The organism is Arthrobacter agilis (assembly GCF_030816075.1).
Taxonomy (GTDB): Bacteria; Actinomycetota; Actinomycetes; order Actinomycetales; family Micrococcaceae; genus Arthrobacter_D; species Arthrobacter_D agilis_E.
In genome coordinates this window covers 113609-226644 of the sequence record NZ_JAUSXO010000001.1, presented here as the reverse complement: position 1 = coordinate 226644, position 113036 = coordinate 113609, and the positions used below count along the sequence as shown (strand labels likewise).

Annotated in this window: 105 protein-coding genes, 1 pseudogene and 2 riboswitches (2 of these 108 running past the window's edge); of the genes and pseudogenes, 64 read left to right on the top strand and 42 right to left on the bottom strand. The window is 69.3% G+C overall.

The genetic code is table 11. From position 1 onward, the window contains the following. Together QFZ50_RS01075 and QFZ50_RS01070 are read left to right on the top strand one after the other, a co-directional pair. A protein-coding gene (locus tag QFZ50_RS01075; RefSeq protein WP_307081045.1) for a class I SAM-dependent methyltransferase crosses the window boundary here: on the top strand, positions 1-249 show its final stretch. 588 nt of this gene lie to the left of the window's left edge; 249 of the gene's 837 nt are visible here — the last part of the coding sequence; its start codon lies off the left edge, out of view; the stop codon is at positions 247-249. 291 nt (positions 250-540) lie between these two features. Then, a complete protein-coding gene (locus tag QFZ50_RS01070; protein ID WP_307081043.1) occupies positions 541-879 on the top strand; it encodes a TfoX/Sxy family protein in 339 nt (112 codons plus the stop codon). 47 nt (positions 880-926) lie between these two features. Here QFZ50_RS01070 and QFZ50_RS01065 read toward each other — a convergent pair whose 3' ends face one another. Further along, positions 927-1343 carry a DoxX family protein gene (locus tag QFZ50_RS01065; RefSeq protein ID WP_307081041.1) on the bottom strand — a complete coding sequence of 139 codons (417 nt, stop codon included), beginning with the start codon at positions 1341-1343 and terminating at the stop codon, positions 927-929. Between the two features lie 185 nt (positions 1344-1528). Here QFZ50_RS01065 and QFZ50_RS01060 point away from each other — a divergent pair, with 185 nt between their 5' ends. Further along, entirely contained in the window at positions 1529-2395 is an 867-nt protein-coding gene (locus tag QFZ50_RS01060) for a pullulanase X25 domain-containing protein (protein WP_307081039.1), read from the top strand. Between the two features lie 195 nt (positions 2396-2590). Here QFZ50_RS01060 and QFZ50_RS01055 read toward each other — a convergent pair whose 3' ends face one another. Continuing rightward, positions 2591-4117, bottom strand: a complete 1527-nt coding sequence (locus tag QFZ50_RS01055) for a PucR family transcriptional regulator (RefSeq protein WP_307081037.1) — start codon at positions 4115-4117, stop codon at positions 2591-2593. Positions 4118-4210: 93 nt separating this feature from the next. On the opposite strand from QFZ50_RS01055, the gene pxpA reads away from it, so the two are divergent. From pxpA to QFZ50_RS01030, 5 genes are read left to right on the top strand one after another with little or no spacing between them, the layout of a single operon-like run. Next, positions 4211-4954, top strand: a complete 744-nt coding sequence (pxpA, locus tag QFZ50_RS01050) for a 5-oxoprolinase subunit PxpA (RefSeq protein WP_307081035.1) — start codon at positions 4211-4213, stop codon at positions 4952-4954. Positions 4955-4988: 34 nt separating this feature from the next. Next, a complete protein-coding gene (locus tag QFZ50_RS01045) occupies positions 4989-5228 on the top strand; it encodes an acetyl-CoA carboxylase (RefSeq protein WP_104049356.1) in 240 nt (79 codons plus the stop codon). Between the two features lie 3 nt (positions 5229-5231). Continuing rightward, a complete protein-coding gene (locus QFZ50_RS01040) occupies positions 5232-6587 on the top strand; it encodes an acetyl-CoA carboxylase biotin carboxylase subunit (protein WP_307081033.1) in 1356 nt (451 codons plus the stop codon). Then, positions 6584-7486, top strand: coding sequence for a 5-oxoprolinase subunit B family protein (locus tag QFZ50_RS01035; RefSeq protein WP_307081031.1), 903 nt, complete (start codon positions 6584-6586; stop codon positions 7484-7486). Before QFZ50_RS01040 ends, QFZ50_RS01035 begins: the two co-directional genes overlap by 4 nt. After that, a complete protein-coding gene (locus QFZ50_RS01030) occupies positions 7476-8447 on the top strand; it encodes a 5-oxoprolinase subunit C family protein (protein WP_307081029.1) in 972 nt (323 codons plus the stop codon). The genes QFZ50_RS01035 and QFZ50_RS01030 overlap by 11 nt, the downstream gene beginning before the upstream one ends. A gap of 42 nt (positions 8448-8489) precedes the next feature. Here the strand turns inward: QFZ50_RS01030 and QFZ50_RS01025 are convergent, their stop codons facing one another. Further along, positions 8490-9554, bottom strand: a complete 1065-nt coding sequence (locus QFZ50_RS01025) for a LacI family DNA-binding transcriptional regulator (RefSeq protein ID WP_307081027.1) — start codon at positions 9552-9554, stop codon at positions 8490-8492. A 223-nt stretch (positions 9555-9777) separates the two neighbouring features. Between QFZ50_RS01025 and QFZ50_RS01020 the strand changes: the two genes are divergently transcribed. The 8 genes from QFZ50_RS01020 to QFZ50_RS00985 all read left to right on the top strand — a co-directional run bounded on the left by QFZ50_RS01020 (position 9778) and on the right by QFZ50_RS00985 (position 16780). Beyond that, on the top strand, positions 9778-10842 hold the full coding sequence (locus tag QFZ50_RS01020; RefSeq protein WP_307081025.1) for an asparaginase: 1065 nt from the start codon (positions 9778-9780) through the stop codon (positions 10840-10842). Beyond that, a complete protein-coding gene (locus tag QFZ50_RS01015) occupies positions 10839-11726 on the top strand; it encodes a polysaccharide deacetylase family protein (protein WP_307081023.1) in 888 nt (295 codons plus the stop codon). Before QFZ50_RS01020 ends, QFZ50_RS01015 begins: the two co-directional genes overlap by 4 nt. Then, positions 11726-13114, top strand: coding sequence for an MFS transporter (locus QFZ50_RS01010; RefSeq protein WP_307081022.1), 1389 nt, complete (start codon positions 11726-11728; stop codon positions 13112-13114). Before QFZ50_RS01015 ends, QFZ50_RS01010 begins: the two co-directional genes overlap by 1 nt. Beyond that, the gene (locus QFZ50_RS01005) at positions 13101-13865 is read left to right on the top strand and encodes an SDR family NAD(P)-dependent oxidoreductase (protein ID WP_307081020.1); all 765 of its coding nucleotides are present in this window, start codon (positions 13101-13103) and stop codon (positions 13863-13865) included. Before QFZ50_RS01010 ends, QFZ50_RS01005 begins: the two co-directional genes overlap by 14 nt. Beyond that, the gene (locus QFZ50_RS01000) at positions 13862-14578 is read left to right on the top strand and encodes an SDR family NAD(P)-dependent oxidoreductase (RefSeq protein ID WP_307081018.1); all 717 of its coding nucleotides are present in this window, start codon (positions 13862-13864) and stop codon (positions 14576-14578) included. The genes QFZ50_RS01005 and QFZ50_RS01000 overlap by 4 nt, the downstream gene beginning before the upstream one ends. A 22-nt stretch (positions 14579-14600) precedes the next feature. Further along, on the top strand, positions 14601-14972 hold the full coding sequence (locus QFZ50_RS00995) for a hypothetical protein (protein WP_307081016.1): 372 nt from the start codon (positions 14601-14603) through the stop codon (positions 14970-14972). A gap of 344 nt (positions 14973-15316) precedes the next feature. Beyond that, on the top strand, positions 15317-16138 hold the full coding sequence (locus tag QFZ50_RS00990; protein WP_307086574.1) for a peptidase: 822 nt from the start codon (positions 15317-15319) through the stop codon (positions 16136-16138). A 96-nt stretch (positions 16139-16234) separates the two neighbouring features. Next, positions 16235-16780, top strand: coding sequence for a heme-degrading domain-containing protein (locus QFZ50_RS00985; RefSeq protein ID WP_307081014.1), 546 nt, complete (start codon positions 16235-16237; stop codon positions 16778-16780). A 54-nt stretch (positions 16781-16834) separates the two neighbouring features. On the opposite strand, the gene QFZ50_RS00980 is transcribed toward QFZ50_RS00985, so the two are convergent. From QFZ50_RS00980 to QFZ50_RS00970, 3 genes are all read right to left on the bottom strand, one after another. Next, entirely contained in the window at positions 16835-17467 is a 633-nt protein-coding gene (locus QFZ50_RS00980; protein WP_307081012.1) for a hypothetical protein, read from the bottom strand. A 54-nt stretch (positions 17468-17521) separates the two neighbouring features. After that, positions 17522-19516: a primary-amine oxidase gene (locus QFZ50_RS00975; RefSeq protein WP_307081010.1), complete on the bottom strand. Its 1995-nt coding sequence runs from the start codon at positions 19514-19516 to the stop codon at positions 17522-17524. A 95-nt stretch (positions 19517-19611) separates the two neighbouring features. Next, entirely contained in the window at positions 19612-21072 is a 1461-nt protein-coding gene (locus tag QFZ50_RS00970) for an APC family permease (protein WP_307081008.1), read from the bottom strand. A gap of 183 nt (positions 21073-21255) precedes the next feature. Here QFZ50_RS00970 and QFZ50_RS00965 point away from each other — a divergent pair, with 183 nt between their 5' ends. The 8 genes from QFZ50_RS00965 to QFZ50_RS00930 all read left to right on the top strand — a co-directional run bounded on the left by QFZ50_RS00965 (position 21256) and on the right by QFZ50_RS00930 (position 32249). Next, a complete protein-coding gene (locus tag QFZ50_RS00965; protein WP_307081006.1) occupies positions 21256-22782 on the top strand; it encodes an APC family permease in 1527 nt (508 codons plus the stop codon). Then, positions 22779-23084, top strand: coding sequence for a helix-turn-helix domain-containing protein (locus QFZ50_RS00960; protein ID WP_307081004.1), 306 nt, complete (start codon positions 22779-22781; stop codon positions 23082-23084). Before QFZ50_RS00965 ends, QFZ50_RS00960 begins: the two co-directional genes overlap by 4 nt. A gap of 47 nt (positions 23085-23131) precedes the next feature. Then, positions 23132-23230: riboswitch (SAM riboswitch) on the top strand. Between the two features lie 105 nt (positions 23231-23335). Next, complete coding sequence (locus tag QFZ50_RS00955; RefSeq protein WP_307081002.1) at positions 23336-24985, top strand: ABC transporter substrate-binding protein; 1650 nt, start codon at positions 23336-23338, stop codon at positions 24983-24985. Then, a complete protein-coding gene (locus tag QFZ50_RS00950) occupies positions 24982-25983 on the top strand; it encodes an ABC transporter permease (RefSeq protein WP_307081000.1) in 1002 nt (333 codons plus the stop codon). Before QFZ50_RS00955 ends, QFZ50_RS00950 begins: the two co-directional genes overlap by 4 nt. After that, complete coding sequence (locus QFZ50_RS00945) at positions 25980-26879, top strand: ABC transporter permease (RefSeq protein ID WP_307080998.1); 900 nt, start codon at positions 25980-25982, stop codon at positions 26877-26879. Before QFZ50_RS00950 ends, QFZ50_RS00945 begins: the two co-directional genes overlap by 4 nt. A gap of 2 nt (positions 26880-26881) precedes the next feature. Beyond that, positions 26882-28756, top strand: coding sequence for a dipeptide ABC transporter ATP-binding protein (locus QFZ50_RS00940; RefSeq protein ID WP_307080996.1), 1875 nt, complete (start codon positions 26882-26884; stop codon positions 28754-28756). After that, on the top strand, positions 28753-29976 hold the full coding sequence (locus tag QFZ50_RS00935) for an acyl-CoA dehydrogenase family protein (RefSeq protein ID WP_307080994.1): 1224 nt from the start codon (positions 28753-28755) through the stop codon (positions 29974-29976). The genes QFZ50_RS00940 and QFZ50_RS00935 overlap by 4 nt, the downstream gene beginning before the upstream one ends. 386 nt (positions 29977-30362) lie before the next feature. After that, the gene (locus tag QFZ50_RS00930) at positions 30363-32249 is read left to right on the top strand and encodes an HNH endonuclease (protein WP_307080992.1); all 1887 of its coding nucleotides are present in this window, start codon (positions 30363-30365) and stop codon (positions 32247-32249) included. Between the two features lie 70 nt (positions 32250-32319). Here the strand turns inward: QFZ50_RS00930 and QFZ50_RS00925 are convergent, their stop codons facing one another. From QFZ50_RS00925 to QFZ50_RS00915, 3 genes are all read right to left on the bottom strand, one after another. Continuing rightward, entirely contained in the window at positions 32320-32973 is a 654-nt protein-coding gene (locus QFZ50_RS00925) for an SDR family oxidoreductase (RefSeq protein WP_307080989.1), read from the bottom strand. A 189-nt stretch (positions 32974-33162) separates the two neighbouring features. After that, the gene (locus QFZ50_RS00920) at positions 33163-34551 is read right to left on the bottom strand and encodes an LLM class flavin-dependent oxidoreductase (RefSeq protein WP_307080987.1); all 1389 of its coding nucleotides are present in this window, start codon (positions 34549-34551) and stop codon (positions 33163-33165) included. 35 nt (positions 34552-34586) lie between these two features. Beyond that, positions 34587-34700: riboswitch (SAM riboswitch) on the bottom strand. Between the two features lie 114 nt (positions 34701-34814). After that, positions 34815-35573 carry an SDR family NAD(P)-dependent oxidoreductase gene (locus QFZ50_RS00915; RefSeq protein WP_307080984.1) on the bottom strand — a complete coding sequence of 253 codons (759 nt, stop codon included), beginning with the start codon at positions 35571-35573 and terminating at the stop codon, positions 34815-34817. A gap of 127 nt (positions 35574-35700) precedes the next feature. On the opposite strand from QFZ50_RS00915, the gene QFZ50_RS00910 reads away from it, so the two are divergent. Together QFZ50_RS00910 and QFZ50_RS00905 are read left to right on the top strand one after the other, a co-directional pair. Then, a complete protein-coding gene (locus QFZ50_RS00910; RefSeq protein ID WP_307080982.1) occupies positions 35701-36069 on the top strand; it encodes a SpoIIAA family protein in 369 nt (122 codons plus the stop codon). 75 nt (positions 36070-36144) lie between these two features. After that, a complete protein-coding gene (locus QFZ50_RS00905; protein WP_307080980.1) occupies positions 36145-36447 on the top strand; it encodes a GNAT family N-acetyltransferase in 303 nt (100 codons plus the stop codon). Here QFZ50_RS00905 and QFZ50_RS00900 read toward each other — a convergent pair. Further along, positions 36444-37022, bottom strand: coding sequence for a TetR/AcrR family transcriptional regulator (locus tag QFZ50_RS00900; RefSeq protein WP_307080978.1), 579 nt, complete (start codon positions 37020-37022; stop codon positions 36444-36446). The genes QFZ50_RS00905 and QFZ50_RS00900 overlap by 4 nt on opposite strands. Before the next feature lie 95 nt (positions 37023-37117). Between QFZ50_RS00900 and QFZ50_RS00895 the strand changes: the two genes are divergently transcribed. Next, complete coding sequence (locus tag QFZ50_RS00895) at positions 37118-37951, top strand: alpha/beta fold hydrolase (RefSeq protein ID WP_307080976.1); 834 nt, start codon at positions 37118-37120, stop codon at positions 37949-37951. Between the two features lie 173 nt (positions 37952-38124). On the opposite strand, the gene QFZ50_RS00890 is transcribed toward QFZ50_RS00895, so the two are convergent. The 14 genes and pseudogenes from QFZ50_RS00890 to QFZ50_RS00825 form a co-directional block, all read right to left on the bottom strand. After that, the gene (locus tag QFZ50_RS00890; protein WP_307080974.1) at positions 38125-38886 is read right to left on the bottom strand and encodes an SDR family NAD(P)-dependent oxidoreductase; all 762 of its coding nucleotides are present in this window, start codon (positions 38884-38886) and stop codon (positions 38125-38127) included. 38 nt (positions 38887-38924) lie between these two features. After that, positions 38925-39926, bottom strand: a complete 1002-nt coding sequence (locus tag QFZ50_RS00885) for an acetamidase/formamidase family protein (RefSeq protein ID WP_307080972.1) — start codon at positions 39924-39926, stop codon at positions 38925-38927. 92 nt (positions 39927-40018) lie between these two features. After that, the gene (locus tag QFZ50_RS00880) at positions 40019-40507 is read right to left on the bottom strand and encodes an SRPBCC family protein (RefSeq protein WP_307080970.1); all 489 of its coding nucleotides are present in this window, start codon (positions 40505-40507) and stop codon (positions 40019-40021) included. Then, positions 40504-40848 (bottom strand): ArsR/SmtB family transcription factor, encoded by a 345-nt coding sequence (locus tag QFZ50_RS00875; protein WP_307080967.1) that lies wholly within the window; start codon positions 40846-40848, stop codon positions 40504-40506. Before QFZ50_RS00875 ends, QFZ50_RS00880 begins: the two co-directional genes overlap by 4 nt. Before the next feature lie 201 nt (positions 40849-41049). Next, a complete protein-coding gene (locus QFZ50_RS00870; protein ID WP_307080965.1) occupies positions 41050-42300 on the bottom strand; it encodes an NAD(P)/FAD-dependent oxidoreductase in 1251 nt (416 codons plus the stop codon). A gap of 214 nt (positions 42301-42514) precedes the next feature. After that, positions 42515-43000, bottom strand: coding sequence for a hypothetical protein (locus QFZ50_RS00865; RefSeq protein WP_307080963.1), 486 nt, complete (start codon positions 42998-43000; stop codon positions 42515-42517). Between the two features lie 186 nt (positions 43001-43186). Next, positions 43187-43922: pseudogene (locus tag QFZ50_RS00860) on the bottom strand (glutamine amidotransferase). Between the two features lie 23 nt (positions 43923-43945). Then, on the bottom strand, positions 43946-46294 hold the full coding sequence (yicI, locus tag QFZ50_RS00855) for an alpha-xylosidase (protein WP_307080961.1): 2349 nt from the start codon (positions 46292-46294) through the stop codon (positions 43946-43948). Between the two features lie 2 nt (positions 46295-46296). Then, complete coding sequence (locus tag QFZ50_RS00850) at positions 46297-47190, bottom strand: carbohydrate ABC transporter permease (RefSeq protein WP_307080959.1); 894 nt, start codon at positions 47188-47190, stop codon at positions 46297-46299. After that, complete coding sequence (locus QFZ50_RS00845) at positions 47190-48146, bottom strand: carbohydrate ABC transporter permease (RefSeq protein ID WP_307080957.1); 957 nt, start codon at positions 48144-48146, stop codon at positions 47190-47192. Before QFZ50_RS00845 ends, QFZ50_RS00850 begins: the two co-directional genes overlap by 1 nt. A 95-nt stretch (positions 48147-48241) precedes the next feature. Next, a complete protein-coding gene (locus QFZ50_RS00840) occupies positions 48242-49549 on the bottom strand; it encodes an ABC transporter substrate-binding protein (RefSeq protein ID WP_307080955.1) in 1308 nt (435 codons plus the stop codon). A gap of 112 nt (positions 49550-49661) precedes the next feature. After that, positions 49662-50678 carry a LacI family DNA-binding transcriptional regulator gene (locus tag QFZ50_RS00835; RefSeq protein WP_307080953.1) on the bottom strand — a complete coding sequence of 339 codons (1017 nt, stop codon included), beginning with the start codon at positions 50676-50678 and terminating at the stop codon, positions 49662-49664. A gap of 214 nt (positions 50679-50892) precedes the next feature. Then, on the bottom strand, positions 50893-52758 hold the full coding sequence (locus QFZ50_RS00830) for an MDR family MFS transporter (RefSeq protein ID WP_373462233.1): 1866 nt from the start codon (positions 52756-52758) through the stop codon (positions 50893-50895). After that, positions 52758-53327, bottom strand: coding sequence for a MarR family winged helix-turn-helix transcriptional regulator (locus QFZ50_RS00825; RefSeq protein WP_307080951.1), 570 nt, complete (start codon positions 53325-53327; stop codon positions 52758-52760). The genes QFZ50_RS00830 and QFZ50_RS00825 overlap by 1 nt, the downstream gene beginning before the upstream one ends. A 297-nt stretch (positions 53328-53624) precedes the next feature. On the opposite strand from QFZ50_RS00825, the gene QFZ50_RS00820 reads away from it, so the two are divergent. Together QFZ50_RS00820 and QFZ50_RS00815 are read left to right on the top strand one after the other, a co-directional pair. Further along, the gene (locus QFZ50_RS00820) at positions 53625-56045 is read left to right on the top strand and encodes an FdhF/YdeP family oxidoreductase (protein ID WP_307080949.1); all 2421 of its coding nucleotides are present in this window, start codon (positions 53625-53627) and stop codon (positions 56043-56045) included. A gap of 140 nt (positions 56046-56185) precedes the next feature. Next, a complete protein-coding gene (locus QFZ50_RS00815; RefSeq protein ID WP_307080946.1) occupies positions 56186-57466 on the top strand; it encodes an MFS transporter in 1281 nt (426 codons plus the stop codon). A gap of 7 nt (positions 57467-57473) precedes the next feature. Here QFZ50_RS00815 and QFZ50_RS00810 read toward each other — a convergent pair whose 3' ends face one another. Continuing rightward, on the bottom strand, positions 57474-57788 hold the full coding sequence (locus tag QFZ50_RS00810; RefSeq protein ID WP_307080944.1) for a DUF6457 domain-containing protein: 315 nt from the start codon (positions 57786-57788) through the stop codon (positions 57474-57476). Positions 57789-58007: 219 nt separating this feature from the next. Here QFZ50_RS00810 and QFZ50_RS00805 point away from each other — a divergent pair, with 219 nt between their 5' ends. Then, the gene (locus QFZ50_RS00805; protein WP_307080942.1) at positions 58008-59903 is read left to right on the top strand and encodes an adenylyl cyclase; all 1896 of its coding nucleotides are present in this window, start codon (positions 58008-58010) and stop codon (positions 59901-59903) included. Positions 59904-59978: 75 nt separating this feature from the next. Here the strand turns inward: QFZ50_RS00805 and QFZ50_RS00800 are convergent, their stop codons facing one another. Continuing rightward, entirely contained in the window at positions 59979-60617 is a 639-nt protein-coding gene (locus QFZ50_RS00800; protein ID WP_307080940.1) for a substrate-binding domain-containing protein, read from the bottom strand. Beyond that, positions 60520-60960 carry a LacI family DNA-binding transcriptional regulator gene (locus QFZ50_RS00795; RefSeq protein ID WP_307080938.1) on the bottom strand — a complete coding sequence of 147 codons (441 nt, stop codon included), beginning with the start codon at positions 60958-60960 and terminating at the stop codon, positions 60520-60522. The genes QFZ50_RS00800 and QFZ50_RS00795 overlap by 98 nt, the downstream gene beginning before the upstream one ends. Before the next feature lie 166 nt (positions 60961-61126). Here QFZ50_RS00795 and QFZ50_RS00790 point away from each other — a divergent pair, with 166 nt between their 5' ends. Both QFZ50_RS00790 and sigJ read left to right on the top strand, forming a co-directional pair. Continuing rightward, positions 61127-62263, top strand: a complete 1137-nt coding sequence (locus tag QFZ50_RS00790) for an NAD(P)/FAD-dependent oxidoreductase (RefSeq protein ID WP_307080936.1) — start codon at positions 61127-61129, stop codon at positions 62261-62263. A gap of 4 nt (positions 62264-62267) precedes the next feature. Further along, on the top strand, positions 62268-63182 hold the full coding sequence (gene sigJ / locus QFZ50_RS00785; protein ID WP_307080934.1) for an RNA polymerase sigma factor SigJ: 915 nt from the start codon (positions 62268-62270) through the stop codon (positions 63180-63182). Between the two features lie 54 nt (positions 63183-63236). On the opposite strand, the gene QFZ50_RS00780 is transcribed toward sigJ, so the two are convergent. After that, complete coding sequence (locus QFZ50_RS00780) at positions 63237-64280, bottom strand: AraC family transcriptional regulator (RefSeq protein WP_307080932.1); 1044 nt, start codon at positions 64278-64280, stop codon at positions 63237-63239. 69 nt (positions 64281-64349) lie between these two features. On the opposite strand from QFZ50_RS00780, the gene QFZ50_RS00775 reads away from it, so the two are divergent. The 6 genes from QFZ50_RS00775 to QFZ50_RS00750 all read left to right on the top strand — a co-directional run bounded on the left by QFZ50_RS00775 (position 64350) and on the right by QFZ50_RS00750 (position 69243). After that, on the top strand, positions 64350-65861 hold the full coding sequence (locus QFZ50_RS00775) for a flavin-containing monooxygenase (protein ID WP_307080929.1): 1512 nt from the start codon (positions 64350-64352) through the stop codon (positions 65859-65861). Next, entirely contained in the window at positions 65858-66709 is an 852-nt protein-coding gene (locus QFZ50_RS00770) for an SDR family NAD(P)-dependent oxidoreductase (protein ID WP_307080927.1), read from the top strand. The genes QFZ50_RS00775 and QFZ50_RS00770 overlap by 4 nt, the downstream gene beginning before the upstream one ends. Beyond that, positions 66706-67641, top strand: coding sequence for an alpha/beta fold hydrolase (locus tag QFZ50_RS00765; protein ID WP_307080925.1), 936 nt, complete (start codon positions 66706-66708; stop codon positions 67639-67641). The genes QFZ50_RS00770 and QFZ50_RS00765 overlap by 4 nt, the downstream gene beginning before the upstream one ends. Positions 67642-67693: 52 nt before the next feature. Then, on the top strand, positions 67694-68257 hold the full coding sequence (locus tag QFZ50_RS00760) for a dihydrofolate reductase family protein (protein ID WP_307080923.1): 564 nt from the start codon (positions 67694-67696) through the stop codon (positions 68255-68257). A 60-nt stretch (positions 68258-68317) separates the two neighbouring features. Further along, positions 68318-68662: a cupin domain-containing protein gene (locus QFZ50_RS00755; protein WP_307080921.1), complete on the top strand. Its 345-nt coding sequence runs from the start codon at positions 68318-68320 to the stop codon at positions 68660-68662. A gap of 197 nt (positions 68663-68859) precedes the next feature. Then, a complete protein-coding gene (locus QFZ50_RS00750; RefSeq protein ID WP_307080920.1) occupies positions 68860-69243 on the top strand; it encodes a hypothetical protein in 384 nt (127 codons plus the stop codon). 2 nt (positions 69244-69245) lie between these two features. On the opposite strand, the gene QFZ50_RS00745 is transcribed toward QFZ50_RS00750, so the two are convergent. Next, positions 69246-70229 carry an alpha/beta hydrolase gene (locus QFZ50_RS00745; RefSeq protein ID WP_307080918.1) on the bottom strand — a complete coding sequence of 328 codons (984 nt, stop codon included), beginning with the start codon at positions 70227-70229 and terminating at the stop codon, positions 69246-69248. Between the two features lie 157 nt (positions 70230-70386). Here QFZ50_RS00745 and QFZ50_RS00740 point away from each other — a divergent pair, with 157 nt between their 5' ends. Further along, the gene (locus tag QFZ50_RS00740; protein WP_307080916.1) at positions 70387-72195 is read left to right on the top strand and encodes a bifunctional metallophosphatase/5'-nucleotidase; all 1809 of its coding nucleotides are present in this window, start codon (positions 70387-70389) and stop codon (positions 72193-72195) included. Between the two features lie 66 nt (positions 72196-72261). Further along, on the top strand, positions 72262-72825 hold the full coding sequence (locus QFZ50_RS00735; protein ID WP_307080914.1) for a GNAT family N-acetyltransferase: 564 nt from the start codon (positions 72262-72264) through the stop codon (positions 72823-72825). 78 nt (positions 72826-72903) lie between these two features. Here the strand turns inward: QFZ50_RS00735 and QFZ50_RS00730 are convergent, their stop codons facing one another. Beyond that, entirely contained in the window at positions 72904-73656 is a 753-nt protein-coding gene (locus tag QFZ50_RS00730) for a DeoR/GlpR family DNA-binding transcription regulator (RefSeq protein ID WP_307080912.1), read from the bottom strand. Positions 73657-73874: 218 nt separating this feature from the next. Between QFZ50_RS00730 and QFZ50_RS00725 the strand changes: the two genes are divergently transcribed. The 10 genes from QFZ50_RS00725 (at position 73875) to QFZ50_RS00680 (ending at position 84721) form a co-directional block, all read left to right on the top strand. After that, the gene (locus tag QFZ50_RS00725) at positions 73875-74918 is read left to right on the top strand and encodes an autoinducer 2 ABC transporter substrate-binding protein (RefSeq protein ID WP_307080910.1); all 1044 of its coding nucleotides are present in this window, start codon (positions 73875-73877) and stop codon (positions 74916-74918) included. 75 nt (positions 74919-74993) lie between these two features. After that, complete coding sequence (locus tag QFZ50_RS00720) at positions 74994-76511, top strand: sugar ABC transporter ATP-binding protein (protein WP_307080908.1); 1518 nt, start codon at positions 74994-74996, stop codon at positions 76509-76511. Next, positions 76508-77551: an ABC transporter permease gene (locus tag QFZ50_RS00715; RefSeq protein ID WP_307080906.1), complete on the top strand. Its 1044-nt coding sequence runs from the start codon at positions 76508-76510 to the stop codon at positions 77549-77551. The genes QFZ50_RS00720 and QFZ50_RS00715 overlap by 4 nt, the downstream gene beginning before the upstream one ends. A gap of 2 nt (positions 77552-77553) precedes the next feature. Then, positions 77554-78642: an ABC transporter permease gene (locus QFZ50_RS00710; RefSeq protein ID WP_307080904.1), complete on the top strand. Its 1089-nt coding sequence runs from the start codon at positions 77554-77556 to the stop codon at positions 78640-78642. A 14-nt stretch (positions 78643-78656) separates the two neighbouring features. Then, positions 78657-79658 (top strand): dihydroxyacetone kinase subunit DhaK, encoded by a 1002-nt coding sequence (locus tag QFZ50_RS00705; RefSeq protein WP_307080902.1) that lies wholly within the window; start codon positions 78657-78659, stop codon positions 79656-79658. Between the two features lie 5 nt (positions 79659-79663). Continuing rightward, complete coding sequence (locus QFZ50_RS00700; RefSeq protein WP_307080900.1) at positions 79664-80275, top strand: DAK2 domain-containing protein; 612 nt, start codon at positions 79664-79666, stop codon at positions 80273-80275. Positions 80276-80340: 65 nt separating this feature from the next. Next, on the top strand, positions 80341-81234 hold the full coding sequence (locus QFZ50_RS00695) for an NAD(P)-dependent oxidoreductase (protein WP_307080898.1): 894 nt from the start codon (positions 80341-80343) through the stop codon (positions 81232-81234). A 70-nt stretch (positions 81235-81304) separates the two neighbouring features. Next, positions 81305-82117, top strand: coding sequence for a BtpA/SgcQ family protein (locus QFZ50_RS00690; RefSeq protein ID WP_307080895.1), 813 nt, complete (start codon positions 81305-81307; stop codon positions 82115-82117). 17 nt (positions 82118-82134) lie between these two features. Then, positions 82135-83640, top strand: a complete 1506-nt coding sequence (locus QFZ50_RS00685) for an FGGY-family carbohydrate kinase (RefSeq protein ID WP_307080892.1) — start codon at positions 82135-82137, stop codon at positions 83638-83640. Beyond that, positions 83630-84721 (top strand): aminopeptidase, encoded by a 1092-nt coding sequence (locus QFZ50_RS00680; protein ID WP_307080891.1) that lies wholly within the window; start codon positions 83630-83632, stop codon positions 84719-84721. The genes QFZ50_RS00685 and QFZ50_RS00680 overlap by 11 nt, the downstream gene beginning before the upstream one ends. A gap of 65 nt (positions 84722-84786) precedes the next feature. Here the strand turns inward: QFZ50_RS00680 and QFZ50_RS00675 are convergent, their stop codons facing one another. From QFZ50_RS00675 to QFZ50_RS00665, 3 genes are all read right to left on the bottom strand, one after another. Next, positions 84787-85107 (bottom strand): putative quinol monooxygenase, encoded by a 321-nt coding sequence (locus tag QFZ50_RS00675; protein WP_307080889.1) that lies wholly within the window; start codon positions 85105-85107, stop codon positions 84787-84789. A gap of 97 nt (positions 85108-85204) precedes the next feature. Next, positions 85205-87547, bottom strand: a complete 2343-nt coding sequence (locus QFZ50_RS00670) for a YhgE/Pip family protein (protein ID WP_307080887.1) — start codon at positions 87545-87547, stop codon at positions 85205-85207. Positions 87548-87550: 3 nt separating this feature from the next. Next, positions 87551-88390: an ATP-binding cassette domain-containing protein gene (locus QFZ50_RS00665; RefSeq protein ID WP_307080885.1), complete on the bottom strand. Its 840-nt coding sequence runs from the start codon at positions 88388-88390 to the stop codon at positions 87551-87553. Positions 88391-88454: 64 nt separating this feature from the next. On the opposite strand from QFZ50_RS00665, the gene QFZ50_RS00660 reads away from it, so the two are divergent. The 3 genes from QFZ50_RS00660 to QFZ50_RS00650 are packed head-to-tail and all read left to right on the top strand — an operon-like array spanning position 88455 to position 90632. Further along, positions 88455-89099 carry a TetR/AcrR family transcriptional regulator gene (locus tag QFZ50_RS00660; RefSeq protein WP_307080884.1) on the top strand — a complete coding sequence of 215 codons (645 nt, stop codon included), beginning with the start codon at positions 88455-88457 and terminating at the stop codon, positions 89097-89099. Between the two features lie 16 nt (positions 89100-89115). Next, the gene (locus QFZ50_RS18175; RefSeq protein ID WP_373462232.1) at positions 89116-89559 is read left to right on the top strand and encodes a YkvA family protein; all 444 of its coding nucleotides are present in this window, start codon (positions 89116-89118) and stop codon (positions 89557-89559) included. A gap of 44 nt (positions 89560-89603) precedes the next feature. After that, on the top strand, positions 89604-90632 hold the full coding sequence (locus tag QFZ50_RS00650) for an isopenicillin N synthase family dioxygenase (RefSeq protein ID WP_307080882.1): 1029 nt from the start codon (positions 89604-89606) through the stop codon (positions 90630-90632). Between the two features lie 98 nt (positions 90633-90730). Here QFZ50_RS00650 and QFZ50_RS00645 read toward each other — a convergent pair whose 3' ends face one another. Then, entirely contained in the window at positions 90731-92587 is a 1857-nt protein-coding gene (locus QFZ50_RS00645; protein ID WP_307080879.1) for a glycoside hydrolase family 2 protein, read from the bottom strand. A gap of 71 nt (positions 92588-92658) precedes the next feature. Continuing rightward, positions 92659-93720, bottom strand: coding sequence for a LacI family DNA-binding transcriptional regulator (locus QFZ50_RS00640; RefSeq protein WP_307080876.1), 1062 nt, complete (start codon positions 93718-93720; stop codon positions 92659-92661). 209 nt (positions 93721-93929) lie between these two features. On the opposite strand from QFZ50_RS00640, the gene QFZ50_RS00635 reads away from it, so the two are divergent. Genes QFZ50_RS00635 through QFZ50_RS00625 form a run of 3 tightly spaced genes read left to right on the top strand, consistent with a single transcriptional unit; the run spans position 93930 to position 97164 of the window. Beyond that, entirely contained in the window at positions 93930-95258 is a 1329-nt protein-coding gene (locus QFZ50_RS00635) for an extracellular solute-binding protein (protein WP_307080874.1), read from the top strand. A gap of 15 nt (positions 95259-95273) precedes the next feature. Continuing rightward, positions 95274-96236, top strand: coding sequence for a carbohydrate ABC transporter permease (locus tag QFZ50_RS00630; RefSeq protein ID WP_307080872.1), 963 nt, complete (start codon positions 95274-95276; stop codon positions 96234-96236). 1 nt (position 96237) lies between these two features. After that, positions 96238-97164: a carbohydrate ABC transporter permease gene (locus QFZ50_RS00625; protein ID WP_307080870.1), complete on the top strand. Its 927-nt coding sequence runs from the start codon at positions 96238-96240 to the stop codon at positions 97162-97164. A 99-nt stretch (positions 97165-97263) separates the two neighbouring features. Here the strand turns inward: QFZ50_RS00625 and QFZ50_RS00620 are convergent, their stop codons facing one another. From QFZ50_RS00620 to QFZ50_RS00595, 6 genes are all read right to left on the bottom strand, one after another. Then, positions 97264-97527, bottom strand: a complete 264-nt coding sequence (locus QFZ50_RS00620; RefSeq protein WP_307080868.1) for a DUF3253 domain-containing protein — start codon at positions 97525-97527, stop codon at positions 97264-97266. Then, the gene (locus QFZ50_RS00615; RefSeq protein ID WP_307080866.1) at positions 97520-97912 is read right to left on the bottom strand and encodes a 2-polyprenylphenol hydroxylase; all 393 of its coding nucleotides are present in this window, start codon (positions 97910-97912) and stop codon (positions 97520-97522) included. The genes QFZ50_RS00620 and QFZ50_RS00615 overlap by 8 nt, the downstream gene beginning before the upstream one ends. 6 nt (positions 97913-97918) lie before the next feature. Further along, on the bottom strand, positions 97919-98377 hold the full coding sequence (locus QFZ50_RS00610; protein ID WP_307080864.1) for a DUF3817 domain-containing protein: 459 nt from the start codon (positions 98375-98377) through the stop codon (positions 97919-97921). Between the two features lie 194 nt (positions 98378-98571). Then, positions 98572-98775 carry a cold-shock protein gene (locus tag QFZ50_RS00605; RefSeq protein WP_026533290.1) on the bottom strand — a complete coding sequence of 68 codons (204 nt, stop codon included), beginning with the start codon at positions 98773-98775 and terminating at the stop codon, positions 98572-98574. Between the two features lie 210 nt (positions 98776-98985). Then, a complete protein-coding gene (locus QFZ50_RS00600) occupies positions 98986-99975 on the bottom strand; it encodes an LLM class flavin-dependent oxidoreductase (protein WP_307080851.1) in 990 nt (329 codons plus the stop codon). Between the two features lie 100 nt (positions 99976-100075). Then, positions 100076-100807 carry a FadR/GntR family transcriptional regulator gene (locus tag QFZ50_RS00595; protein ID WP_307080849.1) on the bottom strand — a complete coding sequence of 244 codons (732 nt, stop codon included), beginning with the start codon at positions 100805-100807 and terminating at the stop codon, positions 100076-100078. A gap of 225 nt (positions 100808-101032) precedes the next feature. Here QFZ50_RS00595 and eat point away from each other — a divergent pair, with 225 nt between their 5' ends. Genes eat through QFZ50_RS00560 form a run of 7 tightly spaced genes read left to right on the top strand, consistent with a single transcriptional unit; the run spans position 101033 to position 108293 of the window. Then, positions 101033-102466 (top strand): ethanolamine permease, encoded by a 1434-nt coding sequence (gene eat / locus QFZ50_RS00590; protein WP_307080847.1) that lies wholly within the window; start codon positions 101033-101035, stop codon positions 102464-102466. A 48-nt stretch (positions 102467-102514) separates the two neighbouring features. After that, the gene (locus tag QFZ50_RS00585; RefSeq protein ID WP_307080844.1) at positions 102515-103888 is read left to right on the top strand and encodes a glutamine synthetase family protein; all 1374 of its coding nucleotides are present in this window, start codon (positions 102515-102517) and stop codon (positions 103886-103888) included. 7 nt (positions 103889-103895) lie between these two features. Continuing rightward, entirely contained in the window at positions 103896-104663 is a 768-nt protein-coding gene (locus QFZ50_RS00580; RefSeq protein ID WP_307080842.1) for a gamma-glutamyl-gamma-aminobutyrate hydrolase family protein, read from the top strand. After that, on the top strand, positions 104660-106042 hold the full coding sequence (locus tag QFZ50_RS00575) for an aldehyde dehydrogenase family protein (protein ID WP_307080840.1): 1383 nt from the start codon (positions 104660-104662) through the stop codon (positions 106040-106042). The genes QFZ50_RS00580 and QFZ50_RS00575 overlap by 4 nt, the downstream gene beginning before the upstream one ends. Positions 106043-106102: 60 nt before the next feature. Then, positions 106103-106900, top strand: a complete 798-nt coding sequence (locus tag QFZ50_RS00570; protein ID WP_307080838.1) for a 3-oxoacyl-ACP reductase — start codon at positions 106103-106105, stop codon at positions 106898-106900. Positions 106901-106941: 41 nt separating this feature from the next. Further along, positions 106942-107118, top strand: a complete 177-nt coding sequence (locus QFZ50_RS00565) for a hypothetical protein (RefSeq protein WP_307080836.1) — start codon at positions 106942-106944, stop codon at positions 107116-107118. Beyond that, positions 107115-108293, top strand: a complete 1179-nt coding sequence (locus QFZ50_RS00560) for a benzoate/H(+) symporter BenE family transporter (RefSeq protein WP_373462293.1) — start codon at positions 107115-107117, stop codon at positions 108291-108293. Before QFZ50_RS00565 ends, QFZ50_RS00560 begins: the two co-directional genes overlap by 4 nt. A gap of 39 nt (positions 108294-108332) precedes the next feature. On the opposite strand, the gene QFZ50_RS00555 is transcribed toward QFZ50_RS00560, so the two are convergent. Further along, positions 108333-109634, bottom strand: coding sequence for a cation:proton antiporter (locus tag QFZ50_RS00555; RefSeq protein ID WP_307080832.1), 1302 nt, complete (start codon positions 109632-109634; stop codon positions 108333-108335). 185 nt (positions 109635-109819) lie between these two features. Here QFZ50_RS00555 and QFZ50_RS00550 point away from each other — a divergent pair, with 185 nt between their 5' ends. Continuing rightward, positions 109820-113036, top strand: partial view of a DEAD/DEAH box helicase gene (locus QFZ50_RS00550; RefSeq protein WP_307080829.1) — the 5' portion only. 56 nt of this gene lie beyond the right edge of the window; the window shows 3217 of its 3273 coding nt (coding positions 1-3217); its start codon is at positions 109820-109822; its stop codon lies beyond the right edge, outside the window.

The window sequence follows — 113036 nt, the reverse complement described above, 5'->3', positions numbered from 1 at the left end:
GTGACGGATCTGCGTGCCGAGCGGCGGGTGGTGCGGGTGGACCGTTTCCACTCGCCGGAGGAGTTCGTGGACTACTTCAAGTCCCACTACGGGCCCACCATCAGCGTCTACACGTTCATCGGCGAGGACGCGGAGAAGGCGGCAGCGCTCGACGCCGATCTGAGGGCGCTCGTCACCCGGTTCAGTGCCGGCACCGGCAGCACAACGGTGGACTGGGAGTACCTGCTGGTCACGGCGAAGCGGAACTGAGGTCCACCCGGTTCAGCGCTTCGCGGGACTGGCGATGCCCGGCACGTTCTCGTGCCGGGCATCGTCGTGTCCGGGCAGCGCCCTGGCACGGCCAGCTGGCGCTTCGACGCGCAGCAGCCACCGTTCGGGACAGCCCTTGCATCACCGGACTCCTTGACAGGACAGAGCACCGTCTCCCTATCCTGCGGATACGCCGAGCAAGGGAGCTACTGTGGCCACCCCATCTACTATCCGTACGGACGTTATCGACGCAGCGAACTCCGGGCAGGACCCGATCAGCAGGGGCAGCCGATGACCACCGCCGACCCTCGCGAGGCCCTGTCGCAAAGACTCCGGGACTTCTTCGCATCGCGTCCGAACGTACGTGAGGTACGCATGTTCGGCGGTGTCTCCTTCATGGTCGACGAGCGCATGGCGGTCGCTGCCGGCCGCGACGGTGGCCTGCTGGTCCGCACCGATCCAGCCGACTACGACGACCTGCTCCGACGTGGTGCGGTACCGGCACGCATGGGCAGCGACCGGCCGATGGGCCGGGGCTGGCTCACCGTACCGAGTCAGCAGGTCAGCGACGACGCCGAGCTGGCGTTCTGGATCCAGGTAGGCCTCGACTCCGGCACAGTGCAGGGCTGAGCCGGGCTGAGCCGGGCCGAGTCGGGCCGAGTCGCAGGTCGAACTGATCAGCGCGACCGCCGGTCCCGCCAGGCCGCCGTCGACCACAGTGCCCACAGCACCAGGACCGGCTGGAAGACGAGGCGGACGAGCCGGGCGCGGTCGGTGTCGAGCCCGAAGGCACTCACGCCGTCGACGTACTGGGCGATATTGCCGGGGAAGACCGCCACGAAGAACGCCGCGACCACCCAGCCGATCAGCACGCGGTGCCGGCCGGCGAGCACCAGGGCGGAGCCGAGCACCAGTTCGACGACGCCGGAGGCCACCACCACGAAGTCCGTGTCGAGCGGCAGCCAGGCGGGGACCTGCGCGGCGAACTCTGCCCGAGCGAAGGTCAGGTGGCCGGTGCCCGCGAACAGGAGGAATACCCCCAATATCAGGCGGGCGGCAGTCCGTAGCGCCGATGTGCTGGGAGGGGGCGTCATCTAGCGCACAATAGCCGCAATGCGCAGGTCTCGGATAAGGTCAGGGTGCTGTCGTCCGCAGCACCAGCATCGTCGAGCCCGCCCGGGTAGGGATGCATCCCGTGGGATGTTCTCCGCCGGAGTGTGGAACTGCAGGGACCTGATGGACGGCGGTTGCCGCCTCACGCCCCACGAAGGAGACCGCCATGGCCCCCCGGAACCGCACCAATGACCGACTCCGCATGACCCTCGCCCTGCTCGCAGCCCACCAGGCCGCAGGCACCGCCGTCGCACCCAGTGAACTGATGGCGCAGGCTGTCGCCCAGGTCCCGTTCGACGCCAAGGAAGCCGAGCTCCTCTCCGGCGGCGTCCCCCGCGGTTTCAAGGCCCTGACGACGGCGACGTCGAAGCTCGTCAAGGCCGGCTGGCTCGTCAAGGGCCGCAGCGGCTGGACCGCCACCGACGAGGGCGTCCGCGCGGTCCATGCCTTCACCGACTCGGAGCAGTTCGTCAACGCCATGATCAGTGGCGCTCCCGTGCCCGAGACCGCTGCCGAGGCTCCTGCACACGCGCCGGCAGCCCCCGAGCAGTTGGGCGAGGAGGCGCAGGCCGCGCAGGCCGACGTCGCGGTGGATCCGACGGATGTCGCCCAGGCCAAGACCGCTCTCGCCGAGGACCCCACGCCCCCGGACGTCACGCCGACCCTCGAGGTGTCCGATTCCGAGCCGGAGCACGCACCGACCGATACGCCCGCCGAGGAGGCCTGGCACGACCAGCCGCAGTCCGTCGCCCTCTCCGGCGACTTCGACCCGCTGTTCGGCGAGGCCGGCCACTGGAGTTCGGACCTCCGCGAGCTGCAGTTCGTGTGGGAGCCGACGGAGAACACCTGGAAGCAGACCCTCCAGCTGCCGGCCGGCACCTACCAGTTCAAGATCCTCGTCAACGGCTCGTGGGACGAGAACTACGGCCGGTTCGGCGTGCGTGACGGCGCCAACCACGAACTGCACCTGCTCTCCGACACCTCGGTGACCTTCCGGTTCGACTACGCGACGAAGGACATCGAGACCTCCTAGGCTTCCGTCCGGCCCCGTCTGCTGTCCCATCGGGCGGCGGGCGGGGCCGTCGTCGTTCCCGGCTTTCAGGGCTCCATGAGCGCTTAGCCCCGGGAATACGCCGCTCTTTGTGCCGTCGGCCTCAAAAACCAGGAACGACGGCGGGTGCGGCGAGGGCAGCCGACCAGGAGCGCCACACGCCCGGCGCAGGCGGCGCTAGCGGCGGTCGGCCAGGGACACCGCCGGACGTCCAGACGACAGTGCCTCCGACCGCAGGATCTGCAGCGCCAGCAGGCAGGTGGCCTGACCCTCGAGCGACGTCAGTGACACGCGCAGCAGTCCCTCGAGCTTCCCGAGCCGCTGCGCGAGCGTGTTGCGGTGGATGAACAGCTTCGCCGCGGTGCGCCCCGGCTGGGCGTCGTGCTCGAGGAACGCCTCCAGCGTGCCGAGCAGGTCCACCGCGTGGGCGGCGTCGTACGCGAGGACCGGCGCCAGGAGCCTGTGCGCACCGGCCCGGGCACCGGAGGATGCCGTGGACGCGATCAGCGCACGGATGCCGAGATCCGGCGCGCGCATCGGCGTCCGGACCTCAGCGACCGTCGTCCCCGCCTGGTGGATGCCCAGGCGGAGTTCGTCGATGGTGTGGCAGGGTCCCTTGAGCACGAGGGGCTGGCCGGGGAGCTCCCGCGTGCACGCTGTGAGCAGCGCGGTCGCGGCGTCCTCGACGTCGGCGCCGTCAAGCGGTCCCTGGGCGAAGGCGTAGAGGATGCCCGCCCGGACCTGCACGCGCACGTCGTTGAACGCCGACTGCAGCAGGAGCCGGATCCGCCAGGCGTTGGAGAGGTTCCTGCGCCCCGCGGTCGCGGCCAGCACCAGGGTGGGCTCGTGGACGTCGAGGCCGGTGGACCGGAACGTCGAGGTGAACTCCTCGAGGGCCACGCCGGCCCAGTCGGGTACCTGGTCCAGGAGGGTCTCGAGTTCGCGTTCCTTGTGCGTGGTGGTGTGCAGCGCGGTCTGCAGCTGCACGGCGATGATCGACGCCGCCGGTGCCAGCAGCGTCGCCACCGGGTGGTCCGACGTCGCGTCCCGCACGATCAGCTGGAACGAGTCGCCGCTGCCCATCGGCAGGGGGATGCTGCCGTGCCCGGCACCGGGGACATCCGTGAGGTCCGCGGCGGTCCACACCGAGGCCGATGGCGAACGCGCGATCACGGAGCCGGCGGCGTCGACGATCGCGAGGTGGCCCTCGGCGGCCTGCGCGGCGGCGTCGAGCACCACCTGCAGGTGCGAGCCGGACGCGGCGAGTTGCGCGCACTCCTGCGCCAGCTCCCAGGACCGGTTGACGGCCGTGAAGCGCTCCACCTCCAGCACGTTGGTGACATGGCGATGCACCTGTAGGAAGGGGACGGACTGCGGGATCTCGAGCAGCGGCACGTCGAGCGCCGTCGCGGCCCGTACGAGCCCGGGCGGGATGAGGCGGTGCGCGGTCCCCGTCCCGAAGGCGATGGCGGCCACCCGGACGTGGACGAGGCGCTCCACGTAGGCGGTCCACGTCCGCTGGTCCTCGATGTTCAGCCCGATCCCGTTGGTCAGCAGGACCACGTTGGCGCTGAGGAACGGCGTCGGATCGATGGTCTCCGCGGGGGCGCACCAGCTGATGTCCCAGGCGAGCCGTTCCACCGACGACGGCGTGTGGAGGCGCAGCTGAAGGGCGTCGGCCGCCAGCAGATCGGCAACGATCATGGGGTCCTCCTGTGTGCATCTGCCCTCCGATGGGAGAGAAGCGAGGGCGCGCGCCCACTATATCGGCCCGCGGACGCTCTCTAGGGTTGTCGCATGACGGACGAGACGAACCGGCGCGGGACGCCGATGATCAATTCGGACATGGGCGAATCGCTCGGCCTGCACTCCTTCGGCAACGACCCCGCCCTCCTCGACACCGTGGATGCCATCAACGTGGCCTGCGGCTTCCACTCGGGAGACCCGGACACCATGGCGGAGACCGTCGCGGCAGCCCACGGCAGGGGCGTGCTGATCGGCGCGCACCCCGGGCTCCCCGACCTCGTGGGCTTCGGCCGGCGCGAGATGAAGCTGTCGCCGCAGGAGGTGGAGCACCTCGTGCTCTACCAGGTGGGTGCGCTCAGTGCCTTTTTGCGGCACGAGGGCGCACCGCTCAACCACATCAAGCCCCACGGATCCCTCTACGGCATGCTCGCCCGGGACGCCGACCTGATGAGGGGCGCCGCCCGGGTTGCCCGGCTCTTCGACGTCGCGATCTACGGGATCGCGGGCACCGCCCACGAGAGCGTTTGCGAGGAACTCGGCGTGCCTTTCGTGGCCGAACTCTATGTGGACCTCAACTACGGGCCCGCCGGCGAGCTCCTGATCCAGCGCCGTCCGGAGCCCACGGACCCCGCAGCAGCCGCGCGGCGCGTGACGCGGGCCCTCACGGACGGCGTCGTCGAGGCCTCCGACGGCACACTGCTCACCATCCCGTTCGACAGCGTCTGCGTCCACTCGGACGCCCCCAACTCCCCCGAGGTGGCGGCAGCCGTCCGCTCCGCACTCGACACCCTCTGACATCCGCCCGACACCCCTCCCGAAAGGACCTCCCGTGGCCGACATCGTCTCCCCACTGCCCGGCATCTTCTACCGCAAGCCCGGCCCGGACAAGGACCCCTACGCGAACGAGGGCGATGCCATCGAGGCGGGCCAGACCATCGGGGTGGTGGAGATCATGAAGCAGTTCTCCGAGATCCGCAGCGACGTGGCCGGCACCCTCGAGAGCTTCGCCGTGGAGGACTCCGGGACCGTGAACCCCGGCGACGTCATCGCCACGGTGTCCGAGGGCTAGCGGGTGGAACGCCTCCTGATCGCCAACCGCGGGGAGATCGCCGTCCGCGTCATCCGCGCGGCACGGGAACTGGGACTCGAAACGGTCCTCGCCGCCAGCGAACCCGACGCCGACTCCTACGCGGCATCGCTCGCCGACGACGTCCGGGTCATCGGCCCGGCGCCGGCCGCGAAGAGCTACCTCGACGGCGCCGCGGTCCTCGCGGCCGCCGAGGCCGCGGGGTGCGACGCACTCCATCCCGGGTACGGCTTCCTCTCCGAGAACGCACGCTTCGCCCGCTCCGTCCTCGACGCCGGCATCACCTGGGTGGGCCCCTCACCCGAGGCCATCGAACTGATGGGCAACAAGTCCCGTGCACGGCAGGCCGCCGAGGACGCGGGCGTGCCGACGCTGCCCGGCAGCGACGGCGCCCTGGACCCCGACGTCGACACCCTCCCCATCGCACGGGAGATCGGCTACCCGCTGGTGGTCAAGGCCTCGGCCGGCGGCGGAGGCCGGGGCATCCGCCTGGTGACCCAGGAGGAGGACCTCGTCCAGACCCTCGACGTCGCCCGCGCCGAGGCTCAGGCGGCGTTCGGCGATCCCGCGGTCTACCTCGAGCAGTTCGTCTCCCGCGCCCGCCATGTCGAGGTGCAGATCCTCGGCGACGGCGACCGCGTCATCCACCTCGGCGACCGGGACTGCTCGCTGCAGCGCCGCCAGCAGAAGATCATCGAGGAGGCCCCCGCTCCCCTGCTGCCCGACGCCGTCCGCGACACCATCCGCGCCTCGTCCATCGAGCTCGGCCGCCAGTGCAACTACTCCGGCCTGGGCACCGTCGAGTTCCTCTACGACCCGGACCGGGAGCAGGCGGCCTTCATCGAGATGAACACGCGGCTGCAGGTGGAGCACCCGGTCACGGAGATGGTGACCGGCCTCGACCTCGTCCGGGAGCAATTGCTCGTCGCCTCCACCGGCACCCTGCGGCTCCACCAGGAGGACATCGTGTTCCGCGGCCACGCGTTCGAGTTCCGCATCAACGCCGAGGACCCCACGCAGGGGTTCATGCCGAGCCCGGGAACCCTCGCACGCCTGGACTGGCCGGGCGGCCCGGGAGTGCGGATCGACGCCGGCGTGGTCGCGGGGTCCGCCGTCGCCCCGTTCTACGACTCCCTGCTCGCCAAACTCGTGGTGTGGGACGAGAACCGCACCGAAGCGATCACGCGGTCGGCACGGGCACTGGCCGAAGTGCGGATCGAGGGCGTCAAGACCACCCTCCCGCTCCTGTCCACGGTCCTCCACCGGCCCGAGGTACGAGACGTGACCCACCATTCGAAGTTCATCGAGACCACCCCCGACCTCCTCGGAGCCGACGCATGAGCCACGCACCCCAGCACCTCGACGCCGCCCGCTACACCTGGGGCGGGGACGAGTTCCTCTTCGTCGAGATCTCCGAGAGCATGAGCCTCGCCGCCAACTTCAAGGCGAACGCGATGGCCACCCGCCTGACCGCGCGCGCCGTCGACGGCGTCGTGGACATCTGCCCTGCCAACGCCTCGCTGCTGCTGCGCTTCGACCCGGACACGGTGCCGCCGGACCGGCTGGAAGCCCTGGTGCGGGAGGTCGAGGAGGAGGTCGCCCAGCTGAGCGAGCAGACGCTGGAGACCCGCATCATCGAGATCCCCGTCTGGTACGACGATCCCTACACCCGCGAGACCGGTGCACGCTTCCGCAAGGGCCACCAGCGGCCCGACGGCACGGACCTCGACTTCGCGGCCGAGGAGAACGGGCTCTCGTCGCCGCAGGAGTTCATCCGGAAGCATCACGAGTCGCCGTGGCTGGTGTCCATGGTGGGCTTCGTGGCCGGGCTGCCGTTCATGTTCCAGATCGTCCCGCAGGAGGAGCAGCTCGAGGTCCCGAAGTACCTCAGCCCGCGCACCGACACCCCGCCGCTGACCGTGGGCCACGGGGGCTGCTTCGCCTGCATCTACTCGGTGCGGGGCGCCGGCGGCTACCAGATGTTCGGTATCGCCGCCGCGCCCATCTTCGACCCGGCGCAGAAGCTCGAGGACTTCTCGGACTTCATGATCTTCTTCCGACCCGGCGACATCGTGAAGTTCAAGCCGGTCGACGAGGACGAGTACCGGGCGATCCAGGCGGAGGTCGACGCCGGGACGTTCACCTACCGCCAGGTACCCGTGACCTTCGACCTGCAGAAGGCCCTGACCGACCCCACCGCGCACAACCGGGACATTCTGGAGAAGCTCAATGGCATTTGACATCCTCGAACCCGGCCTCGCCACCTCGGTCCAGGACCGGGGCCGGTTCGGCTACTACAACGTGGGCATCCCGCAGGGCGGGGCGATGGACCAGCTCTCCGCATCGATGGCGAACGCACTGGTGGGGAACAGCGCCGGCGACGCCGTCCTCGAGTGCGCCTACCTGGGGCCGCGCTTCACCACCGACACCGACGCCGTCATCGCCGTGGCGGGCGCGCCCGTGCAGGTGAAGGTGAACGGGCAGACCGCGGACCAGTGGACCAGGCTGTCCCTGGCCGCCGGGGACGAGGTGTCCTTCGGGATGCTCTCGGGAGGCACGCGCTACTACGTCGCCGTCCAGGGCGGCATCGACGTGCCCGAGGTCCTCGGCAGCCGCAGCACCTACACGCTCGGCGCCCTCGGCGGTTTCCAGGGACGCACCCTCAAGGCCGGTGACACGGTCCCGGTCGGCACAACCTCCGGTTCGTCCTCGTCCGGCCCGGCCTGGGAGGCGGTCCCCGAGGATCTTCGGCCCGTCTACGCCAGGGAGGTGACGGTGCGCATTCTGCCGGGCCTCTACGACCACCGCCTGACCGCGGAGGGCATGGAGACGCTCGTGAGCACGGCCTGGAAGCTGACGCCCGTGGCGGACCGCACCGGCCTGCGCTACGCCGGCCCGGATCTCGAGTGGAAGCCGCGCACGCAGCCCTTCGGTGCCGGATCCGACCCCTCCAACATCGTGGACGCCGGCTACGCCATCGGGTCGATCCAGGTGCCGGGCGGCAAGGAGCCGATCGTGCTCCACCGCGACGCCGTCTCCGGCGGCGGCTACGCGATGGTCGCGACGGTCATCAGCGCCGACATGGACGTCGTCGCCCGCAGCGCACCCGGCACCCTGACGCACTTCGAGCCCGTGACGATGGAGCAGGCGCTCGCGGCCCGGGCCGACGCGGCGAGAGTTCGGCGCGCCGTCTGGGGGTGAGGCCGGGGTCGGGCTGCGGGACCGGGCGATGGGGGCAGCCGGTCAGCCGGCCCGCAGCCCCCGTCTCGCCCCGACCGCGCCCGCCTCGCTGCTCTCGCGCACGAAGAGCTCCGCGGGGTGGCGGATCGACGCCACCTCCTCGCCTGCCATGACCCGGCGGAGCATCCCGACGGCGGACCGGCCGATCTCGAGCATCGGCGAGCGCACCGAGGTCAGCGGGATGGGCAGCTGCGCGGCCAGCGAGGTGTCGTTGAACCCGACGACGGCGAGGTCCTGGCCCACGACGAGCCCCGCGGCACGGAACGCGCCCATGGCGCCGATGGCGGCGAAGTCGTTGACGGCGAAGACCGCCGTCGGCGTCTCGCCGGCCCGGCGCAGCAGTTCCTCGCCCGCCTGGCGGCCACCCTCGGTGTCGAAACGCGACGGCAGGATCCGGTCCCCGGGCATCTCTCCCCCCAGTTCGTGCCAGCGTTCGACGAACCCGGCCGTCCGGTCCACGCCGGTGCTCGCGTACGTCTCGCCCGCGATGATCGCGACGGATCGATGGCCCGTGCTCCACAGGTGGTCCGCGACGAGCCGGCCTCCCGCCGTGTCGTCGCAGGTGGACGAGGGGAACCCCGGGTAGCGGCGGTTCATCAGGACGAAGGGCACGTGCCGTTTTACGAGGTCGTCCACCAGGCTGCTGCCCGCGTGCACGTCGCCGAGGATCAGTCCGTCCACGCGCCGCGCCAGCATGATCTCGGCCTTGCGGCGCTGCTCGTCGAGATCGTCGTGGGAGTTCATCACGAAGGTCGAGTGGTTGCTCTCGGCAGCGGCCTCCTCGACGCCCTCGTACATGGTGGCGAGCACGATGTCCGAGAGGCGCGGCACGATGACCCCGATCGCCCGCGTACGCCGGGTCCGCAGGCTGGTGGCCTGCGGATCGGGCGAATAGCCCCTGAGCTTCGCGAGGTCCCGCACCTTCCGGGCGGTCTCCTTCGACGCGGCGCCCCGGGCCACATCGGTGTCCGAGTGCAGCACGCGGGAGACCGTCGAGACATGGATGCCGAGTTCCGCGGCGAGATCCTTCAGGGTGACTGCTGCGCGTCCCCTGCCTGCTGAATCCACGTCCTCTCCCCCTCCTACTGGTGTCTTTGTTTCGGCTACGTGAAATCTCGGGCGATCCATTGACGAGACCCAGGTCACATCCTAGGGTTTTCCTCATTCAACCCAAACGTTTGGGTTTCGTCCAGTTCCACGTAGGTTGCACCACGCAGAACGGCCCGGATCTTTCCCGGAGTTCTGCTGTCCGTAACAGTCGCCCAAACGATTGGGTAAGGAGGAGGCACCGATGGGATCACCCGCCACCGAGCACGTCGTCCTGCTGGCGACGGGCGGCACGATCGCCTCCCGCACCGATGCCGGCGACGGCTCGACCGTGGCCGCGGATGCAGGAGGTACCGTTCTCGCTGCGGCGGGGACGAGCACCGTGGCCGTCGAGGTCGTGGACCTGATGCAGAAGGGCTCGTACCTGCTCACCTTCGACGACATGCTCGCCGTCTGCGGAGCCATCCGCACCGCCCTGGCAGTACCGGAGACGCTCGGCATCGTCGTCACGCATGGAACGGACACCATGGAGGAGACCGCCTACCTCGCGGACCTCCTCCACGACGATCCCCGTCCGGTCGTCTTCACGGGTGCACAGCGCGCGGCGGACAGCTCCGACCCGGACGGGCCGGGGAACCTCCGCGCAGCGATCACCCTCGCGGCCTCCGCCGAGGCCCGCGGCAGGGGCGCGCTGATCGTGTTCGACGGCGAGGTCCTCCCCCTCCCCGCGACGAGGAAGACCGAGACGACGGCGCTCCACGCCTTCAGCAATCCCGACCTGGGGCCCGTCGGGTCGGTCTCGCCCACCGGGGAGATCGACCTCGGACCCGCTCCGGAGCGACGGTCCCCCCTCGCAGCTCCCCCCACCGGGACGGGCATCCGCGTGGACATCATCGCCTGCTACCCGGGAGCCGACGCGACCCTCTTCGCCGCAGCATTGGCGGCAGGCGCCCGCGGGATCGTCCTCGAGGCCACAGGGCTGGGGAACGCCAATGCGGAACTCGGTGACGCCGTCCGCAGGGCGGTCCGGGACGGCGTCGTCGTCGTCACCAGCACCCGCGTCCACGCGGGACCGGTGCGCGGCGTGTACGGGGCCGGGGGCGGCAGGACCCTCGAGGACGCCGGGGCCGTCCCGTCCGGACTGCTCCGACCGTCCCAGGTCCGCACCCTCCTGCAGGCACTGCTCGCGCTCGGGCTGTCCGGCGAGCAGGTGGTCCGCGAGATCCGGCAGCGGGGCGATCCCTCCTGGCTCCACTCCCCCACTGACCACTCCCCGATTTCACCCCTCCCAGGAAAGGCCGACCCATGACGAAAGACATCCAGATCGCCTTCGGCGTTGACGTAGATGCAGTGGCAGGAATGCTCGGCTCCTACGGCGGTGAGGACTCACCCTGTGACATCTCCCGCGGGCTCTTCAGCGGGGAGGTCGGCGGGCCCCGCATCCTCCGGCTCTTCGAGAAGTACTCCCTCCCCTCCACCTGGTTCGTCCCGGGCCACTCGCTCGAGACCTTCCCCGACCTCACCCGGATGATCGTCGACGCCGGGCACGAGATCGGCGTCCACGGCTACTCCCACGAGAACCCGATCGCCATGACCCGCGAGCAGGAGACGGCGATCCTCGACCGGTCCATCGAGCTCATCGAGAAGGTCTCGGGCCGCCGCCCCACCGGGTACGTGGCCCCGTGGTGGGAGTTCTCCCCCATCACCAACGAGATCCTGCTCGAGCGCGGCATCAAGTACGACCACTCCCTCATGCACAACGACTTCGAGCCCTACTACGTGAGGGTCGGGGACAGCTGGACGAAGATCGACTACTCCAAGCCCGCCGAGGCGTGGATGAAGCCGCTCGTCCGGGGCTCCGAGACCGACCTCGTGGAGATCCCGGCGAACTGGTACCTCGACGATCTCCCTCCGATGATGTTCATCAAGGCGTCGCCCAACTCGCACGGGTTCGTCAACCCGCGGGACATCGAGCAGATGTGGCGGGACCAGTTCGACTGGGTCTACGCCGAGATGGACTCCGCCGTCTTCACCATGACGATCCACCCCGACGTCTCGGGACGGCCGCAGGTCCTCCTCATGCTCGAGCGCCTCATCCAGCACTTCAACTCCCACGAGGGCGTCACCTGGCACACCTTCGACCAGATCGCCGATTCGTTCCTGGCACGAAACCCCCGAAAGGAAGATCACTGATGTCCATCAAAGAGGCGGGCGTCGATCTCTCGACGCCGAACGGGAACGAGCAACGGCAGTTCCCCGCATTCTCGAAGAAGAAGACCAGCACGGCGACCGTCCTCGCCCTGTGCGCATGGACCGTGGCCGTCTTCGACTACGGTCTGTTCGGCACGCTCCTGCCGGCCATGCAGGAGGAATTCGGCTGGACCGCGCCGGAAGCGTACGCCATCAACACCTGGATCGCCGTCGGAACGGCGATCGTCTGCTTCGGCATCGGCCCCGTGATCGACCGTCTCGGCCGCAAGAAGGGGATGATGCTCACCGTCGGCGGCACCGCCGTCGTCTCGGGCATCACCGCCTTCATCCCTGCCGGCCTCGGCGCCGTCAGCAACTCGCTCCTCGTACTCGTCCGGTCCTTCGGCGGCCTGGGCTTCTCGGAGCAGGCCGTCAACGCGACCTACATGAACGAGGTGTACCAGGTCACCGAGGACGAGCGGAAGCGCAAGCGTCCCGGCTTCCACTACTCCTTCATCCAGGGCGGCTGGCCGCTGGGCTTCCTCCTCGCGAGTGCCCTCGCCCTGGTGTTCCTGCCGCTCCTCGGCTGGCGTGCCCTCTACCTCATGGCGACCATCCCCGCGATCATCATCGTGCTGCTCATCAGCAAGAAGCTGAAGGAGACGCCGCAGTTCGAGCTGCACAAGCGCCTCACGGAACTGGAGAAGGGCGGCAAGAGCGACGAGGCCCACGCACTCGCCGGCGCCTACGGCGTCGAGCACTCCTCCACCTCACCCCTCAAGCGCATCTGGGAAGGCGAGTTCCGCCGCAACACGATCGTCTTCTCGCTCGCCTGGATACTCAACTTCTTCGGCATCGCGATCTTCAGCGTCCTCGGCACCTCGGTGCTCGCGAACGCCAAGGGCGTGGAACTCTCGGACGCCTTCTGGATGCTGATCGTCATCAACCTGCTCGCGTACTTCGGCTACGTGTTCCACGGCTGGATCGGCGACAAGGTGGGCCGGAAGCGGACCATCATCGTGGGCTGGATCATCTCGGGCCTCTCCTTCGCCGTGATGCTCAGCCCGCTGGTGTCCAGCCCGTTCCTGATCATCCTCACCTACGGCACCGGCCTGTTCTTCCTGGTGGGCCCCTACGCCGCCATCCAGTACTTCATGGCCGAGTGCTACCCCGTGAGCTGCCGTGCCACGGGCCTCGCGTTCATCGGCGCCATGAGCCAGCCCGGGACGATCATCGGTGGCGCCCTGTTCACGCTCGTCGCCGCTGCGGCAGGCACCGGCGCCGCCGCCCTCTGGGTGGGCGCGGTCGGCACGCTGCTCTCCGGTGTCCTGATGATCGCCGCGCGTCCCGTCGCGGCCGTAGCCCTCGAGGAACCGCATGCAGCAGTCTGAGGTAGCCATCGTCACGGGTGCCGCGAGCGGTATCGGCCGCGCACTGGCCGTCCACTACGCGGGCAGGAACATCCGTACCGTCATCGGCACCTTCCCCGGCGACCCGCACGACCCGGAGGAGACCCTCTCCGGCGTGCGGGCCGCCGGGGGCGACGCCGTCATCCACGAGGTCGACGTCCGCTCCACGGACTCCGTGGACGCCTTCGCCCAGCGCGCCCTGGACGAGTACGGACGGCTCGACTACGCCGTCGCCAACGCGGGCATCCTGCGCAACGCCCCGCTGAACGACCTGACGGACGATCTCTGGAACGCGATGCTCGACGTCGACCTGACCGGCGTGCTCCGGACACTCCGCTCGGCGTCCCGACGCATGACGGGACCCGGGGCGCTCGTCGCGGTGTCCTCGATCGCCGGGGGGATCTACGGCTGGGAGGAGCACGCCCACTACGCCGCGGCGAAATCGGGGGTGCTCGGGCTCATCCGTAGTGTCGCCTCGGAGCTCGGGCCGCGGGAGATCCGCGCCAATGCGGTGATCCCGGGCCTGATCGAGACGCCCCAGTCCCTCGACCCCGTGAACTCCCTCGGGCCCGAGGGACTCGAGCGGGCGGGCAAGGACATCCCGTGGGGCCGTGTCGGCAGGCCGGAGGAGGTCGCCGACGTGATCGGTTTCCTGACCTCCGACGCGTCCCGCTACGTCACCGGGCAGTCGCTCGTCGTCGACGGCGGCCTCACCATCAAGATGCGCGCATGACAGCCGGCCCGGGTGGTGCTCGCCCCCGCGCCGTCGTCGTGACCGGCGGTGCCAGCGGGATCGGAGCGGCGATCGCCGAGGCGTTCACCGCCCAGGGGGACACGGTGGTGGTGCTGGACCGTGCGCCCGGTCCGGGCATCATCGAGGTCGACGTCGCCCGGGAGGACAGCGTGCGGAGCGCGTTCGCGGCGGCCCGCGAGCGGGTCGGCACCGTCGACGTCCTGGTCAACAGTGCCGGGCTGCTGACAGAGTCCCCCCTCGAGGACATGTCGCTCGCGCAGTGGACGGAGACTATCTCCGTGGACCTCACCGGCGTGTTCCTCTGCTGCCGGGAGGTCATCGGCCCCATGCGGCACCAGCGGTGGGGCCGTATCATCACCATCTCGTCGCAGCTCGGGATCAAGGGCGGCACGGGCCTCGGCCACTACAGCGCGGCGAAGGCCGGCGTGATCGGCATGACCAAGGCGCTCGCCCTCGAGGTCTCGGCCGACAACGTGCTCGCCAACTGCATCGCCCCGGGACCCATCGAGACGCCGCTCGTCGACGGGATCTCCGAGGACTGGAAGGCCGCGAAGCGGAAGGAGCTGCCGCTGCGGAGGTTCGGCCTGCCGGCCGAGGTCGCGCCGACGGCCCTGCTGCTGGCGAGCGATCCCGGCGGCAACCTCTTCGTCGGCCAGACCCTCGGACCCAACTCGGGCGACGTGATGCCGTGACCAGCTGTCCCCCGGGCGCCTGATGTGCGGCGCGTGCGGCCGCGCCGTCGTCGCGGATCCGGTGCTGGGGCCGGTCCGGACGACGCGCGACCAGCTGCTCGTGGCGCAGATGGTCAACGCGATCATGTCCCGCCTGCCGGGTGGACCGGTGGTGCGGGTCGCCGGATCGGGCTGGACGGTGGCGGGCCCGACGGGAAGCACCACGGCCTGCGACACCGTCGAGCAGCTCTGGACCGCGCTGACCTCCTTCCACGTGACGACGCCGGACGGCGCGGCCCGGCTGGCCGAGCACCTGGGCGGCGCCCTGCCGGCGTCGTCCGCGCTCGCCGACCGGGTGCTGCGCACGGGGGTCACTGTTCTCCTCCATCCGGGGGACGATGCCCCGGCAATCTGATCCTCGGCGGCGTCCCGGTTCCGCTGCTCGGTCCTGTGCGGGACCCGCCGTCGGGTGCCGGGACACTGCGCATGGACCTCCCGGCGCATCCTGTTCACCGACAACCCGGCAGTCTTCGCGCAGCATTGACCAAGGACGCCCGGAAGAGTCGAGACGGCCGTGGATCGGGGAGCACGATGGAGGCACACGGTCGTCGAGGGGAAGCGCAGGGCATGGGGGGTCAGGATCGCGACCGGCAGCTCGAGCAGGGCGACCCGGCAGGTGGGCGGCGTGCGGCGTCGTCGGGACCGACACCCCCGCCTGCTGGATCATCTGCGGCTCCGGAACGGTCCCTGGCATTGACAGTGCGACGTCGTCGGGTCGGGTTGCGCGTCGCCACCGCTCTTGTCCTCGTGCTCGTCGCCGTCCTGTATGCGACGCCGTCGCTGCACAGCCGCTTCAGGGAGCGTGTCGCCCTGCAGCGCCTGCCCCTCCCCGGTCCGCTCCTGCCCGGACCCGACGTGCCGCCGTCCGGTGTCGGGGCTAGCGCTGTGCCGCTCGGCACTCCCCCGCCCGCTCCGGCGTCGACGGCGTACCGGCTCTTCGAATCGCCGGTCGACGATCAGGAGTGGGTTGCCTACGATCCCTGCCGTCCCCTCCACTACGTGGTGCGGCCGGACAACGCGCCCTCCGGGTCGGAGGGCCTGGTGCAGGCGGCGGTCGCCGAGGTGTCGGCCGCGACAGGACTGCAGTTCATCGACGACGGCGCGACGACCGAGGCCCCCAGCGAGGACCGGGACCTGTACCAGCCGGAGCTGTACGGCGAGAGCTGGGTGCCGGTGCTCATCACCTGGACGGGACCCGAGGAGATCCCCGGACTCGCAGGAGACATCGCCGGGCTCGGTGGCAGCGACTACGCCCGGGCGCCGCGCCAGCCCCTCGTATTCGAAGGCGGGCAGGTGCAGCTCGATGCGGCCGACGCCGTCGATACCCTGCGTTTCCCGGACGGCCGTGCCTACGTGCAGGCGACCATCATGCACGAACTCGCGCACGTGGTCGGACTCGACCACGTGGACGACCCGGACGAGCTGATGAACACCAGGAACCTCGGCCTGACCGCTTTCGGTGAAGGCGACCGCGCCGGGTTGGCACTCCTCGGGACGGGACCCTGCGCACCCGGGCTCTGACCTCGTGTTCCGGAGGATCAGGAGGTTGTCAAGGGCCGTCCGTCGTGCTTCCCTGCTCAAATTCCACAGTGGCCCCTCACCGCGTAGATTTATGCAATGAGCAATGACGCCCCTTCGACAGTCATCCGTCCGTTCGATCCGGACGGCGGCAGCGACCAACCTGCCGAAGCGCTCGAGGCGCTCATTGCGAGGGTCGAAGGCGAAGTCGCCGAGCTCCAGTTCACGCATTTCACCAATGACGACGCCGTCGCCCTGGGCCAGCTGCTCGTCCAGCTGGGAGTGGGACGCAACCTGCCGATCGCCATCAGCATCTGCAAACCGAACCACATCCTGTTCCGGGCAGCGCTCGAAGGCGCTACCCCCGACAACGACTACTGGCTCGACGCCAAGAGCCGTACCGCCCAGCGCTATTCCGTGCCGTCACTGCTCGTCGGGCTGAGGGCGCGGCGCAACAGCGGCCGGATCGAGGACAACCCGATGTTCGACACGGCGACGCATGCTGCCCACGGCGGCTCGTTCCCGTTCTACATCAGGGGCGTCGGCCCCGTGGCGACCGTGACGGTGTCCGGGTTGCCGCAACTCGACGACCACAAGCTCGTGGTCGAAGCGCTCCGGACGTTCCACGCAGCCGACGGCCTGTAGCCGCGGCACCTCCGACCGCGATAGCGGACTCGCCGACGGCTCCTGGATCGACCGTCACGCGAACAGCGATCCCGCCATCGCGGTCACGCTCACCGCCGCCAGGCAGGATTCCACGCCCGCCCGCGACAGGAACCGGATGCCATTGGGCGCATGATCCCGGTGCGCCCGGTGATGCGCCACGACCAGCACCACGGTGTAGGCGAGCAGGGCTGCCACGCCCGTGACCAGCAGGACGGGCAGCAGGCCGGTACTGCCGTGAGCGTGCCCGGCGGCACCGGCCGTGGCGCCGGGAACTGCGTCGCCGCCGTGCCCTCCGGCGATCGTCAGGGCAGCCATCGCGATCATGGACAGCGAACGATGCATGCCGAAACCGCAGGGCACCGGCCCGGACCCGCGGCGCGGACCGGCCAGCAGCAGGGGCCCGGCCAGCAGCATCAGCACACCCCAGACGACTCCTGGCAGCAGGGACACGGCGTCGAACGCCATGTCCGCCATGGCGACGAGCATGACGGCCATCCCGACGACGGCGCTTCCGGGAGCGGGACTCGCACCAGGTGCCGCCCGGCCGTCCGGCGCTGCCCCGGGCCCCGCGTGCCGACGCCGCCCCCGGGGCACCAGTCCCCCCGCGCAGACGGTGAATCCTGCTGCTGCTGACACCAGCATGATCGCGCTGAGCGAGGTGTTCATCGGACTGCTCCCGGGGACGGCGTGGTGGGGCGGACAGGGCCGGGGATGGCCGGGTCAGTGGCAGGACCCGGCGGCGCCGCCGTCCCCCGTGCCCATGGCGCAGTGGCCGCTGGTGCCGGCCGGTACGTCGAGCACCGGATTGCCGCCGAAGAAGCCGTGCGGCTTGAGGGTGAACTTGGCGTAGTCCACGGGCATGACGGGCCAGTCCTCCGGGCGCGGGAAGTGGGTGAGCCCGAACGTGTGCCACAGCACGACGTCGGTGTTCTCCAGGTTCCGGTCAGCGGCCATGTACCGGGGAAGGCCGTCCCCGCCCGGGTTCTGGTTGACGAGGTCTCCCGCCGGGTAGCGCTCCTCCTGGTCGTAGGCCGAGACCCACAGGTGCTTGGTGGTGTAGGCGGCGCGGGACGTGATGCCTGCGGCCGGGTCGGCGAGGAGCGTGGGCGTCTGCTCCGGGTAGAGCACGTACCCCGTGGGCTTCCCCAGCCGGTTCTTCGTCCCGGGATTGGTGATGTGCCAGGTCCTGCCCACGCTCGCGTCGGCGATCCGGCCGCCGTCGGCCTCGGATGTGATCGGCGTGCTCCTGGTGGTGAAGGCGTTGCCGTAAGGGTTGCCGGGCCCCATCGGGAGGCGCTGCGCGTCCACCTCCACCACGGTGTTGTCGACGCCGTCGACCGTCATGTCCAGGCGCGCGGAGAACAGGTGCTGGTGGTACGGCGCACCGACCCCGGGGGCGACCTCGGAGGCGAACGGGTAGTCGCCGCCGGGGTAGGCGGACGGGAACAGGATGCCGGTCAGCTTGGCCTCGCACTCGATGGTGCCGTCGAGGTAGAGGTACCAGTAGAAGCCGTAGTCGTAGTTGCCCACCGTGGTGAAGAAGCTGATGACCAGCCGGCGCTGGCGGCGGACGTCGGAGGAGCCGGTGAAGAGGTCGTTGTGCTTCCAGAGGGTGCCGTAGTCCTCCTCGTGCATGCAGATCGCGTTCTTGATGGTCCTGGGGGCGCCTGATTCGTCGGCGATCGTCGCGTCGAAGTAGTGGATCTCGCCGAGGCAGTCGCAGCCCAGCTGCAGCTCGTTCGCGAAGCGGCCGAAGAGGTACTCGCCGGTGTCGAAGTAGTTCTGCCAGTAGCGCGTGGGCGAGGGATCGGCGTAGGGCACCACCATCTCCGCGATCGACCCCCGGTACATCACGGGGCGGTCCACGCCCTGGTCCTGGAAGCTCAGCTGGCGGAGGATGAGCCCTTCGCGGGCGTCGAAGCTCACGCCGAGCTTCCAGTTGGCCCACTCGATCCTCGAGCCGTCCACGCTGAAGGACGGGCCCTCGGGCTGCGTGATCTCGATCGGCTTCAGGGTGCTGAGCTCGGGGCCGCGGTAGTCCGCCAGATGGAAGTTGCCGACCTCGGGCGGCAGGTCGAACGTCCTGTAGTCGACGACGTCGAGCACGGTCCGGCCGATCGGGTCCACATAGGCGCAGAGGCCGTCGATGGGACGGGCCCAGATGTTGTCCTCGACGTTCTCCCGGTAGAAGCCGAAGCAGCGGATGATCCGGTGCCCGCTCTCCCCTTCGTTCTCGTAGTAGCCGGGTGAGAGCGGAGCCGAGATGACCTTCAGGGGGTCGAGCCCGCGGGCTTCGATGGCGGCGCACCATGCCCTGTCGGCCTGCAGGACGGGATCGATGATCTCGAACTCGGCTTCGAGGATCGGCAGCTGGCCCGTCGATCCGTCCACGATCGCGTCCTGGAGGACGACGCCGGTCGTCAGGGACACGCGCAGGTCCCGTGCCTCGCCGCTGCCCAGGTTCAGCAGCATCACGCGGGCGACGCGCTCGGGCAGGGGCCCGGTTCCGGCCTCGTAGGCGAGCACCTCTGCCTTCGCGGGCTCGATGAGTCCCACGTACACGAAGCGGGTGTCCGCATCGGTGCCGCCCGCCGTGTGGACGAGGCCCTGGACCCTCGTGATCTCGGCGCCGTCGAGTCCGGCCAGGACGTCGATCCGTCCGAGGGCATCCGTCGCGACGGGGGCCGGTGCGGTGGTGTCGTCTACAACTGTCATGTCTTCGTCAGTTCCTTACGGTGGGATAGCGGGGGGGGTCAGTGGGGGTGCGGGCCGCGCCGCGGGCGCGGCGGGTGGGTCGCCGTCGTCCGGCCCTAGCCGGCGATGGCGTCCGGGATGCGTGCGTAGGCGGCGCCGTCCTGGCGTTCCAGATAGCGGCCTCGCAGCAGGCCGGCCACCATGGTGAGCGGGATGGTGGCCATCAGGGCCAGGCTCAGGCCCCAGCCGCCGCCCACGAGCATCGGGAAGTACGCGACGATCACGGCGCCTGCGGCGACGAGTCCGACCAGTGCCAGGACCGGCACGATCCGCGTCCGCCAGGGGCCGCCCGTGAGTTCGGAGTGGCGGCCGAAGTAGGCCACGACCGCCAGGCACGTCTGGGCCATGAGCACCACGATCGCGAGGGTGGCGATGCCCGAGAGCCAGGTGAAGACCTGCAGCACGGGGTCCATGCGCAGCAGGGCGAAGACCACGATCAGGACGCCGGCGGTGAGCGTCTGCGTGAGCGACGACTTGTGGGGCGAGAGGTGGCGGGGGTGCACGTCGGCCAGGAGCTGGGGCATGGTGCCGGCGGCGGCCATCGAGTGCTGATAGCGGGTGATGACGTTGTGGAAGGACAGCACGCAGGCGAACAGGCTCGTCAGGAGCAGTACGTTGATGGCGATGGCGCCCGCGTTCCCGAGGTAGTTGGCGGCGGTGATCACGATCATCGCTCCCGGATCCTCCGCCGCGGCCTGCACCACCTGGGACGGACCCCAGGCCATGACGAGTGCCCAGCCGGCGAAGGTGTAGAACAGGCCGATGAGGATGACGGCGGCATAGGTTGCCCGCGGGATGGTCTTCTCGGGGTCCTTGGCCTCGTCGCGGAAGATCGCGGTGGCCTCGAAGCCGATGAATCCGGCGATCGCCATCATGAGGCCCACCCCCGGTGCGCCCGAGAAGATGTTGACCGGGGTGAACGGCGCCGCGGACAGGCCTTCGGCGCCGCCGGCGGCCATGACGACCGCCGCGAGGACCAGAACGATCCCGATCTCGGCGATCAGCAGGACACCGAGCACCTTCGAGCTCAGCTCGATGTGCCGGTAGCCGAGGATGCCGACGAAAGCGATCATCGCGAGCGCGTAGAGCCACCACGGCAGCTCCGGCAGTCCGAGGTTGGTCAGTGCCAGGTTCAGGCTGAAGCCGAGATAGCCGTACACCGCGACCTGGATGGTCGTGTAGGTGAGCAGGGCGAGGAACGCCGCTCCCAGGCCCTGCTTCCTGCCCAGCCCGTAGCCCACATACGTGAAGAATGCGCCGGGCCTGGGGACCACCCGGCTCATGGCGCTCAGGCCCACGGAGAACAGGAGGAGGATGAGCCCCGCGACGGCGTACATGCTGGGATACCCCGGCCCGTTGCCCAGCAGGATTCCGAGCGGCGCGGCGCCGCCGATGACGGTCAGCGGCGATGCCGCCGCGACGACCATGAACACGATGGATCCGGCGCCCAGGGTGCCGGTGAGGCGCTGGGTGCCGACGGCGGAAGCGGACGCCGTGCCGGTGGGGGAAATAGCCATGCAGCGATGCTTCCAACGCCCCGTTTCGGCCCGATCATCGCCCGGTAAAAGCTGTCGTCGTTCCAAATGAGACTCCCGCGCCGCGCGTCCGAGGCGTCCGGGTGCCACCTGCGCCGTCATACACGCGTCGTGAAACATCGGGGCAACACGGCCCACCTACTGTTCGCGGGGGAAAGGCACTTCATGAACCCTCTGCAGGACGCCGTCGCCAGCCCGCCTCCGGTCACCGGGCTGGCGGACATCTCTCCGCTGCACGGCCTGGCCCGGCGCAGTCTCGGCCCCGTCGATGCCCTCGCGCAGTCGGTCGCCGCGATGGCCCCGGTCGCCGCGGCCGTGACCATGCCCGCCATGGTCACGGCCGCCGCCGGCCGCTCCGCAGTCCCGTCGATCCTCTGCGCGACGGTCCTGGTCCTGCTGATCGGCTACACGCTCGGCCAGTACGCGCGGCGCATGGGCGCAGCCGGCTCGCTGTACAGCTACGTGGCGCAGGCCCTGGGCAGCACGGGCAGGTGGCGGCCGTTGGTCGCCCTCGCGACGGGCTGCTCGCTGATCATCGGCTACGCCTGCATCGCGATGTTCGCCTTGATCGGCTGCGCACTGCACGTCTCGGACCTGCTCGCCTCGTCCGGTCGGCCGCAGCTCGCCGATCCGGTGATGGCGGGCGTCATCCTCGCGGTCGGCGGGACCTGCACCTGGTTGCTGCTCAGGGGTCTCCGCCTGTCCTCCCTCGCGATGCTCGTCGCCGAGGGAGCGGCCCTCCTGGTCCTCGTGGTGCCCATCGTGCTCGTGTTCCTCGCGATCCCCCGGGATGCCCTGCCCGACGTCGGCAGCCGGGCCACGGCGGCGGATCCGGGCCTGAGCGGCCTGGCGACGGGCGCGGTCCTGGCCCTGATGGCCTTCGTGGGCTTCGAGAGCGCCACCGTCCTAGGTGCCGAGACGCGCAGACCGCTGCGGACCATTCCCCGCGTGCTGCTCTGGAGTGCTGCCGGTGGGGGTGTGCTCTACGTCGTCGCCGCCCTCGCCCAGCTGGTCCTGCTGCAGTCCGCACTTCCGGCGGACGACGACGGGTCGCAGGTCTTCGGCCCCGCCATGCGGGCCGCGGGCCTCCCGTGGCTGGTCCCCCTGCTCGACGCCGGTGCCGCCCTGTCCTTCTTCGCGTGCACGCTCGCGTGCGCCACCGCACTGGCCCGGGTGCTGCTGACCATGGGCCGGGAGGATGTCCTGCCCGCCTGGCTCGGGTGTGCACACCCGCGGTTCCAGACGCCGGTCCACGCCGTGCTGGCCGCCATGCCCGTGGTGACGGTCGTACCGGCGGCGCTGATCCTGCTCGGCTTCGGAACGGGCGAGGCGATGAACAAGCTCCTCGGTACCGCCGCCACCGCCTACGTCACCGCGTACCTGCTGGCGTGCTGCACGGCACCGGTCTTCCTGCGGCGCATCGGCGAACTGACCCTCCGCACGGCGCTCGCCGCCGGGGTCGCCTCGGTGGCACTCGCGGGCGCCCTGGTCGCCTATCGGATCACCCTCGCAGGTGCAGGCCGGAGCGCGAGCGGCTGGATCTACTGCGTCCTGCTGGCCACCGCGCTGCTCTGGTTCCTGGTGCACCGCCGCCGCAGGCCGGCAGAACCCGTCCTCGGGCTCTACGACGTGCCCACCCAGGACGCCGTGCTCGGAGGTGGTCGGAACACTGCCGCGGGCGATGTCCCATGACAGCGGACCGGCCCGACGACGTCGACCTGCGGGCCCGCCAGCCCAAGGCGGTCCGCAGCGCACTCGCAGTGCTGGAGGAGGTGGCGCGCTGCGGTCCCGGGGTCACCGGACTGGAGGTGAGCCGCAATCTCGGGCTGCCGAAGGCGACCACCTACCGGCTCCTGAACCTGCTCGTCGAGGACGAGTACCTGGTGCGGCTGCCGGACCTCAGCGGCTTCGCGCTCGGCCGGAAGGTGGAACTCCTGGTGCGGCTCTCGGGAACCGGGGAGGGCCGTCCCGCAGCGCCGCGTGACCGAATATGACGGGCACCACTGGCGCCGCCGTCCTCCCGTGCGCTTAGCTTGTGCCATAACCATCCCGAGCGGCCGAGAGACCTGGATCGACGACGCCGCAGCAACCCTCCCCGTGTAGCAACGGGGAACGGTGCTACTGCCAGGACCGATGGAGAAGCTACAAGCTTTCGTTGGTCTGCCCCTCCCGTGCTCCGGCACGCCCGGGCGACTGCTGGCTGACCTGTATCACCCTCCATCGGGCGATGATTCAGGAGCCACGCGTGGAAACAGCAAGCCCCAGCACCTCCCGCCCACCCCGCACCCTCGCCCTGCTCGCCGTCGCGGCGGGGCTGGTGCTCACCACGAGCGGTTGCGGAGGATCAGCCGCCGCGAGCGAGGACGACACCTTCGTCTTCGCCACCGGCAAGGACATCTCCTGCCTTGACCCCCACGTCAACGGCGACATGCCGCAGGCGTCCATCGCGGCGAACTACCTCGACTCCCTCGTGTCCCAGGACAGCGAGGGCGCCATCCATCCCTGGCTCGCCACGGACTGGTCGGTGTCCGAGGACGGCCTCACCTACACCTTCACCGTGCGCGACGACGTCTGGTTCACCGACGGGACCAAGCTCACCGCGGAGGCGGTCAAGGCCAACCTCGACCACATGATCGACCCGGACACCCAGTCCGGCACGGCCGGCGGCTACCTCAAGCCCTATGTGGGCACCGAGGTGGTGGACGAGACCACCGCGGTCGTCACGCTCAACCGCCCGTACGCCGCGTTCCTCGAGGTGCTCGCCCAGCCGTTCCTCGGCATCGAATCACCCGAGGCCCTCAAGCGGCCGCAGGCCGAGAACTGCAACTCACCCGTGGGGACCGGGCCCTACAGGATCGTCGACTACGTGCCGCAGTCCAAGGTCAGCCTGGTACGTAACGAGGACTACAACTCCGCCCCGCCGTTCGCCCAGCACGAGGGGCCGGCACACATCGAGAAGATCGAGTGGCGGATCGTCCCCGAGGACTCCACCCGCTACGGCCTCCTGAGGGCGGGCCAGGTGGACGCCCTCGACCTCATGCCGTCGGTGCACTTCGACGAGGCCGAGGCCGACCCGAACGTCGAACTGATCCTGCAGGACCGGCCGGGCAACCCGACCAACCTGATCCTCAACACCACACGGGCACCCTTCGACGACGTGGACGTCCGCAAGGCCTTCCTGCGCAGCGCCTACGTGGACGCGGGTATCAACAGCGTGTACTTCGGTACCGTGACCCGGGCCGGTGGACCTCTGAGTTCCACCACGGGCTTCTACTCCCCCGACTTCGAGCACGTCTACGACCCGGACCCCGACGAGGCGGCGCGCCTGCTCGACGAGGCCGGCTGGACCGGGCGCGACGACGAGGGCTACCGCGTGAAGGACGGCCGGCGCCTGACGGTGCACTTCCCCTACACGCCGGGCGCGTGGCCCACCGCGCACCAGGCGCTCGTCACGCAGATCCAGGCGACGGCGAAGAAGGCCGGTTTCGAGGTGCTGATCGAGAACGGTGACGGCGCGACCGTCAGCGAGCTCGGCAACAACTTCGAGTACGACCTCCGCGCCGACTACTGGAACACGAACACCGCCGACGTGCTGCGGATCGTCTTCTCCTCGGAATACACCGAATCGGCGGGCTTCGTCCCGAACGGTTCGGGCTTCCGCAACCCGGAGCTGGACGGCATCCTCAACGACGCCCTGGCCACGGACGACCCCTCCGAGCGCGAGGACCTCTACTACCAGGCACAGCAGATCGTGAGTGACAGCGCCCTGCAGCTGCCGCTCTACAACCAGGCCAGCCAGGTGGCGCTGCGCAGCGACCGCTACGGGAACCTCACCCTCGAACCGAGCCTGTCCCTCCCCTACCTCTACGACGTCACGGCGGTGGATTCAGAATGAGCACCCAGTCCCTCGATTCCCTCAGCGCAGCACCCCGCACGACGGCGACGGCGGGTACCGCCGGCAAGGTCATCGCAAAACGTGCAGCCGGCAGCCTCTTCGTCCTCTGGGCGGCCGTGACCCTCACGTTCTTCGTCCTCCGCCTCACACCGGGTGATCCGATCACCGCGATCCTCGGCGGGGCGGGATCCTCGCCGTCGGCCGAGACGGTCGCGGCGGTGCGGGCCGAGTACGGGCTCGACCAGCCCGTCCTCGTCCAGTACCTCTCCTACCTCGGGAACCTGCTCACCGGCGACTTCGGGGTGTCCTACATCTTCAAGGTCCCGGTCCTGGAGATCATCGGCCCGCAGATCCTGCCCACGCTGCAGCTGGCCGGGCTCGCCCTCGTGTTCGCCTGGGTGATCGCGCTGGCGTTCACGCTCCTGACGGTGGGCCGCGGGCGCGTGCTCGACGGTGCCGGGCGTGCTGTCGAGGTGTTCTTCGCCTCCCTCCCCCAGTTCTGGGTGGGCATCATGCTCGCCGTGGTCTTCGCGGTCACCCTCGGCTGGTTCCCGGTCGCCGGCAACGACGGCGTCCGGTCGCTCGTCCTGCCTGCACTCTCCCTGGCGGTCCCGCTCGCAGGGTTCATCGCCCAGGTCACTCGGTCCTCCTTCGAGGACGCCCTCGCCCAGCCCTTCGTCCTGAGTGCACGTGCCCGCGGCCTGAGCGACACTGCCGTCCGCATCACCCACGCCCTGCGCCACGCGATCCTCCCCGGGCTCACGCTCTCCGCGTGGGCCGTCGGCTCGCTGGTGAGTTCAGCGGTCGTCGCCGAGATCATCTTCGCCCGACCAGGCCTCGGCCGGTCCCTCGTGGACGCCATCGTGAACCGCGACCTGCCCATCACCCTGGCCGTGGTGTTTCTCATCGCCGCGGTCTACATCCTCGTGAACCTCGTGGTGGACGTCCTCTACCGCGTGGTCGACCCCCGTACGAACCCGAAGGGATCCGCAGCATGAGCCTCACCCTCGACCCCACCGCGACGGCGGAGGGCGGCACCGCGGCTGCATCGCCGTCGGTACCTGCTCCTTCCCGTGCCGGACGCCTGGTCCGCAATACACCCATCGGTGTCTGGATCGCCGCTGCGCTCCTCGCCTTCCTGGTGCTCGCCGCCATCGCGCCGTCGGTCTTCCTGCGGCAGGATCCCTTCGCGATCGACCCCGCCAACGCCTTCCAGTCACCCGACGGCCTCCATCTGTTCGGCACGGACCAGAACGGCCGTGATGTCTTCTCCCGCGTGATCGCCGGCACGGGCCAGTCCCTGCTGCTCGGTCTCGCCGCCACCGCCATCGGACTGATCCTCGGCGGTGCCCTCGGCATCACCGCCGGTGTCTCCGGCAAGTGGCTGGACTCGGCGATCTGCCGCTTCGTGGAGATCCTGTTCGCCTTCCCGGGCCTGCTCCTCGCCCTGATCGTCATCGCGGTGTCCGGCACCGGCGTCGTCACCGCCGCCATCGCCGTCGGGGTCGGTTCGGCCCCTGGTTATGCAAGGATGCTCCGCACCCAGACCCTTCAGGTGGTCGCGGCTCCGTATGTGGAAACAGCCCTCGCGCTCGGCCGGTCGACGTCGCACATCCTCTGGCACACGATCGTCCCCAACGTGGCGCGACCCCTCTTCGTCCTCGTGACGCTCGGGATCGGCCAGGCCATCGTCTGGGCCTCGTCGCTGAGCTTCCTCGGTCTCGGCGCCCAGCCGCCCGCCGCCGAGTGGGGCGCCATGCTCGCCGACGGCCGCAACTACCTCCAGGTCGCCTGGTGGATCGCGGCCTTCCCCGGCATTTTCATCACCCTCGCCGCGCTGACCACCACCGTGGTGGGCCACCACCTGCAGCGCCGACTCGAAGCAGAGGTCTGACCATGACTGACACCACCGGAACCAAGCCCACGCAGCAGCCGCTGCTCGCCATCGACAACCTGAACGTCTCCTTCAGCACCCCGCGCGGCGTCGTCGACGTCGTCCGCGACGTCTCACTGGCCCTCGCTCCCGGCAAGGCGCTCGCCCTCGTGGGTGAATCGGGCTCCGGCAAGACCGTCACGGCCCGCACGCTCGTGGGGCTCAATGCCTCCAATGCACGGGTGTCCGCCGATCGCCTCGAGGTCCTCGGCCGCGACGCCACCCGTCTGTCGGAGCGGCATTGGCGTGGCCTGCGCGGCAAGGACATCGGCTACGTGCTGCAGGACGCGCTCGTGTCCCTCGACCCCCTGCGCACCGTGGGTCAGGAGATCGACGAGGCCCTCCGTGCCCACGGTGTCCGTGGCAAGGCGGAGCGCCAGGAGCGGGTGTACGCCGCCCTGCGCGACGCCGGGATCCCCGATCCCGAGGTCCGTGCGCGGCAGCGCTCCGGGGAACTGTCCGGCGGCCTCCGCCAGCGTGCGCTGATCGCCCAGGCGACGGTGCTCGATCCGCAGCTCGTGATCGCCGACGAGCCCACCACGGCGCTCGACGCGACAGTGCAGGCCCAGATCCTCGAGTTGCTGGCCGGGCTCAAGGAGCAGGGGCGCGGGCTCATCTTCATCTCGCACGACCTCGCCGTCGTCAGCCATCTCGCGGACGAGATCGCCGTTCTGCAGCACGGGCGCATCGTCGAATCCGGGCGGGCCGCCGAGGTGCTGGGCAACCCGCGCCACGAGTACACACGCCAGCTGATCGACGCCGTTCCCTCCGCGGCAGGCAAGGGCACCCGGCTCTCGGCCGTCCCGCGGGTCCGGGTGGCGTCCCGGGCCGCGCGGCTCTCGGCCTTCTCCGCGGACGCACCGGCGCTGGAGGCCCGCAATCTCGTGAAGACGTACGCCTCCCCGGACGGCACGCGCCGCACCGTGGTCGACGACGTCTCCTTCATCCTCGCGGCAGGGAAGACGCTCGGCATCGTCGGGGAATCGGGATCGGGGAAGTCGACGACGGCGCGCATCGCGCTCGGCCTCACCGAGCCCGACGCCGGGACGGTCACCCTCGGTGGGCTGCCGTGGGTAGGGCACGTCGGGGGCACCACCGGCGCCCTCACCGATCGCGGGGAGCGACGGGAGGGACTGGCATCCGGCGTCTCAGGCGTTTCCGGCGCCTCCGGCGTCTCCCCGCTCGCCGGCCGCCGTCGAGTACGAGGCGCCACCGCTGCGGCTGCCGTGACCGAGGATCTCCGCCGCCCGCACCGGCCCGACATCCAGCTCGTCAACCAGGACCCGCTCAGTTCCTTCGACCCCCGCTTCAGCGTCGGCCGGGTCGTCACGGATGCCCTGGACGCCGGATCCGTCGGTGCTCCGGGCGAGCGGCGGGACCGCGCGGCCGAACTCCTCGATCAGGTGGGCCTGCCGCTCGACCTCATCGAGCGGAGGCCGCTCACCCTCTCGGGCGGGCAACGCCAGCGCGTGGCGATCGCCCGAGCCCTCGCGCTCCAGCCACGGGTCCTGCTGCTCGACGAACCCGTCTCCGCCCTCGACGTCTCGATCCAGGCGCAGGTCCTCGACCTCCTCGCGGACCTGCAGGAGCAGCTCGGACTGAGCTACCTGTTCATCAGCCACGACCTCGGCGTCATCCACCACGTGAGTGACGACGTCCTGGTCCTCAAGGACGGCCGTGTGGTCGAGTCGGGCAGCGCCGAGGCGATCTTCGCCGCTCCCACCACGGACTACACGCGGGCACTGCTCGACGCCGTGCCGGACATGCCCGAGCGCCGGCCCGCCGCCGTCGCCACCGCCACCCCGACCACACAGAAGGAAGAAGGAGCCGACCGATGACCGCCGACACGATCACCGCACCCGTCAACTACGGGGCGCTCGCGAAACGCTTCCGCCCCCTGTTCGAGGACATCGCGGCCGGCGCCGCCCAGCGAGAGGACGAGCGGATCCTGCTGCACCGCCAGGTGCGCCAGGTGGCCGATGCAGGCTTCACCGCGCTGCGCGTGCCCGTCGAGCTCGGCGGTGGAGGCGTCAGTGCTCCGCAGTTCTTCCGGCTGCTGATCGAACTCGCCGCCGCGGAGTCCAACCTCGCGCAGGCCCTCCGGTCCCACATCGCCTTCGTCGAGGACCGGCTCTACGCGAACGACACCGTCTGGTTGCGTCGCGTCGCCGAGGGAGCGGTGCTGGGCAACGCCTGGACCGAGACCGGGCCCGTCCCCGTCGGCGGTGTCAGCACCACCATCACGCGCGACGGCGACGACTACCGCGTCGACGGCACCAAGTACTACACGACCGGGAGCCTCTACGCCGACTGGATCCAGACGGGTGCGCGGACGGACGACGGTGAGGACGTGATCGCCCTCGTGCGGCGGGATGCGCCGGGTGTCGAGGTCGTCGACGACTGGGACGGGTTCGGCCAGCGCCTGACCGCAAGCGGCACGTCCGTCTTCCGGAACGTCCTCGTGCCGGCCGGGGACGTCATCATCGAGACGGACCACCCGCCGTACGACACGGGTGTCTACCAGCTCATCCATGTCGCGACGCTTGCGGGAATCGCCCGCGCAGCTGTCCGGGACGTCGCTGCGGAGGTGCGCGGAAGGACCCGCACCTTCAGCCACGGGAACGGGACGAGACCCAGCGAGGACATCCAGGTGCAGCAGGTGGTGGGGGAAGTCTCGGCGCTCGCCTTCGCGTCCGAGGCTGCTGCACTCCGGGTGGCCGACCTGGTGCAGGAGGCCTACGAGGCACACCTCGACCTCCCGCGCGAGGACGCGGATTCCGCAGCGATAGCAGTGGAGTTCGCGTCCTCGCAGGCGCAGATCGTGGTGACGGAGCAGGTCCAGCGTGCTGCCTCGACGATCTTCAACGCGCTCGGCGCATCGTCGACCCGCAAGGGTCTCCAGCTGGACCGGCACTGGCGAAACGCCCGTACCGTCTCGTCGCACAACCCCGTGATCTACAAGTCGCGGATCGTCGGCGACTGGGAGATCAACGGGACCGTGCCGGAGTTCGTGTGGCGGGCGGGAAATGCTCCGGGGACGACGTCGACGGGGAGCTGAGTGGGCACGACGGCGGCGGCGGCTGAGTGGGCACGACGGCGGGCCGGCTGAGTAGGCATGACGGCCGGCCGGTTGGACGGCTGAAGGCGCACGACGGCGGCGTCGGCTGAAGGGACGCGACGGCGTCGGCTGAAGGGACGCGACGGCGTCGGCGGCTGAGTAGGCACGACGGCGGCGGAATGGCTGGGTAGGCACGATTGCGGCGTCGGCTGATCCGCTTGAAGCGGGCGGGCTTCCGGGGTCAGCCGACGTCCGGAGGCTCGGGACACCGCATCACTTCGATGGGGTAGGAGCTCTGCGTCCTATGTGGATAACGAGGGTCGACTGTTCCTCCACAATCGATCCCTCGCCTCGAGAATAGTACGCGTGTTCGATAAAATTGGGACATGGCCATCGCCCCGATCGAGCAGTTCACACGGACCCCGAGTCCTGCGGGTCCGGCCTGCGCCGCCCTCACGGACGTGGTTCGTGACGTGAGCCGACACGACTGCGTCCTGTCCGGGCAGGACGCGTTGCAGTTCATCATCGACGTCGAGCACGCGTCGCGGATCGTGGACCAGTTGCAGATCATTGCCGCCCGCCTGGCAGAGGAACACTACGCAGCAGCCGCGGAGCATGAATCCCACTCGTCATCATCGACGGCCACCAGCTCCACCACCGTCGCTCTATCCGGTACCGCATCGGCTGGTGCGGCGTCGTTCGGTACCGCTCCGTCCGACGCCGCATCGGCTGGCCTGTCCGGTGCAGCACTGTCCAGCGTCGCGTCAGCTGGCTTCGCCGATGCGACGTGCGTCGAGCCGACAAGCGGCGGCTTCCGCAATTGCGCGGACTTCCTGCGCGCAACGCTGGGCATCAGCCGGACCGAAGCCAGACGCCGGCTGGGGCTCGCAGAGATGCTGCTCCCCCGGATGTCCCCGACCGGAGCAGTACTGGCGCCCCGGCGGGAGGCACTGGGCGCCGCAACTGGTGCATGCCTGATCAGCGGCCGGGCCGCGACCATCATCTGTCAGGCGTTGCAGCGGGTGGAATCCTTCGCGACACCACAGCAGTTCGACTCGATGGAACACCACCTCACGCAGCAGGCCGCGGAGTCCGACGAGGACACCCTCCGGGTCGTCGCTCGCCGGTGGGAGGCCACGCTCGATCAGGACGGACAGGAACCCTCGGAGAAAGTACTGCACGCGCGGCAGGGCGTCTTCCTCAAGGGCCGACGCCACGGTCTACACGTCCTGGAGATCGGCGCCACCGACGAGCAGTACGAACACCTCGCCACCGTCATGAATTCGACGGCCAACCCCCGCACTTCTCGAGCCCACAGGACTGGCCCCGATGCCGCCCCCGATGCCGCCGCGGACGAGCACGGTGACCCGGGTGGCCTCGGTGCTGCAGGGATCGGCCGATCGCGGGCTGCAACGGCCGGCGCCGAACTCGGACCCGCATCAGGCATCGGTACCGGATCCGGAGCCGGTTCCTTGGGTGATCCGCCTGCACCGACAAGGGCCCAGTCGCTTCTCGACGGCCTCGTCACCGCCTGCAAGATCGCTCTCACCACGACAGGACTCCCAGCGACCGGCGGCCACCGACCCCAGGTCATGGTGACCATCGACTACAAAGACCTCGTCGCCGACATCCAACGCACCAACCATTGCGGTTGCGCCGGTCATGTCGGCGACACCCCCTGCGCCGGCCAGACCGACCTCACTCAGCATGCGGGTCATCCGGGTCACGCCGGTGTCGCTCAGCAGGCCGGCCGTCCGGATCACGCCGGTGTCGCTCAGCAGGCCGGCCGTCCGGGTCACGCCGGCCATGGAGTCTTCAGCGAGCAGGTCAGTGCCAGGACCATCCGGACACTGGCGTGCGATGCCGATCTCATCCCCCTCGTTCTGGGCAGCACCGGCCAGATCCTCGACATCGGACGGGCACAACGGCTCTTTCCACCCCACCTCCGCCGGGCCCTGGTCGCCCGGGACAAAGGCTGCGCCTTCCCGGACTGCTCCATCCCCGCCAGCTGGTGCGAAGCACACCACATGACCCCTTGGTCCCGCGGCGGCAGAACCAGCATCAGCAACGGCGTCCTGCTGTGCACCCGGCATCACCACGTCATTCACCAGGGCACCTGGACCGTCGAACCACGGCACGGTATCCCCTGGTTCCGTGCACCCGGGAACCCTGGCCGGGCAGGCGCTCTCCGACGGAACAGCTATTGGCAGGCCGGACGAATCGTCCATCAGGAACTACAGGACGAACCCGCCGGCCACACCTACCCGGACTAGGAACACCGGGCCCGGCAACGCTGTGCAGACGGCGCCATCATGCCGCGCCGTCTGCATCGAGACCGGAGGACTAGAGAGCAGCCTCGATAGCCTCGGCGATCGGCGTCTCACCGCTGTTGAACTGGATCGTCTTGTCCACCGTGCCGAGGTTGCCGAGGACGACTGCGGCAACATGCGCAACGTCCTCGCGAGCCACTGAGTCCTGCTGCGGCTTGTCCGAGACCTCGATCTTCCCCGTACCGGGATCAGTGGTGAGGGCACCGGGGCCGAGGATCGTCCAGGCGAGTTCGGAGTTCCGCAGGTGCTCGTCGGCAGCAGCCTTGGCCTCCGCGTAGTGGAAGAATCCGTTGTCCTCGGGCACACCGTGATCCTTGCTCGCGCCGAGGTAGGACACCATGACGTACCGTCCGACCGAGGCTTCCTGCGCGGCGTCCATCGAACGGATGGCTGCATCGCGGTCCACAGCGTACGTGGCCTCGGGGCTGCTGCCTCCAGCACCGGCAGACCACACGACGGCGTCGTGCCCGCGGAAGACGTCAGCCATCTGCGCGACCGACAGCTCGGACACGTCCGCCACCACAGCGGTGGCACCCAGCTGCTCGACGTCGGACGCATGGTCCTGGTTGCGGAAGATGGAACTGACCTGGTGGCCCTGGCTCGTGAGGATCTTCGTGAGGTGCAGCGCTACTTTTCCGTGCCCACCGATGATGGCTACGCGTGACATGGGAACTCCTTCGGGTCGTCGGATGTCTTGGTTCCGACGCTAGTCCCCGGTCGCGGGTGCTGACCACCCACGGGAAGGTGTTCAGCCCGCAGCGCATGCCTATTCCCGACTGCTGCATGACATATCCGGCAGCTGTGGACCCAGCGCCCGTCCGGACGCAAGCGGACGGGATACCGGACGCCCGCCCTGTCAGGGACGGACCGGCTGGAGGCGGAAGCTCGCGCCCCGATGCTCCTCCGGCAACCGGTCACCCTTGCCGAACAGCTTCTGGCGCAACGTCCCCTCGGCGTACTCCGTCGGATAGGCTCCACGCTTCTGGAGCTCCGGGACGACGTAGGTGATGACGTCCTCGAAGGAGCCGGGTGTGATGGCGTAGGCCAGGTTGAACCCGTCGACGTCGGTCTCCTCCACCCATGCCTGGAGCTCGTCGGCAACCTGCTCGCCCGACCCGACGATCCGCGGACCCAGCCCACCGATCCCGGCCCACTCGGCGATGTCCCGCACGGTCCACGGCGCGCCGTCGTCGTTCACCTTCTGGAAGGTGGCGACAGCGGAGTGGATGGCGTTCGACTTCACGTTGCCGAGCGGTTCGTCGGGGCCGTAGGCGGACAGGTCCACGCCGAACCAGCCGGAGACCAGCACGAGCGCTCCCTCGTAGCTGACGTACTTCTGGTATTCGGCGTGCTTCGCCCGGGCCTTCTCCTCCGTCTCGTCCGTGATGACGGTGAGCAGTGTGTAGATCCGCACCGAGTAGCGGTCGCGCCCCGCGGCCTCGACGGCGTCTCGGATCTTCCGCACCACGTCCTTCAGGATCTCCTTGCTCGGCGCACCCACGAAGACCGCCTCGGCGTTGCCTGCGGCGAAGGCGATCCCGCGGGAGGACGCCCCGGCCTGGAAGATGACGGGAGTACGCTGCGGCGAGGGCTCGCTGAGGTGGATGCCCGGGACGGTGAAGTAGGTGCCGTCGTGGTTGATGTCGTGCACCTTGGCCGGGTCCGTGAAGACACCGCTCTCGCGGTCACGCACGACGGCGTCGTCCTCCCAGGATCCCTCGAGCAGCTTGTAGAGGACCTCGAGGTACTCGTCCGCGTGGTTGTAGCGTTCGTCGTGCTCGAGCTGGTCCTCGTTGCCCATGTTGCGCGCGGCGGAGGGCAGATAGCCGGTGACCACGTTCCAGCCGACCCTGCCGTTGGTGAGGTGGTCCAGCGTGGAGAGCCTGCGGGCGAACGGATACGGGTGCTCGTAGGCGGTACCGGCGGTGACACCGAAGCCGAGGTGCTCGGTGACGAGCGCCATGGCTGACACGAGCAGGAACGGGTCGTTGACCGGGGTCTGCGTACCCTGCCGCAGGGTCGCCTCGTTGGAACCGCCGTAGACGTCGTAGGTGCCGAGGACATCCGCGATGAAGATGCCGTCGAACAGGCCCTTCTCGAGCGTCTTCGCCAGATCTGCCCAGTAGCGCAGGTCCTTGTAGCGCCACGACTGGTCCTCCGGATGGCGCCAGAGACCGGGCGACTGGTGGCCGACGCAGTTCATGTCGAAAGCGTTGAAGCGGATACGGCGCGGTGCTGCGGGCATGGGAGATCCTCACGTCGGGGCACTGCCGTGGGGAAGCGCCATACTTGCCCGGCTGGTTCAACCCGGGCCGAATCCTCACCTGGGGCACCCCACTACAGCGAGAGGGTTGCCGTCCAACAAACCAGGGTTTTGCGTTGGAACTCTTGATTCTGGTGACGAGCGTAGGCGCCCTCCCGCATCACCGTCCAGACGCGCCTGTCACAGAGCGTCACGGTCAGCAAGGGGTGAGGGCTACCGGGAGACTGCGCCGGCAGGTGGGACTGCTAGCGGAGGTAGGACGCACCGTTGGCATCCACGACAGTGCCGCTGACCCAGATCGGAGCATCCGTGGCGAGCCAGGCGACGGTCTGCGCAATGTCCTCCGGCGTCGCCACCCGATTGAAGGGGCTCTGCGCCCGCACCGCGTCACCATCCGGGCCGTCGAGGACAGTCCTGCCCATGTCCGTCTCCACGAAACCCGGAGCCACTGCCGCCGCCAGGATGCCGTGCGGCGCCAGCGCAACGGCCAGCGACTGCGTCATGGCATGCAGCGCCGCCTTGCTCGCGCCATAGGCCGGAGTGACGGGCTCCCCACGATAGGCCCCCCGAGACCCTACGGAGACCAGGCGGCCACCGTCCGGGCCCGCAGGACGATCGAGGAGGTGACGCGCCACCAGCCATGCCAGGTTCGCGGGGCCCATCAGGTTCACGTCCAGTGTGCGTCGCCAGGCCTGCTGCCAGTCCTCGTAGGACGTCGTCGCGATGGGGTGCGCCTCGAAGATGCCGGCGTTGTTTACCAGCACGTCGATGCCGCCGAGGTTCTGCACCACACCGTCCACGATGCTCCGGCACGCCTCCGGATCCCCCACGTCGCCGACCACATCCACGTGACCCGAACCGGGAAGATCCCGCCGGACTGCCGCCGCTGCCGATGCGTCGCGTCCCGAGTGGACGGCGATACGGTGTCCCCGTCCAGCCAGTTCATGAGCGATGGCCGCACCGATCCCGCGGCTCGCGCCTGTCACCAGAATGCTCAGAGTCATGGATCAGACGCTACATCGTGCACGTCCGCCATCGCCGGGGATGGGCACCTGTGGACAGCGAACCGATGTCGGGGGAGGTCCTTGCTACGCTGCAACCCATTGCCCATGCTTCTCCCAGAAGGACCGGATGGACTCGTTCAGTGCGCACCTCGACAGGGGAATCCTCAGACTGCGATGGAACAGGGGCGTCGAGATCACGCATTCGGCAGCCGTCGCCGCCGCCCGCGCCCTCGCGGAGTTCCACGGCCCCACAGCCCTCCCCCTCCTGGTCCACATGCACGGCATCACCGGCATCACCCCCGAGGCGCGCGTGGGCATGGCCGCGTATCGAGGCTTCACACGGGTAGCCCTCGTGGGGGCCGACGCCGTCGACGAGGTGATGTCGGGCTTCTCCCACCGCTCCCCCACCACGACGCGCTACTTCACCTCGGAGAGCGAAGCCCTCACCTGGCTACGGGACAGCAGCACAGCCGACCGGCAGACCCCGGCACGGTAGCGGGTTCAGAAAGGTGCCCGGGCATGCAGAACGGCCGCATTGACCACCCTCCGCAACGGGTGCCACAGTGACACCATGAGCACCGAGCACTCCGGAAACGACGACGTCCAGGTCAGTAACAATGAGGCCGAGAACCGCTACGTCGCCACCCTCGACGGCGAATCCGCCGGCATCGCCGCGTACGAACGGTCCGGGACCACGATCGTCTTCACCCATACCGTGGTCGACGAGGAGGTCGAGGGCCGAGGAGTCGGCAGCACACTCATCCGCCACGCACTCGACGATGCCCGGGGGCAGCACCTCACGGTGGTGCCGCAGTGCGAATTCGTGGCGGCGTTCATCGAAGAGCACCCCGAGTACCAGGACCTGGTGGGCTAGGCAGCCCTGCTGTCCCTGGCACCGAGCGCAGCGTCGATCAGCACCTCGGCCGCGCCCCGCGCCTGCCGGGCGGCTTCTGCCGTTCCTGCGATCGCCGCCGTCGTCTGAGCACCCTCAGCGAGGATCGAGAGCTGCGGTGCGAGGTACGCCGGCACACCTGCCTCCGCTGCCAGTCGTGCGACGTACTCCTGGAACGACGCCTTGTGCTCCCGCGCGTACTCGGCCACCTCGGAGCTCACCGCGCCGAGCTCGGCGAAGCTGTTGATGAACCCGCATCCACGGAACGAATCCTCGGCGAACCACTGGGCGAGGTAGTCGAAGATCGCGAGGAGCCGGTCGCGCGGAGCAGCTGCCTGACGGACCTTGGCGTCCAGCCCGTCAGCCCACGACCTGTGTCGCCGCTCGAGGACCGCCATCACGATGCTGCTCTTCGACGGGAACTCCTGGTACAGCTTCTTGAGCGAGACACCGGCCGCGGTCCGCAGTTCGTCCATGCCCACGGCCTGGATCCCCCGCGCGTTGTACAGCTCGTCGGCGGTCGCGACGATGCGGGTGCGCGCCTCGGAAATATTCATATTCCCATTCTACTTGAACAGAGAACGATCGTTCTATACAGTGTGAGCACCGGCGAGAACGAACGTTCTCACCTCTCGAGACAAGGATCAGCACTATGGCTTCCATCAAGGTCGGCACCGAGAACAGCACGGACATCGAGCTCTACTACGAGGACCACGGAACGGGTCAGCCTGTCGTCCTGATCCATGGCTATCCCCTCGACGGCGGTTCCTGGGAGAAGCAGACCGCCGCCCTCCTGAACGCCGGCTACCGCGTCATCACCTATGACCGCCGCGGGTTCGGCAAGTCCAGCAAGCCCACCACCGGCTACGACTACGACACCTTCGCCGCAGACCTGAACACCGTCCTCGAGACCCTGGACCTGAACGACGTCGTCCTCGTGGGATTCTCGATGGGCACCGGCGAGGTGGGCCGCTACATCGGCACCTACGGTGAGGCACGCGTAGCGAAGGCCGCCTTCCTCGGTTCCCTCGAGCCGTTCCTCCTCCAGACCGACGACAACCCGTCGGGCGTGCCGTCCACCGTGTTCGACGGCATCCGCAGCGCAGCGATCGAGGACCGCTACGCCTGGTTCAGCAATTTCTACAACGACTTCTTCAACACCGACGCCTTCCTCGGGAACCGGCTCAGCGAGGAGGTACTCCGTAACGCCTGGAACGTCGCAGCCGGTTCGTCCTGGTACGCGTCCTTCGCCGTCGTCGACTCCTGGCTGACCGACTTCCGCTCCGACGTCGAGAAGGTGACCGTACCGTCCCTGATCGTCCACGGCACCGAGGACCGCATCCTGCCGATCGACTCGACCGGCCGCGAGTTCACCAAGCGCCTGCCCTCCGCCGAGTACGTGGAGATCGAGGGCGCACCGCACGGCCTCCTGTGGACCCATGGGGCCGAGGTCAACGAGATTCTGCTCCGCTTCCTGGCCAAGTAGCCGCGCGGGTCACCAGGAACAGGTGACCGGCTTCGGGCAACCTGCCACGGGTCACCCCACCCTGGTGGCCGGGCCGAGGTGACGGACATCGAAGAGGGAACCACCGAAGGGCGCCGGGACATCCGGCGCCCTTCGTCGTTCCGGTGATCGGATCCCGTGCGGGACCAGGCCCGTCAGAGCTGGATGCCGCGGGTGAGGGCCCCGTCGATCAGGATGTTGGCGCCGGTGGTCCGGCTGGAGCGGGGACTGGCGAGGAACACGACGGCGTCCGCCACCTCCTGCGGTGTACCCATACGGCCCGTCGGGTTGAGGCCCATCGCCGTGGCGAAGAGTTCCGGGTTGCCCTGCTCGATGCCCTCCCATGCCCCGCCCGCGTGGTAGGTATTGCCGGGCGAGACCGTGTTGGCACGGATACCCTGCCCTGCGAGGTGGAATGCCAGCCCCGCCATGTAGCCGATGAGCGCTGTCTTCACCGTGCCGTACGGGCCGGACGCGAAATCGACCTCCCGACCGGACACGCTCGAGATCGCGGTGATCGACGGGATCGCGCTGCGTTCCAGGTACGGCAGCGACGCCTTGACGAGACCCACCGTCCCCAGGAGGTCCACCCGCAGGCTCGCCTCCCAGTTCTCAGCGGTGTCCGCGAACGCGAGGGCGCTGACATTGCTCACGACGGCGTCGATCCCACCGAAGTCGGCAGCCACGGCCTCGACCCAGGCGCTCACCGCCGGCCCGTCCCCGACGTCGAGCACATACCCCTTGACCCGGCCCGGCGACGATGCGTGCGCCTCTTCCGTCGCTGCGACGTCGCCCGCATGACGGGCACAGAAGGCCACGTTCGCGCCCTCCTGCACGAAGGACTCGACGATCGCCCGCCCGATGCCTTTCGTGCCGCCGGTGACGAGAGCTGTCGTGCCGGTCAGGTGCAGGTCCATGGAACTCCTTCGGTGGTGCGGGAGATTGGTACGGGCGGTCAGCGCAGTTCCGCAGCCTGTCGTCGAAGGTGGGCATGAAGCCCCCCATAGGCGTCGGTCGCCGGGAAGAGCGCCTTGGGTGCCTTCACGACCACGCTGTAGTTGGCGTCGACGGCATTCGCGATCGGCGCGAGCGCGGTCTGTGTGAGGAGCTGGTACGCGTCGAGCTGGTGCAGCCCGAACAGGTCACTGAACCAGCGGATCATCTCCAGTTGCCCGATGCGCCACGAATCCTCCATGGGACGCGACGAGCCCACGGCCATCCAGTGGTAGTCCGTCTCGAGCCGTGGCCAGGCCGGAGCGCCGCCCTTGATGAGCTCCACGATGATCGTCGAGTACATGGCACCCTCGACGGCGGTTCCGCACGCTTCACCTTCGCCCTGACGGTAGTGTCCATCGCCGACGGAGAACAGCGCACCCTCCACGTTCACCCCGAGGTACACCGTGGTACCCGATTTCACGTCCGGCGCGTCCATGTTCCCGCCGAACCGTTCGGGGACGAGTGCAGAGCGGACCTCCCCGCCGGGCGGCGCGACGCCGACCGTGCCGAGCATCGGCTCGAGCGGCAGGGCGACCTCGAAGTCACCGAGCCTGGACTGGAACCCGACCGTCCGCCGCTCCGTGTCGACGTGGTAGATCCAGGTGATGTCGGGCAGGGGCTCGTGCAGGGTGGCGGTCCGGTCGGTCGTGGTGAGCCCGCCGAAGAAGGGGATGGTGGCCGATGCCCCGTACGAGCGGGCCGGTGTGAGGTCGACGACGTGGAGGGCCAGGGTGTCTCCGGGCTCGGCGCCCTCCACGTAGAACGGGCCGGTCTGCGGATTGACGAAGTTGAGGTCCACCTTCTCGCCCGACACGTCGTCGACGGAGGTGAGCGCGTTGTTGAAGGCGTCCTCCGTCCAGAGCCTCAGCGCTGTGCCGGGCTGGACGGTCAGCACGGGTGCGCTTCCACCGAAGGTGTACACGAGTTGGTCCCGCCGCGGGTGGTACTCGATGATCTCCATGACCGGATGCTACGGGGCGGTCCCTGGCCGGACAAGGCCCGGGACCGCCCCGTCGGGGCTCCGCACTTCGGGCCCTTGCCGGGTCCCCGATGTCAGCTCGCCACGGACAGCGAGGACAGGACGGAGTCGAGCCGCTCGTAGCCCTCGTTGACGCCGATCTCCATGCCGCTGCTGATCATCGCGTCGCGGGTCTCGCCGCTGAGGAACACCGACCGTCCGGAGCACCGTGTGCGGCCGTCGCCCAGATCCTCGAAGGTCATGCTCTCGAGGCTCACCTGGTGCGGTGCGCCGTCGAACTCGAACGTCTGGATGATCCGCTCGGGTGCGACGACGGTGTGGAAGATGCCGCGGAAGCCGTAGGCGCCGCCGTCGTCGTCGCGGTGGAGGTACGAGTAGGCTCCGCCGGTGACGGCCGAGAACTCACCGATCTCGGTGGTGATGCGGTGCGGACCGAGCCACTGGCGGACGAGGTCCGGCTCCGTGAAGGCACGGAACACGAGGTCGCGGGGAGCGTCGAACTCCCGGACGATGTCCACGTACGGCTGGCCGGGTTCCGCGGTGATGGTGGTGGGATTGCTCATGACTGATCCTTGCTGTGCTGGTCCTTCAGGGTTGCGAGGACGCCGTCGAGCCGGCGGTACTGCCGCTCGGCCTCGAGGCGGTAGGTGTCGATCCAGCCTGTCAGTGCCTCGAGGGCGGCCGGGTCGAGATGACAGGGACGGCGCTGCCCGTCCCGCGTGCGGGTGATCAGGCCTGCCTGCTCGAGCACCTGGATGTGCTTCGACACGGCCTGCTTGGTCATGGTGAAGGGTTCCGCCAGTTCGTTCACTGTGGCCGAACTGCGCGACAGCCGCGCGACGATGGCCCTGCGTGCCGGATCGGCGAGCGCCGAGAAGGCGGCATCGAGAGCGTCATCCCTCATGATCCACCTCCTCGTTGATCAACCAATTGGTTGATTACACGAGTGTAGACCTGCTCCTGTACAGCGGCAAGGGGTGCAGAACGACGACGGAGGGACGACGCCGCCTGGACGTGGGGGTCGCGTCGAGCCCGCAATACCTCCCGTCCCGCTCGTCGCCGGCGAACGACCGAGCGGTGACGGTGCGGGGTGGATCCGGGTGCGTCAGGCGCGACCCTTGAGGATGAGGTTCCAGTAGACCTTCGGCAGGACGACCCGTTCGATGAGGTACGTCAGTCTGCGCTCGCGTGCGAGGTCGTTCCAGCCCGGGACGGTGGGCATCGGCGAGTACTTGTCGTCGAACTCCGAGAACACGACCGTGTTCCGGCTGACCACGAAAGGGCATGCCGAGTAGTGGTTGTACTCGGCGGTGGGCTTCTTGCCCTTCAGTACGGCCTTCAGGTTCTTGGCGAGGACCTTCGTCTGCATGCGCAGCGCCGCGCCGGACTTCGAGTTGAGGGTGGACGCCGCGTCGCCGAGCGACCAGATGGTGGGGAAACGGGTGTGCCGCAGGATCACGGGGTCCACCTCGACGAAACCGCCCCGGTTGCCGGCCGCCGGCAGGTCCGTGGTCTTCAGCCACTCGGGCGCGGACTGCGGCGGAACGGCGTGGAGGACGTCGTACGCGATGGTCTCCGACGCACCGGTGACGGTGTTCTTCAGGTCGACCGTCCGGCCCTCGGGATCCACGGACGCGAGTTCGGTGCTGTAGCGGACCTCGATCCCGTACTCGTCGATCTTCCGGCCCAGTTCCTCGTCGATGATGTCCATGCCGAAGATCGTCGGCGTGGACACCGCGAGGACCACCCGGATGTCCTCGAGCACGCCCTGGCGCCGCCAGTGGTCGCACGCGAGGTACATGGGCTTCTGCGCGGCGCCGTCGCACGACGCCGGTCCGGGCGGCTGCGTGAAGACGACGGTTCCGTGGGTCAGGTCCCTGAAGAGCTTCCAGGCCTTCGGCGCCAGCTCGTACTCGTAGTTCGAGGCGCCGTGCGGCCCTTCCATCGCCTCCTTCAGGCCGGGGATGGCGGTCCAGTCGTTCTGGATGCCGGGGCAGACCACGAGGTGGTCGTACGTCACAGCCGATCCCGACTCCAGCAGCACAGTCCTGGAGTCCGTGCTGACGTCGGTGGCCTTGTCCTGGATCCAGGTGACTCCCTTCGGCATGACGGCGGACTGCAGCCGTACGGCGTCGAAGGCGTCGGCGGTTCCACCGGCGACGTGGGAGAACAGGGGCTGGTACAGATGACGGGTGCGCGGCTCGATCACCGCGATGTCCTTCACCCGGTAGCGGCGAAGACGCCCGGCGAGGGAGACTCCTGCGTTGCCGCCACCGATGACGAGCACCTGGTGATGACGCTTCTCGCCCGGAGCGGGGATGACGGGAACCGTGCGGGACGCCGGTCTGGTGCTCATGCTGGAACCGATGACAGCTACCTCTTCCGTGTCGCCCTGCGCCTGTTTCCTCGACAGTACAGCGCGGCACCGACGCGGGACAGGCACGGATTAGGCAGTGACAGTCCGACGGCGTCCGTCCCGACCATCGGCGACGGACGGTGGGCGGCGAGCGGTACGGGGTGACGTACGGTGGGCGGCGAGCGGTACGGGGTGACGGGAGGCGCTGACGGCGTCAGCGGACGGGGGCGGCTGGGGGCCGGGCGGTCCTTGGGACGGTCGGGAGTGCGAGGACGATCGAGGGGCCGGCAACGGCGAACGCGGACGCCCCCGGCGCACCGGCGAGCGGCGGGACGCTGGAACCGGTCGGGAGCGCTGCGACGGCCGAAGAAGTCGATTGTGAGGAGTCCGCTGAAGCTGCACCATCAGGGGTCCCGTTGGCGAGGGCGACGAGCAGCAGGTAGAACACGATGAACCAGAGCCCGACGACGACACCCCGCGTCGACGTGCGACCACGCCGGACGTTCCTGCGATCGGAGTCCTGGGCGGCAGGTGATGCGCTGCGCTTCGTCCCCTGTGCCGGCCGACGCTCGAAGAACTCGAGTTCGATCCGTGCCTGGGTCAGCTCGGCCCGCAGCTGCTCGGCCCGTTCCGCCGCCCGTACCGCCTGCAAGGCCTGTTCCTGCCGTGCCTCCCGCGCACGGTCTGCCGCCGTCACCATCGCTGATCCCCCACCCTCCGATCGTAGGGTGCCGCTCTCGCACCTGACCCGCAGGTTTGGGACAGGATCAGCGCAGGCATGGGAGATCGGGCGCCTACCGGCAGCGGCCGCCGGGCACGGACACCAGACCCCGACCCCAGGACCGCGCCCCGGCTGGGACAGCACCCGTCCCCGTAACGCCCCGCTCTACTCCCGCGCGTACCGCTTGACGAACGCCCGCAGGATCAGCTCGGGCTGGTCCACCACCGTGGCTCGCGCCCGGGCCATGTACTCGTCGGCCTCCTCGGGCGGGAAGTACCCTGCATGGCGGTAGGTGCTGATGCGTCCCACGAGCGCCTCGACGTCGAGTTCCGGATGGAACTGCGTGGCGTACACGTTCTGCCCCACACGGAACATCTGCACCGGACACGTGGCCGACGACGCCAGCAGCACCGCCGACGCCGGCAACGAGGCACAGGCCTCCTTGTGCCCCACATAGGCGGCGAACGACGACGGCAGGCCGGCGAGCAACGGGTCCGCGACGCCGTGCCCGGTCAGTGTGACCTCGACGGAGCCGACCGGTTCCGCGTAGGTGCCGTCGATGACAGCACCCTGGTGGCGGCCCAGGGTCCCGACGCCGTAGCAGGCACCGAAGAACGGGTTAGTCGGTCGCGACCACGCGGTCCAGCAGCAGGCCGAGCTCACGCTCCACACGCACCTGGACCTCGCTCTTCGACTCCTGGGGATCCGAGGAGTTGAAAGGGCTCCCGCCGAGGAAGATGCCGGAGTAGTCCGCGAGGTCGAGCTCTGGCAGCGGCTCCGCTTCCACGCGGATACGGCGCAGCTCACCCTCGGCGAGGCCGCCGTAGCGCAGGAAGCTCCGGTATTCGGCCTCGGCCGCATAGTTCTCGGCACGGGTACCCAGCAGGAGGAACGGTTTCACCCCTCGATGCTACTGGCCGCCGGTCAGCCCTCCAGGACCACGACACCGCCGTCGGACCGTTCCTGCCCACCCCCGGCGAGGCATGCACGGAAGACGACCCCCTCCGGGCCCGTGACACGGTAGCCGGCCGCGGATCGGGACACCCGGAACTCGCCCTCGGACCCCGACGGGGTGACCACACGGGCCGAGGCACCGTCGGCCGTGCCGGGGTAGACGGTGACCAGCGGGTCGTCGAGGTAGTCGTAGTCGGGGACCTGCCGGGCGGCGTCGCTGCTTCCGGTGACGAGGACCGTGCCCTCCCGCACCCACAGGGGCAGGCTGTCGAAGCCGTGCGTCTCCCGCCGCCATCCGCCGCCGTCGACCAGCTCGCCCGTGAGCAGATGCGTCCACGTCCCGCCAGGAAGGTAGTACTCCACGGCACCGTCCGCGGAGAACACGGGGGCCACGAGCAGGTCGGGCCCGAGCATGTACTGCCGGTCGAGGTGCGCGACCGCGGGATCGTCCGGGAAGGCGAGCTGCATGGGCCGCATGAAGGGTGTCCCCGTGCTGTGTGCCTGCAGGCCGACGCCGTAGAGGTACGGCATGAGGGAGAGCTTGAGCCGGGCGAAGGTCCGCGTGACGTCGACGGCACTCTGCCCTTCGGGCTCGTCCCCCGTGTCGAAGGCCCACGGCACGCGGTAGCTGGTGGAGCCGTGCAGGCGCGAGTGGCTCGAGAGCAGGCCGAACGCGAGCCACCGCTTGAACACGGCCGGGTCGGGTGAGCCCTCGAACCCGCCGATGTCATGGCTCCAGTACCCGAAGCCGCTCAGGGCGAGCGAGAGCCCGCCACGGAGCGTCTCTGCCATGGACTCGAAGGACGACGAGTTGTCGCCGCCCCAGTGCACCGGCATCTGCTGGCCGCCGGCGGTCGCCGAGCGTGCGAAGAGGACGGCCTCCCCCGTTCCCCGGACCTCCTCCAGGACATCGAACACGGCCCGGTTGTAGAGCTGCGGGTAGAGGTTGTGCATGGTCTCCGCCGGCGTGCCGTCGTGCCACTGCACACCCAGCGGGATGCGCTCGCCGAAGTCCGTCTTGATGGCGTCCACGCCCTGGCCGAGCAGTGTGCGGATCTTGCCCTGGAACCAGGCGGTCGCGTCGGGGTTGGTGAAGTCCACGAGGCCCATGCCCGCCTGCCACAGGTCCCACTGCCAGACCGTGCCGTCGTCGCGCCGCACGAGGTAGCCGGCCTGCGCGGCCTCGTCGAAGAGCTTCGACCGCTGCCCGATGTACGGGTTGACCCAGGCACTGACCCGCAGTCCCTTGCCGTGCAGCCGCTCGAGCATGCCCTCCGGATCGGGGAAGACCCGCGGATCCCACTCGAAGTCCGTCCAGTTGAACTCGCGCATCCAGAAGCAGTCGAAGTGGAAGACGCTGAGCGGGAGGTCCCGCTCCACCATACCGTCGACGAAGTGCGTCACCGTCGCCTCGTCGTAGTCGGTGGTGAAGCTCGTGGACAGCCACAGACCGTAGGACCAGGCCGGCACCTGCGCAGGCCGACCCGTCAGGCGCGTGTAGCGCTCGAGGATGTCCGCCGGCGTGGGCCCCTGGATGACGAAGTACTCGAGCGTCTCGCCCGGCACCGCGAACTGCACGCGTTCCACGGACTCGGACCCCACCTCGAAGGACACGTGCTCGGGGTGGTTCACGAACACCCCGTACCCGCGGTTGGTGAGGTAGAACGGCACGTTCTTGTACGACTGCTCGCTGGACGTGCCGCCGTCGGCGTTCCAGATGTCCACGGTCTGCCCGTTCTTCACGAGCGGCCCGAAGCGCTCCCCCAGGCCGTACACCAGCTCGCCGACGCCGAGGGAGAGCTGGGCGTGAAGGTACGACGACGACGGCGCGCGTCCCGTCGTCGACACCCCCGCGACGCCGGCGGGCTCGGTGGTCACGGGGGCATCCGGCGCGAGGCCCATCCGGCCCACGGACTTGGGGCCACTGGACGTGAGGGTCCGGCCGTCCGCCTCGAAGGTGAGGTTCCAGGGCGCCCCCCTGCTGATGCGCGCGGTGAGTCCGCCCGCGGTGAGGACACCGCCGTCGTCGTCCGCCTTCGCCGCACCGAGTCCCTCCACCGCTCCGACGAGCTCGAAGCCCCGGTGCGGGGTGTCACCGCGGTGGTTCTCGATGCGCACGCCGATCACGCCGTCGAGCGGTGTGCTGAGGGTGACCGTCAGCAGGGCCCGGTTGAGCGTGTCACCGCGCCGCTCGATGACCTTCGTCGGAGCGGAGACGACGAGGCGCCGGTAGTCCACCGCCTCGATGTCGTAGGCCTCCTGCGCGTACTGCGCGTCGACGCCGGGGCGGGCATGCCAGAATCCGTCGGTGAATTTCATGGTTACTTGACTGCTCCTGCCGTGATGCCCCGGGTGAGGGTGCGCTGGAAGATGAGGAAGAAGATGAGCGTGGGAAGGAGCCCGAGGAGGGCGGAGGCGCTGGTGGTGGTGACGTCCATGAGGCGGTCGCCCTGCAGCACCGTGATGGCCACGGGCACGGTCTGGTTGTCGTTGCCCACGAGGAACGTCAGCGGGATCAGGAACTCGTTCCACGTCCAGATGAAGAAGAAGATCAGCAGCACACTCAGTGTGGGCCGCGAGATCGGGAAGATCACGCGCCACAGGATCTGCCAGCGGCTCGCGCCGTCGAGCGACGCCGCCTCCAGCAGCTCCTTCGGGAACGTCCCGTAGACCGAGGCCAGGAGATAGGTCCCGAAGGCGCTCTGGATGACCGTGAAGATGATGATCACGGCCCACACGCTGTCGTAGAGGCCCACCTGCCGGAACATGAAGTACAGCGGGTAGAGCAGCACCTCCTGCGGCAGCATGTTGGCGAGCAGGATCAGCAGCACCAGCCAGGTCCGGCCACGGACCCGCCCGATGCCGAGCGCGAAGGCGTTGAACATCGAGATCCCGACGGCGAGCACCGCCACCACACCGCTGATGAAGAAGCTGTTCCACAGCTTCCGGGGGAAGTCGACGCGCTCCCAGAAGGCGGTGATGCCATCGAAGGAGAGCGCCGACGGAAGGGACAGCGGCCCGCCCGTGGCGTAGTCGGCGGGCGACTTGAACGAGTTGGCGAGGATGAGCAGGAACGGGACGGCGATGAGCAGCCCGATCAGCACGGCCACCGCGAGGATCACCCAGTCGCCGGCGGTCCTGCGCGCCCGCCCGCTGCGCCGTCGTTGACGGGGTGGTTCCTGGACCGCTTCGCGGGTCAGGGTGGGAACGGCCATCAGCGTGCCTCCTCGTTGCGCTCGAGCCTCGTCTGCACGAGGACGAAGATGATGCTGACGACGGCGATGACCACCGTCAGCGCGGTGGCGATGGTCGCGCCGTAGCCCACCTGCTGGGACTGGAAGAACTCGCTGTACGCGTAGTACGCCGGGACGATCGTCGAGGTGCCGGGTCCGCCGCCGGTCAGGGCGTAGATGGGGCCGAAGACCTTGAGCGCGGCGATCGCGCAGGTGAGGGTGACCACGAAGATCTCGGGCCGGATGATGCTGACGGTGATGGCGCGGAAGCGCTGGAACCAGTTGGCGCCGTCGAGCTCCGCCGCCTCGTACAGCTCCGGGTCCACGCGCTGCAGCGCCGCCATGAAGATGACCACGGGGTAGCCGAGCTGCACCCAGACCATGATGACCATGATGCTGGGCAGGGCCGTATCGGGGTCGCCGAGCCAGTTGCCCTGCAGGCCCCCGAGGCCCACGGCCGCGAGCACCTGGTTCAGGGCACCGTTCTCCGGCCGGAGGATCCAGCCGATGACGATGGCCGCGATGACGCCGGGCAGGATCTGCGGCAGGTAGTAGGTGGCGCGGAGGAAGCTGGCGAGATGCCCACCGAACTTCCGCCCGATGAGGTCGAACAGCATCGCCGCGAGGACGAGGCCCAGCACCGTGGGCACCACCACCATCGCGATGATCATGGCCACGGAGTTCCGGAACGAGGTCCAGAACGTCGTGTCGCCGAACAGCTCCACCCAGTTCTCGAGGCCGATGAACTCCGGCGGACGGATCCCGCGGTAGGAGGTGAAGGTCAGGTAGATGTTCCACAGCAGCGGCACCACGATGATGAGCGTGAGCAGGGCGAGGCCGGGCAGGAGGTAGAACCAGAAGGAGTTGCGGCTGGAGCCGGGGATGAGACTGGTGGTCGGGCGCGCGGGGCGCTCCTTCGACCGGGTTGCGATCGCCATGGGCGTGCACCTTCCAGGGCAGGGTTCGTCGGGTGGTCCCGGCCGCGCCGCCGACGTCGGGATGAGCCGGTCGGCGCGATCGGGATGATGCGGGGTCAGCCGACGATGTCGTCGACACCGCTCTGGTACTGGTCCCCGACCTGCTGCTGGAACTCCTCCGGCGTCTTGGTGCCGTTCAGCAGTTCCTGGAGACCGGCGTTCAGCTCGTCGTAGAACGTGGGCGTGGGCCAGTCCGGGTAGAACGCGATGCCGTCCTTCTCGGTGAGCTCGTTGAAGTTCGCGATGAGCTCCGAGCTCTTCTCATCGGTGATGTCCGCCGGATCGGCGGCGACCGGGACGCCTCCGTTGTTGCCGATCAGGTTCTGGATCTCGGGGCGCATCGTGATGTCGATGAACTTGTAGGCGAGCTCCTTGTTGGCGGCGGTCTCCGGCACGGCCCACATGTTGCCCGCCGAGCCCGGTGCGAGGTCCGCCCCCGGGAACAGGAAGGTGCCCCAGTCGAAGCCGGTGGCCTCGGTGGTGAACCGGTTGTGCCACCAGCTGCCCGAGACGAAGATCGGGTTGGTGCCGTTGATGAAGGCGGTGCCGGCGTCCTCCGCCGTCGAACCCGTGGAGTTGGTGGAGATGTAGCCCTTGTCGGTCCAGTCCTTGACGGTGTCCGTGGCGAAGGAGACCTCCTCGCCCTGCCAGTCCACCGGGTTCTTGTACAGCTGGTAGTCCTCGACCCAGCCGCGGTCCGCCTGGGTGAGTGCGAGCTGGTACCAGAGCTGGCCGAGCGGGTACTCCGCCGCCGACTCGGCCAGCGGGGTGACGCCCTGGTCGGAGAACTTCTGCAGCACGTCCTCGAACTCGTCGAGCGTCGTGGGCACCTCGAGGCCCGCCTCGGCGAACATGTCCTTGTTGTAGTAGACCTCCACGAACTCGCCGTAGTTGGGGACACCGAACCAGCTGCCGGACCCCATGATGCCCTGCTCGTCGTACTTCGCCGTGGTCTGCAGCGAGGGCGCGAGCTTGTCGTCCCAGCCGTACTGCTCCACGGCGTCGTCGAGGTTGGACAGCAGGCCCTGGCTGGACAGCAGACCGGCTGTGGCGTTGCCCTTGTTGTACTCCAGGAGGTCAGGGGCCTCGTCCGAGTTCAGCACCTGGCTGGCGGTGGAGCGGATCTGCTCGAAGCTGCGCTCCTCGAACTCGACGGTGGCACCCGTCTCCTCCTCGAACACCTTGATGGCCTCGGCCCAGGCGATGCCCATGGCGCTCGTCTCGCTCTCGAAGTGCCACAGCTTCAGGGTGTCCCCCTCGCCGCCGGACCCCGACTGGGCATCCGGACCGGACCCGGCACATCCCGACAGGGCGAGGGCCGCCGCCGTGAACGCGGCCCCCAGAATCATTCTGCTCTTCTTCATGGCTACTCCCTTGTAGTGGTGACCGGCCGAAGAGACGGCCGGGCTGGATCGAAACGTTTCGACAACTGGACGAATGACCTGCCGGGGTGGGCCGACAGACGGACGACCGGTGCTACGAGCCCCGGCGGGGTGCCGCGACGGAACCGTGTTCGCGGTATGTGGGCGCGACGAGCTCGACGCGCGGTGCGACGGTGCCGTCGAGCTGCCGGACTGCCAGCTCGACCGCACGGGTACAGGTGTCCGCCGGGATCAGCGGGATGGAATCGAGCGGCGGCGTGAAGCCGGAGGTGTCGAAGGTCGGCACGCCCGCGATCACGGACAGGTCCCGTGGTACGGACAGCCCGCGTCCCGCGATCGCCTCGAGGACCACCTTGTGGACACCCTCCTCCGCGTGGACCACGAGGCCGGTGGGCGCAGGATCGGCATCGAGGACACCGAAGAGCGCCGACCGGACGTCCGGTGCATCCTTCTCCATCATCGAGAAGCGGGCATCGACACCCCGCTCGGAAGCCCTCCGCAGGAAGCCGTCGCGGAAGCGTGTGGGGAAATTGGAGCCACGCTCGTACACGGCCTGCGGATGACCCAGCAGGGCGAGCGAGGCATGCCCGGCGTCGACGAGCCGGTCCACCGCGAGCGCTGCTGCCGCCTCGAAATCGAGGTCCACGCAGACGAGTCCCTCCGCGTTCCCCGGGACGCCGATGAGGGCCGCCGGTACGCCGAGCGCCCGCACGAGATCCGCCCGCTCGTCGTTGATGGAGACGTCGAGGACGATGATGCCGTCCACGAGCCGGCTCGAGGAGACGCGGCGGAGACCGTCCGTCGCCTCGTCCTCCGTCAGGAGCAGGACGTCGTAGTCGTACTGCCGGGCCGCCGTCGCCACGGCCAGGACGAAGGCCATGTGTGCGGGAGTGTAGGTATCACTCCGGAGGGGCGCCGTCAGGGCGAAGATGCGCGTCCTGGTCCCGGCCAGCATCCGTCCGGCGGCGTTCGGCATGTAGTCGAGCTCGCGGACGGCCTGGTCGATGCGCAGCCGGGTCTTCTCGCCGATCGGACGCTTGCCACTGAGGGCATAGGAGACGGTGCTGATGGACACACCGGCGACACGGGCTACGTCGTGGATGTTGGCCATGCGGACTCCTGTGTCAGCGGACGATGGACCGGCATTCCTCCCCCGGTCGCCGGTCGTCTAAACGTTTCGATGACCGGTGACCAGAACGCTACGTCACATCACCGCCGGGGACAAGAGGTTTGTGGAACAAGGGAACAAACTGCCCGGCCCCGGAACGCGAACAGGCCACCGGGATGTCCCGGTGGCCTGTTCGGTGAGCCTCAGCGGCTGGTGCTCAGCGGTTGGCGTCCGCCCGATCCGACAGCTCGGCGTCCAGTTCGGACAGCTCCTGGACCACGCGGTCGACGTCGGCCTTGGAGATGGCGACGGGACCCGCGCTGTGCCGGCCGTGGGACGGCTGCACCGCGACGACGTCGGACGGCTCAGGCGACCGGCGCCCGGTGTCGGCCCCGGCGTCCTCCGCTGCTCCAGCAGCAGGCTGGGCACCGGCGACTGCCGGCGACGTACCCGTGGCTGCGGGCGACATCGACGCTGCCGGACCCGCGGGGGCCGCCTGGGCGAAGTCGACCGTGCGCCGCAGCGGGCTCTCCTTGATGAACAGCACGCAGATGAGGGCGACGAGCGCGATGACCGCCGTGATCTGGAAAATCATGGCCGTGCTGTCGCCATAGGCTGCGCGGACGATCTCGGCGATCGGCGCAGGGAGGTCGACGAGGTCGAGCGAACCGCCCGCCGCACCGCCCGTGGTGGGGATACCGGCGGCAGCGAGGCCCTCGGTGGTCTTGGACTCGACCTGCGTACCGAGGATGGCACCCAGGACCGCGACGCCCGCGGCACCGCCCATCGACCGGAAGAACGCGACGGACGCGCTGGCGGAGCCGATGTCCTTGACGGCCACGGTGTTCTGGACCGCGAGGACGAGGTTCTGCAGCATGAGGCCGAGGCCCAGGCCGAAGACGAACGTGTAGATGCCGACGAGCCAGAGTGCGGTCTCGTGGTCGATGGTGCCCGCGAACCCGAGGCCCGCGATGAGGAACAGGGAACCTGCGATGAGGTACCGCTTCCACTTGCCGTACTTCGTGACGAGCTGCCCGGCGCCGATGGAGCCCAGCAGGTTGCCGGCGATCATGGGCAGGGTGAGCAGGCCGGCCTCGGTGGGCGTGGCGCCACGGGCCACCTGGTAGTACTGGCCGAGGTAGCTCGAGCTGGCGAACAGCGCGATACCGACGGCGACAGAGGCGATGATGGCGAGGGCCGTGGTCCGCTGGGAGATGATCTTGAGCGGGATGACCGGCTCGGCCACCTTCGACTCCACGAGGAGGAGGAGCGCCAGCAGGATGACGCTGCCGCCGACCATCAGGGCGGTCTCGCGGGAGAACCACTCGTAGTAGCCCTCCTTGCCCGCGAAGGAAACCCAGATGAGGAGCAGGCTGACACCCGCGGTGAGCAGGATGGAGCCCAGCCAGTCGATCCGTGCCTTACGGCGCGTGTCGGGGAGCTTCAGCGTGACCTGCAGGAGCACGAGGGCGATGATCGCGAGCGGCACGCAGACGAAGAACGTCCAGCGCCAGCCGAGCGGGGAATCCACGATGAAGCCGCCGAGGAGAGGCCCGCCGGCGGTCGCCACGGCCATGACGCCGCCCATGTAGCCGGAGTACCGGCCACGCTCGCGCGGCGCGATGATGGTGCCGATGATGGCCTGCGCCAGGGCGGTGAGGCCACCCATGGCGACACCCTGGATGACGCGTGCCGTGAGGAGCAGCGGGATGCTCTCGGCGAAGCCCGCGAGTACCGAGCCCGCCACGAAGATGACGATGCTGGCCTGGACCAGGACCTTCTTGTCGAACAGGTCGGCGAACTTCCCCCAGATGGGGGTGGTCGCCGCGTTGGCGAGCAGTGCGGCCGTGATGACCCAGGCGAAGTCCGTCTGGGAGCCGTTGAGGTCGCTCATGATCGTGGGCAGGGCGTTGGCGACGATGGTGCTGCTCAGGATCGCCGTGAACAGGCCTGCGAGCAGACCCGTGAGCGCCTGCAGGATCTGCTTGTGGGTCATCGGCTCGCCGGCCCCGTGATGGGAGGCGGCAGCCGGTTGCGGCTCGGGGACCACAGTGGTCCTCGCCTTGGTGGAATGGGTGGCCATCAGCGTTCTTCCTTCATGATCTCGGACATGGGGTCCAGGTGGTGACGGCCGTCGTTGCCCGTGCGGTGTGCGGTGGTGCGTGGTGCCCTGGTGGGGTCCGTGGACCCGGACGACGCCGCCCCGTGGGGGTGGGCGGCGGAGCGGAGGGCGGCGGTGAGGTGCTGGACCGACGACGACGCCGCCTCGGCCTCGCCCTCCGTCCAGTCGGAGAGGATCTCCCGCAGCGTCTCCGCCCTGCGCTCGTACGTCTCGGCGAGGTACTTCTGCCCCTCCTCCGACAGCGACAGCAGGCAGGCCCGGCCGTCCTGCGGATCGGGTGACCGGACCACGAAGCCGTACTGCTCGAGGTCGGCGAGTTGCCGACTCAAGGCGGACGGTCCGATGCCGAGCCTCCCGGCGAGGGCCGATGCGCGCATCGGGCCGCCCTCCCCGATGAAGAAGAGCACGCCGGTATGGGCGGGGCCCAGCTCCGAGTACTTCATCCCTGCTGCGGTGACTCCCCGCAGGGCACGCTGCAGGTCGAAGATGTGGTGCACCAGCTCTGCAGCGGTGTGCTGAGCTACTGACATGGGTACTCCTGGCCTCGTATACTTTGTTGCTCTAAGTAACTGTACGCTTCTCGTTTCGTTAGGTCAACTAAATAAACGCTGGCTCCTCCCCCCTCCAAAGATGCCGTTCCCGCGTGCATAATGAGCCCGCTCGAAGCGTCGCGGGGCCCCTTCGACGCCCGGGTCCCCGTCAAGCAATGCCGGAATCTTCGCAGGATGCTTGCGGTTCGGTGCGACACCCTGTTAGGCCTGATACACAAGGGCAGTCGGATCGCCTGCCGAGGAGCCCTACCCGGGCCGCGGAGAAGGATGTTCGCCATGACACGCAAGGAACCCCGAGTGATCGAGCCCGACGAGGAGAACCTCCGGGTCGAGGACCGGCCCAAGGGGTGGGCTGCGGGCGTGCCGGGCGTCTACTACTCCATGAAGCCGGCGCTCGAGCACATGGGGGTGGAGCGCACCCTGAAGACCGTCCTCAAGATGAACCACAAGGACGGCTTCGACTGCCCCAGCTGCGCCTGGCCGGATCCCGCCAAGCGCAAGACCTTCGAGTTCTGCGAGAACGGTGCCAAGGCCGTCACCTGGGAAGCAGCGCCCGTGGTCATCTCCTCCGACTTCTGGGCCGAGAACTCCCTCAGCGACCTGCGGGAGCGGTCCGAGTTCTGGCTCGGCATGCAGGGCCGGCTCGTCGAGCCCGTCTACAAGCCGGCCGGCGAGGACCACTACCGGCCCGTCAGCTGGGACGAGGCCTTCGAGATCATCGGGACCAAGCTGAAGAGCCTCGACTCCCCCGACGAGGCCGCCTTCTACACCAGCGGCCGCACCTCGAACGAGGCCGCCTTCCTCTACCAGCTCTTCGCCCGTGCCTTCGGCACCAACAACCTGCCCGACTGCTCCAACATGTGCCACGAGTCCTCCGGCTGGGCCATGGGCCAGACCATCGGGATCGGCAAGGCGACGGTCACGTTCCAGGACTACGAGAACGCCGACCTGATCATCGTCATGGGCCAGAACCCGGGCACGAACCACCCGCGCATGCTCACCGAGCTCGAGAACTGCAAGCGCAACGGCGGCCAGATCGTCGCCGTCAACCCACTCCCGGAAGCGGCCCTCAAGCGCTACAAGAACCCGCAGACCGTCCGCGGCGTGGCGGGCAAGGGCACGGAGATCGCCGACCAGTTCATCCAGGTCCGGCTCGGCGGTGACATGGCCCTGCTGCAGGCCGTGTCGAAGCGCGTCTTCGAGGCCGAGGCGAAGAACCCCGGGACCGTGCTGGACCACGCGTTCCTCGAGGAGCACTGCGAGGGCCTCGACGAACTGCGCGAGTACCTGCTGAAGCTCGACGAGGCCACCGTCCTCGAGGCGACGGGCCTCCGCTCCGAGGAGATCGACGAGCTGGCCGACCGCTACCTCGCGGCGGACAAGGTCATCATCACCTGGGCCATGGGCATCACGCAGCAGAAGAAGGGCGTGGCCACGATCAAGGAGATGATCAACCTCCTGCTGCTGCGCGGCAACATCGGCAAGCCCGGAGCAGGCGCCTCCCCCATCCGCGGCCACAGCAACGTCCAGGGCGACCGCACCATGGGCATCTGGGAGCAGATGCCCCCGACCTTCATGGACGCGCTCGGGAAGGAGTTCTCCTTCGAACCTCCCCGTGAGCACGGCGCCGACGCCGTCGAATCCATCAAGCGCATGCGGGACGGGCGGATCAAGGCGTTCGTCGCCCTCGGCGGCAACCTCGTCTCGGCCATCTCGGACACGCAGGTCGCCGAGGAGGCGTTCGAGAAGACCGACATGACGGTGCAGATCTCCATCAAGCTGAACCGCTCGCACCTGATCACCGGCAAGGAGGCGCTGATCCTGCCCTGCAGGGGCCGCACGGAGATCGACCGCCAGGCCACGGGCGTGCAGTTCGTCTCCGTGGAGGACACCGTGTGCGCCGTGCACCCCTCGTGGGGCAGCGTGGAGCCGGTCTCCGACAACCTGTTGTCCGAACCCGCCATCATCAGCCGCCTCGCCCGCGCCACCCTCGACGGGAAGGTCGACGCCGACTGGGAGGGGTTCGAGAAGGACTACGACCTCATCCGCGACCACATCTCACGCGTCGTCGAGGGATGTGAGGACTACAACCGGAAGATCCGCCTCGACGGCGGTTTCATCCTGGCCAACGGCCCGAGGGACTCCCGGACGTTCAACACCCCCACCGGCAAGGCCGTCCTCACCGTCAACGACCTCGAGTACCTCGAACGTCCCGAGGGCACCCTGATCCTGCAGTCGCTGCGCGCCCACGACCAGTGGAACACGACCATCTACAGCCACAACGACAGGTACCGCGGCATCAAGAAGGGCCGCCACGTGGTGTTCATCAATCCGGAGGACATCGCCGAGCTGGGCCTGAAGGACGGGCAGAACGTGGACATCCACGGCGTGTACGACGACGGCGTGGAGCGCGTGCTGCGCGCCTACCGCGTGGTCTCGTACCCGACGGCGCGCGGCTGCGCCGCCTCGTACTACCCGGAGGCGAACGTCCTCGTACCGCTGGACGAGGTCGCCGAGGGCAGCAACACGCCGACCTCGAAGCAGATCATCGTGCGGTTCGAGCCGAGCAGCCACACCGCGCCGACCGAACACTATGCGGCCGCGACGGCGCCGGTCCCCGAGGCAGAGGCGGACGGCTTCCCGGACGCGCGCACGCAGGAGACACCGGCGAAGGAGGCCGCGGTCTCGGGCGTCTGACGCCCCGGACGGTCCCGTCCTGCGCGAACCGTCGGGCATGGCCGGGAACTGCGGCACGGAAGGCGCGCATGCCCCCTCCCCGGCAGGACGCCGGCCGCGATCCGCCGTAGACTGCTGCGGTCACGGCGACCGGGAGCGGCATGGATCAGCGGCAGGACGACGACCAGCGAGACCAGCAGGACCGGCACGACCAGCAGCGTCGCGTCATCCGGATCCTGGTGATCGCGCAGATCCTCGGCGGGCTGGGCGCCGGCGCCACGCTCTCCCTCGGTGCGCTCCTGGCGGCGGAGACCTCCGGCTCCAGTGCGTGGTCCGGGATGGCCGCGACCATGGCGACCCTCGGTGCCGCCGCAGCAGCCGTCCCCCTCGCGACGCTCGCCCAGCGCAGGGGGCGCCGTATCTCCCTGGCAGCCGGCGCCGTCGTCGCCTGCCTGGGTGGGCTCCTCGCCATCACGGCCGCCTCGCTCGCCGTCTTCCCGCTGCTGCTCGTGGCCCTGGTCCTGCTCGGGGCCGGCGCGGCGACGGGCCTCCAGGCGCGCTTCGCCGCGACGGACCTCGCCACCGAGGCGACGCGTGGACGCAGCCTCTCCGTCGTGGTCTGGTCCACCACCATCGGCGCCGTCCTCGGCCCCAATCTCTTCGAGCCGGGCCAGGCCGTGGCCGGGGTGCTCGGCATCCCGCCGCTCAGCGGGGGCTTCGTCTTCACCGCCGTCGCGCAGGCCGCGGCCGCCCTCGTCTACTCGCTGGGGCTGCGCCCCGATCCGCTCCTGACCGCCCTCCGCCGCGACGCCGCGGCCCATCCGGCAGGCGCGCCCGCTCCGGCGAGGCAACGCGGACTGGCGATCCTCGCCCGCAATCCGCCGGCCCGTTTCGCCGTCGTGGCGATCGCGGCCAGCCACGCCGCCATGGTCTCCGTCATGTCCATGACGCCCGTCCACCTGCACGACCACGGCGCCGGGCTGTCCGTCGTCGGACTGACCATCAGCCTGCACGTGGCCGGGATGTACGCGCTGTCGCCCCTGTTCGGCTGGATCGCGGACCGCGCCGGGAAGATCCAGGGCATCCTCCTCGGCCAGGTGCTCCTGCTGGCGGCACTGCTGACCGCGTGGCGGGCGTCCGGATCCGAGGTGTGGGTGACGGTGAGCCTGATCCTGCTCGGACTCGGCTGGTCGGCCTGCGTCGTCTCGGCGTCGGCCCTCCTGGCGGGGGCGGTGGACGTCACCGAGCGCGCACCGGTCCAGGGCTCGTCGGATCTCATCATGAACCTCGCCGGCGCACTCGGCGGCGCACTCGCCGGCCCGGGCCTCGTGCTGCTGGGATACTCGGGGCTCGGCCTGGCCGCAGCCGTCCTGGTCGGCGTGGTGCTGGCCTGGACCCTCCGGCGCCTGGCCGGGCACACGGCCACGGCCGTCCCGGCCTGAGGCCCGGCTACTGGGCCGAGCCGGTCCAGCCCTTCTGCTCCTGCGTCTCCTCGTCCTTCCGGATGACGGTCTCCACGGTCGTCATGGCCTTCCCGACGGCGGCGCTCGTCTCGTCCCGGCTCGTCGTGGTGACGGTGCCCGCGGCGTAGCCGACCAGGAAGGCGCTGATGACGCCGGCGTGCGGCCCCATCAGATGCGAGGAGCGTTCGGCCAGCTCCACGATCCTCGGGTGGTCCACTTCCAGGTCGAGGATCTGGAGGGCCTGGGTCAGGGTGCGGCTCCAGTCGCTGAGGGTGCGCTCTTCGTCGTCGGGCGTTGCCATGGGGTCTCCTCGCGTCGCGTGCGGTCCGTGGCTGCCGATTCTCCTCGGCAACGCTTCCCAAGCTCTACCATCGCGGCCCCGGTGCTTCAAGGACGGGCGGAAGGATTCCCGCATTCCTTGACTTCACGGGGGTGCGGGGATGTACTTTCCTCCGGCGGGTGACACGATTCACCTCGCCGCTTCCGGCAGGACCACCTCGACGGAGAGGAACCGTTCAGCATGACCACCCCCTACCCCGCCAGGACCGGGCGCCTCCGCCTGGCAGCAGCCCTCGGAGCGGCGACGCTCCTGGCCATGGCCACCGGCACCACCGCTCTGGCGGCTCCGCCCCTCGACCCTGCGGCCACCACCCCGGTCGCCACGAAGAAGGCACCGCCGTCGTCCGCCACCGACCTCGGCCCCGACGTGACGGTCTTCGACCCCAGCATGCCGGTGAGCGAGATCCAGGCGACGGTCGACGCCGTCAACGCCCGGCAGGTCGACAACGAGATGGGCACCGGGCGCGCCGCCCTCCTGTTCCTGCCGGGTACCTACGGCACCGATGCCGAACCCCTGCAGTTCAGGGTCGGCTACTACACGGAGGTCGCGGGACTCGGCGCCTCCCCGTCCGACGTCGTCATCAACGGCAAGATCGAGGTGTACAACCGCTGCCTCGACGACAACGGCACGACCAACTGCATCGCGCTCAACAACTTCTGGCGGACGCTCTCCAACCTCACCCTCGAGGTCAACGGCGCCGGGCAGGACGGCTGCCGGGCGACGGCGAACTTCTGGGCCGTCTCGCAGGCGGTCTCGCTCCGCCGCGTGAACGTCACCGGCGGCACGCTCTCCCTTATGGACTACTGCACCGCCGGGCCGCAGTACGCGAGCGGCGGCTACCTGGCCGATTCGAAGGCCGGGGACATGGTCAACGGGTCGCAGCAGCAGTGGGTGACCCGCAACAGCGAGATCGGCAGCTGGTCCAACGGCGTCTGGAACGCCGTCTTCTCCGGGACCGAGGGCGCGCCGTCGGACGAGGGCTTCCCCACTCCCCCGTACACGACGCTCGACGAGACCCCGGTCAGCCGGGAGAAGCCGTACCTGTTCGCGGACTCCTCCGGCGCCTACAGCGTCCGTGTCCCCGCGGCACAGCAGGACTCCCGCGGCACCTCCTGGGGTGACGGACCGACCGCGGGCCGCACCATCGGGCTGTCGGAGTTCTTCGTGGCGAAGCCGGGCGATCCGGTGCAGGCCATCAACAACGCCCTCGCCCGCGGCAAGCACCTCCTCCTCACCCCCGGCGTCTACGACATCGCCCAGACCATCGCGGTCAAGCGGGCGGACACCGTGGTGCTCGGCCTCGGTCACGCCACCCTGACCGCCGTGAACGGCGCCACACCGATCCGCGTCGCGGACGTGCCCGGCGTCGTCATCGCGGGTGTCACGATCGACGGCGGCACCGTGAACTCCCCCGTCCTGCTGCAGGTGGGCACGAAGAACGGCAACAACGGCGCCGGGCACAACGACCCGGCGAACCCGACGACGCTCAGCGACGTCTACTTCCGGATCGGCGGACCGCACGTGGGCAAGGCCGACATCAGCCTCGAGGTGAACAGCGACAACGTGCTGATCGACCACACCTGGGTGTGGCGCGCCGACCACGGCAACGCGGGTTCCTTCGGCTGGGATGTCAGCACGGGCCGCAACGGGGTGGTGGTGAACGGCGACGACGTCACCGCCACCGGGCTCTTCGTGGAGCACTACCAGCAGTACAACGTGGTGTGGAACGGCGAGAACGGGCACACGGTCTTCTTCCAGAACGAGCTCCCCTACGACCCGCCGAACCAGGCGGCCTGGCAGCACGACGGCATCCTCGGCTGGGCCGGCTACAAGGTGGCCGACGGCGTGAAGAAGCACACGCTGGAGGGCGGAGGCTCGTACATCTTCACCAACGTGGACCCGAGCATCCACGCCAGCCACGGCTTCGAGGTGCCGGACACCCCCGGTGTGGTGCTGAACCACCTCCTGACCGTGAACCTCGGGGCAGGCACGATCGACCACGTGGTCAACGACACCGGTGCGCCCGTGAGCAACGCGAACACCGGCACGCCGAGCTATGTGGAGCGCTACCCGTAGGGCATCGGGTAGCCGGCGACAGGAGGGGCCGGAGCGATGCTCCGGCCCCTCCTGTCGTCGCACGCCAGGGAGTACTCAGGCCGAGTCCCGCTGCACGAGGTGCAGCCCGTGGCCGGGGTGTGCCGGCTTGTCCGCGCCGTCGAGGTCGGCGAGGACCAAGGCGGCGAGGTAGCGCGCCTGCAGCTCGATCGACTGGGAGACCGTCGTCAGTGGGGGCGCCGCCAGACGCGCGGCCGGGATGTCATCGACGCCCATCACGGCGCAGTCGGCCGGACAGGCGAGCCCTTCGGCCCGCAGCCCCGCGAGGACCGCGAGCGCGACGTCGTCGTTGTACGCGGCGACGGCGGTGACGCCCTCCTCCCGCCAGCGCCGGACGGCTGCCGCGGCACCGGTGACGTCGGGGTCGACCGGCAGCAGGACGGGTTCCGGGAGGTCCAGGTCGGCGCAGGCCCGCCGGACGCCGAGGAGGCGGTCACGGGCGAAGACCCCGAGCCGCGCATCGGGAGGCCAGGCGTAGCCGAGGCGCCGGTGGCCATGGGCGGCGAGGTGGCGGACCTGCAGGGCGCCGATCCGGAGCTGGCTCTTGGCGGGGAGGCCGGCGTCGGGGCGGTGCTCCTCACCGAGGGTGCCGAGCACCTGGATGCCGGCCTGCCGCATGGCGAGGAGGTCCGCGTCGGCGAACGGGGCGAAGCCGATCACCGCTCGGGGTGTCACGGCACGCCACAGGTCGGAGAGCGGCGCGCGTCCCCCGGCCGTGATGCACGAGGACGGACAGTCCCCGGCCGGACAGGCCGTCGGCGAGCTCGTCCAGCAGGGTCTCGATCACCGGCCCCACGGGCCAGTCCGGCAGGATGCACAGCACGAGGTCGCTGCGTCCGGTCCGGAGCGCGCGGGCCGCGGCCGAGGGGGCGTACCCGAGCCGGGCGGCGGTCTCGTGCACGCGGCGCCGGGTCTCCGCCGAGATGCTCACGCCGTTCCGGCCGGTCAGGACATAGCTGACCGTGGTGCGTGAGACACCGCTCTCGCGGGCCACGTCGGCGCTCGTGATGCCCGGCATCGCTCCCCCTTCCGGCACTTCTCCGTTGCCAGCCAGTGTAGGTCGGGGTGTCGCAGCTTTCCTCGGCGCCGATCTCGCCGGCCGACGCCGATTGGGCGGACGTGTCACAAACCGTGCCCGGGCGGTGTCTTAAGAGCACAGGGATCTTTCGAGGAAGCGGAACATCATGACTGAGAAGACACGCGTAGTGGTGCTGGGCGGCGGCTATGCCGGGGTGATGGCGGCCAACCGTCTCGCCGGGAGCAGGCGGGCTCCCGCCGTGGAGGTGACCCTCGTCGACCCGGGGCCGCGCTTCATGGAGCGGATCCGGTTGCACGCGTTCGCCGCCGGAACCCGCACCGAGCCAGGGGTGGACTGGGCCGAGGTGCTGCACCCGCAGGTGCGGCACCTGCAGACCCGGGCGGTGGGCATCGACTCGGATCATCGGACGGTCGCGCTGGCGCATCGCGAGCCCGTGCACTTCGACTGGCTGATCTACGCGGCGGGAAGTGGCGAACAGTCGACGCCCCTGCTCTCGGTGACCAGTCCCACGGTTGCCCGGAGGACCCGGGACGCGATCGCCGGGCTGCCGCCGGGAGCGACCGTCACGATCGCCGGTGCAGGCCCGACCGGGGTGGAGGTGGCTTGCGCGGTGGCGGTGTCGCGTCCCGACCTGGTGATCACCGTCGTCGCTCCCGCGGGCCTGGCGAATCCCCTGACCGCGCACCCGGCGGTGGCCCGGCGCCTGCACCACCTGAACGTCACGGTGGAGGACGGCAGGGTGGACCGGGCCTCCGGAGCCGTCACCACCGCGGTAGGGCGCCGCCCCGCGGGGCAGGCGACGATCTGGACCGTCGGACTGGCCGTGGCGCGCCTGGCGGCGGACAGCGGCCTGCCCGTGACCGACGACGGCCGGCTGATGGTGGATGCGACCCTCACCGTGCCGGGGCACCCGCGCATCCTCGGCGCCGGGGATGCCGTCGCCGTCCAGGGAGGCGCGGGACGGCACCTCCGGGCCTCCTGCGCGTCCGCGCTCCCGATGGGCGCTCATGCGGCCGACACCGTGCTGGCCCGCCTGGCCGGGACGACACCGGACGCGATCGACATCGGGTACCTCCTGCAGTGCCTGGATCTGGGCGCGGGGCACGGGCACGTGCAGGCCGTGCATCCGGACGACGCCGCCCGGCCCTGGGCCGTGGCCGGCCGGGCCGGGGGCTGGACCAAGGAGCAGGTGTGCCGCAAGACCATCGCGTGGCTGGCACGCGAGGCACGCCGCCCGGGGTCCTTCACCTGGCCGTCGGGGCCCGCCGTATCCGTAGACTGACGCCGTGACCACCATCCCGGACCAGGACGAGTTGTTCCTCGTCCACCGCTCGATGGTGTTCGCCATCGCCTACGAGATCCTGGGCTCCCGGGCGGACGCCGAGGACATCGTCCAGGAGACCTACCTGCGCTGGGCTGCCGTGGACGGGACGGCGGTGCGGAATGCGCGGGCATACCTCGCGACCACCGCCACCCGCGCCGCACTGAACCAGGTGCGCACGGTGGAACGACGCCGGGAGGACTACCCGGGGCCGTGGCTGCCCGAACCGCTGCTGTCCGACGAGGAGAGCCCGGAGCACCGGCTCCTGGTCGAGGAACAGCTGACGTACGCGCTGTCCGTGGTGCTGCAGCAGGGCACGCCGGAGCAACGGGCCGTGTTCATGCTCCACGACGTGTTCGACCTGCCCTACCCGGTGATCGCCGAGGCGATGGGCAGGAGCCAGGCCTCGGTGCGCCAGATCGCCCACCGGGCCCGCATCCGGCTCGACGCCACCTTCGGGACGGCCGTCGGGGCCGCGACGGCCGGCAGGGACGGCGCCGAGGTCCTCGACGCCTTCCTCGCCGCGGTCTCGACCGGCGACCTCCAGGCACTGATCGACGTGCTCGCCCCGGACGCCGTCCTGCTCTCCGACGGCGGCGGCAAGGTGGTCGCCGCCCGCAGGCCGGTCATGGGTGCCGAGGCCATCGCGGGGTTCCTCCTGAAGATCGCCCGGACGCCCCTGCCGCAGATGCGTGCGGGCGTCGCCCTGGTCAACGGTGGTCCGGGCGTGCTGGTCCACGCCGGTACCCGCCTGGACCTCGCCCTGGCCCTGGCCGTCGACGACCGACGGAGGATCACCGGCGTGTACCTGGTGCGCAACCCCGACAAGCTCCCGCAGCCCGCCAGCCCGGTGACCCAGCCCGGCGAGCCGACCCGGTGACCTAGCCCGGCAGCGGCGGACCGTCGACCTGGCCCGGCGAGCCGACCCGGTGACCTAGCCCGGCAGCGGCGGACCGTCGGCCGGCGGGAGGTCCGCCGCGTCCTGTACGCGCACGGCACTCGGCGTCGTGCCGTACCACCGGCGCACACAGCGGGTCAGGGCCGACTGCTCGGACAGGCCCACCAGCCCCGCGACCTGCTGCAGCGGCAGGTCGGTCCGTGTGAGCAACCGGAGCGCGGCATCGCGGCGGGCGGCATCGAGCAGGACCTCAAAGGTGACGCCCTCGGCGGTCAGCCGACGCTGGAGCGTGCGCGGATGCATCCCGAGGAGCCGGGCCGCCGAATCGATGCGCGGCGGCGAGGTGCCGAGCATGCGGTCGATGGCGTTCCGGACCTGCGGGGCGACGACGCGGCCCGGCTCGGGGAAGTGGCTGTGGAGGTACTCGAGGGCGATCTCGCGGAGCGTGCCGTCCACGCCGGCCAGTGGCCGGTCCAGCAGGCTCCGCGGCACCCGCAGGAGCGACACCGGCTGCCCGAACCGCACCTCCGCGCCGAAGAACCCGGCGTAGCGTGCGGCGGCCGCCTTCGGCTGGTGGGAGAGGTGGACCGAGTGGAGACCGTAGGGCCCGTCCACCAGGAAGCGGATCATCCGGTGCGCGAAGGCGAGGATCGCGTCGGTGGCCTGGCGTGGCGGCGTCCCCTGCGAGGATCCGTAGCAGAGGCCCACCTCCCCCGCGCGCCCCTCCGGGTCCGGCACGATCGAGAAGCGGAGCACCGGGCTGTGGAGGAAGAGGAACTGGGACGCGCACTCGAGCGCCGCACCGACGGTGGGCGAGTTCTGCACGGCGACGGCGAGCGGACCGAGGATGCCGATGTCCTGGTACTCCGATATGCGCAGGCCGAGGTCCGGGCAGGGCAGCTCGCGTGCCGCACCCTCGAGGAGCCTGGCCATGGCGACGTCCGAGACGAGCACATCGTCGCTGTCGATCGCCTCCAGCGGCACGCGATACTGTGCCGCGAGCGCCGCGGGGTCGCCGCCGAACTGCTCGACGACCTCGCGGAAGCCGCGCATGCCGGCGGAGCGGATGACGGAGCCCATGTCGTCCAAGGGTAAATAGGTGTCGCGTGAAGTCAAGCCCACCCCGACGGCCCCCGGAATAATGGAGGGATGGACACTCCCCTCGAACACCTCGACGTCGTCATCGTGGGCGCCGGCCTCTCCGGCATCGGCGCCGCGTACCGGGTCTCCACGGAACTCCCCGGCAAGAGCTTCGCCGTCTTGGAGGCGCGCACCGCGATCGGCGGCACCTGGGACCTCTTCCGCTACCCCGGGGTCCGCTCCGACAGCGACATGTTCACCCTCGGCTACCCCTTCCGTCCCTGGACCGAGGCGAAGTCGATCGCCGACGGCTCCTCGATCCTGCAGTACATCCGCGAGACCGCTGACGATCCCCGCATCCGCGAGCGCATCCGCTTCTCCACCCGGCTGGTCAGCGCGTCCTGGTCCTCGACGGATGCCCGCTGGACGCTGGAGCTGGACGTGACCGACGACGGCGGCACGGTCGGGCGGCGCCGCCTCACCTGCGGTTTCCTCTACCTCTGCAGCGGCTACTACAACTACGACCACGGGTACGAGCCGTCCTTCCCCGGCTCCGAGTCCTTCCAGGGCGAGACGGTCCGCCCCCAGTTCTGGCCCGAGGACCTCGACTACGCGGGCAAGCGCGTCGTCGTGATCGGCAGCGGCGCCACCGCCGTGACGCTCGTGCCGTCCATGGCGAAGGACGCCGCGCACGTGACCATGCTGCAGCGCTCCCCCACCTACATCACGGCCGTGCCGAGCCGCGACAAGTTCTCGGACGCCGCCCGCCGCCACCTGCCGGCCGGGATCGCCCACCACGTGGCGCGCGCCAAGAACGTGCTGTTCACGCAGGCGTTCTACCAGCTGTGCCGCCGCCGTCCGGAGATCGCCAAGAAGCTGATCCGCACCCAGACCGCCCGGATCCTCGGCGACGAGAAGACGGTGCAGGAGAATTTCACCCCCGCCTACAACCCGTGGGACCAGCGCCTGTGCGTCGCGCCGAGCGCCGATTTCTTCAAGGCCCTGAAGTCCGGCAAGGCCTCCGTGGTCACGGACACCATCGACACCTTCACCCCGACCGGCATCCGCCTCGCCTCGGGGCAGGAACTGGAGGCCGACGTCGTCGTCCCGGCCACGGGCCTCGCGATGCTGCCGCTCGGCGGCGCCACGTTCACCGTGGACGGGCAGGCGGTCGACCTCGGCGATGCCTGGGTGTACCGGGGGCTGATGGTCAGCGGCATCCCGAATCTCGCCCTGTGCGTGGGCTACACCAACGCCTCCTGGACGCTCCGCGCCGATCTCAGCTCGCGCTACGTCTGCCGCCTCATCAAGTACCTGGACCGGCACGGGTACCGCTACGGGGCCCCCGCCACCGACGGTGCCATGACGACCCGCCCCATCCTCGACCTCACCTCCGGCTATGTGCAGCGCGCCGTCTCGGCCTTCCCCAAGCAGGGCGACCGGCACCCGTGGACCATGCGGCAGAACTACCTGCTCGATGCACCCACCGCACTGCGGGGCAACCTGGCCAGGAACATGGTCTTCGACGCCCCGGCCCCGTCCGCCGCCCCCGCGCCCGACCTGCAAGAGATCCACGCATGAGCATCCGCCCCTTCCAGTTCGCCGGCGCCACCGCCGTCGTGACCGGCGCCGCAGGAGGCATGGGTGAACACCTCGCCCGGGGCCTCGCCGAGCGCGGCAGCACCCTGCTGATCGTCGACCGCGACGCGGAGAAGCTCGACGCCGTCGCCTCCTCCATCCGGGCGACCTACCCCGGTGCGGGAGTGACCACGTTCGTCGCCGATCTCGCCGACCGCGACGCCGTCGACCGCCTCGCCGCCGACCTGCTGGCCGCGACCGACCGGGTGGACCTCCTGGTCAACAACGCCGGCGTGGCGCTCGCCGGGCGGTTCGACCAGATCAGCCTGGACGATTTCGACTGGGTCATGGCCATCAACTTCTCCGCACCCGTGCGCCTCACGCACCACCTGCTGCCCAGGGTGGCGCCGGGCGGGCACATCGTGAACGTCTCGAGCCTGTTCGGCCTCGTGGGGCCGAAGGGCCAGACCGCCTACTCCGCCAGCAAGTTCGCGCTGCGCGGATTCACCGAGGCCCTCCGGAACGAGCTGCTGCCCCGCGGGATCGGCACCACGACAGTGCATCCCGGCGGCATCCGGACGAACATCGCACGGAACGCGCGCATCGGCGGCGCCCTGACCGACGTCGACGTGGAACGGGCGAAGGACGACTTCGACAAGCTCCTCACCTTCCCCGCCGCGAAGGCGGCCGAGCTCATGCTCGAGGCCGTCAAGGCGCGCAGGCCGCGCCTGCTGATCGGCCTCAGCGCCAAGGTGCCCGACGTCGTCGCCCGCGTGGCGCCGATGTCCTTCGGCACCCTCGAGCGCAGCGGGACGAGACTCCTCCGACTCGCGGGGAAGGCACGGCGATGAGCGCGGGCGGCACCGGCCGCGGGCCGTCCCGGGTCCCGCCTCCCAACGCGACGTCGAGCCCGGGGACGGCCGGGACGACGGCGGGCGGGGGCTACCTCACCGTCGACGGGATCCGGGTCCGCTACCGCGACGAAGGTGCCCGGGATCAGCCTCCCGTGCTCCTCCTGCACGGGATCGGCCGCAGCCTCGAGGACTGGGAGGGCCTGTACGGCAGGCTCGCGCCGGACCACCGCGTCATCAGCGTGGACCTGCCGGGCTTCGGCCTGTCCGAACGTACCCCGGGCCGGTACTCGCTGGAATCGATCGCCCGGTTCGTGATCGCAGCCCTCGACACGCTCGGCGAACACCGGCCGCTCCACGTGGTGGGCAACTCGCTGGGCGGCGCGGTGGCGATGAAGATCAGCGCCCTGGAACCGCAGCGCGTGCGGAGCCTCGTCCTCGCGAACAGCGCGGGGTTCGGCAAGGAGGTCACCCTCGCGTTGCGCATCCTCGCGATCCGTCCCCTCGGACGGCGGCTGATGAAGGACAAGTCCCGCAGGACCGCGTACCGCACGGAGCGTGCGCTGTTCTACGACAGGACGTTCGTCACCGAGGAACGGCTCGACCACGCCCAGGCGGTGGGCGGGAACCCGGTGCACGACGAGGTGCTGCTCGCCGTCGCACGGCACCTCGGCACCTTCCGCGGCGTGCGCCGTCGCTGGCGGACCGAACTGCTCCGCACGCTCGCCGACCAGCACAAGCCCACCCTCGTGGTGTGGGGTGACGAGGACCGCATCCTGCCGGCGTCGCACCTCGAGCACGCGCGGGAGGTCTTCCCGCACGCGGAGTTCCACCTGTTCGAGAAGTGCGGGCACATGCCGCAGATCGAACGGGAGGAGGAGTTCGACGCCCTCGTGCGGCGATTCATCGGCAGCGTCGAGGTGCAGGGGTAGGGGACGTCCGCCGAACCCTTTCCCCACGGTGCGCCGGATGGTGGAATGAGCCATGACGCGCGTCATCTTCTACACGGCCTCCACCCTCAACGGCTTCATCGCGGACGAGCACAACTCCCTCGACTGGCTCTTCGCCGTCGAGCCGCCTCCTCCCGGGCACTACGAGCGGTTCCTCGACTCCGTGGGCGTGCTCGTGGAGGGTTCGACGACGTACGAGTGGGTGCTGGCGTTCGAGCACCTCCTCGACGATCCCTCGAAGTGGCGGACGCTGTACGGGGAGCGGCCCACCTTCGTCTTCACCTCGCGGGACCTCCCCGTCCCCGAGGGCGCCGACGTCCGGCTCGTCTCGGGCGACGTGCGTCCGGTGTTCCCGCGGATCCTCGAGGCGGCGGGCGGGCGCGACATCTGGATCGTCGGAGGGGGCGACCTCGCCGGCCAGTTCCTCGCCGCGGGGCTGCTCGACGAGCTCCAGGTGGCCGTCGCCCCCGTCGCCCTGACCGCTGGGGCGCCGCTGCTGCCCCTGCGCGTCGAATCCGATCGGCTGACCCTCCGCTCCGCCGAGCAGCAGGGACAGTTCGCGGTGCTGGTCTACGATTTCGCCCGGAAGGACACCTGAGCGTCGTCCGGGTATCCCGGGAGTCTGGCCCGCGTGGAAGGAGCGGCGTACAGTCCAGCCATGATCAACGACGATCCGACCATCACGAACCCCGACCACTACTCGGTGCTCTGGGAGAACGAATTCGTCCGAGTCCTCGAATACGTCGATGTCCCCGGGGACGGGACGACACCCCACGATCACCCGAACAGCGTCCTCGTCCCGCTGACCTCCTTCGCGCGGCGGCTCTCCTCCGGTGACAGGGTCTTCGACACGCACCTGTCGGCGGGTCAGGCCGTATGGCTCCCGGCGCAGCGCCACTCCGGGCAGAACACCGGTGACACCCCTACGCGGGCCATCCTCGTGGAACTGAAGGGCGCCTCGGCGGGAGAGGCATCGGAGGCGGTGCTCGGCCCGGACGCCTGATTCCTCCGCGGGCACCCTCGGGTTCCGGGATGGTGGCTGGGAACCTGCTGTGCACCGACTTCGGGAGATCTTGAGGAAAGCTCAAGGTCTGCTGCGCTCCAGCTTCATGTTGCGGGGCAAGACTGGGCTTGCGGTGGGGACCCGAGAAGGGCCCTCCCTGGTGCCCTTCGGCCACCTGCGCGTGTGGAAGGAGCGAAGTGCAGCCCATCATCGACAAGGCGGCCGTCTCGAGGCTTGTCGCCGACCTGGGCTCACCCCGGGCCGCGGCGTCCTTCGTCTCCCGGTTCACGGACCTGCTGGACGAACGCATCCTCACCATCGAACACTCCTTCCGCAGCCCGGAACCCGAGCAGTGGCGCACCGCCGTCCAGGGGCTCCGGCTCGCGGCGGCGAAGGCGGGGGCGGGCAGGCTCCAGGCGACCGCTGCCCTGCTCCTCGAGCCCGAGGCACAGGACGCCCGCTCCGCCCTCGCACTCATCGGGCACCTGCGATCCGACGCCAGGGTCTTCACGCTGACGCACTCCGCGATGTGCGAGGAGCAGGCCCTCGCCGAACGCCTGGCGGCGCGCCGGCCGGCCTGAGGTCACCGGTCGAGGGACGCCGGGACGTACGCCTCCTGCCAACGCGCCAGTTCCGTGAAGAACGTGGAGCGGGCCGGCTCCGGCGAGAGGGTGAGGTCATGGATCCCACCCGCGATCCGCACCACTGTGACGAGGCGCCCGAGCCCCGGCGCACGGCGGGCGATGTGCGCGACGTCGAGCACCACATCCGTCGACGAGACGCGTGCTGGCTCCTTGGCCGGGTTCGAGGTGGCGTCGGAACACGCGACCAGGACCGGGCAGTCGATGGCGAGCCCGCGGCTGAGCTCCGCGTGTCCCCGGCGGACGCCGGCCAGCCAGGCGGCGACGACCGGGAACCCGCCGTGCGGTTTCCAGGTGAGGCTGTAGTCCCACTCCCCGCCGGTCTCCCGGTGCAGGTAGTGGCCGTAGGAGGTGCCGAGCCTCCCGACGACGGTGCGGGGCCTGAGCGTCCCGATCCGGTGCACCGCCGCTGTTCCGACGGTGCGCTGGAACAGGCTCGCGTTGAGATCGAACCAGGGGCTGTTCAGGACGAGTGCGTCGACGATCCCCCGCCCACGGCGCCGATGTGCCCAGAGTGAGGTGGCAAGCCCGCCGGTCGAGTGCCCCATGACCACGAGGACGTCGTGGCCCTCGTCCTCGCGGATGATGCGGGCCGCCTCGTCCAGTTCCTCGTCGTAGTCCTCGAGGGACGTGATGTAGTTCGGGGTCTGGTGCTCGCGCAGGGACCGCCCGTACTTGCGGAGGTCCACGGCGTAGAAGTCGAAGCCGGCGTCGTGCCAGGCGTCGGCGAGGTGCGTCTGGAAGAAGTAGTCGACGAAACCGTGGACGTAGAGCACGGCCCTGCGGGACCCGCCGGGAACGGTGCTGCGGATCAGGGTGGCCACCACCTCGCCCTCGTCGTCCGGGCGCAGCGGGAGTGTCCGCACCTCGTACCCGGGACCGAGGACGTCCTCCCGGTAGTCGTCCTGCTGCTGTGCGTGCGTCAAATCCTGGTCCTCCCGGTCCGGCTCCCAGCGGGCGGCCCGGAGCGGGGCGCCCTGCGCCGGACGCCCTCCGTTCATTCGGAGCAAGGCCGGCGTCACCAGTGTGTCACCCGTCACCGGTAGGCTGCTGCCACCGCATTCCTACAGGAGCTGATTTCACGTGTCACAAAGTTTCACCAGGGGGCACCGCCGCGTCGTCGCGGCGGTCGCCCTCGGCTGCGTCGCAGCCATCGGACTCGCCCCCGCCGCCACCGCCGCACCCGGCGGGAGCAAGGGCCCCAAGGACCCGACGGTCTCGATCACCGTCCTGGGCACCAGCGACCTCCACGGCTACATCGAGAACTGGGACTACTTCACCAACGCGGAGTACGACGACGCCGCGCACAACGACGTCGGACTCGCGAAGGTCTCGGGCCTCATCAACCAGGTCCGCGCCGACCGCGGTGAGGAGTCAACGCTCCTCATCGATGCAGGCGACACGATCCAGGGCACGTCGCTCACGGACTACTTCGCCAACGTGGAGCCCGTCACGGAGTCCGGCGAGACCCACCCCATGGCTGCGGCCATGAACGCGATGGACTACGACGCCGCGGCCCTCGGCAACCACGAGTTCAACTACGGGCTGCCGCTGCTGAGGAAGTACGAGGACCAGCTCGACTTCCCGCTGCTCGGCGCGAACGTCAAGGACGCGGCCACGGGCGCGGACGCATTCACCCCGTACGTCATCAAGACGGTCAAGCTCAAGGGCCAGAAGCCCATCAGGGTCGGCATCCTCGGCCTCACCAACCCGGGCATCGCCATCTGGGACAAGAACAACGTGGAGGGCAAGCTCCGCTTCCCCGGCATCGTGGAGCAGGCCGAGAAGTACGTGCCGGAGATGAAGGCGGCCGGCGCGGACGTCGTCGTCGTCAGCTCGCACTCCGGCACCTCCGGCACCTCCTCCTACGGCGGGGACCTGCCCCTGGAGAACGCCTCGACCCAGCTCGCCGAGCAGGTTCCGGGCATCGACGCCGTCCTCGTGGGCCACGCCCACGAGGAGATCCCCGAGCGTTTCGTCACGAACAGGCAGACCGGTGAGCAGGTGCTCCTGACCGAGCCGAAGAACTGGGGCATGCGCCTGTCCGTCATGGACTTCGAACTGACGAAGGTCCGCGGTCAGTGGGACGTCACGTCCGCGAACTCGGAACTACTGAACGCCAATACAGTGCCGGCCGACCCGAAGGTCTCAGCGATCGTCGCCGACCAGCACCAGCGCGTCATCGACTACGTGAACACGCCGATCGGCACCGCGACTGACACCATGTCCGCGGCAGACGCCCGCATCCGCGACACGGCCGTCATGGACTTCGTGAACACGGTCCAGGCCGGTGCTGTGGACAAGGCACTCGAGGGTACGCCGAACGCCGACCTGCCGGTCCTCTCCATCGTGGCGCCCTTCAACCGGGCCGCCGTGATCCCCGAGGGCCCGGTGACCATCCGTGACATGGCGGGGCTGTACGTCTTCCCGAACACGCTCTTCGGCGTCGAACTGACGGGTGCGCAGGTCAAGGACTACCTCGAGTACTCGGCGAAGTACTTCGCCCAGACCGCTCCGGGTGCCACGGTGGATCCTGCGACTCTCACCAACGCCGGGGGAACGCCCGACTACAACTACGACATGATGTCCGGTGTCTCCTACGACATCGACATCAGCAAGCCCGTCGGGCAGCGGATCGTGAACCTCAGCTACGCCGGGGCACCGATCGATCCGGCCCAGCGCTTCGCCGTGGCTACGAACAACTACCGGCAGTCCGGCGGCGGCAACTTCCCGCACATCGCCACGGCGCCCGTGCTCGTGAACCAGACGACGGAGATCCGCCAGCTCCTGATCGACTACCTCATCTCCGAGGGCACGATCGACCCGGCCACGTTCTTCGAGGAGAACTGGAAGCTCACCCGCGACGGTGCGCCGGTCTTCGGCCAGCCCTGACGCATCCCGGCAGCAGGACGCGGACTCCGGTCCGCGTCCTGCTGTCGTTCGTCCTAGATTGGAGGCATGACCATCGACATCTCGACGGCGACGGCCGACGACGCCGCCGCGCTGGCAGCCTGCGCCGCCATCACCTTCCCCCTCGCCTGCCCGCCGGATTCCCGCCCCGAGGACATCCGCCGGCACATCGAGACGAACCTCTCGGCCGAACGGTTCGCGGCCCTCGCCGGGCTGCCGGGGCACACCATCCTCTGTCTCCGCGACGAGGGCGGGATCGTGGGCTGGAGCATGATCGTCCTGGACCAGCCCACGGACGCCGACGTGCTGTCCGCGCTGTCGATCTCGCCCGTCGTGGAGCTCAGCAAGTTCTACGTGCACCCCGACCACCACGGCCGGGGATTGGCCGCCGCCCTGATGGGCGCGACCCTGGAGCTCGCCGCCGCCTCGGGACTGCCGGGCGTCTGGCTCGGCGTGAACCAGGAGAACGCCCGCGCCATCCGCTTCTACACGAAGCACGGATTCCGAGAAGTCGGCACCAAGCGGTTCCGTCTCGGCGACCGGTTCGAGGACGACTTCATCCTGCAGCAGGCGCTTCCTGCAGCTGCGGCGGGTGCGGTGAGCGCAGCCTGAGCACCGGCTGCGCTAGCCGCCGGGGTCCTGCGCACAGGGCAGCACGTGCGCGTCCGTCAGCGACAGCCGGGATTCGGGTCAGCGGGGCACCCGCTCCGGGTCGACGCTGATGATCGGGATGGGGAAGTGGGAAGCGCGGATCGGGTCGAGCAGATCATCGGTGAGCCCGGCAGTGAACTCATCCAGCCCGAACACCTTGAAGAGTGCTTCCCGCCCGAATTTGGAGCTGTCAGCCACGAAGAAGGCCTCTTTCGCGATGGACCGCATCGTGCGCTTGAGTTCCAGCTCGTAGCTGCTCGTGTTGAAGATGCCCTGCTCGTCCACGGTATCCGCTCCGAAGATCGCCACGTCCACGCGCAGATGCTCGATCTGCTGGATAGATGACGGACCCCACAGCGTATACACATTGGGCAGTAGCTCACCGCCGATCATGACGAGGTGCGCACTCTGCCGGTTGGCGATCTCCAGACCGATCCGCAGATCGTTCGTGACGACCGTGAGCCGTGAATGATCGAGATGCTTCGCCACCTCAAGCGTCGTCGACCCGCTGTCCAGCAGGATGGTCTGGCCGTCCAGCACTTTGTCCGCCATCGCCCTGCCGATGGCTTGCTTCTCCCGGTGATGCAGCGACTCCTTGATCAGCGACGGGGTGTCGGTCTGCCTGACCGGGTGCGCGCCGCCATGCGTCCGCTGAATCAGGTCCATCCGCTCGAGCTTCTCGAACTCCCGCCGGATCGTCGAAGGGTTCACCTTGAGGCGATCAGCCAATGTGACCACCGACTGGAAGCCCTCCTCCTCGAGGATCTCGATGATTTTCGCTTGGCGGGACATGCATGATCCTGACGTCGGGAGCGGCCGTTTCGATCATGCTAACGCGCGTTTTGCGCGATATCACGCATTTCCGCGCGAGAACGGAATCTGATCGTGCAAATTCAGTGCAGATTCGTTGACATTTTCGCGCAGAAAACCCTACAGTTCATCTCGATCCACCCTTGATTGCCTGCTCTGCTGCAGCAGATCGCTGCATCGCCTTTCACAAAGGAGTGAAGATGAAGCACATCAAGTCCGTCCAGATCCTGTCCCTTGGTGCTGTCGCGATGCTCCTTGCATCCTGCGGGACGACCGGCGGTGGGGGCGCAGCAGCAGAAGGCGAAGGCGATGCATCAGCGGCCCCCGAGGATATGACGATGGTGACCGTCGTCAAGATCAGCGGTGTGGGCTGGTTCGACCGCATGGAGGAAGGCGTCGACAACTTCGCCGAGACCACGGGTATCGACGCCCGCCAGGAGGGCGCCGACGACGCGAGCCCGGAGAAGCAGATCCAGCTCATCCAGGACCTCATCCCGCAGGCACCGACGGCTATCACCGTGGTCCCGAACTCGCCGGAGGGGCTGGAGAACGTCCTCACCCAGGCCCGCGAGCAGGGAATCGTCGTCGTCACCCACGAGGCGAGCGGCATCAAGAATGCCGACATGGATATCGAGGCCTTCGACAACAAGGCCTATGGCGCCCAGATCATGGACAACCTCGCCGAGTGCATGGGCGAGCAGGGGGAATACGTCTCCTTCGTCGGCGGCCTTACCGCCAAGACCCACATGGACTGGGTCGGCGGAGCGCTCGAGCAGCAGGAATCGACCTACCCCGACCTCACTCGCGTCGAGGGACCGATCGAGAGCAAGGAGGACGAGAACGTCGCCTACGACAGGGCCAAGGAAGTGCTGGCGAAGCACCCGGACATCAAGGGATTCCAGGGCTCGGCGGGCACCGATGTCGCAGGCATCGCACGGGCCGTCCAGGAAGCGGGCAAGCAGGACGAGGTCTGCGTGATGGGCACCAGCATCCCGTCCGTGGCCAGCAAGTACCTCGAGGACGGATCGATCGACAAGATCTTCTTCTGGGATCCTGCACTTGCCGGTGAGGCACAGCTGAAGATCGCGCAGCTTCTCGCGGACGGCGAGGAGGTCGGGGACGGCACGGACCTCGGCATCGAAGGGTACAACTCGCTGAAGAAGCAGGAAGGTTTCGACAATGTCGTCGTCGGAGACGCGGCCGTCGTCGTCGATGCCTCCAATGTCGGGGACTACAACTTCTAGGAGCGACCACCGGCCGGGTGAACGGCTGGCGAGGGGTGACCCGCGCCCGCCCTCACCACTTCTGAGGACAAACCCATGACGAGTTCATCACCCGCGTCCACCGACGCTCCTCCCGTCCTTGAGGTCAGGAACATCTCCAAGAGCTATGGCGGGGCGAGGGCTCTCGAGGACGTCAGCCTCGCGTTGCGGAGCGGCAACGTCCACTGCATCGCCGGCGAGAACGGCTGCGGGAAATCCACGCTCATCAAGATCATCAGCGGCGCTGAGAAGCCCGACAGCGGTGAGATCTTCATCGACGGGCAGCACCACGGCTTCATGACGCCGGCGCAGGCCATCAAGGCCGGCATCCAGGTGATCTATCAGGATTTCTCCCTCTTCCCCAATCTCCCGGTCGCCGAGAACATCGTCCTCACCTCCGCTGTGGCCGCCCGCAGCAAGGTCTTCTCCGCCCGGAAATCCCGACCGGCCGCTGAGCGCATCGTCGAGGAGCTCGGGATCCACCTCGACCTCGACCAGGACGTGGAACGCCTTTCCGTGGCCGACAAGCAGCTCACCGCGATCTGCCGTGCCCTCGTCAGCGACGCGCGGATCATCATCATGGATGAACCGACCACCGCGCTGACCCACAGCGAAGTCGCGCGGCTCTTCGCCGTCGTCCAGACCCTGCGGGAACGCGGCGTTGCCCTCGTTTTCGTCAGCCACAAGCTCGAGGAGGCCCTGGAGGTATCCCAGGACCTCACCATCCTGCGCAGCGGCAGGAATGTCGTCTCCGGGCCCACCACCGACTTCGACCGCCGGTCGTTGATCCGGCACATGACGGGCCGCGACGTGAACGAGACGCGGCTGGTCACCCGGCCACGACTCGACGAGGATCCCGTCCTCATTGTCGACTCGCTCAGCCTCCAGGGAGCCTTCCACGACGTCTCCTTCACCCTCCACCGCGGGGAGATCCTCGGAATCACCGGGCTGCTCGGCTCGGGGCGCGGCGAGATCGCGGAGAGCCTCTTCGGCGTGCTGCCCGCCGACTCCGGGTCGGTGCTGGTGGACGGCAACGAAGTCCGGCTCCGCTCCATCGACGATGCCATCAGGGCAGGAATCGGTTACGTACCCGAAGACCGACTGAGCCAGGGACTCTTCCTCGAGAAATCGATCGCCGACAACATCATCGCCGGATCAGTGGACAAACACCTCAAGAGAGGGTTGCTGGTCGATACGCGGAAGGTAGCGCAGACCATCAAGCGGCTCTTCGACCAGCTGCGCATCAAGGCCCCCAACGTGACCGCCCCGGTCCGGAGCCTCTCGGGAGGAAACGCACAGCGGGTCGTCCTGGCGAAATGGCTCGCAAGCCACCCCGCCATCCTCATGCTCAACGGGCCCACGGTCGGGGTGGACGTCGGGTCCAAGGAGGAGATCCTGACAGTCCTCCGGGAACAGGCCGACGGCGGGATGGGCGTGATCATCATCTCCGACGACGTCCCCGAACTGGTCGCCGTGTGCAATCGGGTCCTGATCGTCCGGCAGGGTGCGGTGGTCGGTGAACTCGTGGGCGAGGACATCCAGCCCGGAATCATCGAGGAGAGGACCGCAGCATGAGCGACCTGCTGGCGCCGATCAGGGACATCCGCCTGTCCACCCTCCGGGGGGCCAACAACGAGGGTGTCCTCGCCCTCGTGCTCCTGGTCCTCATCATCGCGATGGCCCTGATCAGCCCTTCCTTCTTCACCGTCGGCACGCTGTTCTCGATCCTCCGGGGCGCCATCGTCCCCACGGTCTTCGCCCTCGGTGTACTGATCGTCATCATCTCCGGCGGGATCGACGTCTCCTTCGCCGCGATCGCGATCTTCGCGGGGTATTCGACGGTCCGCCTCGCGGAAGCCGGAGGCTTCGATCCGGGTCTCATCGGGATCTTCGTCATCGCTTGTGGAATGGGCGCGCTCCTGGGACTGGTGAACGGGGCGGTCATCGCACGGTTCAGGCTCTCCACCCTGATCGTCACCCTGGGAACCCAGGGCATCTTCCGCGGGATACTCGTCGCATACATCGGATCGCGCTACATCGCCGACCTGCCGGCCAGCATGTCGGCGGCGTCGACGGCGAACATCATCTCCATCCGGACAGAGAACACCGATGCCTTCCTGCACGTGCTCGTGGTTCCCGTCGTCGCCCTGTGCGTCCTGGTCGCGTGGCTCCTCAGGGGAACGATCTTCGGCCGGGGCATCTACGCCGTCGGGGGCGATGCGGAGGCAGCACGCCGCGCAGGCTTCGCCGTCACGAGGATCCAGATCACGCTCTACGTGCTGGCAGGGGTCCTCGCGGCTTTCGCCGGGGTCCTCCACGTCATCCTGGGCCGCAATGCCAACCCGCAGGCGCTGGTGGGCACCGAACTGGACATCATCGCCGCGGTCGTCCTGGGAGGGGCGTCCATCTTCGGGGGCAGGGGCTCCGTGCTCGGGACGGTGCTGGGCGTGCTGCTGGTGCAACTGATCAACAACAGCCTGATCCTCGTCGGAGTGCCCACCGCCTGGCAGCGGACCGCCGTCGGGGTGCTCCTGATCGTCGGGGTCGGTATCCAGGCGCTCTCGGCCAAGCGGCAGTCCAAGAGGGTATTCGTCAATGAAGAGGCGGGTGCATAGGGATGTCACTGGACCAGAAGAACGCTGAAGCGGCGACACTGGGACGCCTGAACGCCCAACTCGACCAGAGTCTCGGCTCATTCCTTGCCACCATCCGCAGGGAGCGGGGTATCACGAGGATGCTGGTCCTCCTCCTCCTGTCCTTCGGGCTCTTCGCGCTCCTGAAGCCGGCTGTGTTCCTGAATCCACTGAACCTCGAGAACATCGCCATCGCCTCGCCCGAGATCGGGATCCTCGCCGTGGCGATGATGCTTGCCATGGTCACGGGTGGGATCGATCTCTCGATCGTCGCGATCGCCAACTTCGCCGCAGTCACCATCACCACGGTCTATTCGGGTATCGCCGCACAGGATCCGGGGCAGGCTGCTGCACTCATGCCACTCATCGTGTTGTTGGGGCTGGTGACCGCTGCTGTCGCCGGACTGTTCAACGGGTTCCTCATCGGCGTCGTCGGAATCACCCCCATCCTCGCCACGCTGGGGACCATGCAGATCCTCAACGGGATCGCTGTGGTGTGGACCAATGGGCAGACACTCTACGGTGCGCCCGAAGCGCTGACCGCGTTCGCCAAGACGACGGTGGTCGGGATCCCCGCGCTGTTCCTGTTCTTCCTGTTGATCGCGGTGGCCATCGCGATCCTGATGAACAGGACCTCGCTGGGACTGAAGCTACAGTTGCAGGGCGCCAACGCCCTCGCCGCGAAGTACTCCGGCATCAGCAGCCGCCGGGTGCTGATGAGCACCTATCTGGTGTCGGGTCTTCTGGGAGGGCTCGCCGGCGTCGTCTTCATAGCGCGCAACCCGACCGCAAGCGCAGATTACGGCTCCTCCTACGTCCTGCTCGTCATCGTGATCGCGGTGCTCGGAGGCACCAATCCCAGCGGAGGCTTCGCCACCGTCGCCGGCGTCGTCATGGCGACCCTGACACTGCAGATCGTGTCGAGCGGATTCAACGCCCTGCGCCTGTCCCCCTACGAATACTCCATCGCCCAGGGTGTCATCCTCATCGCCGTGATGGTCTTCGACCAGCTCAGGTTCCGGAGGAGCAAACCCCCCAAGAGCCGCGCGGACACCGCTCCGGTAACGCCGTAACGACGAAGGAAGCCATGAAAAAGATAATCAACGACCCGGAGAACTTCGTGGACGAGATGATCGAAGGCATCATCCTCGCCCACCCGGACCTCGTGCGCACCCCCGGTACGGACCCGCGGATCCTGGTGCGAGCGGACGCCCCCCTGCCCGGCAAGGTCGGCATCGTCACCGGCGGCGGCTCCGGTCACCTGCCTCTCTTCAAGGGATATGTGGGCAGGGGGCTGTGCTCCGCCGTCGCGATCGGGAACGTGTTCTCCTCACCCTCGTCTCAGCAGATCTTCGAGGCGACGATGGCCTCGGACGGTGGCGCCGGCGTGCTCTACCTGTACGGCAACTACGGCGGAGACGTCCTCAACTTCGACCTCGCCGCCGAACTGGCCGAGCTCGAGGACGTGGAAACCCGTACGGTCCTCGGCAGGGACGATGTCGCGAGCCAACCGAAGGAACGCGCCGCTGATCGACGCGGTGTCGCAGGCATCGTCTTCGCGTACAAGGCCGCCGGAGCCGCCGCCGAACGCGGTGATGGGCTGGGCGCGGTCGCCGCGGTGGCCCAAGACATCATCGAGAACACCGCGACCATGGGTATCGGGCTCTCGCCGACGATCCTGCCGACGACGGCGAAGGCGAGTTTCGACCTGCCGGACGACGAGATGGAGATCGGCATCGGCATCCACGGGGAGCCGGGCATCCACAGGGGGCGATTGGAGTCCGCCGACGCGATCGCGACCCGCTTGGTCCACCCGCTCGTGGAGGACCTCGGCCTGACCTCCGGCGACCGGGTGGCCGTCCTCGTCAACGGCATGGGAGCCACCCCGCTCGAAGAGCTCTACGTCCTGTACCGCCGGGTCCACCACATCGTCACCGAGCTCGGCCTGACAGTGGAGAAGCGCTACATCGGTGAATACGCGACCAGTCTGGAGATGGCGGGGGCCTCAATCTCGCTCCTTCGACTGAACGACGACCGGCTCGCACTCCTGAACGCGCCGGCGGAGTCGCCGTTCTTCAGGGAGGGCTGAGGATCATGGACGGATCGGCGCTCAATGCCGCCATACGCAACGCCCTCGCCGAGGTGACCCAGTACGCCGATGAGCTGCGGGACCTCGACGCCGCACTCGGCGACGGCGATCTCGGTGTCACCGTGTCCCTGGGCGCCAGAGCAGTGATCAGTGCCCTCGAGGAACTCCCGGACGACGCGCTGCCCGCTGACATCGCGAAGAGCTGCGCCAAGGCGTTCGCCAATGCGAACCCCTCCACCATGGCGGCCCTGGTGGCCGGCGCCCTCCTGGCCGGATCGCGGATCTGGGCCGGGTCCACGTCCATCAGCGTTGCCGATGCCGGAGCCTTTGCCACCGCCGCGGGTGAGAACATCGGCCGGCGCGGCAAGTCCCAGGTGGGCGACAAGACCATCCTCGACGCGTTGGTCCCCGCAGCGGAGGCGCTGTCCGTGGGCGATGCCGCCGACACCGCGCTGGAGAAAGCCATCGATGCAGCCGAACGAGGTGTCAATGACACCGTCGGGATGCAATCCCGGCGGGGACGGGCCTCCTGGCTCCAGGAGCGCAGCATCGGGTTGCAGGATCCGGGGGCAACCGCGTTCCTGCGATTCCTGCAGTCCTGGAAGGCCGCCAACTGACCGGACTCCACCTGCACCCCACCGGACCGGAGCGCCGGTGTCCCAACAATCGAAAGTAGGAAGTCGTGTCGAAAGTCGCTTATCTAGGCCTGGGAACCATGGGCCGCGGCATGTCCGCGAACCTGGCCACCGCGGGCCACGAGGTCACTGTCTGGAACCGCACGCCACGCGATATAGCGGAGCTGACGGACATGGGCGTCCGATGGGAACCCGATCTCGGTAGAGCGCTGGCGGGGGCCGACTACGTGATGTACTGCCTGTCCGATGACAGGGCGGTCCGCGACGTCGTCCTCGCAGCGGGCGGCGTAGCGGAACGGGCAGACAGCGGCTCCGTGGTCATCGACCTCTCCACCATCGACCCCGAGACCAGCGCCGAAGAGGCAGCGGCCTTCGCGGCCCGCGGCATCCGGTTCCTGGACGCACCCGTGTTCGGGTCCAAAGGTGAAGCGGCCGCGGGCGGTCTCTGGATCGTTGCCGGCGGTGACCGCACGGTCTTCGACCAGGCTCTGGACGTGCTCAAGCCGATCAGCGAGACCGTCCACTACATGGGAGCCGGCGGAAACGGTGCCCGGATGAAACTGGTGGGCAACCTCGCCGTGGCGGCGCAGCTCGAAGCGCTCGGTGAATCGCTGACCCTGGCCAGCAAGGCAGGTCTCGACCTGCGGGATGTGCTGGGGGTCTTCGCCGTGACCGACTTCCGCTCTCCCATCTTCGACGGCGTAGGGAGTGCGGTCCTCGAGGGCGACTACTCGCCGAGCTTCGCGCTCAAGCTGATGCTCAAGGATGCATTGCTCGTGCGCACCTTCGCAGAGCGTCTCGGCGCCCCCGTTCCGGGCACCGAAGCCACGCTCGGCACCATCCGGAAAGCGGTCGACGCCGGCTGGGGCGAGGAGAACGCATCGGCCCTGATCAAGGTCCTCGCCGCGGAAGCGGGCACCGATCTGGCGCCCCCACGCTGACCACCCCAAGGTCGACTCGTCCCAGACCCTGCCTGTTCCGCGGACGGGCACCCAACAGAAAGCGACTCCCATGACGTGGCTGGATGACATCTTCGACGTACCCAAACCAGTGATCGCGATGTGCCACCTGCAGGCGCTTCCCGGCGATCCGTCCTACGACAGGCAGGGGGGCGTCACCGCAGTCCTCGGTCACGCGCGCCGTGAGCTGGAGGCACTGCAGGCCGGTGGCGTCGACGGCATCCTCATCTCCAACGAGTTCAGTCTGCCCTACCTGACGAATACCGAGCCCATCACGGCCATCACGATGGCCAGGATCATCGGTGAGCTCAGGGACGAGATCCGGGTGCCCTTCGGGGTGAACGTCCTGTGGGATGCGGCTGCATCGATCGACCTGGCTGTCGCCACCGGCGCGTCCTTCGTCCGGGAGATCTTCACCGGTGTCTATGCATCCGATTTCGGGACCTGGGACACCAATGTGGGCGCTACCACCCGCCGCCGGATGGCGGTCGGCGGGGAGGGGGTCCGGCTGCTCTTCAACATCGTGCCTGAAGCCGCCTCCTACCTCGGCGCACGGACGATCGCCGACATCACCCGGTCCACCGTCTTCAACTGCCGACCCGATGGGCTGTGCGTCTCGGGCCTCACAGCAGGGGCTGCGACGGACACCAGCATCCTCAGGACCGTGAAGGACAATGCCGGGTCCACGCCGGTGATCGTCAACACCGGGGTGAAGGCGTCCAACGTCGACGAACAACTGAGGATCGCCGATGCGGCCATCGTGGGTACCTACTTCAAGACCGACGGAATCTTCGAGGAGCCGGCAGACACCACGCGCGTACAGGAACTGATGTCAGAGGTCCTCCGCCTGCGCCGGTCGCTGTAGCCGAGGTGGAGCTCTTCATGGGCATCGACGTCGGCACCTTCGAGACGAAGGGGGTGCTCGTCGGCGTCGATGGTGTCGTGCATGCCCGCGCGCGGCGCCGACACGGCATCTCGACCCCACGCCAGGGTTACGTCGAGCAGGACGCCGAGCTGGTGTGGTGGTCCGACTTCGCCGCCGTGAGTTCGGAACTGGCGTCGGCGGCCGCAGCCCTGGACGGAGTCGTCGCCGCGGTCGGGTGCAGCGCGATCGGGCCCTGCGTGCTGCCGGTCGACACCGATCTGAAGCCGCTGCGTCCCGGGATCCTGTACGGGATCGATACCAGGGCATCGCGCGAGATCGGGGATCTGGAGAGCAGGCTCGGCCTGAAGGAGATCGTCCGGCGCAGCGGCAATACCCTGACCAGCCAGTCCGCCGGGCCGAAGATCGCATGGATCGCGCAGAACGAACCCCGCATCGCGGCCACCACCCGTTGCTACCTCAGCGCCCACGGCTATCTCGTGGCCCGACTGACAGGCCGGGCCACGATGGACCACGGCACCGCGGGCTATTTCCATCCCCTCTACGACCTGGACCGCCAGTGCTGGGACACCACCGGCTGCGAGGACATCGTCCGCGACGAGCAGCTACCGGAGTTGGGCTGGGCCACGGACGTGGCCGGGACCGTGACCGGGGAGGCATCCGTGCTGACCGGTCTGCCGACCGGAACCCCGGTCATCTTCGGCGCCGTCGACGCGCCCGCGGAAGCGGTGGGCGCGTCCGTGGTGAATCCGGGTGACCTCATGCTGATGTACGGCTCCTCGACCTACATGATCAAGGTGACCGAAGCGCCCCTACGGGGAGAGGTGCTGTGGTCGGCACCGTACGTCTTCCCCGGCACCTTCGTCCTGGCGGCCGGCACCTCCACCGCGGGAACCCTCACGCGGTGGGCGGGGGACGTCTTGGAGCCGGACCGGGCTGTCAACGACGAGGAACTCTTCGCCGGACTCCTGACGCTGGCCGAGGGCTCACCGCCCGGTGCCCGGGGCCTGCTGCTACTCCCCCACTTCAGCGGGGAGCGGACACCCGTGCATGACCCCGCTAGCCGCGGAGCGTTGATCGGCCTGTCGTTGGAGCACGGTCGCTCCGATATCGCACGGGCGATCATGGAGGGCGTGGCGCATTCGATCGCCCACGCATTCTCCGCCTACGCCTCTGCCGGAGAGACGCCGGAGCGGGTCATCGCCGTCGGCGGTGGCACCAAGAACCGGATCTTCACGCAGAGCGTCAGTGACATCACCGGTGCCTCCCAGACCGTTGCAGTGACGGACGGCGCGGCACTGGGAGACGCGGCACTCGCTGCCTTCGCCATCGGCAGGCTCGAGGACCGGGACAGGATCAAGGAATGGGTCGAGCTCGGTCAAAGTATCGAGGCCGACACGGCCCGTTCGGTGGTCCTGTGTGCGGACCACGAGGACTACCGGGAGCTGTATCGCTCGCTGAAGGACCTGAATGCCCGACGGACGGAGAGACTGCATGGGGAATGACCATCGATGGGCTCTGCTCGCAGCGCAGATCGCGACCGGCACGGGCGTGGGGCACGGCAGCAAGGTGTCGATCTTCATGACGGATCGGAGTGCGATGCCTGCCGTCGAAGCCTTCGTCGCACAGTGCTACCGCATGGGCGCCTGCCCCCAGGTCCTGGCGACCGACGAACGCTTCGACCGCCTGGCCGTAGCCCATGCACCACTGGACATGCTGGCCGAGCCCGCACCGCTGGAACTGGCGTCCCTGCGGTGGGCGGACATCCACGTGTCGTTCAGAGGCATGGCCGCTCCCGCGGACGACGCCATCGATGAGGTGCGGCTGGCCGCCCAACGCCGGGGCAAGGGCATCGTCTCCACGGCCCGCTGGGAGGAGACGACGTGGTCCCTGGTGCGGATCCCGACACCTGAGTGGGCCGAGATGATCGGCGCCGACCACGACGTGCTGCTCGATGAATTCTTCGCCGGGTGCCTTGCACCCTGGCCCGGACTTCGCGAGCGGTGGGACGCGCTGTGCGCCATTCTCGCGCAGGAGGACTCGGTCCGCGTCGTGGGCAGCGACACCGACATCACCTTCAGGACCGGCGGACGCACCTGGATCAGCTTCGCCGGCGAGGCCAATCTGCCCGATGGCGAGATCGCGACAGCTCCGCTCGATGACGGCGTCGACGGGCACATCCGTTTCCCCGGGACCTTCTGGTTCGCGGGAACGGCGATCTCCGACCTCGAACTGCGCTTCGACGGCGGCTCCGTCACCAGGGCCTCGGCCACGCGCGGCGAGGGGTTCGTACGCGAACTGCTCGACACCGATTCCGGTTCACGGCGCGTGGGGGAACTGGGTATCGGGACGAACGCGGGCATGACGACCACGACGGGGGACCTCCTGATAGACGAGAAGATCCTCGGCACCATGCACCTGGCGCTGGGGCGTGCCTACCCGGCGTGCGGCGGCGTGAACCGGTCATCGCTGCACTGGGACATCGTGAAGGACCTCAGGACAGAGGGTTCCTACCTCTACGCCGGTGATCTTGCCCTCATCGCGGACGGGGTGATTTCGGGAGGGCTCGCGGCACACACCCTCTGACCGGCGGCCGGCGGCCGGCGCACGAACATCACACGGGTGGATGCGAGCGCCGGCCGCCGGTCGCGCTAGCCGACCGTCAGCTCGCCCATCCGGCCCCAGCCCTCCGCATCGATGCGTTCGCTGATGATCTCGGGCGTCTCCACGAGTGCCTGCGGCATGTCCTGCATGGCCTGCGAGAAGTGGTCGCTGTTCACGTGGGCTTCCGCCGCGTCGTCCTGGAACGCCTCCACGAGGACGAACTGGTTGGGGTCCTCGACACTGCGCGACCAGTCGAACCACAGGTTGCCCGGCTCCTGGCGCGTGGCCTCGGTGAAACCCCGGGTGAGGTCGATCCAGCGGTCGCTCCACTCGGGCTTCACGGTGAACTTGACGACGATGAAGATCATGGGGTGGTGCCTTCCTGATAGGGACGGGTACCCCTCCAACCTAGGCGGTTCCACCCCCGGAGCGCATGCGCTCCGGGGGTGGAGAGAGCGACGGTTGTCAGATGGCGAGGCTCGGGTGCAGCTTCTCCATGGTCCAGGAGCGCCGGCGGTGCGACGCGAACACCGAGAGCCCCGCGGCGAGCACGAAGAACACCAGCAGCTGCAGGGCCGCCAGCCAGACGACGCCGAGGTCGCCGCCCGCGATCAGGTGGCGCAGCCCCTCGACGGCGTGCGTCATGGGCAGCAGCGGGCTCATGAACTGGAAGAAGCCCGGAGAGGTCGCCACCGGATAGGTGCCGCCCGCCGAGGTGAGCTGCAGCATCAGCAGCACCAGGGCCACGAGCCGGCCGACGCCGCCGAGCAGCGCGACGAGCGCCTGGTGGATGGCCGTGAAGACCAGGGCCGTGAGGACCGTGAAGGCCAGCAGCCCCAGCGGGTGCGGCGTGGTCAGCCCCACGCCCGCGAGCAGGATGCCCAGGAGCACGAGGGCCTGCAGCACCGCGAACAGCGCCCCCTGCAGGTAGCCCGCGGCCGAGACCCGCCAGGAGGCGGCCGTGGACGCCAGGGCCCGCGGCGAGACGGCCCGGAGCACGGTGTACGTGATGATGCCGCCAACCCAGAGCGCCAGCGGGATGAAGTACGGCGCCATGCCCTCGCCGTAGGCGTCGACGGCGTTGGCGTGCGTCCGGTCGATCGTCACGGGCGAGGCCGCGACGCCGCTCAGTTCGGCACGCTGCGCCGCGTCGTAGTCGGGGACCTGCCCTGCGCCCTGGTCGAGCTGCTGCGCGAGGTCCGAGGATCCGGTGGACAGCGTCCCGAGCCCGTCCTCGAGCTGGGTCGCGCCGTCGTACGCCTGGCTGGAACCGTCGGCGAGGCCCGCCGCTCCCCCGGCGACCTGCCCGGCACCGCTGCTGAGCGTCGAGGCCCCCGCGGCGAGCTGCGACGCGCCGTCGGACGCGGACACGATCCCGTTCCGCAGGGCGGGTGTGCCGTCGGCGAGCGTCGCCGTGCCGGACTGGAGCTGGGTGAGCCCGTCGGCGAGGCCGGCTGCGCCCTGCGAGACCTGCGCGGCTCCGGCGGCAGCACCACCGGCGCCCTGCGACAGGTCGGAGGCGCCCCCTGCCAGGCGGTCGGCGCCGTCCGCGGCGTCGGACGCGCCACCGGCGGCGGTTCCGGCTCCCGCGGCGAGATCGGAGGCCGAGGCGGCGAGGGTTCCGGCGCCGGCGGCGATCTGCTCGCTGCCTGTGGCGGCACTGTCGGCGCCGGCGGCCAGCTGCTGGAGGGTGGCGAGCCGCTCGGCGTCGGTGAGGGAGGCGTAATTGGCGGCGAGTCCGGCGAGGCCGCCGGCCACGGTCCGGGTACCGGCCGCGGCCTGTCCGGCGACGTCCTGGAGCTGGGTCGCCCCGGCCGAGAGGGAGCGTGCCCCGTTCCCGACCTGCGTGACGCCGTCGGCCACACCCCGGGTGCCGTGCGCCAACGTGGCGGACGAGTCAGCGAGCTGCGCTGCGCCGTCGGCGACCGTCTGCGTTCCCGTGGCGAGCTCACCGGCACCGTCGCGGAGCGTCGCTCCGCCCGTTGCGGCGGATGCGGCGCCGTCCGCCAGCTGCTGCGACTGCGGCACCAGGTCCGCCGTCGCGGTGTCGAGGCTGTCGAGGCCGGTGGCGAGATCAGCCGCGCCGGTGGCGAGATCGGCCGCACCGCCGGCCACCTGGGCGCTGCCGGTGGTGAGCTGGGCGCTGCCGTCGACGAGGCTGCCGAGCCCGACGACGAGCGATGCGGACCCCTCGTCCGCACCCTGGGCGCCGTCGGCGATCTTGCCGGCTCCCTCGCCGGCCTCCGCCAGCTTGCCGTGGAGCGAGGAGAAGCCGAGGTAGATGCTGTCGAGGTAGTCCTCCGTGGCGCCGGACTGCACCTGCCGCTGCAGGGTGGCGGCAACGGTATTGCCCACCTGGCCCACGATGTAGCTCTCGGCATCGTCGGTGGTGATGTCGAGCATGGCCCGTGCCGGGGCGTCGCCGCCCACGGACGCGAGGGTCGACGAGAACTCGGCCGGGATGTCGAGGATCGCCGCGAAGGTGCCGTCGTCGAGGCCCTCCTGCGCCTCCTCCGGGCCGACCTCGACCCAAGTGAAGCCGGCGTCGTCGGAGGAGGTGAGCGAGTCGGCGAGGTCGGAGCCGGCCGAGATGGTGCTCTCGCCGCCGTCCGGTCCGGTGGCGGTGGCTGGCTGGTCCTCGTCGACGACGGCGGCCGTCAGGTGCTCGAGGTTGCCGGTGGGGTTCCAGTTCGCGGCGAGGTAGAGACCGCCGTAGAGCGCCGGGATGATCGCGATGACGAGCAGGGCGGCCTTCGCGGTGAGGGTGATGCGGAAGCGGGAGAGTTCCGTGCGGAGCAGGGAGAACACGCGTTACCTGATTTCGGGTGCTGGGGTCGGTGCGGAGGACGCCCCGAGGGCGTGGATGATGACGGGTCGAAGGGGCAGGGCGCCGAGGCGGTGCCCGGCGTCGAGCACGTCCGTGAGCTCCTGCCGGTCCTGGCAGGTCGCGACGACGGTCAGCGGGCGTGCGTCGTCGCGCATCCGTCCGAGCGTGAGCAGCGCGGCCCAGGCGGCCCGGCGCTCACGGACGGTGCGGAGCTGGTCGACGTCGTCCACCACGAGGATGTCCGGGTCGGAGACGAGTGCGAGGACGAGGCCCAGCGCGAAGCGCGCGGCAGGGGCGGCGTCCCGGACGAGCTCGCGCCGGTGGAGCCGGGCACGCACCAGGGGGTCGGAGGCATCGTCGTCACCGAACACGTCCTCGAGGGCACCGAGGAGGTCGTTGGCCGCGGTGATGGTGCGGTCCACGCGTTCAGGGGTGGCGGAGCGCCTCCACCACGGGCCCGCCAGCTGGAGGGCCTCTGCCACGTGATGCTTCACGGTGAGTGTCTCGTCGAGCGGCGTCACGGTGGCGTTGCCTGTGACAGCGACCCGGCGGCGCACCTCACGGGCGTGCCGGGGCAGTGCGAGCCCTCCGACGGACGCGCGCCCGGCGGTCGGGGTGAGCCGTCCGGCCAGTGCGAGCGCCAGGGGACTCTTGCCCGTGCCGGACGGGCCGGCGAGGACGGCGAGGGACCCGGCCGGGACGTCGAAGGTGACGTCCTCGAAGATCGTCCGCTTCCCCGCGCGCAGGGTCAGACCCTCGACGGAGATGGCGGGCGCGCCGTCGGCGGGGCGCTCGGCGGGCGGGACGGGTTGGGAGACGGTCATGTGATCCTTCATTTCAATACCAGAAGTATTCAATACCAATGGTATCCTAATCCCAGGAGGACGGATGACGACCACGAACACGGACAACGGCAGTACGACGGCGGGCAGGCCACGACGGCGACCGCGCCGTGAGGACGTCCGGGCGGGACTGCTCGCCGCGGCACTCGAGGTCTTCGAGGAGATCGGGTACGTCGCCGCACGGCTCGATACCATCGCCGAACGCGCCGGCTACACCAAGGGCGCCGTCTACTCCAATTTCGGCTCCAAGCAGGAGCTCTTCGCCACCCTCCTGAGCGAGCGGCTCGCCGACACCGCGGCCGACGTCCTCAGCCAGGTGGACCGGATCACCTCCCTCGACGAGACCGTCCTGCACACCGCGCGCTATCTCGCCCGCGGCGTGCTGCGGGAGCAGCGCTGGCACGCGCTCGTCGTCGAGTTCGCCCTGCAGGCCGGCCGCGACCCCGAGGTGGGTGCCGTGTTCCGCGAGCACCGACGCATGCGGCGCACCCTGCTGGCCACCACGCTGGCGGAACGCGCGGCCGGCTTCGGCGCGCCGTCGGACCCGGAGCACTACACCGTCTTCGCGACCATCCTCCTGGCCACCGTGAACGGCATGGCCGTGGAGTGCGCGGCCGATCCGGAGGCGGTCACGGAGGACCAGGTCACCGAGAGCATCGCGGCGGTCCTCCACGCGGCCCTCGCACACTAGACCCGGAGGCACGCGCATGGACATGGAGCTCCTGCTGCGGTCGGCACTCGCCCTCCTCGGCGCCTACGCCCTGTTCCTCCTCGCCCTGGCCGTCTACGCACGGCGGCACCCCGAGGTCCTCTCGCTCACCGACGTGCTGCGCCTCGGAGCCGACGTCCTGCGACTCGTCCGCCGCCTCGCCACGGACCGCGCCGTGCCGTGGTGGGCGCGCCTGCTGCTCTGGGCACTGGCCGTGTACCTGATCCTGCCGATCGACCTCGTCCCGGATTTCCTGCCCGTCATCGGCTACGCGGACGACGTCGTGCTGGTGGCCGCCGTCCTGCGCGCCGTCGTGCGGAGCGCAGGTCCCACGGCGCTGGAGCGGCACTGGCCGGGGTCCGACGGCGGGCTCCGCCTGCTGCGCCGGCTGGCGGGCATCGAGCACCCCGACACGGGCGGGGTGCGCCGCAATACGACGTAACCTAAAGGCGAACGGGCCTTTTCAACGGGCGTAACGTCCTGCGCATGCAGCACTCTCCGGGATCGATCCCCACCCTTGACCTCAGTACCGCACGTTCCGCCGATGGATCCTTCAACCCCGCATTCATCGACGAGCTGCGCGACGCCGCCCACACCGTCGGCTTCTTCCATGTGATCAACTACGGCGCCGCACCCACCCAGGTGGACGACCTGTTCTCCATCACGCGCCGCTTCTTCGACCTCCCGCTCGAGGAGCGGCTCACCCTGGACAACCGCACCAGCCCGCATTTCCGCGGCTACGCCGGTCTCGGCACCGAGATCACCCGCGGCCGCCCCGACGCCCGCGAGCAGATCGACTTCTCCCCGGAGCGCGAGCCGCTCACCGACTACCCCGCCGACGAGCCCTACTGGCTGCTCCAGGGACCGAACCTCTGGCCACGGGAGGCCCTGCCGGCCCTCGAGGAACAGGCCATGGCCTGGGCCGGCCTGATGTCCACCGTGGGCGCCGAACTGCTCTCGGCCATCGCCGTCGCCCTCCACCTGCCCGAGGACTACTTCGCGGAGCCCTTCGAGGGCAGCCCGGCCTGGATGGCCAAGCTCGTCCACTACGTGGGCGGCGTCGTCGAGGGTGCCGGCTCCCAGGGCGTGGGCGCGCACGCCGACTACGGTTTCGTGACCCTCCTCCTGCAGGACGAGGTGGGCGGCCTAGAGGTGCTCCCCCACAGTGCGAGCGAATGGGTGCCGGTCACGCCGATCCCCGGGGCGCTCGTGGTCAACCTGGGCGAGATGCTCGAGGTCGCCACCGAGGGCTACCTCGCGGCGACCATCCACCGCGTCACGGCGCCGGCGCCGGGCGTGGACCGCTATGCCATCCCGTTCTTCTGGTCACCGCGCCTGGACGCCGTGATCGAGCCCGTGCCGCTCGCCGAGGACCTGAAGGCCGCAGCCCGCGGGCTCTCGGACGACCCCGAGAACCCGATGCTGTCCTCCTACGGCTCCAACATGCTCAAGGGCCGCCTGCGGGCCCACCCGGACGTCACCGAGATCCACTACCCCGAACTCGCCCGCAAGTAATCGGGCCCCCCGCCTCCGGGCGGGCACCGGACACACGACGGCGGCGGCACCCATCCGGGTGCCGCCGCCGTCGTCCGTCCAGGCCGTCCCGGGTGCTGCTAGGCGTCCGCCTTCAGCGACGCGAGCTCGATGGCTGCGACGCGGTCCTGGATCGCGCGGATCCGGGGGACGTCGAGCTTCGCCGAGCGGTCGAAGTTGTAGATGCCGTTCTTCTCCTGGAACGTGTCGGTCAGCTGCGTGTAGCAGTAGCCGAACATGTCGGGGTTGTCGAGCAGCACCGTGCAGAGCCCCTCGAACCGGTGGTAGAGGTCCTCCTCGTTGGCCACGCGCTGGCCGTAGCCCCAGGACTCGGACTCGTCGTCCCCCGAGACGGCCGCCGCGGCCTCCTCGGCGTTCCACCAGATGCCGCCGAACTCCGAGATGAAGAAGGGCTGGCCGTTGTACGGCACGGAGTAGTCCTCGTCGGCGTGGTTCCGGTTCACGAACGGCCTGCCCTCGGCGAGGCCGCCCTGCTCGAGCGCGAAGGCCGCGGCGTCCTGCTCGTAGGAGTGCGAGTCGTAGATGTCCGTCGTGGTGACGCGGTGGGAGTAGCCGCTGGCGTCGATCACGGGCCGGGTCGGGTCCGCGAGCTTGGTCGCGAGGAACATGCCCTGGGTGACGTCGTCGAGCACCGTGATGCGGTCGTGCAGCTTCTGGTGCGTCTCGTTCAGGGGGCACCAGCCGATGATCGCCGGATGGTTGAAGTCCCGCTGCAGGGCCTCGAGCCACTGGGTGATGAAGCTCGCCGTCGGCGCCTGGTTGTGGCCCACGGTGCCGGCACCGGAGACGCCCCAGTCGCCGAACTCGCCCCACACGAGGTAGCCGAGGCGGTCCGCGTGGTAGAGGAACCGCTCCTCGAACACCTTCTCGTGCAGGCGCGCACCGTTGAAGCCCGCCTCCATGGACAGCCGGATGTCCTGGAGCAGCGCGGCCTCGTCGGGGGCCGTCATGAGGGAATCCTCCCAGTAGCCCTGGTCCAGGATGAGCTTCTGGAAGACCACCTCGCCGTTGATGAGCACCTTCTTGCCGTCGAGGGCCACCGAGCGCACCGCGGCGTAGCTGAGCACGGTGTCCACGACCGCGCCGTCGGCGTCGAGCAGTTCCACCGTGAGGTCGTAGAGGTGCGGCGTGCCGATGGACCAGGCCACGAAGCGGTCCTCGGGGATCTCGAGCCGGAGTTCGGGCGCCAGGTCGAGGTCCGCGCCGATGCTCGCGACCACGACCGCCCCCTGGGCGTCCGCGAGGGTGGCCCGGACGGACTGGCCGGGCCGGTTGTTCGTCACGGGGACGGTGAGCCGGATGCTGCGCGAGGCCAGGTTGGGCACCATCTGGAGCCGGCGGATGCTGACCTCGGGGACCGCCTCGAGCCAGACGGTCTGCCAGATGCCCGTGGTGCGGGTGTACTGGCAGTGCGTGTTGTCGTACCAGGTGGCCTGCTTGCCGCGGGCCTGCATCTCGTGGCGGGAGTCCCGTGCGCGGACGACGATGACCGCCTCCTCCCCGGGACCGGCGACACCCGAGAGGTCGGCGGTGAACGGGGTGAAGCCGCCGCGGTGGCGGGCCACCTCGACGCCGTTCACCCAGACGGTCGCGTCATGGTCCACGGCGCCGAAGTGCAGCAGTGCCTTCTTGCCGGCCCACGCGGAGGGGATGGTCACGGTGCGCCGGTACCAGACCGCCTCCATGAAGTCGGTGTGCCCGATGCCGGACAGGCGGCTCTCGGGTGCGAAGGGCACGAGGATCTCGCGCTCGAGATCGCGGCCGGCGACGCCGCGCTCGAGACCGGAGTCACCGGCGTCGGTCTCGAACTGCCAGACACCGTTGAGGTTCAGCCAGTCGGTGCGGACGAACTGCGGCCGGGGATGTTCCGGCTTGGGCACGGTGGACGAGGTGACGACGGGGTCGCTGTGCGGCATCGGAACTCCTGGATCGAAAGCGTGTCCCTTCCAGTGAAGCCCAGAACGAGCAGAAATGCAACGTTGTAAAACTAGGGGGCGGACTCCCGTACCCGCAGCACGAAGTCGGCGGTCGACTCGGCCTCGCCGTCGCGCCTGCCCTCGATCTCCGCGAGCAGCAATCCGCTGGCCAGGCCTGCGATCTGCGCCATGTCCGGGGCGATCGTGGTCAGGGACGGGAAGCCGAAGGAGGCCTCCGGGATGTCGTCCCATCCCCCGACAGCGATGTCGCCCGGGACGGAGACCCCCCGGGACCGGAACGCACGCAGGGCGCCGACGGCCAGCAGGTCGTTGCCGCACACCACGCCGTCACAGGGCAGGCCGAGATCGAGCAGGCGGTGGCCGAGCCGCTCCCCCTCCTCACGCGTGTACTCGTCCGCCTCGAGCCGCAGCGCCTCGGGCGCCTCGAGCGACGCCGCGGCGAGCGCGTCGAGGAAACCGTCGAGGCGCATCTGGGCCGTCCCCGCCCCGAGCACCGGCTGGGAGCCGAGGAAGGCGAGGTGCCGCCGCCCGCCGTCGATGAGGTGCTGCGTGAGCACGCGCCCGGAGGCACGGTTGTCGATGGCGACGTGCGGCAGGCCCGAGTCCACGAGCCGCTCACCCAGGAGGACCATCGGCGTCGCGTCACGGCGCGCCAGCACCTCCTCGGACGGCACCACCAGGGGGCTGTAGATGATCCCGTCGATGAGCCGGTCCCGGTAGCCCTCGAGGACGCGGCGCTCGTCGGCGATGTCCATCCCGATCTCCTCCACCGTGGTGGTGTAGCCGAGTGCACGGCAGCTCCGGATGACCTCGTGGGCGAGGGTGCTGAAGTACGGGGAGCGGATGTCCGGCAGGGCGAGGACCAGGGTCTTGCTCGAGCCCTGGCGCAGCTGCCGTCCCGCCAGGTTCGGGCGGTAGTCGAGCTCCTCGATGGCCTGCTCCACCCGCTGGCGCAGGGCCGGCTTCACGTGCGCCTTCCGGTGCACCACGTTCGAGACCGTCTTCCAGGAGACACCGGCGCGGGCGGCGACGTCCTTCACGCTCACGGGGCGGTGGCGCGACGGCGTCGGGACCGCAGCCGGCACCTCGTCGCCGGCTGCGCCCTGCTCCATCTCCGGTCCTTTGTCCATCCCGGATTTCCCCCCTCGTCGTCGTCGTCCTCCGATCATGCCACCGGAGGTGCGTGGCACGATAAGGGGGTTGACAAGGTCGTCGGTAGCGCCCATATTTTTTACAACGTTAGATTTTCAACGTGGTACCTCCGCAGGAACAACGAAGTTCGGCCCATCGCACCGTGCCGGGCTGACGGGAAGGACGCTCGATGGGACACGATCCCACTTTCAGGACGCCGGTATCACGGCGCTCCATCCTCCAGGGAATGCTCGGCGCGGGAGGACTCCTGGCCGCCGGCGGATCCCTCGCAGGCTGCTCGACCTCCGCGTCCGCCTCCGGCGGCGTCCAGCTGTGGGACCTGTTCCAGGGCGCCGACGGCGTCAAGATGCGTTCGATGATCGCCTCGGTGACCGCATCGGTCTCGGGTCTGTCCGTCAAGCCCGTCACGCTCGCCTGGGGCTCCCCGTACTACACGAAGCTCGCCATGTCCTCGGCGAGCGGCAAGGCCCCGCAGACCGCGATCATGCACCTCTCGCGGCTCGCCGGGTATGCGCCCGGCGGCCTGCTGGAGCCCTACGACCTCGACCTGCTCGCAGAACAGGGCATCAGGGAGGAGGACTTCGCCCCCGCGGTGTGGAAGAGCTGCCAGTACGAGGGGGAGCTGTACGCGGTGCCGCTCGACACGCACCCGTTCATCCTGTTCTACAACAAGGACCTCGCGAAGACCGCGGGCCTCCTGGGTGCGGACGGCAACCTCACGCCCATCGAGTCCCCCGATGCGATGATCGACGCGGCCACCCGCATGGCGGCGGTCACCGGCGCCCAGGGCATCTCCTTCGGCCACGTCACCGACACCGGGCAGTCCTGGCGCCTCTTCTGGGGACTCTACGGACAGACCGGCGGCGACTACACGATCAGCGTGGGCAGCCCGGCCTCGATCGACCGCGACAAGGCCCGCGACGTCATCGAGTTCGTCGTCCGCCTCATGGACGGCACGGCGATGCCTGCCACGCAGAACTACCCCGGTGCCATCTCGGCCTTCACCTCCGGACAGACCGGCATGATCTTCTCCGGCGAGTGGGAGCTCCCCGCCTTCGCCGAAGCCATCCCGAACCTGGGTGCGGTGCCGATGCCGACCATGTTCGGCACCCCGGCCTCCTACGCCGACTCCCACGCGTGGGTCCTCCCCCGGCAGCTCGACCACGACCCCGAGACCACCCGCCGGACGTACGAACTGGTGGCGGGGATCCTGAAGCAGAGCGGCACCTGGGCCGGTGCCGGGCACATCCCGGCGTACGCGCCCATCCGGGAGACGCCCGAGTACGCCGCCCTCACGCCGCAGACCGAGTACGCCAGTGCGGGTGACAACCCGGTGTTCGACCCGCCCGTGTGGTTCGCGGGAGCGGGCACCGAGTTCCAGAACCAGGTCAGCCAGGTGCTCACCGGCGCCTTCACCGGGGCCATGACCCCCGACGCAGCCATCGACTCCCTGCTCAGCCGCATCGACGCGATGCTGCTCGCTCCGAACCCGACGTAGGACTGAGGCACCGCCATGAGTTCCCTGACCAGCAGCAATGAGGCGCAGGCACCCGTCGCCGCACGTGGTTCCTCCTCCGCCCCCTCCGGTTCCCGCAGTACCAACGCCCGGGCGCGCAGCATCCAGGGCCGCAGCGGCTTCTGGTTCGTGCTGCCGTTCGCGGCCGCGTTCGCGATGTTCCTGATCTGGCCGATCCTCTCCGGCCTGTGGATGTCCTTCACCAACCAGAGCCTCACCGGCAGCGGGTCCGCGTTCGCGGGCTTCGACAACTACTCCGAGGCCCTGGGCGACGCCGCCCTGTGGCAGGCGCTCGGCAACACCGTGATCTTCACGCTCCTGACCGTCGTGCCGCTCGTGGTGCTGTCGTTCGTCCTTGCCTACCTCGTGTACATCGGGCTGCCGGGCCAGTGGCTGTGGCGCCTGTCCTTCTTCGCCCCCTACCTGCTGCCGGTCTCGGTGGCTGTCGCGATCTGGCAGTGGATGTTCCAGCCGGACTTCGGCCTCTTCAACGGGCTGCTGCTGCGCGCCGGATTCGCCCAGATCCCGTTCCTCAGCGAGGCGAGCCTGGCGATGTTCTCGGTGGTCGTCGTCACCGTCTGGTGGACCCTCGGCTTCAATTTCCTGCTGTACCTGAGCGCGCTCAACAACATCCCGGACCACCTGTACGAGGCCGCGTCCATCGACGGCGCCGGGCCGTGGCGCCGACTGTTCTCCATCACCATCCCGATGATCAACCGCACCACGGTGATGATCATCATGCTGCAGATCCTGGCGTCGCTGAAGGTCTTCGAACAGATCTTCCTGCTCACGAACGGCGGGCCGAACGGCGCCACGCGGTCGGTGCTCGAGTACATCTACGACGTCGGCTTCACCGGCTACCGCCTCGGCTACGCGTCGGCGATCTCGTACCTCTTCTTCGCCCTGATCATCGTCATCTCCATCGTCCAGCTCCGCGTGATGAACAGAAAGTCGGCCTGACATGTCCTCGACCGGAACCTCGACCGTGACATCGGTCCGCCCCCTCTCGAAGGCCGACGAGACGCGCAACGAGCGCAACAAGACGCTCGCCGCGACCGTCGGCAAGAACAAGGGCGTCCTGGCCGTCGGCATCATCGCCCTCGTGATCGCTGCCGCCCTCTGGCTCGTCCCCCTCTTCTGGGCCATCCTGACCTCGCTCAAGAAGGAATCGGACGCGTCCAACGCGGACTTCGCCGTCCTCCCGCGGGAGGGACTGACGCTCGAGTCCTACCGGGCCGTCATCGCCGCGGGCGACGTCCCCATCTGGATGATGAACTCGTTCATCGTCTCCGTGGTGGTGACGGTGCTGACCGTGGCCATCTCCGCCCTCGCGGCGTACGGCTTCTCGCGCACCACCTTCCGCGGCCGCAAGTGGCTCTACGCCGTCACGATCGCCTCGATCATGGTGCCCGGCCAGATCCTGATCGTGCCGCTGTTCCAGCAGATGAACGCCCTGCGGCTCATCGACACGTACCCGGGCATCATCCTCCCGCAGATCGTGGCGCCCATGATGGTGTTCATCCTGAAGAACTTCTTCGACACCGTGCCCATCGAGCTCGAGGAGGCCGCGCGGCTCGACGGCGCCTCAAGGCTCCGCACGTTCATGACCATCGTGCTGCCGCTCTCGCGCCCCATCCTGATCGCGGTCTCGATCTTCGTGTTCATCGGCGCGTGGAACAACTTCCTGTGGCCGTTCATCGTGATCAACAACCCGGACCTCCTGACGCTGCCCGTGGGCCTTGCGACGATCAGGAACGCCTTCGGTGTGCAGTACGCGCAGACCATGGCCAGCGCCATCCTCGCGGCCCTGCCGCTGCTGATCGTGTTCATGCTCTTCCAGCGCCAGATCGTGAAGGGCTTCGCCACCTCGGGCCTCGGCGGCCAGTAGCACCAGGGCCTCCCTGCAGCACACGGAACGACGGCGTCTCCCCTTCCGGGAGGCGCCGTCGTCCGCTGTCCGGCAGGCAGCGCCGTGCGGGACGACGCCCTAGCCCGGCTCCCCGACCCAGCGGATGCGGATGGGACCGCGGACACCGGGTTCCACGCGGTCGCCGTGCTGGGTCACGTCCACCAGCCCCTCCCCCGCCAGGTCGAACGCGATGCGGCGTGCCTCGGGCATCAGGTCCCGCCACGTGTCGCCGCCGAGACCGCGCGCGGCCTCGGACGGGCACAGCGTCTTGTCGCTCCCCCGCTGCTCGGCGATGCGCAGGATCTCGGCGCGCAGTTCGTCCGCGGACGGGTGGTCAGGCATCGCCTGCGCGCTGCCCGGTCGGGTTCCCGCGCTTCGGGACCGCCCGGTCGTCGTCCGACGGCACGGGCCGCGGTGGGTGCAGCGCGTCGAGGGCCTTCAGCGCCGCGGTCCAGCGGGCCTTGCGCTCGGCGGCGGACTGCTCCCACCAGGGTGTCCCCCGTTCGCCGAGTCCCTCCTTGGCGAGCTGGACGGTGCGTCGTGCGCGCGGCAGTGCCGAACCGTCGTCGCCCTTGGCGCTGTTGCGCACACCCGAGCGGCCACGCCCGAGATGGGACATGAGGCGTACCTTCACGTCGTCGGGCAGCGAGGGGTCGGTCTTCCGCCAGCGGCGCCCGCCGTGGAGGAAGAAGCGATCGTCATCGGTGGTGTTCGAGAGGTCGGCCATGGTCCCTCAGCTCGAGGACCCGGGCGGGCCGACGAGCAGCAGGACGGAGAAGACCACGGAGATCCCGGCCACCGCGACAAGCAGGGCGACGAGCGGGCTCCGGAGCACCCACGCCTGCACGCGCTCGACGGGGTTCCGTGGCGTCTCGGCACCCGGAGCGAGCCGCCACGCTCCGGCGAGCTGTCCGCGGCGCTCAATCCACCGCTCGTACGGGATCGTGGCGAACGGGACGATCGCGGAGCAGAGTCCGAGCAGGCCGGTGAGTGCGGACCAGCGCTGGTTGATCCAGACGAAGACGAGGGTGACGACGAAGCAGAGGAACACGAACCCGTGCACGGCACCGGCCGGCGGCACGAGGGCCTCGGTGGAGCGCGTCCCGTACTTGAGGAACATGCCCAGCAGCAGGAAGGCCCAGGTCACCGCCTCCGCGACGGCGACGGTGCGGAACAAGGTGCGGGGGTTCATGGGCGCTCCTGGTCGGGGATCGGTTGGACCCATTCTTTCATCCGTCCCGGGGCGCAGCTGACGGACGGGCCGGCTCTCGGCGGCTCTCGGCGGCCTCGGCCGGCGGCGGGCGGCTCGGGCACCAAAAGAAGAAGCAGGCCGGACCAAAGTCCGACCTGCTTCTTCTATGGAAGATCTAGTAGAAGATCCGAGCCTTAGAGGGGCTGGATGTTCGACGCCTGGGGACCCTTGGGGCCCTGCTCGGTGTCGAAGCTGACCTTCTGGTTCTCATCGAGCGAGCGGTAGCCGCTTGCATTGATGGCGGAGAAGTGTGCGAACACGTCTGCGCTTCCGTCGTCGGGAGCAATGAATCCAAAGCCCTTTTCAGCGTTGAACCACTTCACGGTACCTGTTGCCATTTTTTTCATCCTTCTGAAAATCAGACGCCCTCCGACTTTCGGAGAGCCCCAGTCGCGGCGTGCTTGTCCGCTCTTTCAGAGACGCGGCCTACCCCGCAAGGGCCAGGCCGTGCGAAATACAAATGCGCAACACTACAACTGCGTCCCACTAAACCAAACCCGGGAGGGTAAAGGCAAGCAGGAGACCCAAGGTTCTTTTTTCCGTGACCTTCAGGCGGCCACCGGCAGCATGGCTCCGGCGAGCAGTTCGAAGGATCGCAGCCATGCCTCGGTGGTGCCGGCCTGGGTCGCGACGATGAGTTCGTCCGCCTCGATCTGGGCGGTGAAGCGCTCCAGGTAGTCCCGCACGACGTCGGGCGTCCCCACCGCGCTGTAGCGCGCCATGTCCGCCATCTGCTGGCCTCCGGGGGATGCGAGGATCGCCTCGGACTCCTCCCGCGTGAAGGTCTGTCCGCGTCCGAGGAGCAGCGTCACACGGCGCAGCATGGCCTCGTGGAACTCGTGGTGGGCATCGCTCGCGGTGTCGGACGCGATGACGTTGACGCCGGCGATGAAGTGGGGCTTCTCCGCCTGGGCGGAAGGCCTGAACTCGCGGCGGTAGATCGACGCGGCGTCCTGCAGGGCCTGCGGAGCGAAGTGGGACGCGAAGGCGAAGGGCAGGCCCAGCGCTGCGGCCAGGCGGGCGCCGAAGAGCGACGACCCGAGGATGTACAGGGGCACATTGGTGCCCCTGCCGGGCGTGGCCTGGACCCCGGGGACGCGCGTCTCACCGGTCAGGTAGCCCTGCAGCTCCAGGACGTCCTGCGGGAAGCTGTCGGCGGACATGGGATCGCGACGCAGGGCGCGGGCCGTGGTCTGGTCGCTGCCCGGCGCGCGCCCGAGTCCGAGGTCGATCCGGCCCGGGTGCAGGCTCTCGAGGGTGCCGAACTGCTCCGCGATGGTCAGCGGCGAGTGGTTGGGCAGCATGACGCCGCCGGAGCCGAGCCGGATGGTCGAGGTGTGCGCGGCGATGTGGGCGATGAGCACGCTCGTGGCCGAGGAGGCGATGCTGCCCATGTTGTGGTGCTCCGCATACCAGATGCGCCGGTAGCCCCACCTCTCCGCGTGCTGGGCCAGCGCCACGCTCGACGCGAACGTCTCGGCGGGCGTCGAGCCGTCGGCGACCTGCGCGAGATCCAGGATGGACAGGGGGACAGACATGGGTGCACCTTCCGGTTCTTCAGCACCGCGGCGGGGTGTGCCACGGGTCTCCTGAGAAGAACGGTTGCCCGGACACATCTATTTCCCGGGCCGCTGGCCCTCACCCGGTCTCGTCGAGGAGGAATCCCCGCAGCAGAGCGGCCGTGCCGTCCAGATGCGCCGTCATCGCCTCCTGCGCCCGCTCCGGGTGGCCCCCGAGCACGGCCTTGACGATCGCGGCGTGCTGACGGTTCGAGTGGTGGAGGTTGACGGCGAGGAAGGGGATCCGGTCCAGCAGGTCGTTGGTGCGGGACCGCGCCTGGGCGACGGCGAGCGTCAGGGACGGTGAACCCGCGAGTTCGGCGATGGCGAGGTGCAGCCGGCCGTCCAGGGGCCGGTACCGTGCGGCGTCGGCGTCCGTCACGGCGGTCAGCGATTCCAGGAGGTGGGTCCGTGCCGCCTCGGAGGGCCCTGCCTGTGCGGCCAGGCGCGCAGCGGCGGGTTCGATGACCGCCCGGAAGGTGAGGGCGTCCTCGACCTCGGCCCGCTTCGGGAGCACCCCGCCCGGCCCGTCGGTGCCGCTCGGCAGGTCTCCACGGACGGTCGCGCCCCCGTAGCGGCCGCGCTGGATGGTGAGGTAGCCGGCGGTCTGCAGATCCGCCAGGCCGTCCCGCAGCGTGGAGCGGGACACGCCGAGGTGCTCCGCCAGGTCCCGCTCCGGGGGAAGCCGCGTCCCGGCGGGGAAGACCCCCAGCTTGATCGCGTGCAGGAGGCGTTCGACGGTCTCCTCGAACGCGTTCCCTTTCCGTACCGGCTGGATGAGCCCGAACGCCGGATCAGCGGGTCGGTGCATCGTTCCAGCTTACGCAGGGCTGCCGGCGCGCGTGCCGACTGCTGCGGGCAGCCGCATCCCGGGCCCTTGACGAACCCTGCGCCGGGGTCAATCATGGGGGCACTCAATGGACTGATAACACTCCATTGGAATTCCCGCCGTCCCATCGTCGTCCCGGTGCCGGTCCGTCGCACCGAGGGAGGCCGCGCTACAGCCCGCTCCATCCGCCCGTCCCTAGGGGTACCCGTGGCACGCAGGAACATCGACTACACCGCCGTCGACGACAAGTACCTCAGGCAGCGAAGCCTGAAGAGCGGGGCAGCCGGGTGGGTCCTGCTGGCCGGCCTCGGCGTCGCCTACGTCATCTCCGGCGACTTCTCCGGCTGGAACCTCGGGCTCGCCGAGGGCGGGTGGGGCGGTCTGCTCATCGCCTTCATCCTCATGGGCATCATGTACACGTGCATGGTGTTCGGCCTCGCCGAGATGTCCTCCACGCTCCCGACGGCGGGCGCCGGGTACGGGTTCGCCCGGCGAGCCCTCGGCCCGCTCGGCGGCTTCGCGACGGGCATGGCCGTCCTCATCGAGTACGCCGTCGCCCCCGCGGCCATCGCGACCTTCATCGGGGGCTACATCGAGGCTCTCGGCCTGTTCGGCATCACGAACTCCTGGCCCGTCTACCTCGTCACCTACGTCATCTTCATCGGGATCCACCTGTACGGGGTGGGCGAGGCCCTGAAACTGATCTTCGGCATCACGATCGTGGCCGTCATCGCCCTGGTCGCGACCGTCGTCGGGCTCGTACCGCACTTCGAGCCGGCGAACCTCTTCGACATCGTGCCCGACGGCTCCGTGGGCTCCTCGGCCTTCCTGCCCTACGGCTTCTCCGGCGTGCTGGCCGCCCTGGTGTTCGGCATCTGGTTCTTCCTCGCCATCGAGGGCGTGCCGCTGGCCGCCGAGGAGTCCAACGACCCGAAGCGCGACATGCCGCGCGGCATCATCGTGGCCATGCTCCTGCTGCTCGTCTTCGGGTCGCTCATGCTCGTCCTGGTGCCCGGAGCTGCCGGCTCCGAGGCGATGGGCAGCTCCGACTCGCCCCTGCCCGAGGCCCTGCGCGCGGCCGCGGGAGGAAGCTCCGTCCTCGCGGACTTCGTGAACTACGCGGGGCTCGCAGGTCTCGTGGCGAGCTTCTTCTCCATCGTCTACGCGTACTCCCGGCAACTCTTCGCGCTCTCCCGGGCCGGCTACCTACCGCGGTTCCTCTCGCTGACCTCGAAGCGCCACACCCCCTGGGTGGCCCTGCTGGTCCCCGGGACCATCGGCTTCCTGCTCGCCGCCCTCACCGGCAACGGCGGGCTGCTCATCAACATCGCCGTCTTCGGAGCCACCGTGTCCTATGTGCTGCTGAACCTCTCGCACATCCTGCTGCGCGTGCGGGAACCCGGCCTGGAGCGCGGGTACCGCACCCCGGGAGGCGTGGTGACCACCGGTATCGCCCTGGTGCTGGCCGTGATCGCCCTCGTGGCCACGTTCTTCGTCGACATCCTCGCGGCCTCCATCACCGCCGCCGTCTTCCTGGCCGCACTCGCGTACTTCTGGTTCTACAGCCGGCACCACCTCGTCGCGAGCGCCCCCGAGGAGGAATTCGCCCTGCTCGAGAAGGAGGGATCGACCCTCACCTGACCGTTCACCGCACGCCCACCGCCCTGCCCGATCACCGGAAAGAGAACCATGCAGCCGCACCCGCGCAACGAACGAATGCTCACCGTCGAGCAGCTCACGTCCGCCATCGAGTCGGGCGAGGTCGACTCCGTGGTGCTGGCCTTCACCGACATGCAGGGCAGGCTGCAGGGCAAGGTCATCCATGCCCGGTTCTTCCTGGACACGGTGCTCGGACACGGCACCGAGGGCTGCAACTACCTGCTCGCCGTGGACACCGACATGAACACCGTGGGCGGATACGCGATGTCGAGCTGGGAGACCGGCTACGGCGACATGGTGTTCGACCTCGACCTCGACACCATCCGGCGCCTGCCCTACCGCGAGGGCACCGTGATGATCCAGACCGACCTCTCCTTCACCACGGGCGACCCCGTACCGGTGGCACCGCGCAGCCTGCTGAAGGCCCAGTCTGCCAAGGCCGCAGCAATGGGCGTGCGGGCGTTCTCGGGGACCGAACTCGAATTCATCGTGTACAACGACTCCTTCGAGGAGGCGGGACTGAAGCACTACCGCGACCTCGTGCCCGCCAACCAGTACAACGTGGACTACTCGATCCTCGGCTCGCTCCGGGTGGAGCCGCTCCTGCGCGACATCCGCAACGCCATGTACCAGGCGGGCATGGTGGTCGAATCGGCCAAGGGCGAGTGCAACTTCGGTCAGCACGAGATCGCGTTCAAGTACGACGACGTGCTCGTCACGGCGGACAACCACAGCGTCTACAAGCTCTCCGCCAAGGAGATGGCCTCGCAGCGCGGGCAGTCCGTGACGTTCATGGCGAAGCCGAACGAGCGCGAGGGTTCCTCCTGCCACATCCACATGTCGCTGCGGGACGACGACGGCGGCCTCGTCTTCTGGGACGAGGAGAAGAACGGGCGCACGCCGCTCTACGACCATTTCATCGCAGGCGTCCTCGCGACTATGCGCGAGTTCACCCTCTTCTACGCGCCGAACATCAACTCCTACAAGCGATTCGCCGAGGGTTCCTTCGCACCGACGGCCGTCGCCTGGGGCATCGACAACCGCACCTGCTCCGTCCGCCTCGTCGGCCACGGTTCCTCCGCCCGCCTGGAGAACAGGCTGCCCGGCGCGGACGCCAATCCCTACCTCGCACTCTCGGCGATGCTCGCGGGCGGGCTCTACGGCGTCGAGCACGAACTCGAGCTGCCCCCGAGGATGGACGGCAACGCCTATCTCTCCGACGCCGAGCACGTGCCGGCCACCATGAAGGAGGCACGGGACCTGTTCGCCGGATCCGCGATCGCCCTCGAGGTCTTCGGCGAGGAGGTGGTGCAGCACTACACGCACTACGCGGACGTCGAACTGGCACAGTTCAACGCCGCCGTCACCGACTGGGAGGTGCGGCGTGGGTTCGAGCGGCACTAGGACACCTGTGGCGGGCCTTCCGGCGCTCGTCACCTCCCGGCCGAGAATCGGCGTCACCACGTACTGGCAGCCGGCCAGCTGGGGAGTCTGGGACGGGCCCGCGGCCATCGTCCCTGCCGCCTACATCCGGGCCGTGGACGACGCGGGCGGAACGCCCCTCCTGCTGCCCCCCGTCGGCGGCGACGCGGGGGTGCTGTCCCTGCTCGACGGGCTGCTCGTCATCGGCGGCTCCGACGTCGACCCGTCCTACTACGGCGCCGCACCGCACCCGCGCACGGTCAGCCAGCCGGACCGCGACGACCACGACCTCGCGCTGACCCGTGCCGCCGTGGCCGCGGGTATGCCACTGTTCGCGATCTGTCGCGGTGCGCAGATCCTCAATGTCGCCCTCGGCGGCACCCTCCACCAGCACCTGCCCGACATCGACCAGGACGCTGAGCGGTACCGGCCCGCGCCCGGCGTCTTCGGCAGCGTCGACTTCACCACCACGCCCGGGTCGATCGCGCGCCAGCTACTCGGCAAGCACGCCTCCAGCCCCTGCTACCACCACCAGGGGCTCGACGTCGTCGCGGACGGGCTGCGGGTCACGGCCCGGGCCGCGGACGGCACGGTCGAAGCCGTCGAGTTCGAGCCGCCCTCCGGCGCGGGGTGGGCCCTCGGCGTCCAGTTCCACCCGGAGGAGAACGGCCAGGACAGGCGCCTGTTCGGCGGGTTCGTCGACGCCGCCGGGACCCATGCACAGCACCGCGCCTCGCGGGGAAGGCGAGCCTCGTGAGCACCACCTACGACGTGGTCGACCCGTCCACCGAGGAGACGATCGCCACCGTGTCGATGGCCGGCGTCGCCGAGGCGGACGCCGCGATCGACCGGGCAGCACGGGCGTTCCCCGCATGGCGCAGCGTGGCCCCGGCCGATCGCGCGCTGCTGCTCCGCCGGTTCGCTGCCGCCGTCGACGCCGAGATCGAGGCGCTCGCAGCGCTCGAGGTCGCCAACGCGGGTCACACCATCGGCAATGCGCGTTGGGAGGCCGGCAATGTGCGCGACGTCCTCACGTACTACTCGGCCGCCCCGGAACGCCACGTCGGACAGCAGATCCCCGTCGCGGGCGGCATCGACGTCACCTTCCACGAGCCCCTCGGCGTCGTCGGGATCATCGTCCCGTGGAACTTCCCCATGCCGATCGCCGGCTGGGGGTTCGCGCCCGCCCTCGCCGCGGGCAACACCGTGGTCCTGAAGCCCGCCGAGCTCACTCCCCTCACAGCCCTGCGGCTCGGGGAACTGGCTCTCGAGGCAGGCATCCCCGAGGGGGTCTTCACGGTACTGCCCGGCAAGGGATCGATCGTCGGGGCGCGCTTCGTCACACATCCGGCGGTGCGGAAGATCGTCTTCACGGGCTCCACCAGGGTGGGCAAGCAGATCATGGCCGGCTGCGCGGACCAGGTCAAGCGCGTCACCCTGGAGCTCGGCGGCAAGAGCGCCAACGTCATCTTCGCCGACGCGGACCTCGAGAGGGCCGCTGCGGCCGTACCGGACGGCGCCTTCGACAACGCCGGCCAGGACTGTTGCGCCCGGTCCCGTGTCCTCGTGCAGCGATCCGTGTACGAGGACGTCCTGGCCCGCATCGCGACCGCCGTCACTGCCGTGCGCGTGGGCGATCCCCGGCAGGAGGGCACGAGTATGGGCCCGCTGATCTCGGCAGGGCAGCGCGCCTCGGTCTCGCGCTTCGTGTACGACGACGACGGCTCCACGAGGGCCGACGTCGTCGCCCAGGGCACGGCGCCCTCCGGCCCGGGCTTCTGGTTCCCACCCAGCGTCATCACACCCACCGACGTCGGATCGGCCGCGTTCACCGACGAGATCTTCGGTCCCGTGGTCTGCGTCGTCCCGTTCGACGACGAGGCCGACGCCGTCCGGATCGCGAACGATTCCGACTACGGCCTCTCCGGCTCCATCTGGACGCGCGACGTGGGGCGGGCCCTCCGGGTGTCACGGGCCATCGACGCGGGGAACCTGTCCGTCAACTCCCACTCCTCCGTGCGGTACTCGACCCCGTTCGGAGGTTTCAAGCAGTCGGGGCTCGGCCGCGAGCTCGGGCCCTCCGCGCTCGATGCGTTCAGCGAGACCAAGAACGTCTTCCTCGCCACCGACGCGTGACCCGCCCAGCCTGCACCCACGTCCCGCCCGCCACGTCCCGCCCACCCCGAGGAGTGCTTCATGACGGACCTGCCCTACAACGGACTCGTCACCAATCGCCTGAAGGACCGCACCGCCGTCATCACCGGTGGCGCATCGGGCATCGGCCTCGCCACCGCGCGGCGGTTCGCCCATGAGGGCGCGAGGGTGGTGATCGCGGACATCTGCGACGAGGGCACCGGTAACGGGATCGCGGAGCAGGTCGGGGGCAGGTTCGTGCGCGCGGACGTCACGAGCGAGGACGACGTCATGGCCCTGTACGCGTTCACACAGGACACCTTCGGGTCGATCGACGTCGCCTTCAACAATGCGGGGATCTCACCCGACGACGATTCCTCCATCCTCACCACCGGGATCGACGCCTGGCGACGCGTCCAGGAGGTGAACCTGACGAGTGTCTACTTCTGCTGCAAGCACGTCCTCCCCTACATGAAGGACCAGGGCAAGGGCTCGATCATCAACACGGCCTCCTTCGTGGCGGTGGTCGGCGCCGCGACGTCCCAGATCTCCTATTCCGCGTCCAAAGGCGGCGTGCTGTCGATGACCCGGGAACTGGGTGTGGAGTTCGCCCGGCAGGGCATCCGGGTCAATGCCCTCTGCCCCGGGCCGGTGAACACGCCGCTGCTGAAGGAGCTGTTCGCCCACGACCCCGAGAAGGCAGGGCGGCGGCTCATCCATGTGCCGCTGGGCCGCTTCGCCGAGCCGGACGAGATCGCGGCCGCGGTCGCCTTCCTCGCCTCGGACGACGCCTCGTTCATCACAGCGAGCCAGTTCATGGTGGACGGCGGCGTCACAGGGGCCTACGTCACCCCCCTGTGAGCCCGGTCGCGCCTGCTCCGGCGTCCTGCCAGACTGGGTCCATGCCGACCAGCGACCAGCCCACCAGCGCCCAGCCGACCTCCGAAGCCGACCTCCGCGAGCGCCAGGACGTCCTCGTCCGGGAACTCGCCGTGGAGCAGAACACGGCGCGTCTGCAGTCCCTCAGTGACGAGCTCGAAGCCGTGCAGCGGCTGCTCGAGCAGGGACGCGGCGCCTGAACCGGCAGTCCGGCCTGCACGAACCCGTCCTCGCGGGGATCGTCACCGCGCTCGTCGGCTTCACGTCGTCCTTCGCCGTGGTCCTCGCGGGGCTGCGGGCCACGGGGGCGACGCCGGAGCAGGCGGCCTCGGGCCTGCTGGCGCTGACGGCCGTCGTCGGGCTGGGGATCGTGCTCCTGGCCCTCCGCTACCGCATCCCTGTCACGCTGTCCTGGTCCACGCCGGGAGCGGCCCTGCTCGCGGGCGCGTCCGTCCCTGCCGGAGGGTGGCCCGCCGCGGTGGGGGCGTTCCTCGTGACCGGCCTGCTGGTGGTCCTGACCGGGGCCGTGCCGTGGCTGGGCAGCCTCGTCGCGCGGATCCCCCAGCACCTCGCGCAGGCCATGCTCGCCGGCGTCCTGCTGCCGCTCTGCCTGGCGCCCTTCCAGTCTCTCGGCACCATCCCGCTCCTGGTCCTGCCGGTCATCCTCGTGTGGCTGGCGGCGTCAGCCCTCGTGCCGAAGTGGGCGGTGCCGCTCGCCCTCGTCGCAGCGCTGGCGGTGATCGGGCTGCAGCTCGCCCGCCACGGGACGGTGATCGATCCCTCGTCCCTGACACCGGCTCCCGTGTTCACGCTGCCGGTGCTCGAGCCGGCCGCCGTGGTGGGCATCGCCCTGCCGCTCTACGTGGTGACCATGGCATCGCAGAACCTCCCCGGGGTCGCGGTCCTCTCCTCCTTCGGCTACCGCACGCCGTGGCGCCCCGCACTGGCCGTCACGGGGGTCGGGACGGCCGTCGTCGCCCCGTTCGGCGGCCACGCCGTCAATCTCGCCGCCCTGTCCGCCGCACTGTCGGCGGGTGAGGGAGCCGGCGAGGACCGGGACCGGCGCTGGATCGCCGCCCTGACGGCAGGATTCTCCTACCTGCTGCTCGCGGGGGCGTCGGGCGCGCTCGTGGTCGTGGTCGGCGCCGCGCCGGCCGGGCTCGTGGAGGCGGTCGCCGGGCTCGCCCTCATCGGCACCATGGCGACGGCTGTGACGGCGTCCTTCAGCGACGCCCAGGGCCGGATGAGCGGCGCTGTGACGTTCCTGCTGGCGGCGTCGGGCCTGTCCGTGCTGGGGATCGGCGGGGCCTTCTGGGCGCTCGTCGGAGGGCTGGCGGTCAGGGCGACCCTCGAGCGGCCGACGGCCCGTCCGTGATCCGCCCGTCACTCCACCGGCGGCGCCGGGGCCGGCAGGTCAGACGGGCGTCGTGGGCGCCTGGGCCTCGTCGCCCTGCGCGCGCGCCTTCCGCCGGCGGGCGCGGTCGAGCGCGTTGATCACCGGTGCGGCGGTGATGCCGTGCACCACGATCGACAGGACGATCACGAGACCCCCGATGCGCCAGAGTGCCGCCTCGTCGGCGCCGAACTCGCCCTTGGACAGGGCGTAGCTCAAGTAGTAGACCGAGCCGATGCCCCGCACGCCGAAGAACGCGAGGGTGCGGCGTTCCCAGGGCCCCGTCTTGCCGCGGGCCAGGCTGAACCAGGCCGTGAGCGGACGGACGAGGAGGATGAAGGCGACCGCCACCACCACCTCGAGGGGGCGCAGGCCCTCGAACAGACCCCGTGCCAGGGCACCCCCCAGCAGGACGAGCACGACGACGGTCAGCAGGCGCTCGAGCTGCTCGATGTAGCTGTGGAGGACGCCGTGGTAGCCGTGCGTCTGCTCCCCCGCACGGATGGTGACGGCGCAGACGAAGACCGCGACGAAGCCGTAGCCCGCCACGGCCTCCGTGACGCCGTAGGTCAGGAACGTCGCGGCGAGCGCGACGAAGCCCTCGGAGTAGTTGGCGAGGCGGACGCTCTTGATGGGCGTGCGGAAGAAGATGCGGCCGAGCAGCTTGCCGACCCCGAACCCGAAGGCGCAGCCGATGATCATGCGCCAGAGCACGTCCAGCAGGATCCATTCCGGGAACCATGCGGCGGGATCGAGCCCCACGGTGCTGAGGAGGATCGCGAGGTAGACGAAGGGGAAGGCCAGTCCGTCGTTGAGGCCGGCCTCCGAGGTGAGCCCGAACCGCACCTCGTCCTCGGCCTCGAGGTCCTCCTCGGACTCCGAGGGCTCCCCCACCTGCACCTCCGAGGCCAGGACGGGATCGGTCGGCGCGAGGGCCGCGGCGACCAGCAGGGCGGAGGCGAGCCCGAGCCCGAGCAGCCACATCCCCATCAGGGTGAGCACGAGGATGCACAGCGGCATCGCGATGCCGAGCAGCCGCCAGGTGGTGGACCACCGGCGCCACCCGACCCGGCGATCGAGGGCGAGCCCGGCTCCCATGAGCGAGACGATGACGCAGACCTCGCTGAGGTGGATCGTCACGTCGCTGTACCGCATCGGATCAGGATCCGGCAGGTCCCTGGCGAAGCTGAACACCAGGATGCCGGCGGCGAGGAACACCATGGGCATCGAGACCGGGGCGCGCATCAGCAGCCGGGGCAGGAGCGCCGCGGCGAACACCGCGAGTCCTGCTGCCGCATAGATGATGCTTGGTGCTTCGAACACGCGCGTCCTCTTCCCGTTCCTGCGTCCTGGCGATGATCAGCCCCCTTGCCAACAGTAGGGCAGGCGCGCGAGGAGCACGGTCCGACGTCGGGACCCCCGTCGACCGCCGCGGAAGGGACCGGTCCGTGCAGGTGAGCGTCCCCGCCGCGTGAGAGCATGGAATTATGCCCAATTCCAGTCGCCCCATGGTTGATGTCACCGACATCATCAGGATCGTGGGCGGGGCCGCGTTCCAACGCGGGCAGACCTACGCCAAGGACGGCGCCGTCAGCTCCCTCGCCTGGGACGCCGACGCGAAGCTCCTGACCGGCAAGGTCCGCGGCAGCTCACCCTCGGACTACAGGACCAAGCTCCGCCTGGGGCTGAAGGGTGACGGCCGTTTCCGCCCCCTCGAGAACTTCTGCAGCTGCCCGGTGGGTGCGGACTGCAAGCATGTCGCGGCGACCGCCCTGCAGAGCAACACCGAGAGCCTCCTGGCCCAGCACGAGCGTGAGCTCGGGGCGCGCCCCGCTCCGCGGCCGTCGGCTCCGGAGGGCTGGCAGGCGTCGCTCCTGGATCTCCTCGGGACGGACGACGCCCCGCACCCCGCCTCCCCGCTGACGCCCCTCGGCCTGCAGTTCGAGCTGCGCACGCCCGAGGTGGCCGTCCAGCGGTGGGGCTCCGCCGCCGAGCGCCAGGGCCAGCGCACGCTGAACACGCGCCTCGGCGTGCGCCCGGTCAGCCAGAACGGCAAGGGCAAGTGGATCAAGAACAACCTGTCCTGGGGCAGCATCAGCTATCAGACGTACGGGCTGAAGCTCGATCCCGACCAGCACCGCTGGTTCTCCCAGTTCCCGGCCCTGCACCGCGGCACCGGGGTCAACTACTTCGGCAACAACGATTCCTGGCTGTATCTCGACGATTTCAGCAACCCGCTCCTGTGGCAGCTGCTGGACGAGGCACAGCGCCTCGGGATCGCCTTCGTGGGCTCCAAGAAGTCCGTGAGCATCGAACTCGCCGAGCAGGCCACCCTGAAGCTCGACGCGACCGAGACCGACGACGGCTCGCTGCAGCTGCGGCCGGCCCTAGACATCGACGGGCAGCCGCATCCCTCGGACACCGCCCACGTCATCAGCACCCACGGCCTCTACACGGTCGCGCCCGATGACACCATCACGCTGGCCCCGACCTCCCGGAAGCTCACCCCCAAGGACATCGAACTCCTGCAGCGCGGCCGCGCCGTCGTCGTGCCCGAGGAGGAGAGGTCCCTCTTCCTGCAGGAGTACTACCCGAAGCTGCGGCAGTCCATCGAGGTGGACAGCAGCGACGGCAGCGTGGACCTGCCCGAGATCCAGCCGCCGGTCCTCGTGCTGACCACCGCTTACGGCGCCGACGGCTCCGTGACCCTCGACTGGCACTTCGACTACCCGCTCGGCGACGCCGTGCAGCGCCGGCCCTTCCGGCGGGGCGGTCCGGGCAGCGACGACGGCTACCGCGACGCGGACGCGGAGGACGCACTGGCGTCCGCGGCACGCCGGGTCCTCGGGTCCGTCCCGATGAAGCCCCTGAAGCTCGAGGACATGCAGGCCGTGGAGTTCGCGGAGGACGTCCTGCCGAAGCTCGTGGAGCTCGACGGCGTGAGCGTCGTGGTCATCGGTGAGAAACCCGACTACCGGGAACTGACGGAGACGCCGACGCTGCGCATCAGCACCGTGGAGACGGACAACCGGGACTGGTTCGACCTGGGCGTCATGGTGACCGTCAGCGGCCGCACCATCCCCTTCGACTCGATCTTCCGGGCGCTGGCCCAGGGCCGGAAGAAGCTGAAGCTCGTCGACAACACCTACCTGTCCCTCGAACAGCCGGTCTTCGACCAGCTGCGTGACCTCATCGAGGAAGCACGGTCGCTGAGCGAATGGGACCCCGAGACCGGCCTGCAGATCAGCCGCTACCAGGCGGGGCTCTGGGCGGACTTCGAGGACCTCGCGGAGGAGACCGAGCAGGCGCAGTCGTGGCGGGACGCCGTGAGCGGGCTGCTCGAACTGAAGGACGTCGAGGCCACCCCGCCGCCTGCCGGCCTCGTCGCCGAGATGCGCCCCTACCAGGCGGAAGGGTTCAGCTGGCTGGCGTTCCTGTGGCGGCACCAGCTCGGCGGGGTCCTCGCCGACGACATGGGTCTCGGCAAGACCCTGCAGGCACTGGCCCTGATGACCTACGCGAAGGAGAGCACCGGCCTCGAGGCCCCGTTCCTCGTCGTCGCACCCACCTCGGTGGTGCCCAACTGGTCCAACGAGGCGCACCGCTTCGCCCCGGGCCTGAAGGTCGTCCAGATCAACGACACCCAGGGTGCCTCCGGGGTCCCCGTCCGCGAGCAGGTGCTCGGGGCGGACATCGTCATCACCTCGTACACCCTCTTCCGCCTCGATTTCGCCGCCTATCAGGACCTCCCGTGGTCAGGCCTCGTGCTCGACGAGGCGCAGTTCGTGAAGAACCGCGCGTCGAAGGTGCACCAGGCCGCCAAGGACTTCGACGCGCCGTTCAAGCTCGCCATCACCGGCACGCCCATGGAGAACAACCTCATGGAGCTGTGGTCCATGTTCAACATCGTGGCACCGGGCCTCTTCCCCTCGGCGCGGAAGTTCACCGAGGACTACCGCACACCGATCGAGAAGATCGGCGACAACCGGCCGCTCGTCCGGCTGCGCAAGCGCATCCGCCCGCTGATGATGCGCCGCACCAAGGAGGCCGTCGCCTCGGACCTCCCGCCGAAGCAGGAGCAGGTCCTGGAGGTCGAGCTCCACCCGGAACACCGGCACATCTACGAGACGTACCTGCAGCGCGAGCGGCAGAAGCTCCTCGGCCTGATCGAGGACATGAACCGCAACCGGATGATCGTCTTCCGGTCCCTCACGCTGCTGCGCATGCTCAGCCTCGACGCCTCGCTCGTGGACCCGGAACACGAAGGGGTACCCTCCGCCAAGCTCGACGTGCTCTTCGAGAACCTCGAGGGCATCCTCGCGGAAGGCCACCGGGCGCTCGTGTTCAGCCAGTTCACGTCCTACCTCAAGAAGGCCGCCGAGCAGCTGGACGCCCGCGGCATCGAGTACGCCTACCTCGACGGTTCCACGCGTAGCCGCGGTGACGTGATCGATTCGTTCAAGGACGGGAAGGCCCCGGTCTTCCTCATCAGCCTCAAGGCCGGTGGCTTCGGACTCAACCTGACGGAGGCCGACTACTGCTTCCTGCTGGACCCGTGGTGGAACCCGGCATCCGAGGCGCAGGCCGTGGATCGCACCCACCGGATCGGGCAGACGAAGAACGTCATGGTCTACCGCATGGTGTCCAAGGGCACCATCGAGGAGAAGGTCATGAAGCTCAAGGAGCAGAAGGCGAAGCTGTTCACCTCGGTCATGGACGACGACG

What these genes read in the sequence shown, in the direction of transcription:
- QFZ50_RS01070 (WP_307081043.1), top strand. Translation starts at nt 541, where the DNA reads ATGACCACCGCCGACCCTCGCGAGGCCCTGTCGCAAAGACTCCGGGAC.
- QFZ50_RS01065 (WP_307081041.1), bottom strand. Translation starts at nt 1,343, where the DNA reads ATGACGCCCCCTCCCAGCACATCGGCGCTACGGACTGCCGCCCGCCTG.
- QFZ50_RS01060 (WP_307081039.1), top strand. Translation starts at nt 1,529, where the DNA reads ATGGCCCCCCGGAACCGCACCAATGACCGACTCCGCATGACCCTCGCC.
- QFZ50_RS01055 (WP_307081037.1), bottom strand. Translation starts at nt 4,117, where the DNA reads ATGATCGTTGCCGATCTGCTGGCGGCCGACGCCCTTCAGCTGCGCCTC.
- pxpA (WP_307081035.1), top strand. Translation starts at nt 4,211, where the DNA reads ATGACGGACGAGACGAACCGGCGCGGGACGCCGATGATCAATTCGGAC.
- QFZ50_RS01035 (WP_307081031.1), top strand. Translation starts at nt 6,584, where the DNA reads ATGAGCCACGCACCCCAGCACCTCGACGCCGCCCGCTACACCTGGGGC.
- QFZ50_RS01030 (WP_307081029.1), top strand. Translation starts at nt 7,476, where the DNA reads ATGGCATTTGACATCCTCGAACCCGGCCTCGCCACCTCGGTCCAGGAC.
- QFZ50_RS01020 (WP_307081025.1), top strand. Translation starts at nt 9,778, where the DNA reads ATGGGATCACCCGCCACCGAGCACGTCGTCCTGCTGGCGACGGGCGGC.
- QFZ50_RS01015 (WP_307081023.1), top strand. Translation starts at nt 10,839, where the DNA reads ATGACGAAAGACATCCAGATCGCCTTCGGCGTTGACGTAGATGCAGTG.
- QFZ50_RS01010 (WP_307081022.1), top strand. Translation starts at nt 11,726, where the DNA reads ATGTCCATCAAAGAGGCGGGCGTCGATCTCTCGACGCCGAACGGGAAC.
- QFZ50_RS01005 (WP_307081020.1), top strand. Translation starts at nt 13,101, where the DNA reads ATGCAGCAGTCTGAGGTAGCCATCGTCACGGGTGCCGCGAGCGGTATC.
- QFZ50_RS01000 (WP_307081018.1), top strand. Translation starts at nt 13,862, where the DNA reads ATGACAGCCGGCCCGGGTGGTGCTCGCCCCCGCGCCGTCGTCGTGACC.
- QFZ50_RS00995 (WP_307081016.1), top strand. Translation starts at nt 14,601, where the DNA reads ATGTGCGGCGCGTGCGGCCGCGCCGTCGTCGCGGATCCGGTGCTGGGG.
- QFZ50_RS00985 (WP_307081014.1), top strand. Translation starts at nt 16,235, where the DNA reads ATGAGCAATGACGCCCCTTCGACAGTCATCCGTCCGTTCGATCCGGAC.
- QFZ50_RS00980 (WP_307081012.1), bottom strand. Translation starts at nt 17,467, where the DNA reads ATGAACACCTCGCTCAGCGCGATCATGCTGGTGTCAGCAGCAGCAGGA.
- QFZ50_RS00975 (WP_307081010.1), bottom strand. Translation starts at nt 19,516, where the DNA reads ATGACAGTTGTAGACGACACCACCGCACCGGCCCCCGTCGCGACGGAT.
- QFZ50_RS00970 (WP_307081008.1), bottom strand. Translation starts at nt 21,072, where the DNA reads ATGGCTATTTCCCCCACCGGCACGGCGTCCGCTTCCGCCGTCGGCACC.
- QFZ50_RS00965 (WP_307081006.1), top strand. Translation starts at nt 21,256, where the DNA reads ATGAACCCTCTGCAGGACGCCGTCGCCAGCCCGCCTCCGGTCACCGGG.
- QFZ50_RS00960 (WP_307081004.1), top strand. Translation starts at nt 22,779, where the DNA reads ATGACAGCGGACCGGCCCGACGACGTCGACCTGCGGGCCCGCCAGCCC.
- QFZ50_RS00950 (WP_307081000.1), top strand. Translation starts at nt 24,982, where the DNA reads ATGAGCACCCAGTCCCTCGATTCCCTCAGCGCAGCACCCCGCACGACG.
- QFZ50_RS00945 (WP_307080998.1), top strand. Translation starts at nt 25,980, where the DNA reads ATGAGCCTCACCCTCGACCCCACCGCGACGGCGGAGGGCGGCACCGCG.
- QFZ50_RS00940 (WP_307080996.1), top strand. Translation starts at nt 26,882, where the DNA reads ATGACTGACACCACCGGAACCAAGCCCACGCAGCAGCCGCTGCTCGCC.
- QFZ50_RS00935 (WP_307080994.1), top strand. Translation starts at nt 28,753, where the DNA reads ATGACCGCCGACACGATCACCGCACCCGTCAACTACGGGGCGCTCGCG.
- QFZ50_RS00930 (WP_307080992.1), top strand. Translation starts at nt 30,363, where the DNA reads ATGGCCATCGCCCCGATCGAGCAGTTCACACGGACCCCGAGTCCTGCG.
- QFZ50_RS00925 (WP_307080989.1), bottom strand. Translation starts at nt 32,973, where the DNA reads ATGTCACGCGTAGCCATCATCGGTGGGCACGGAAAAGTAGCGCTGCAC.
- QFZ50_RS00920 (WP_307080987.1), bottom strand. Translation starts at nt 34,551, where the DNA reads ATGCCCGCAGCACCGCGCCGTATCCGCTTCAACGCTTTCGACATGAAC.
- QFZ50_RS00915 (WP_307080984.1), bottom strand. Translation starts at nt 35,573, where the DNA reads ATGACTCTGAGCATTCTGGTGACAGGCGCGAGCCGCGGGATCGGTGCG.
- QFZ50_RS00910 (WP_307080982.1), top strand. Translation starts at nt 35,701, where the DNA reads ATGGACTCGTTCAGTGCGCACCTCGACAGGGGAATCCTCAGACTGCGA.
- QFZ50_RS00905 (WP_307080980.1), top strand. Translation starts at nt 36,145, where the DNA reads ATGAGCACCGAGCACTCCGGAAACGACGACGTCCAGGTCAGTAACAAT.
- QFZ50_RS00900 (WP_307080978.1), bottom strand. Translation starts at nt 37,022, where the DNA reads ATGAATATTTCCGAGGCGCGCACCCGCATCGTCGCGACCGCCGACGAG.
- QFZ50_RS00895 (WP_307080976.1), top strand. Translation starts at nt 37,118, where the DNA reads ATGGCTTCCATCAAGGTCGGCACCGAGAACAGCACGGACATCGAGCTC.
- QFZ50_RS00890 (WP_307080974.1), bottom strand. Translation starts at nt 38,886, where the DNA reads ATGGACCTGCACCTGACCGGCACGACAGCTCTCGTCACCGGCGGCACG.
- QFZ50_RS00885 (WP_307080972.1), bottom strand. Translation starts at nt 39,926, where the DNA reads ATGGAGATCATCGAGTACCACCCGCGGCGGGACCAACTCGTGTACACC.
- QFZ50_RS00880 (WP_307080970.1), bottom strand. Translation starts at nt 40,507, where the DNA reads ATGAGCAATCCCACCACCATCACCGCGGAACCCGGCCAGCCGTACGTG.
- QFZ50_RS00875 (WP_307080967.1), bottom strand. Translation starts at nt 40,848, where the DNA reads ATGAGGGATGACGCTCTCGATGCCGCCTTCTCGGCGCTCGCCGATCCG.
- QFZ50_RS00870 (WP_307080965.1), bottom strand. Translation starts at nt 42,300, where the DNA reads ATGAGCACCAGACCGGCGTCCCGCACGGTTCCCGTCATCCCCGCTCCG.
- QFZ50_RS00865 (WP_307080963.1), bottom strand. Translation starts at nt 43,000, where the DNA reads ATGGTGACGGCGGCAGACCGTGCGCGGGAGGCACGGCAGGAACAGGCC.
- yicI (WP_307080961.1), bottom strand. Translation starts at nt 46,294, where the DNA reads ATGAAATTCACCGACGGATTCTGGCATGCCCGCCCCGGCGTCGACGCG.
- QFZ50_RS00850 (WP_307080959.1), bottom strand. Translation starts at nt 47,190, where the DNA reads ATGGCCGTTCCCACCCTGACCCGCGAAGCGGTCCAGGAACCACCCCGT.
- QFZ50_RS00845 (WP_307080957.1), bottom strand. Translation starts at nt 48,146, where the DNA reads ATGGCGATCGCAACCCGGTCGAAGGAGCGCCCCGCGCGCCCGACCACC.
- QFZ50_RS00840 (WP_307080955.1), bottom strand. Translation starts at nt 49,549, where the DNA reads ATGAAGAAGAGCAGAATGATTCTGGGGGCCGCGTTCACGGCGGCGGCC.
- QFZ50_RS00835 (WP_307080953.1), bottom strand. Translation starts at nt 50,678, where the DNA reads ATGGCCAACATCCACGACGTAGCCCGTGTCGCCGGTGTGTCCATCAGC.
- QFZ50_RS00830 (WP_373462233.1), bottom strand. Translation starts at nt 52,758, where the DNA reads ATGGCCACCCATTCCACCAAGGCGAGGACCACTGTGGTCCCCGAGCCG.
- QFZ50_RS00825 (WP_307080951.1), bottom strand. Translation starts at nt 53,327, where the DNA reads ATGTCAGTAGCTCAGCACACCGCTGCAGAGCTGGTGCACCACATCTTC.
- QFZ50_RS00820 (WP_307080949.1), top strand. Translation starts at nt 53,625, where the DNA reads ATGACACGCAAGGAACCCCGAGTGATCGAGCCCGACGAGGAGAACCTC.
- QFZ50_RS00815 (WP_307080946.1), top strand. Translation starts at nt 56,186, where the DNA reads ATGGATCAGCGGCAGGACGACGACCAGCGAGACCAGCAGGACCGGCAC.
- QFZ50_RS00810 (WP_307080944.1), bottom strand. Translation starts at nt 57,788, where the DNA reads ATGGCAACGCCCGACGACGAAGAGCGCACCCTCAGCGACTGGAGCCGC.
- QFZ50_RS00805 (WP_307080942.1), top strand. Translation starts at nt 58,008, where the DNA reads ATGACCACCCCCTACCCCGCCAGGACCGGGCGCCTCCGCCTGGCAGCA.
- QFZ50_RS00795 (WP_307080938.1), bottom strand. Translation starts at nt 60,960, where the DNA reads ATGCCGGGCATCACGAGCGCCGACGTGGCCCGCGAGAGCGGTGTCTCA.
- QFZ50_RS00790 (WP_307080936.1), top strand. Translation starts at nt 61,127, where the DNA reads ATGACTGAGAAGACACGCGTAGTGGTGCTGGGCGGCGGCTATGCCGGG.
- QFZ50_RS00780 (WP_307080932.1), bottom strand. Translation starts at nt 64,280, where the DNA reads ATGGGCTCCGTCATCCGCTCCGCCGGCATGCGCGGCTTCCGCGAGGTC.
- QFZ50_RS00775 (WP_307080929.1), top strand. Translation starts at nt 64,350, where the DNA reads ATGGACACTCCCCTCGAACACCTCGACGTCGTCATCGTGGGCGCCGGC.
- QFZ50_RS00770 (WP_307080927.1), top strand. Translation starts at nt 65,858, where the DNA reads ATGAGCATCCGCCCCTTCCAGTTCGCCGGCGCCACCGCCGTCGTGACC.
- QFZ50_RS00765 (WP_307080925.1), top strand. Translation starts at nt 66,706, where the DNA reads ATGAGCGCGGGCGGCACCGGCCGCGGGCCGTCCCGGGTCCCGCCTCCC.
- QFZ50_RS00760 (WP_307080923.1), top strand. Translation starts at nt 67,694, where the DNA reads ATGACGCGCGTCATCTTCTACACGGCCTCCACCCTCAACGGCTTCATC.
- QFZ50_RS00755 (WP_307080921.1), top strand. Translation starts at nt 68,318, where the DNA reads ATGATCAACGACGATCCGACCATCACGAACCCCGACCACTACTCGGTG.
- QFZ50_RS00735 (WP_307080914.1), top strand. Translation starts at nt 72,262, where the DNA reads ATGACCATCGACATCTCGACGGCGACGGCCGACGACGCCGCCGCGCTG.
- QFZ50_RS00730 (WP_307080912.1), bottom strand. Translation starts at nt 73,656, where the DNA reads ATGTCCCGCCAAGCGAAAATCATCGAGATCCTCGAGGAGGAGGGCTTC.
- QFZ50_RS00725 (WP_307080910.1), top strand. Translation starts at nt 73,875, where the DNA reads ATGAAGCACATCAAGTCCGTCCAGATCCTGTCCCTTGGTGCTGTCGCG.
- QFZ50_RS00720 (WP_307080908.1), top strand. Translation starts at nt 74,994, where the DNA reads ATGACGAGTTCATCACCCGCGTCCACCGACGCTCCTCCCGTCCTTGAG.
- QFZ50_RS00715 (WP_307080906.1), top strand. Translation starts at nt 76,508, where the DNA reads ATGAGCGACCTGCTGGCGCCGATCAGGGACATCCGCCTGTCCACCCTC.
- QFZ50_RS00710 (WP_307080904.1), top strand. Translation starts at nt 77,554, where the DNA reads ATGTCACTGGACCAGAAGAACGCTGAAGCGGCGACACTGGGACGCCTG.
- QFZ50_RS00705 (WP_307080902.1), top strand. Translation starts at nt 78,657, where the DNA reads ATGAAAAAGATAATCAACGACCCGGAGAACTTCGTGGACGAGATGATC.
- QFZ50_RS00700 (WP_307080900.1), top strand. Translation starts at nt 79,664, where the DNA reads ATGGACGGATCGGCGCTCAATGCCGCCATACGCAACGCCCTCGCCGAG.
- QFZ50_RS00690 (WP_307080895.1), top strand. Translation starts at nt 81,305, where the DNA reads ATGACGTGGCTGGATGACATCTTCGACGTACCCAAACCAGTGATCGCG.
- QFZ50_RS00685 (WP_307080892.1), top strand. Translation starts at nt 82,135, where the DNA reads ATGGGCATCGACGTCGGCACCTTCGAGACGAAGGGGGTGCTCGTCGGC.
- QFZ50_RS00680 (WP_307080891.1), top strand. Translation starts at nt 83,630, where the DNA reads ATGGGGAATGACCATCGATGGGCTCTGCTCGCAGCGCAGATCGCGACC.
- QFZ50_RS00675 (WP_307080889.1), bottom strand. Translation starts at nt 85,107, where the DNA reads ATGATCTTCATCGTCGTCAAGTTCACCGTGAAGCCCGAGTGGAGCGAC.
- QFZ50_RS00665 (WP_307080885.1), bottom strand. Translation starts at nt 88,390, where the DNA reads ATGACCGTCTCCCAACCCGTCCCGCCCGCCGAGCGCCCCGCCGACGGC.
- QFZ50_RS00660 (WP_307080884.1), top strand. Translation starts at nt 88,455, where the DNA reads ATGACGACCACGAACACGGACAACGGCAGTACGACGGCGGGCAGGCCA.
- QFZ50_RS18175 (WP_373462232.1), top strand. Translation starts at nt 89,116, where the DNA reads ATGGACATGGAGCTCCTGCTGCGGTCGGCACTCGCCCTCCTCGGCGCC.
- QFZ50_RS00650 (WP_307080882.1), top strand. Translation starts at nt 89,604, where the DNA reads ATGCAGCACTCTCCGGGATCGATCCCCACCCTTGACCTCAGTACCGCA.
- QFZ50_RS00645 (WP_307080879.1), bottom strand. Translation starts at nt 92,587, where the DNA reads ATGCCGCACAGCGACCCCGTCGTCACCTCGTCCACCGTGCCCAAGCCG.
- QFZ50_RS00640 (WP_307080876.1), bottom strand. Translation starts at nt 93,720, where the DNA reads ATGGAGCAGGGCGCAGCCGGCGACGAGGTGCCGGCTGCGGTCCCGACG.
- QFZ50_RS00635 (WP_307080874.1), top strand. Translation starts at nt 93,930, where the DNA reads ATGGGACACGATCCCACTTTCAGGACGCCGGTATCACGGCGCTCCATC.
- QFZ50_RS00630 (WP_307080872.1), top strand. Translation starts at nt 95,274, where the DNA reads ATGAGTTCCCTGACCAGCAGCAATGAGGCGCAGGCACCCGTCGCCGCA.
- QFZ50_RS00625 (WP_307080870.1), top strand. Translation starts at nt 96,238, where the DNA reads ATGTCCTCGACCGGAACCTCGACCGTGACATCGGTCCGCCCCCTCTCG.
- QFZ50_RS00620 (WP_307080868.1), bottom strand. Translation starts at nt 97,527, where the DNA reads ATGCCTGACCACCCGTCCGCGGACGAACTGCGCGCCGAGATCCTGCGC.
- QFZ50_RS00615 (WP_307080866.1), bottom strand. Translation starts at nt 97,912, where the DNA reads ATGGCCGACCTCTCGAACACCACCGATGACGATCGCTTCTTCCTCCAC.
- QFZ50_RS00610 (WP_307080864.1), bottom strand. Translation starts at nt 98,377, where the DNA reads ATGAACCCCCGCACCTTGTTCCGCACCGTCGCCGTCGCGGAGGCGGTG.
- QFZ50_RS00605 (WP_026533290.1), bottom strand. Translation starts at nt 98,775, where the DNA reads ATGGCAACAGGTACCGTGAAGTGGTTCAACGCTGAAAAGGGCTTTGGA.
- QFZ50_RS00600 (WP_307080851.1), bottom strand. Translation starts at nt 99,975, where the DNA reads ATGTCTGTCCCCCTGTCCATCCTGGATCTCGCGCAGGTCGCCGACGGC.
- QFZ50_RS00595 (WP_307080849.1), bottom strand. Translation starts at nt 100,807, where the DNA reads ATGCACCGACCCGCTGATCCGGCGTTCGGGCTCATCCAGCCGGTACGG.
- QFZ50_RS00585 (WP_307080844.1), top strand. Translation starts at nt 102,515, where the DNA reads ATGCAGCCGCACCCGCGCAACGAACGAATGCTCACCGTCGAGCAGCTC.
- QFZ50_RS00570 (WP_307080838.1), top strand. Translation starts at nt 106,103, where the DNA reads ATGACGGACCTGCCCTACAACGGACTCGTCACCAATCGCCTGAAGGAC.
- QFZ50_RS00565 (WP_307080836.1), top strand. Translation starts at nt 106,942, where the DNA reads ATGCCGACCAGCGACCAGCCCACCAGCGCCCAGCCGACCTCCGAAGCC.